This window comes from Enterobacter sp. JMULE2 (assembly GCF_013337145.1).
In the GTDB taxonomy this organism is placed as follows: Bacteria; Pseudomonadota; Gammaproteobacteria; order Enterobacterales; family Enterobacteriaceae; genus Enterobacter; species Enterobacter mori.
In genome coordinates this window covers 1-99,960 of record NZ_SGWD01000019.1, presented here as the reverse complement: position 1 = coordinate 99,960, position 99,960 = coordinate 1, and the positions used below count along the sequence as shown (strand labels likewise).

The 99,960-nt window shown below is 52.5% G+C and carries 109 protein-coding genes and 9 pseudogenes; 82 read left to right on the top strand and 36 right to left on the bottom strand.

What is annotated here, in order from left to right; translation table 11 throughout:
- Positions 1 to 17: 17 nt before the first annotated feature.
- Positions 18 to 690 (bottom strand): annotated as a pseudogene (locus EXW94_RS27560) (IS5 family transposase); the annotation flags it as partial.
- A gap of 381 nt (positions 691 to 1,071) precedes the next feature.
- Between EXW94_RS27560 and EXW94_RS27555 the strand changes: the two are divergent.
- The 3 genes from EXW94_RS27555 to EXW94_RS27545 all read left to right on the top strand — a co-directional run bounded on the left by EXW94_RS27555 (position 1,072) and on the right by EXW94_RS27545 (position 2,931).
- Complete coding sequence (locus EXW94_RS27555) at positions 1,072 to 2,004, top strand: LysR family transcriptional regulator (protein WP_174341662.1); 933 nt, start codon at positions 1,072 to 1,074, stop codon at positions 2,002 to 2,004.
- A 20-nt stretch (positions 2,005 to 2,024) separates the two neighbouring features.
- Positions 2,025 to 2,417 carry a hypothetical protein gene (locus EXW94_RS27550; RefSeq protein WP_174341661.1) on the top strand — a complete coding sequence of 131 codons (393 nt, stop codon included), beginning with the start codon at positions 2,025 to 2,027 and terminating at the stop codon, positions 2,415 to 2,417.
- Positions 2,418 to 2,718: 301 nt separating this feature from the next.
- A complete protein-coding gene (locus EXW94_RS27545) occupies positions 2,719 to 2,931 on the top strand; it encodes an ANR family transcriptional regulator (RefSeq protein WP_202666455.1) in 213 nt (70 codons plus the stop codon).
- Positions 2,932 to 4,026: 1,095 nt separating this feature from the next.
- Here the strand turns inward: EXW94_RS27545 and EXW94_RS27540 are convergent.
- Both EXW94_RS27540 and vapB read right to left on the bottom strand, forming a co-directional pair.
- Positions 4,027 to 4,452 carry a type II toxin-antitoxin system VapC family toxin gene (locus EXW94_RS27540; RefSeq protein ID WP_174341669.1) on the bottom strand — a complete coding sequence of 142 codons (426 nt, stop codon included), beginning with the start codon at positions 4,450 to 4,452 and terminating at the stop codon, positions 4,027 to 4,029.
- Positions 4,453 to 4,475: 23 nt separating this feature from the next.
- The gene (gene vapB, locus EXW94_RS27535) at positions 4,476 to 4,706 is read right to left on the bottom strand and encodes a type II toxin-antitoxin system VapB family antitoxin (RefSeq protein WP_174341659.1); all 231 of its coding nucleotides are present in this window, start codon (positions 4,704 to 4,706) and stop codon (positions 4,476 to 4,478) included.
- Positions 4,707 to 5,225: 519 nt separating this feature from the next.
- Here vapB and EXW94_RS27530 point away from each other — a divergent pair.
- The 5 genes from EXW94_RS27530 to EXW94_RS27510 all read left to right on the top strand — a co-directional run bounded on the left by EXW94_RS27530 (position 5,226) and on the right by EXW94_RS27510 (position 7,487).
- Positions 5,226 to 5,531: a hypothetical protein gene (locus tag EXW94_RS27530; protein WP_174341658.1), complete on the top strand. Its 306-nt coding sequence runs from the start codon at positions 5,226 to 5,228 to the stop codon at positions 5,529 to 5,531.
- Positions 5,532 to 5,590: 59 nt separating this feature from the next.
- Positions 5,591 to 5,920, top strand: coding sequence for a hypothetical protein (locus tag EXW94_RS27525; protein ID WP_174341657.1), 330 nt, complete (start codon positions 5,591 to 5,593; stop codon positions 5,918 to 5,920).
- An 89-nt stretch (positions 5,921 to 6,009) separates the two neighbouring features.
- Positions 6,010 to 6,366: a hypothetical protein gene (locus EXW94_RS27520; RefSeq protein ID WP_052978024.1), complete on the top strand. Its 357-nt coding sequence runs from the start codon at positions 6,010 to 6,012 to the stop codon at positions 6,364 to 6,366.
- Positions 6,367 to 6,372: 6 nt separating this feature from the next.
- Positions 6,373 to 6,708, top strand: coding sequence for a hypothetical protein (locus tag EXW94_RS27515; protein WP_174341655.1), 336 nt, complete (start codon positions 6,373 to 6,375; stop codon positions 6,706 to 6,708).
- On the top strand, positions 6,705 to 7,487 hold the full coding sequence (locus tag EXW94_RS27510) for a site-specific integrase (RefSeq protein WP_174341654.1): 783 nt from the start codon (positions 6,705 to 6,707) through the stop codon (positions 7,485 to 7,487). The genes EXW94_RS27515 and EXW94_RS27510 overlap by 4 nt, the downstream gene beginning before the upstream one ends.
- 125 nt (positions 7,488 to 7,612) lie before the next feature.
- Here EXW94_RS27510 and EXW94_RS27505 read toward each other — a convergent pair whose 3' ends face one another.
- Together EXW94_RS27505 and EXW94_RS27500 are read right to left on the bottom strand one after the other, a co-directional pair.
- The gene (locus EXW94_RS27505) at positions 7,613 to 7,918 is read right to left on the bottom strand and encodes a hypothetical protein (RefSeq protein ID WP_014172326.1); all 306 of its coding nucleotides are present in this window, start codon (positions 7,916 to 7,918) and stop codon (positions 7,613 to 7,615) included.
- Positions 7,915 to 8,541, bottom strand: coding sequence for a ParA family plasmid-partitioning AAA ATPase (locus EXW94_RS27500; protein WP_008502208.1), 627 nt, complete (start codon positions 8,539 to 8,541; stop codon positions 7,915 to 7,917). The genes EXW94_RS27505 and EXW94_RS27500 overlap by 4 nt, the downstream gene beginning before the upstream one ends.
- Positions 8,542 to 8,772: 231 nt before the next feature.
- Here EXW94_RS27500 and EXW94_RS27495 point away from each other — a divergent pair.
- The 6 genes and pseudogenes from EXW94_RS27495 to EXW94_RS27470 all read left to right on the top strand — a co-directional run.
- A pseudogene (locus EXW94_RS27495) lies at positions 8,773 to 9,366 on the top strand (hypothetical protein); the annotation flags it as partial.
- Positions 9,367 to 9,450: 84 nt separating this feature from the next.
- Complete coding sequence (locus EXW94_RS27490) at positions 9,451 to 9,834, top strand: transposase (protein ID WP_174340681.1); 384 nt, start codon at positions 9,451 to 9,453, stop codon at positions 9,832 to 9,834.
- Complete coding sequence (gene tnpB, locus EXW94_RS27485) at positions 9,831 to 10,178, top strand: IS66 family insertion sequence element accessory protein TnpB (protein WP_174340682.1); 348 nt, start codon at positions 9,831 to 9,833, stop codon at positions 10,176 to 10,178. The genes EXW94_RS27490 and tnpB overlap by 4 nt, the downstream gene beginning before the upstream one ends.
- A 49-nt stretch (positions 10,179 to 10,227) precedes the next feature.
- A complete protein-coding gene (locus EXW94_RS27480; RefSeq protein ID WP_174340683.1) occupies positions 10,228 to 11,766 on the top strand; it encodes an IS66 family transposase in 1,539 nt (512 codons plus the stop codon).
- Positions 11,767 to 12,185: 419 nt separating this feature from the next.
- On the top strand, positions 12,186 to 13,643 hold the full coding sequence (gene ltrA, locus EXW94_RS27475) for a group II intron reverse transcriptase/maturase (RefSeq protein WP_174340817.1): 1,458 nt from the start codon (positions 12,186 to 12,188) through the stop codon (positions 13,641 to 13,643).
- A 59-nt stretch (positions 13,644 to 13,702) separates the two neighbouring features.
- Positions 13,703 to 14,473: pseudogene (locus tag EXW94_RS27470) on the top strand (hypothetical protein); the annotation flags it as partial.
- A gap of 300 nt (positions 14,474 to 14,773) precedes the next feature.
- Here EXW94_RS27470 and repE read toward each other — a convergent pair.
- The 3 genes and pseudogenes from repE to EXW94_RS27450 all read right to left on the bottom strand — a co-directional run.
- Complete coding sequence (gene repE, locus EXW94_RS27465) at positions 14,774 to 15,529, bottom strand: replication initiation protein RepE (RefSeq protein ID WP_008502210.1); 756 nt, start codon at positions 15,527 to 15,529, stop codon at positions 14,774 to 14,776.
- 459 nt (positions 15,530 to 15,988) lie between these two features.
- Positions 15,989 to 17,260: a Y-family DNA polymerase gene (locus tag EXW94_RS27460; protein WP_309232529.1), complete on the bottom strand. Its 1,272-nt coding sequence runs from the start codon at positions 17,258 to 17,260 to the stop codon at positions 15,989 to 15,991.
- Positions 17,261 to 17,569: 309 nt separating this feature from the next.
- Positions 17,570 to 17,659 (bottom strand): annotated as a pseudogene (locus tag EXW94_RS27450) (peptidase); the annotation flags it as partial.
- A 231-nt stretch (positions 17,660 to 17,890) separates the two neighbouring features.
- Between EXW94_RS27450 and parM the strand changes: the two are divergent.
- The 23 genes and pseudogenes from parM to EXW94_RS27345 all read left to right on the top strand — a co-directional run bounded on the left by parM (position 17,891) and on the right by EXW94_RS27345 (position 31,408).
- Positions 17,891 to 18,862 carry a plasmid segregation protein ParM domain-containing protein gene (parM, locus tag EXW94_RS27445; RefSeq protein WP_174341668.1) on the top strand — a complete coding sequence of 324 codons (972 nt, stop codon included), beginning with the start codon at positions 17,891 to 17,893 and terminating at the stop codon, positions 18,860 to 18,862.
- A 2-nt stretch (positions 18,863 to 18,864) separates the two neighbouring features.
- Positions 18,865 to 19,527, top strand: a complete 663-nt coding sequence (locus EXW94_RS27440) for a plasmid partitioning/stability family protein (protein ID WP_174341653.1) — start codon at positions 18,865 to 18,867, stop codon at positions 19,525 to 19,527.
- Between the two features lie 3 nt (positions 19,528 to 19,530).
- On the top strand, positions 19,531 to 19,794 hold the full coding sequence (locus EXW94_RS27435) for a hypothetical protein (RefSeq protein WP_045295152.1): 264 nt from the start codon (positions 19,531 to 19,533) through the stop codon (positions 19,792 to 19,794).
- Between the two features lie 143 nt (positions 19,795 to 19,937).
- Positions 19,938 to 20,318, top strand: coding sequence for a hypothetical protein (locus tag EXW94_RS27430; RefSeq protein ID WP_174341652.1), 381 nt, complete (start codon positions 19,938 to 19,940; stop codon positions 20,316 to 20,318).
- Positions 20,319 to 20,898: 580 nt separating this feature from the next.
- Positions 20,899 to 21,591, top strand: a complete 693-nt coding sequence (locus EXW94_RS27425) for a DNA methylase (protein ID WP_013087143.1) — start codon at positions 20,899 to 20,901, stop codon at positions 21,589 to 21,591.
- Complete coding sequence (locus EXW94_RS27420; RefSeq protein ID WP_013087144.1) at positions 21,588 to 21,809, top strand: hypothetical protein; 222 nt, start codon at positions 21,588 to 21,590, stop codon at positions 21,807 to 21,809. Before EXW94_RS27425 ends, EXW94_RS27420 begins: the two co-directional genes overlap by 4 nt.
- A gap of 55 nt (positions 21,810 to 21,864) precedes the next feature.
- Positions 21,865 to 22,059: a DUF1380 family protein gene (locus tag EXW94_RS28440; RefSeq protein WP_254797921.1), complete on the top strand. Its 195-nt coding sequence runs from the start codon at positions 21,865 to 21,867 to the stop codon at positions 22,057 to 22,059.
- A 66-nt stretch (positions 22,060 to 22,125) separates the two neighbouring features.
- Complete coding sequence (locus EXW94_RS28435) at positions 22,126 to 22,287, top strand: DUF1380 domain-containing protein (RefSeq protein WP_254797920.1); 162 nt, start codon at positions 22,126 to 22,128, stop codon at positions 22,285 to 22,287.
- A gap of 356 nt (positions 22,288 to 22,643) precedes the next feature.
- The gene (locus EXW94_RS27410; RefSeq protein WP_174341651.1) at positions 22,644 to 23,072 is read left to right on the top strand and encodes an antirestriction protein; all 429 of its coding nucleotides are present in this window, start codon (positions 22,644 to 22,646) and stop codon (positions 23,070 to 23,072) included.
- A gap of 42 nt (positions 23,073 to 23,114) precedes the next feature.
- Positions 23,115 to 23,525, top strand: a complete 411-nt coding sequence (locus tag EXW94_RS27405) for a DUF1380 family protein (RefSeq protein WP_174341650.1) — start codon at positions 23,115 to 23,117, stop codon at positions 23,523 to 23,525.
- A gap of 49 nt (positions 23,526 to 23,574) precedes the next feature.
- On the top strand, positions 23,575 to 23,772 hold the full coding sequence (locus EXW94_RS27400; RefSeq protein ID WP_032663705.1) for a hypothetical protein: 198 nt from the start codon (positions 23,575 to 23,577) through the stop codon (positions 23,770 to 23,772).
- Positions 23,773 to 23,928: 156 nt separating this feature from the next.
- The gene (locus EXW94_RS27395) at positions 23,929 to 24,075 is read left to right on the top strand and encodes a hypothetical protein (RefSeq protein ID WP_174341649.1); all 147 of its coding nucleotides are present in this window, start codon (positions 23,929 to 23,931) and stop codon (positions 24,073 to 24,075) included.
- Between the two features lie 498 nt (positions 24,076 to 24,573).
- Positions 24,574 to 24,846 (top strand): hypothetical protein, encoded by a 273-nt coding sequence (locus EXW94_RS27390; RefSeq protein ID WP_174341648.1) that lies wholly within the window; start codon positions 24,574 to 24,576, stop codon positions 24,844 to 24,846.
- A 43-nt stretch (positions 24,847 to 24,889) separates the two neighbouring features.
- The gene (locus tag EXW94_RS27385) at positions 24,890 to 25,255 is read left to right on the top strand and encodes a hypothetical protein (RefSeq protein ID WP_032641231.1); all 366 of its coding nucleotides are present in this window, start codon (positions 24,890 to 24,892) and stop codon (positions 25,253 to 25,255) included.
- Between the two features lie 67 nt (positions 25,256 to 25,322).
- Complete coding sequence (locus EXW94_RS27380) at positions 25,323 to 27,335, top strand: ParB/RepB/Spo0J family partition protein (protein WP_174341647.1); 2,013 nt, start codon at positions 25,323 to 25,325, stop codon at positions 27,333 to 27,335.
- Positions 27,336 to 27,372: 37 nt separating this feature from the next.
- On the top strand, positions 27,373 to 27,807 hold the full coding sequence (gene psiB / locus EXW94_RS27375; protein ID WP_174341646.1) for a conjugation system SOS inhibitor PsiB: 435 nt from the start codon (positions 27,373 to 27,375) through the stop codon (positions 27,805 to 27,807).
- Complete coding sequence (locus EXW94_RS27370) at positions 27,804 to 28,535, top strand: plasmid SOS inhibition protein A (RefSeq protein ID WP_174341645.1); 732 nt, start codon at positions 27,804 to 27,806, stop codon at positions 28,533 to 28,535. The genes psiB and EXW94_RS27370 overlap by 4 nt, the downstream gene beginning before the upstream one ends.
- On the top strand, positions 28,532 to 28,762 hold the full coding sequence (locus EXW94_RS27365; RefSeq protein WP_045343947.1) for a hypothetical protein: 231 nt from the start codon (positions 28,532 to 28,534) through the stop codon (positions 28,760 to 28,762). Before EXW94_RS27370 ends, EXW94_RS27365 begins: the two co-directional genes overlap by 4 nt.
- A complete protein-coding gene (locus EXW94_RS27360) occupies positions 28,759 to 28,983 on the top strand; it encodes a hypothetical protein (RefSeq protein ID WP_074164953.1) in 225 nt (74 codons plus the stop codon). The genes EXW94_RS27365 and EXW94_RS27360 overlap by 4 nt, the downstream gene beginning before the upstream one ends.
- A 133-nt stretch (positions 28,984 to 29,116) precedes the next feature.
- A pseudogene (locus tag EXW94_RS28430) lies at positions 29,117 to 29,332 on the top strand (DUF5431 family protein); the annotation flags it as partial.
- Positions 29,277 to 29,399, top strand: a complete 123-nt coding sequence (locus EXW94_RS27355) for a type I toxin-antitoxin system Hok family toxin (RefSeq protein ID WP_224776414.1) — start codon at positions 29,277 to 29,279, stop codon at positions 29,397 to 29,399. The pseudogene EXW94_RS28430 and the gene EXW94_RS27355, both read left to right, overlap by 56 nt.
- 877 nt (positions 29,400 to 30,276) lie before the next feature.
- Positions 30,277 to 30,570, top strand: coding sequence for a hypothetical protein (locus EXW94_RS27350; protein ID WP_023345480.1), 294 nt, complete (start codon positions 30,277 to 30,279; stop codon positions 30,568 to 30,570).
- A 16-nt stretch (positions 30,571 to 30,586) separates the two neighbouring features.
- Positions 30,587 to 31,408 carry a DUF932 domain-containing protein gene (locus EXW94_RS27345; protein ID WP_125366769.1) on the top strand — a complete coding sequence of 274 codons (822 nt, stop codon included), beginning with the start codon at positions 30,587 to 30,589 and terminating at the stop codon, positions 31,406 to 31,408.
- 28 nt (positions 31,409 to 31,436) lie between these two features.
- On the opposite strand, the gene EXW94_RS27340 is transcribed toward EXW94_RS27345, so the two are convergent.
- Positions 31,437 to 31,976, bottom strand: coding sequence for a lytic transglycosylase domain-containing protein (locus EXW94_RS27340; RefSeq protein ID WP_254797919.1), 540 nt, complete (start codon positions 31,974 to 31,976; stop codon positions 31,437 to 31,439).
- Positions 31,977 to 32,549: 573 nt separating this feature from the next.
- Between EXW94_RS27340 and EXW94_RS27335 the strand changes: the two genes are divergently transcribed.
- The gene (locus tag EXW94_RS27335; RefSeq protein ID WP_174341644.1) at positions 32,550 to 32,945 is read left to right on the top strand and encodes a conjugal transfer protein; all 396 of its coding nucleotides are present in this window, start codon (positions 32,550 to 32,552) and stop codon (positions 32,943 to 32,945) included.
- Positions 32,946 to 32,981: 36 nt separating this feature from the next.
- Here EXW94_RS27335 and EXW94_RS27330 read toward each other — a convergent pair whose 3' ends face one another.
- Positions 32,982 to 33,620, bottom strand: a complete 639-nt coding sequence (locus EXW94_RS27330; protein ID WP_174341643.1) for an Arc family DNA-binding protein — start codon at positions 33,618 to 33,620, stop codon at positions 32,982 to 32,984.
- 195 nt (positions 33,621 to 33,815) lie between these two features.
- Between EXW94_RS27330 and EXW94_RS27325 the strand changes: the two genes are divergently transcribed.
- The 37 genes from EXW94_RS27325 (at position 33,816) to EXW94_RS27145 (ending at position 70,367) form a co-directional block, all read left to right on the top strand.
- Entirely contained in the window at positions 33,816 to 34,169 is a 354-nt protein-coding gene (locus tag EXW94_RS27325) for a type IV conjugative transfer system pilin TraA (protein WP_174341642.1), read from the top strand.
- Between the two features lie 3 nt (positions 34,170 to 34,172).
- Positions 34,173 to 34,475: a type IV conjugative transfer system protein TraL gene (gene traL / locus EXW94_RS27320; protein ID WP_154878216.1), complete on the top strand. Its 303-nt coding sequence runs from the start codon at positions 34,173 to 34,175 to the stop codon at positions 34,473 to 34,475.
- Between the two features lie 5 nt (positions 34,476 to 34,480).
- A complete protein-coding gene (locus EXW94_RS27315) occupies positions 34,481 to 35,062 on the top strand; it encodes a TraE/TraK family type IV conjugative transfer system protein (RefSeq protein ID WP_174341641.1) in 582 nt (193 codons plus the stop codon).
- A gap of 11 nt (positions 35,063 to 35,073) precedes the next feature.
- Positions 35,074 to 35,814: a type-F conjugative transfer system secretin TraK gene (gene traK, locus EXW94_RS27310; RefSeq protein ID WP_174341640.1), complete on the top strand. Its 741-nt coding sequence runs from the start codon at positions 35,074 to 35,076 to the stop codon at positions 35,812 to 35,814.
- Positions 35,811 to 37,214: an F-type conjugal transfer pilus assembly protein TraB gene (gene traB / locus EXW94_RS27305; protein WP_174341639.1), complete on the top strand. Its 1,404-nt coding sequence runs from the start codon at positions 35,811 to 35,813 to the stop codon at positions 37,212 to 37,214. The genes traK and traB overlap by 4 nt, the downstream gene beginning before the upstream one ends.
- A gap of 13 nt (positions 37,215 to 37,227) precedes the next feature.
- On the top strand, positions 37,228 to 37,515 hold the full coding sequence (locus EXW94_RS27300; RefSeq protein WP_174341638.1) for a hypothetical protein: 288 nt from the start codon (positions 37,228 to 37,230) through the stop codon (positions 37,513 to 37,515).
- Positions 37,516 to 37,600: 85 nt separating this feature from the next.
- The gene (locus EXW94_RS27295) at positions 37,601 to 37,996 is read left to right on the top strand and encodes a hypothetical protein (protein WP_174341637.1); all 396 of its coding nucleotides are present in this window, start codon (positions 37,601 to 37,603) and stop codon (positions 37,994 to 37,996) included.
- 58 nt (positions 37,997 to 38,054) lie between these two features.
- Positions 38,055 to 38,609, top strand: a complete 555-nt coding sequence (traV, locus tag EXW94_RS27290; RefSeq protein ID WP_174341636.1) for a type IV conjugative transfer system lipoprotein TraV — start codon at positions 38,055 to 38,057, stop codon at positions 38,607 to 38,609.
- Positions 38,606 to 38,791, top strand: coding sequence for a hypothetical protein (locus EXW94_RS27285; RefSeq protein ID WP_049013038.1), 186 nt, complete (start codon positions 38,606 to 38,608; stop codon positions 38,789 to 38,791). The genes traV and EXW94_RS27285 overlap by 4 nt, the downstream gene beginning before the upstream one ends.
- Positions 38,788 to 41,397 (top strand): type IV secretion system protein TraC, encoded by a 2,610-nt coding sequence (gene traC / locus EXW94_RS27280; RefSeq protein ID WP_174341635.1) that lies wholly within the window; start codon positions 38,788 to 38,790, stop codon positions 41,395 to 41,397. Before EXW94_RS27285 ends, traC begins: the two co-directional genes overlap by 4 nt.
- Positions 41,394 to 41,807, top strand: a complete 414-nt coding sequence (gene trbI, locus EXW94_RS27275; RefSeq protein WP_174341634.1) for a type-F conjugative transfer system protein TrbI — start codon at positions 41,394 to 41,396, stop codon at positions 41,805 to 41,807. Before traC ends, trbI begins: the two co-directional genes overlap by 4 nt.
- The gene (gene traW, locus EXW94_RS27270; RefSeq protein WP_174341633.1) at positions 41,804 to 42,439 is read left to right on the top strand and encodes a type-F conjugative transfer system protein TraW; all 636 of its coding nucleotides are present in this window, start codon (positions 41,804 to 41,806) and stop codon (positions 42,437 to 42,439) included. Before trbI ends, traW begins: the two co-directional genes overlap by 4 nt.
- Positions 42,436 to 42,828, top strand: a complete 393-nt coding sequence (locus EXW94_RS27265) for a hypothetical protein (protein WP_174341632.1) — start codon at positions 42,436 to 42,438, stop codon at positions 42,826 to 42,828. The genes traW and EXW94_RS27265 overlap by 4 nt, the downstream gene beginning before the upstream one ends.
- Complete coding sequence (locus tag EXW94_RS27260) at positions 42,819 to 43,097, top strand: hypothetical protein (RefSeq protein WP_254797918.1); 279 nt, start codon at positions 42,819 to 42,821, stop codon at positions 43,095 to 43,097. The genes EXW94_RS27265 and EXW94_RS27260 overlap by 10 nt, the downstream gene beginning before the upstream one ends.
- Entirely contained in the window at positions 43,088 to 44,101 is a 1,014-nt protein-coding gene (locus EXW94_RS27255; protein ID WP_174341631.1) for a hypothetical protein, read from the top strand. Before EXW94_RS27260 ends, EXW94_RS27255 begins: the two co-directional genes overlap by 10 nt.
- A 104-nt stretch (positions 44,102 to 44,205) precedes the next feature.
- A complete protein-coding gene (locus tag EXW94_RS27250) occupies positions 44,206 to 44,427 on the top strand; it encodes a hypothetical protein (RefSeq protein ID WP_015572104.1) in 222 nt (73 codons plus the stop codon).
- A 55-nt stretch (positions 44,428 to 44,482) separates the two neighbouring features.
- Positions 44,483 to 44,806 carry a hypothetical protein gene (locus EXW94_RS27245; protein ID WP_174341630.1) on the top strand — a complete coding sequence of 108 codons (324 nt, stop codon included), beginning with the start codon at positions 44,483 to 44,485 and terminating at the stop codon, positions 44,804 to 44,806.
- Positions 44,803 to 45,798, top strand: a complete 996-nt coding sequence (gene traU, locus EXW94_RS27240) for a conjugal transfer pilus assembly protein TraU (RefSeq protein ID WP_174341629.1) — start codon at positions 44,803 to 44,805, stop codon at positions 45,796 to 45,798. The genes EXW94_RS27245 and traU overlap by 4 nt, the downstream gene beginning before the upstream one ends.
- A gap of 10 nt (positions 45,799 to 45,808) precedes the next feature.
- Entirely contained in the window at positions 45,809 to 46,432 is a 624-nt protein-coding gene (trbC, locus tag EXW94_RS27235; protein ID WP_174341628.1) for a type-F conjugative transfer system pilin assembly protein TrbC, read from the top strand.
- The gene (gene traN, locus EXW94_RS27230) at positions 46,429 to 48,264 is read left to right on the top strand and encodes a type-F conjugative transfer system mating-pair stabilization protein TraN (protein WP_174341627.1); all 1,836 of its coding nucleotides are present in this window, start codon (positions 46,429 to 46,431) and stop codon (positions 48,262 to 48,264) included. Before trbC ends, traN begins: the two co-directional genes overlap by 4 nt.
- Positions 48,261 to 49,043 (top strand): type-F conjugative transfer system pilin assembly protein TraF, encoded by a 783-nt coding sequence (traF, locus tag EXW94_RS27225; RefSeq protein ID WP_174341626.1) that lies wholly within the window; start codon positions 48,261 to 48,263, stop codon positions 49,041 to 49,043. Before traN ends, traF begins: the two co-directional genes overlap by 4 nt.
- A gap of 9 nt (positions 49,044 to 49,052) precedes the next feature.
- Positions 49,053 to 49,541: a hypothetical protein gene (locus tag EXW94_RS27220; protein WP_174341625.1), complete on the top strand. Its 489-nt coding sequence runs from the start codon at positions 49,053 to 49,055 to the stop codon at positions 49,539 to 49,541.
- Complete coding sequence (locus EXW94_RS27215) at positions 49,538 to 49,756, top strand: hypothetical protein (protein ID WP_174341624.1); 219 nt, start codon at positions 49,538 to 49,540, stop codon at positions 49,754 to 49,756. The genes EXW94_RS27220 and EXW94_RS27215 overlap by 4 nt, the downstream gene beginning before the upstream one ends.
- Positions 49,746 to 50,345 carry an F-type conjugal transfer protein TrbB gene (gene trbB, locus EXW94_RS27210; protein WP_174341623.1) on the top strand — a complete coding sequence of 200 codons (600 nt, stop codon included), beginning with the start codon at positions 49,746 to 49,748 and terminating at the stop codon, positions 50,343 to 50,345. The genes EXW94_RS27215 and trbB overlap by 11 nt, the downstream gene beginning before the upstream one ends.
- A 17-nt stretch (positions 50,346 to 50,362) precedes the next feature.
- Complete coding sequence (locus EXW94_RS27205) at positions 50,363 to 50,626, top strand: hypothetical protein (protein ID WP_174341622.1); 264 nt, start codon at positions 50,363 to 50,365, stop codon at positions 50,624 to 50,626.
- Complete coding sequence (locus tag EXW94_RS27200; RefSeq protein WP_174341621.1) at positions 50,623 to 51,039, top strand: hypothetical protein; 417 nt, start codon at positions 50,623 to 50,625, stop codon at positions 51,037 to 51,039. Before EXW94_RS27205 ends, EXW94_RS27200 begins: the two co-directional genes overlap by 4 nt.
- A complete protein-coding gene (gene traH / locus EXW94_RS27195) occupies positions 51,032 to 52,396 on the top strand; it encodes a conjugal transfer pilus assembly protein TraH (protein WP_174341620.1) in 1,365 nt (454 codons plus the stop codon). The genes EXW94_RS27200 and traH overlap by 8 nt, the downstream gene beginning before the upstream one ends.
- Positions 52,396 to 55,704 (top strand): conjugal transfer mating-pair stabilization protein TraG, encoded by a 3,309-nt coding sequence (gene traG / locus EXW94_RS27190; protein WP_174341619.1) that lies wholly within the window; start codon positions 52,396 to 52,398, stop codon positions 55,702 to 55,704. The genes traH and traG overlap by 1 nt, the downstream gene beginning before the upstream one ends.
- 12 nt (positions 55,705 to 55,716) lie before the next feature.
- Positions 55,717 to 56,313: a hypothetical protein gene (locus EXW94_RS27185; RefSeq protein ID WP_174341618.1), complete on the top strand. Its 597-nt coding sequence runs from the start codon at positions 55,717 to 55,719 to the stop codon at positions 56,311 to 56,313.
- A gap of 182 nt (positions 56,314 to 56,495) precedes the next feature.
- On the top strand, positions 56,496 to 57,227 hold the full coding sequence (gene traT / locus EXW94_RS27180; protein WP_174341617.1) for a conjugal transfer complement resistance protein TraT: 732 nt from the start codon (positions 56,496 to 56,498) through the stop codon (positions 57,225 to 57,227).
- A gap of 48 nt (positions 57,228 to 57,275) precedes the next feature.
- Entirely contained in the window at positions 57,276 to 57,608 is a 333-nt protein-coding gene (locus EXW94_RS27175; protein ID WP_174341616.1) for a hypothetical protein, read from the top strand.
- A 248-nt stretch (positions 57,609 to 57,856) separates the two neighbouring features.
- Positions 57,857 to 58,168: a hypothetical protein gene (locus EXW94_RS27170; protein ID WP_174341615.1), complete on the top strand. Its 312-nt coding sequence runs from the start codon at positions 57,857 to 57,859 to the stop codon at positions 58,166 to 58,168.
- 116 nt (positions 58,169 to 58,284) lie between these two features.
- Complete coding sequence (gene traD / locus EXW94_RS27165) at positions 58,285 to 60,852, top strand: type IV conjugative transfer system coupling protein TraD (protein ID WP_174341614.1); 2,568 nt, start codon at positions 58,285 to 58,287, stop codon at positions 60,850 to 60,852.
- Entirely contained in the window at positions 60,849 to 66,272 is a 5,424-nt protein-coding gene (gene traI, locus EXW94_RS27160; RefSeq protein ID WP_174341613.1) for a conjugative transfer relaxase/helicase TraI, read from the top strand. The genes traD and traI overlap by 4 nt, the downstream gene beginning before the upstream one ends.
- Before the next feature lie 28 nt (positions 66,273 to 66,300).
- Positions 66,301 to 67,089 (top strand): DsbA family protein, encoded by a 789-nt coding sequence (locus EXW94_RS27155; RefSeq protein ID WP_174341612.1) that lies wholly within the window; start codon positions 66,301 to 66,303, stop codon positions 67,087 to 67,089.
- 579 nt (positions 67,090 to 67,668) lie between these two features.
- Positions 67,669 to 68,682, top strand: a complete 1,014-nt coding sequence (gene repA / locus EXW94_RS27150; protein WP_174341611.1) for a plasmid replication initiator RepA — start codon at positions 67,669 to 67,671, stop codon at positions 68,680 to 68,682.
- An 878-nt stretch (positions 68,683 to 69,560) separates the two neighbouring features.
- On the top strand, positions 69,561 to 70,367 hold the full coding sequence (locus EXW94_RS27145) for a DUF4225 domain-containing protein (RefSeq protein ID WP_063617333.1): 807 nt from the start codon (positions 69,561 to 69,563) through the stop codon (positions 70,365 to 70,367).
- Here EXW94_RS27145 and EXW94_RS27140 read toward each other — a convergent pair.
- The 4 genes from EXW94_RS27140 to EXW94_RS27125 form a co-directional block, all read right to left on the bottom strand.
- The gene (locus tag EXW94_RS27140; protein ID WP_174341610.1) at positions 70,342 to 70,671 is read right to left on the bottom strand and encodes a hypothetical protein; all 330 of its coding nucleotides are present in this window, start codon (positions 70,669 to 70,671) and stop codon (positions 70,342 to 70,344) included. The genes EXW94_RS27145 and EXW94_RS27140 overlap by 26 nt on opposite strands.
- A 92-nt stretch (positions 70,672 to 70,763) precedes the next feature.
- Entirely contained in the window at positions 70,764 to 71,093 is a 330-nt protein-coding gene (locus EXW94_RS27135) for a hypothetical protein (protein ID WP_174341609.1), read from the bottom strand.
- Positions 71,094 to 71,107: 14 nt separating this feature from the next.
- Complete coding sequence (locus EXW94_RS27130) at positions 71,108 to 71,878, bottom strand: TraX family protein (protein WP_174341608.1); 771 nt, start codon at positions 71,876 to 71,878, stop codon at positions 71,108 to 71,110.
- Between the two features lie 367 nt (positions 71,879 to 72,245).
- Positions 72,246 to 72,770: a hypothetical protein gene (locus EXW94_RS27125; RefSeq protein WP_174341607.1), complete on the bottom strand. Its 525-nt coding sequence runs from the start codon at positions 72,768 to 72,770 to the stop codon at positions 72,246 to 72,248.
- Positions 72,771 to 72,911: 141 nt separating this feature from the next.
- Here EXW94_RS27125 and EXW94_RS27120 point away from each other — a divergent pair, with 141 nt between their 5' ends.
- The 4 genes and pseudogenes from EXW94_RS27120 to EXW94_RS27105 form a co-directional block, all read left to right on the top strand.
- On the top strand, positions 72,912 to 73,172 hold the full coding sequence (locus EXW94_RS27120; protein WP_127851271.1) for a type II toxin-antitoxin system ParD family antitoxin: 261 nt from the start codon (positions 72,912 to 72,914) through the stop codon (positions 73,170 to 73,172).
- Positions 73,159 to 73,455, top strand: a complete 297-nt coding sequence (locus EXW94_RS27115) for a type II toxin-antitoxin system RelE/ParE family toxin (protein ID WP_086527902.1) — start codon at positions 73,159 to 73,161, stop codon at positions 73,453 to 73,455. Before EXW94_RS27120 ends, EXW94_RS27115 begins: the two co-directional genes overlap by 14 nt.
- A 1,005-nt stretch (positions 73,456 to 74,460) precedes the next feature.
- Positions 74,461 to 74,955 (top strand): polymer-forming cytoskeletal protein, encoded by a 495-nt coding sequence (locus EXW94_RS27110; RefSeq protein ID WP_174341606.1) that lies wholly within the window; start codon positions 74,461 to 74,463, stop codon positions 74,953 to 74,955.
- 657 nt (positions 74,956 to 75,612) lie between these two features.
- A pseudogene (locus EXW94_RS27105) lies at positions 75,613 to 76,578 on the top strand (transglycosylase SLT domain-containing protein); the annotation flags it as partial.
- Positions 76,579 to 76,846: 268 nt separating this feature from the next.
- On the opposite strand, the pseudogene EXW94_RS27100 reads toward EXW94_RS27105, so the two are convergent.
- The 20 genes and pseudogenes from EXW94_RS27100 to EXW94_RS27005 all read right to left on the bottom strand — a co-directional run.
- Positions 76,847 to 77,166 (bottom strand): annotated as a pseudogene (locus tag EXW94_RS27100) (transposase); the annotation flags it as partial.
- 149 nt (positions 77,167 to 77,315) lie between these two features.
- Positions 77,316 to 77,717 carry an AraC family transcriptional regulator gene (locus EXW94_RS27095; protein WP_217436598.1) on the bottom strand — a complete coding sequence of 134 codons (402 nt, stop codon included), beginning with the start codon at positions 77,715 to 77,717 and terminating at the stop codon, positions 77,316 to 77,318.
- A gap of 81 nt (positions 77,718 to 77,798) precedes the next feature.
- A complete protein-coding gene (locus EXW94_RS27090; RefSeq protein WP_174341604.1) occupies positions 77,799 to 78,887 on the bottom strand; it encodes an acyltransferase family protein in 1,089 nt (362 codons plus the stop codon).
- A gap of 36 nt (positions 78,888 to 78,923) precedes the next feature.
- Complete coding sequence (locus tag EXW94_RS27085; RefSeq protein ID WP_174341603.1) at positions 78,924 to 79,421, bottom strand: MgtC/SapB family protein; 498 nt, start codon at positions 79,419 to 79,421, stop codon at positions 78,924 to 78,926.
- 38 nt (positions 79,422 to 79,459) lie between these two features.
- A complete protein-coding gene (locus EXW94_RS27080; protein ID WP_254797916.1) occupies positions 79,460 to 79,864 on the bottom strand; it encodes an ion channel in 405 nt (134 codons plus the stop codon).
- Between the two features lie 263 nt (positions 79,865 to 80,127).
- The gene (locus tag EXW94_RS27075; RefSeq protein WP_174341602.1) at positions 80,128 to 80,496 is read right to left on the bottom strand and encodes a hypothetical protein; all 369 of its coding nucleotides are present in this window, start codon (positions 80,494 to 80,496) and stop codon (positions 80,128 to 80,130) included.
- Positions 80,497 to 80,649: 153 nt separating this feature from the next.
- A complete protein-coding gene (locus tag EXW94_RS27070) occupies positions 80,650 to 80,973 on the bottom strand; it encodes a glycine zipper family protein (protein WP_174341601.1) in 324 nt (107 codons plus the stop codon).
- A 96-nt stretch (positions 80,974 to 81,069) separates the two neighbouring features.
- Positions 81,070 to 81,930: a small-conductance mechanosensitive channel MscS gene (mscS, locus tag EXW94_RS27065; protein WP_174341600.1), complete on the bottom strand. Its 861-nt coding sequence runs from the start codon at positions 81,928 to 81,930 to the stop codon at positions 81,070 to 81,072.
- A gap of 477 nt (positions 81,931 to 82,407) precedes the next feature.
- The gene (locus EXW94_RS27060) at positions 82,408 to 82,887 is read right to left on the bottom strand and encodes an Lrp/AsnC family transcriptional regulator (protein WP_174341599.1); all 480 of its coding nucleotides are present in this window, start codon (positions 82,885 to 82,887) and stop codon (positions 82,408 to 82,410) included.
- 33 nt (positions 82,888 to 82,920) lie between these two features.
- A complete protein-coding gene (locus EXW94_RS27055) occupies positions 82,921 to 84,243 on the bottom strand; it encodes a VasL domain-containing protein (protein ID WP_174341598.1) in 1,323 nt (440 codons plus the stop codon).
- Positions 84,244 to 84,663: 420 nt separating this feature from the next.
- Positions 84,664 to 85,083: a hypothetical protein gene (locus EXW94_RS27050; RefSeq protein WP_174341597.1), complete on the bottom strand. Its 420-nt coding sequence runs from the start codon at positions 85,081 to 85,083 to the stop codon at positions 84,664 to 84,666.
- A gap of 293 nt (positions 85,084 to 85,376) precedes the next feature.
- Positions 85,377 to 86,513: an HlyD family secretion protein gene (locus EXW94_RS27045; protein ID WP_174341596.1), complete on the bottom strand. Its 1,137-nt coding sequence runs from the start codon at positions 86,511 to 86,513 to the stop codon at positions 85,377 to 85,379.
- A gap of 13 nt (positions 86,514 to 86,526) precedes the next feature.
- Entirely contained in the window at positions 86,527 to 86,868 is a 342-nt protein-coding gene (locus EXW94_RS27040; protein WP_174341595.1) for a DUF3302 domain-containing protein, read from the bottom strand.
- A 60-nt stretch (positions 86,869 to 86,928) separates the two neighbouring features.
- A complete protein-coding gene (locus tag EXW94_RS27035; protein ID WP_174341594.1) occupies positions 86,929 to 88,698 on the bottom strand; it encodes a hypothetical protein in 1,770 nt (589 codons plus the stop codon).
- Positions 88,686 to 89,927, bottom strand: coding sequence for a hypothetical protein (locus tag EXW94_RS27030; RefSeq protein WP_174341593.1), 1,242 nt, complete (start codon positions 89,925 to 89,927; stop codon positions 88,686 to 88,688). The genes EXW94_RS27035 and EXW94_RS27030 overlap by 13 nt, the downstream gene beginning before the upstream one ends.
- 34 nt (positions 89,928 to 89,961) lie before the next feature.
- Complete coding sequence (locus EXW94_RS27025) at positions 89,962 to 90,339, bottom strand: hypothetical protein (protein WP_174341592.1); 378 nt, start codon at positions 90,337 to 90,339, stop codon at positions 89,962 to 89,964.
- A 25-nt stretch (positions 90,340 to 90,364) separates the two neighbouring features.
- Positions 90,365 to 92,125, bottom strand: a complete 1,761-nt coding sequence (locus EXW94_RS27020) for an inverse autotransporter beta domain-containing protein (RefSeq protein WP_174341591.1) — start codon at positions 92,123 to 92,125, stop codon at positions 90,365 to 90,367.
- A gap of 25 nt (positions 92,126 to 92,150) precedes the next feature.
- The gene (locus EXW94_RS27015; protein WP_174341590.1) at positions 92,151 to 92,579 is read right to left on the bottom strand and encodes a hypothetical protein; all 429 of its coding nucleotides are present in this window, start codon (positions 92,577 to 92,579) and stop codon (positions 92,151 to 92,153) included.
- Positions 92,580 to 92,922: 343 nt separating this feature from the next.
- Positions 92,923 to 93,864, bottom strand: a complete 942-nt coding sequence (locus tag EXW94_RS27010) for a protein RepA (protein ID WP_309232528.1) — start codon at positions 93,862 to 93,864, stop codon at positions 92,923 to 92,925.
- A gap of 524 nt (positions 93,865 to 94,388) precedes the next feature.
- A complete protein-coding gene (locus EXW94_RS27005; protein ID WP_174339295.1) occupies positions 94,389 to 95,312 on the bottom strand; it encodes an IS5-like element ISEcl3 family transposase in 924 nt (307 codons plus the stop codon).
- A gap of 1,023 nt (positions 95,313 to 96,335) precedes the next feature.
- On the opposite strand from EXW94_RS27005, the pseudogene EXW94_RS27000 reads away from it, so the two are divergent.
- Together EXW94_RS27000 and EXW94_RS26995 are read left to right on the top strand one after the other, a co-directional pair.
- Positions 96,336 to 97,062 (top strand): annotated as a pseudogene (locus tag EXW94_RS27000) (IS5 family transposase); the annotation flags it as partial.
- A gap of 194 nt (positions 97,063 to 97,256) precedes the next feature.
- Complete coding sequence (locus EXW94_RS26995) at positions 97,257 to 97,694, top strand: hypothetical protein (protein WP_174339604.1); 438 nt, start codon at positions 97,257 to 97,259, stop codon at positions 97,692 to 97,694.
- A gap of 15 nt (positions 97,695 to 97,709) precedes the next feature.
- Here EXW94_RS26995 and EXW94_RS26990 read toward each other — a convergent pair.
- Positions 97,710 to 98,515, bottom strand: a protein-coding gene (locus EXW94_RS26990; RefSeq protein ID WP_174339605.1) for an IS5 family transposase whose coding sequence is annotated in 2 segments (ribosomal slippage) — positions 97,710 to 98,162 and positions 98,165 to 98,515 — 804 coding nt in all. Because the reading frame shifts where the segments join, the coding sequence is not laid out codon by codon here.
- 288 nt (positions 98,516 to 98,803) lie between these two features.
- A pseudogene (locus EXW94_RS28425) lies at positions 98,804 to 99,005 on the bottom strand (IS5/IS1182 family transposase); the annotation flags it as partial.
- A 90-nt stretch (positions 99,006 to 99,095) separates the two neighbouring features.
- Between EXW94_RS28425 and EXW94_RS26980 the strand changes: the two are divergent.
- Positions 99,096 to 99,940 (top strand): IS5 family transposase gene (locus EXW94_RS26980; RefSeq protein WP_127353137.1). Its coding sequence is split into 2 segments (ribosomal slippage): positions 99,096 to 99,441 and positions 99,441 to 99,940, totalling 846 coding nucleotides; the frame shifts between segments, so codons are not numbered across the junction.
- Positions 99,941 to 99,960: the final 20 nt, after the last annotated feature.

Sequence of the window (99,960 nt, the reverse complement as noted above, 5' to 3'; positions counted from 1 at the left end):
TTAAGGGACACAGCCTAATAGCGGGCTCCGCTTCTGCGCGGAATCAACGACTTGATTCTGTTGCGTCTTAACTCATCGTGACACACTTGCGTACCGTAATCCCCATCCGCTGATGGCCACCTTGATTTTACGGTGCGTCTGCCTAATAAGGCCCGGAAAGGCTTCCGTATCGGTGATATTGCTCAATGACAGGTCTCCACAGATGACTTCATGCGTTTTCGCGTCTACCGCCAGGTGCAGTTTTCGCCAGATGCACCGTTTCTCCTGACCGTGTTTTTTCACCTTCCACTCGCCTTTACCGAAGACTTTGAGCCCGGTGGAGTCGATAATGAGGTGCACAATTTTACCCCGGGCAGGGATTTTAAACGGGATATTCACGGATTTCGCCCGCTTGCTGATGCAGATGTAATCAGGACAGTTTAACGGCACTTTCATCAGTGCGAAAATGGAGTCGATGAAGCCCTGGAGGGCACGAAGTGTCAGGCCGAAAACACGCTTCAGCATCAATACCGTGGTGATGGCCATACCGGAATAATGCTGCGTTCGACCCCGCCCGGACGATGTTGCCTCGCAGTGCCAGGCATGGATTGCTGTTTCATCCACCCGGAAAGTGAGAGATCCTCGAGTGATAAGGGCCTTGCTGTAAGCTTTCCAGTTGGTGCTCTTGAACTTGAACTTTGGCTTTGCCACGGTATATCGCTGTTTAGTCAGAAGGAGAGTGATCTGATCCTGCGTGTCAGCAAAAGTTCGATGTATTCAACAAACCGCACTCCCTGAGAAAAAGATAATAATTATCGTTACTGTGCAACTGAAAAACATAAAAATGTGACCCTCGCAACATCTTATATAAATCAGAATTACAATATATCATTGCGGTCACTTTAAAATATCAAATATGTGCTAATTTAGTTCTTTTAACTTCTGTAATATGATTGCTGATAAATGATGCTGTGACAGAAATGCGGCCATGCTAGTTTTTATCACTCATTTTTTAATCTTATCATGGTCTTTATGGATTGACTTTTTCTTGATGACGGTAGTGAGTGCGAAATAATACAGGCGGAATTTAAAATGAAACATGCATTCAAAAAAAACGAGCTCAGTGCAATTGTAGAGCTTACCAAGCACAGAAGCTACAGCACAGCGGCAAAAAACCTTAACATAGCCCAGGCTAATCTGAGCAGAACGATAACCACTATAGAAGAAAGAATAGGTCTGAAAATATTCGAACGTGACACCAGGCCAATCAAAACAACAAAATTTGGCGATCAATTAATACCACTGATACTTAAAAATCTGGAAGCCATAGATGAACTGTCTGCGTTTACAGAAAACTATAAAAAATCAACCGGCGAGCAAATTAATATATATGCACCGTCAGGTGTTATATATTTTTTTTCAAGATATTTTTTAAAAGAAATAATAAAAGCAAGTCCGAACCTTAATATAAGGCTTAATACCTGCAATCAGGGAGGGACAGTTAACAGCAGGGGGATTTCTGTTATGGATGATGCGGACATCTCATTTACCTATTTTTCTCCGCTTAATGAATTGCTCGTTGCAAAAAAAATAGCCACCATACCATTAGGTGTTTACTGTAATAAAGAATATTCCAGAAATATATCGATAACAAAAGCAGAGGACTACAGCAAATATCCTTGCGTACTGATGTCAGGGTATGCCAGAAATCAAAATGAATGGACCTTTCGTGATACTGAAAATGAAATGGAAATTAAAATAGAAGTCACTGGAATGTGCACTGTGGATAATTTCATGGCTGGAGTGGAAATAGCAAAGCAAAACAATTTGCTGGTACTTGCGCCGCAAGCACTGATTAATGAGCAGGGAGACCAAAATCTCATAAATACATTACCGGAATCCATAACTGCAGATTGCAGTATTTACATGGTGTATAAGCAAAAGGCCTATCTCCCTTACCGTATTTGTCTGCTCAGTGACCTGATAACTCGTATAGTAGGGGATTACTTCAATGAATATAAATAATAAATACCGGAGTGTTTAACATGTCAAATAAACTTTTATTTGAAAAAACCTGTGGCATGATAACCCTTGTTGCCGCTGTTATTTCGTTAAGTTTCTTATGTTATTATGAAAATAATGAACTGGCTTATTTGCATGATGCAAAAGAAAAAACTCAATCATATTTATCAAGTGTTTATGGTCCTGTCGAGTGTGCAGTCGCTGACATTGTCGGCAATAATGCCAGGCTTGTATGCCGGGGGGCGAATAACAATACGCTCTATGAATTCAGGGTTCTTCCTTCGAATCTTGCTCCCTACGATGTATCAAGAAGCTTTTACCTTGAAGCCCTTAATGCACAGGCGAAGAATAGCGCAAACGAAGGCCTCATGCGCTATTTAAAGATTAACACAGGGGAGTCGATTCAGGAATTATAACTTTTTAAGATATGCCGGAACCAGTATCCTGATATCTGCATCCTGGCTCAACCCTGCTTTTCATACGCACTTAACTTAAATAATAAGTTATGATGAATGCTTTGAATATGCATAATGCATATCTGAGCGCTGTCTTATGGTTTTTAAAATGATATACTTTTTTGTGATTTTTGCTTTTGTTTTTTCATCGTTTAGTTTTTATATTAAAAAGGTTTCAACCTGCTTGTCAGCAGTAATGTATGACTGATTTTTTCAGATTACTGACCGTTAATTTTATATGTTATCAACTGAGGGGATGGTTGTGAAAGTACAAAGTGAATTTATTCACCTTGCTGAAAGAGCTGCAGGTGCAGAGCAAGCAGAGAACTTTCGTGAAGCAGCTTTTTTTTGGCAAGAAGCATCCATGCTCGCTCGTTTCAGCGTAAACTCAGAATGGGCGACTGCGCGTAAGAATTTTTGCGAACAACAAATTATCAGTTTGCAAGGACGGAAAAAATTTAACAGGCATGTATGAGTTTTTCCATCCGGAATGCTGAAAATATAAAAAACGTGCCCGCTTACGTGATACTTAAAAGATAATCATCAGTAAACCAGCGCGGTTGTCATGTTGTATTTAATAATTCTTTAAATTATACACGCTGAGTTCTGTGATCCCTGATGTAATAATTTACTGTTGTTGCAGGCAACACGACTTATTTCTGCAATAACGGGGGGATGTAGTACCCGATGCGGGTAATGAATGCCTGTTTCAGGTTCGGTCACTGGTAAGAATTTTTTATTTGAAGGACGCGAAATGCGTTACAGGCTCTTCATCAGATGCCTCCAGTGAAAGGATGATCTGTCTCTGTTGCTGAAGGAATAAAATATCACAGCATGATTTTACGTTGTAAAATATAAAAAAAAGCCGCACGGGGGCGGCTGTAAATAGTTAATCCCGGACAGGCATTATTATACGCATCAGACACTCAGATATTGCATGATGGAATGACTGCGCGCACCTTTTTTTAATACACTGTAGTATATCGCTGGTGATATTTTATGCCGGGTTATGGAATGCATTACAACGAGGTGATAGGATATCCCGCAGCCTTTAGGGATGGCTTAATGGGGTTGCAGGCGTTAAGCGTTTTCTGCAGAGTTCAAGTATGAAGCGTATTACGCGTTGCCGGGCGCGATCGTTCTGTTTCCGCGTGGCAATACGTTCTGGTGTATCCTCCCGGCGTTTTTATATGAGGATAAATGCTTATGGCTCAGGGGCAGAGATATAAGACTGTCACCCGGGTGGTGATGTCGGGCTCCTGCATGAATTCATTTACTGAGTCCTCATTCCGGAAGTACCGATAGTTATCATCGTCGGTTTAATTCGGTGCTTGTTATGTCATCGTCAGTATCCGAAAGACTTCACTGGCCTTTTGCTGCATGTAAAATAAAGACCGACAGCCCGGAGATACTCTGCCCCGCTAAACAGTCTTTATGATCCTGAAAGTTACCGAATCGTCAGTCCTGAAAAGCTCATGGTTTTCATCATGAGAGTAAATAAACACTGCATATTTTGTCGCGAAGTTCTGAAGTGCAGGACAGCGGCTGAGCCGGGTTCTGTGTTTTCAGTTCACTCATACCCTGGTCCTTTTTTTTTTTTTTTTTTTACCCAGTTTTCGAGCACCAGACCCGACACCCGTTCAAATTCCCGCACATTATTGGTCACCAGTACCGCACCGGCGGCAATGGCGTGCCCGGCAATCGCCGTGGCGTTCGGGCCGATCGGCGTCCCGGCCTGCCGCAGCGCCACCTTAATCTCCGTGGTGGCGTCCACCGCCGCGCGATCCCAGGGCAGGATGGCATCGAGGCGGGCGGCCAGCGCTTCCGCCAGATTCACCACCGCCGGGCCGGCCAGCGCGGCTGCCTGCGATATCTCGGCCCAGGTGATGGCTGACACCACGATGCGGTGGTTGCGCAGCACCGCCTGCTCCAGGCGTTTTATCACGGCGGCCGGCTGCTCGCGCATGATGAACGAGCAGATGCAGGTGTTGAGCATGTAGATCCGGTCTTTTGTCTTCTTCACAGGTCAAATCGTCCTTCGTCGCCGACAACGTCCTCACGCCCCGCCATAAAGTCCGGATCGGCTTTTTCGAGTTTCGCGAACGAGCCCCAGGTTGGCCGGACAGGGCGCAGGATGAGGCTTTCCCCTTCCCGGACGATCTCCAGCTCGCTCACCCCTTCAAAATCCAGATCGCGGGGCAGACGGATGGCGCGGTTGTTGCCGTTTTTAAAAATGGATACGGTTCTCATCTTTCTCTTCCGACTAAAAGTGGATATGTGGCGCATATCCGGAATGAGGTTCAGGCACCGGGTGTGTGCACAGGCTGAGCATATGCCAGGTTCTCACTTTTTCACGGAAGATCCGGAAAAAGGTAGTTCCGGATCTTCCTCAGGTGCACCGGCGCGCTGCGGCGCGGAAACACAAGATGTAGCGGTGTTATCAGCTGGTGATGAACCTATATGTTGTGTTTATCCACAGTGCAGTGACCTGGCGCGCAGGGGCAGATATTGCCGCTTTGCTTATTCCCTCACCGTGCTACACTTCCGGAAAGTCTTCATATACAGGAAAGTCGGATCACCCGGAAACGGTCATCCGGTAATTTAATGGCGTGGTTATAAGGCTGATTATTATCATTCTGATGATATTCACGACAGGAAAAAATAAGCAGAGCAATATTCAGGTGGGTGACTAATGCAGTCCTGTTCGCAGTCAGTTGTGCTGCACATCATAATTACTCTGAGTGACTATTTATAGGGGAAGGATTTTGTATGGCATCAGCTGCGCGTAAGAAGATCACCCTCATTGAAATGCACGCGGCACTTATCGCCCTGGGTCATGAAAAATTGTGGTGGCGTGGTCCGGTACCGAAAGGACGTAAACAGGGGGTGTGTCAGATTGTGACCTGGGACGATTATGTTGTGGCCCGGAATGATCTCGATGTTTACACCAAAGGCTGGGATGTTACGGATAAGGCTGCGGTAGTCTTTCCGCGGCCGCCAGGAAGCGAGCCATCACATTTCGATGATGAACTGGATAAGGATGCTCTGTTTCATTATTGCACGCTCTACGGTTAATACCTCCTTTGGCCATGAACTGATAATGCCTGGCGGGATACCTCATTAAAGGAAAGACTATGTGTGATTTATGCAGGGCGGACGGGAATTACTTCCATACGCCGGAATGCGTGTATGACCAGCTGGTCAGTGAGTACCCCGTGATGTGGCTGCGGGACTCGACCCGGATCGGCGCCTGCTACACCCTCCGTGAGCTGCTGTCGCCGGAAGGGATGGTGCTGGCCATACAGAACGCGCCTCCGATGAAGGGATGGCGGCTGCGCATGCGGTATAACGAGGCCACTGACGAAGAGATAGACCCGCAGTGCGGGGACTGTATCGAGCTGCTCTCCAGGGCGGATGCCCTGCATGCCTTCAGGTCGTTGCGGGAAGGCACCGCATCAGCTTAGACGATCGGACCCCGCAACAACCTTTAACCCGGTTAACAGGAAACCAGATGAACCGAACCGATGATGAACCTCAGACAGAAACGGACGTGATGGCCACCGCTTTCAGCACCATGCGAAAGTACGGCAGTAATATCATCAACGTTACGCAGTTTATGGATACTAATGCTTATGTGAAATCCGATCCACGGATGCCGAGAACGCGGCTGCGTCGTTACCTGGGCCAGTACGGCCTGCGCGGTGAGGCGCTGAGCAGGGAGGTCAGACGTATCGTCGCTGGCCCTGAGCGACCGGATAACACGCTGAAAGCCGGAATCTTCTATACGTGGCCCTATGGCTGGGAGCCTGCGGATTTCACGCCAATGATGAGGCGCATTTTCAAGGGAAAGCGCACCCGTCATGTGATGTTGTTTGATGAACTGCCTCAGCTGTTTGGCAAATTAGGATAAGCCGGAATGAACCATGACCTGGTGGCTGCCCGTGCGGCAGAAGAGATCATTGAACTGCTGACGCTGTGCCAGCAGTTGCAGTCAGAAAAGGATGGCCGGGAACGGCCGGCACCCGGAACATATTCCCGCGATGAGGATGATTTTGCCGATCGCATCCGTTCCGCATGCGGGCACGCCCTGCAGCTGCGCCGGCTGCTGCCGGTAGCGACGACACTCAGCGCCATCGGCGCCGAGATGGAACGCCGGGGAGAAATCAGTGTGCTCCCGGGCGAGGATTACGCGCAGAAAGCAATGGCACGACTTACAGAGCAATACCTGTCCGGCAGGGACAACAAGCAATGATGCCGGCAATACCAGGCCAGGGCGTTTCCTTTTCTGCCGCACAGCTGCCGGTGGCCATCGACTACCCTGCCGCACTGGCCCTGCGCCAGATGGCGCTCGTTCAGGACGAACTGCCGAAATATCTGCTGGCGCCCGAAGTGAGTGCCCTGCTCCACTATGTACCCGACCTCCACCGCAAGATGCTGCTGGCCACCCTGTGGAATACCGGCGCGCGCATTAACGAGGCTCTGGCGCTGACCCGGAGTGATTTTTCTCTGGCGCCGCCCTACCCGTTCGTGCAATTGGCCACACTCAAGCAGCGGGCGGAAAAAGCGGCCCGAACGGCCGGCCGTTCGCCTGCCGGCAGTCAGACGCATCGCCTGGTTCCGCTTTCTGATGCGAACTATGTCAGCCAGTTGGAGATGATGGTGGCCACGCTGAAAATACCTCTTGAACGTCGTAACAAGCGAAGCGGCAGAACCGAGAAGGCACGTATCTGGGAGATTACCGATCGGACGGTCCGCACCTGGCTCAGCGAAGCGGTTGAAACGGCTGCGGCCGATGGGGTGACGTTCTCCGTGCCGGTGACCCCGCACACATTCCGCCATTCCTACGCGATGCACATGCTGTACGCAGGCATACCGCTGAAGGTGCTGCAGAGTTTAATGGGACATAAGAGCATCAGCTCGACGGAGGTGTATACGAAGGTGTTTGCGCTGGATGTGGCAGCACGGCACCGGGTGCAGTTCCAGATGCCGGGCGATGAGGCGGTGGCGTTGCTTAAAAAAACAGGTGACTAAGATAGCAAGGTAGCAAGATGGTAAGTTAGTATCTTATTATCTTACCATCTTACTATCTGATTAACTTAGTAATCATGCCAACTTTAACTACCAACTTCACAAGTTATTAAGTTATTAAGTTATTATTACTTTAATCTCGATTTTTCAATCAGTTGAGAGATTTCTTCTCGTGATAAATTTTCTAATGCCATCACTGCAGCTCTAACTACATCGGATCTATTTACTCTCCTGTTCCCTGATAACATCTCTTCCTTAATGACATTATCGATTGAGTTAAGATTCTCTTCAGCAAGAGAGATACTGACTGGTTTTGCTTTACTAGTCGCAGATTTATTACTTGGTTCATCTGGATTTTTTGCAGTGAGGCCAGCTGTGCCTCCGTTTATAAACGAAGCTTCGTCTCTTGGCGGTGTATGTGCTCTATTCCTCACAGAATGATCTCCTTAACCAGAGCTTCAATTTCTTCTTGGGCTTTGATGTTCTGTGTTTCAAAAATAGTCATTGATTCGGCCCAGGCATCCCTGTGAGCTTTTCTGTCACACACGCGAGCATTAGACAGATTCATTTCCGGAAAGTCTTTGAGAACATCCGCTGCCTGATTAGCTTCATTAACGAACATGTTAGTTGGTGTCATATTCAACACTAAATACCCACGTACAGACTCGTTGAAATCTTTAGCTGCAGTAAAAACAGAGCATGTATGTGGTACGACATCCAAATCCATTTGGGACGGTCGTAAAGGGGAAATAAACACATCTGCAGCCATTAATCCGCTTCGCATCTCTGCACTGTCACGGCCAGCACAATCGGCGATTACAAAGTCATAAGATTTTTCATGCTCTTTTAGCATAGCTTTGATGTTGCCGGACGCTCCAGTCACAGGCATATGAGGCAAGTTCTCTGGTCGATTGTTATACCAGGTCAGTACTGATTTTTGATCGTCGGCATCTACAATGAGAACTCGCTTTCCTAGCGCCATAAGATATGCAGCGATAGAAACTGCGAGCGTACTTTTACCTACTCCACCTTTTTGACTACCAAGAACAATGATCATATTCCGCACACCTTGTTTATTATCTTATTAAGATAATAGGATATTAAAAAATAATTTTCAATATCTCCGGCGCTTGCATCTTGCTATCATGTTAACTTGTTATGTTAATAAGGTAATGTAATTCAACAAGATATGATTAATCTTAAACGCCTTGCTATCTTAACAAGTTATTATGATATCAAGATATTATCTTGATATCATAATCACACTTTTGAGTGAAGGAGTAAATCAATGGACCTTGTGTGGAAAAAAAATCCAAGGGGAAGGCTTGAAAGGAAACTGAATCTGGCAGAGAGAGAGGCATTGCTGCATGTTTTCAGCAACAGTCGAAAACCCGCTCAGGCTGATTTACGTATAGCAAATTCTGTGCTTGAAGAAATGGACCGCCGTAAGCTGTGGTTAAAATGTGATTGCGTCGAACATGACCCGAACATTGAAGGTCCTTTTAACTGCGAGGTTAACGTTGCCAGGTTACGCCACGTCAAGACGACAAGACAGCATGATGAACAGTGCCCTTTGTTCAGGCTAAAGAAAAGTAAGGATGCTGATAACACTATCACTGAAGGAAAAACCAGCCCATTAAATCCGGTTGGCGGGAATGACTGGTTACCTGACAAGAAGAAAGACAACAAAATCAACGCTGTGGAAGGGCCGGTAGTGCCCCGTAAGCGTCGACGCAAAACACTTAAACCCATTCCGGCTCTGGGCCGAAAATTGCTGACTCTCATTCAGGCAGCTGGCCTGAACCAACTTGAACTAGTACCTGAATATAAAAGTCAGGGGTTAGTCGGTTCGGTCAATAGAATAAAAGAAGTTCTGGATGAACGTAAGCGTCGTCTCAATACCGTCTGGCTCTGAAACCACGATCCTGTAACTTAAGCCCCCACTTATTTTGCAGGTGGACACCTAATGCGCGCCAAAGAAAGACTTCCCCGAAAACGATATTCCCCTGAGTTTAAAATGGAACTGGTCAGGCTGGCACTTGAAAAAGAAGGAAGTGTTGCTGCGCTGGCCCGGCAACATGACGTCAATGACAACCTGCTCTTTAAATGGATAAGGCTCTGGCAGCGTGAAGGACGTGTCTGCCATCCACGGAAAAACTCATCGTCCCTTCCTGCTCTCATACCCGTGCAGCTTCGGGCAGAGCCATCTTCCCCAACGTCCGAACCACCATCCTGTTCACCTCAGACTGCCTGTCACATAAGATGTCGTGGCGGAGAGATAACGCTGACTCATCCCTCAAATGAACTCATCACCACTGTCCTGCGCGAACTGATGCGGGGGCCCGTATGATAAATCTTCCTGCAGGCACTAAAATCTGGCTGGTTGCCGGTATTACCGATATGCGCAACGGCTTCAACGGCCTGGCCGCAAAGGTGCAGACGGCGCTGAAAGACGACCCAATGTCCGGCCATGTCTTCATCTTCCGGGGACGTGGCGGCAGTCAGGTCAAACTGCTGTGGTCCACCGGCGACGGGCTGTGCCTGCTGACCAAACGGCTGGAGCGCGGGCGCTTCGCCTGGCCGTCAGCCCGCGATGGCAAAGTGTTCCTGACCCCGGCGCAGCTGGCGATGCTGATGGAAGGCATCGACTGGCGGCAACCTAAGCGGTTGTTGACCTCCCTGACCATGCTGTAGGCCTCTTTATCCTGGTTGTTGCAGAATAAGCCTGGTAAAATACGGGCTTATGAACGACACCTCTTCTGACGACATCCTTCTGCTGAAACAGCGCCTTGCCGAACAGGAAGCACTGATCCACGCCCTGCAGGAAAAGCTGAGCAACCGGGAACGTGAAATAGATCATCTGCAGGCGCAGCTGGATAAGCTCCGCCGGATGAACTTCGGCAGCCGTTCTGAAAAGGTATCCCGCCGTATCGCACAGATGGAAGCTGACCTGAACCGGCTCCAGAAAGAAAGTGATACGCTGACCGGACGGGTGGATGATCCGGCAGTGCAACGCCCGTTGCGTCAGACCCGTACCCGCAAACCGTTCCCTGAAGCACTCCCCCGTGATGAAAAGCGGCTGCTGCCGACAGAGCCGTGCTGCCCGGACTGCGGCGGTGCGCTGAGCTACCTGGGTGAAAATACCGCCGAACAACTGGAACTGATGCGCAGCGCCTTCCGGGTTATCCGCACGGTGCGGGAAAAACACGCCTGCACAAAATGTGATGCTATCGTGCAGGCTCCCGCACCTTCGCGGCCCATCGAGCGGGGTATCGCCGGACCGGGGCTGCTGGCCCGCGTCCTGACCTCAAAGTACGCAGAGCACACGCCGCTGTACCGTCAGTCCGAAATATACAGCCGCCAGGGTGTGGAACTGAGCCGTTCACTGCTGTCGGGCTGGGTGGATGCATGCTGCCGGCTGCTGTCCCCGCTGGAAGAGGCGCTTCAGAACTATGTCCTGACTGGCGGCAAACTCCATGCCGATGATACCCCCGTTCAGGTGCTGCTGCCGGGTAACAAGAAGACAAAGACCGGGCGGTTGTGGACGTACGTTCGTGATGACCGCAACGCCGGCTCAGCAGTCGCGCCGGCGGTGTGGTTCGCTTACAGCCCGGACAGAAAAGGCCTCCACCCGCAGACCCATCTTGCCGGCTTCAGCGGCGTGCTGCAGGCGGACGCGTACGCCGGGTTCAACGAGCTGTACCGCAATGGAAAAATAACGGAAGCCGCGTGCTGGGCTCACGCCCGGCGCAAGATCCACGACGTACACGTCCGCACCCCGTCAGCACTGACGGAGGAAGCCCTGAAACGTATCGGCGAGCTGTATACTGTTGAGGCGGAAATAAGGGGAATGCAAGCAGAACAGCGCCTTGCTGAACGTCAGCAAAAAGCTAAACCACAGCTGAAAGCCCTGGAAAGCTGGCTGCGTGAAAAAATGAAAACGCTGTCGCGACACTCAGAACTGGCGAAAGCGTTCACGTATGCACTGAACCAGTGGCCGGCACTGATGTACTATACAGAGGATGGCTGGGCTGAAGCAGATAACAACATCGCTGAAAATGCCCTGCGGACGGTGAGTCTGGGTCGGAAGAACTTCCTGTTCTTCGGCTCGGATCATGGCGGAGAGCGCGGTGCACTGCTGTACAGCCTGATCGGGACGTGCAAACTGAACGGTGTGGAGCCAGAAAGCTACCTTCGCCATCTCCTTGACGTTATTGCTGACTGGCCGGTCAATCGGGTCAGCGAACTGCTCCCCTGGCGCGTAGTACTGCCAACTGAGTAACACATCCCTGTCAATACGGTCCTCGCTGGACGCTTAGTACGCCAGGATAAGCTGGTGACAGAACAGAGGGTGAAAGTCCCTCCCGGGTAAGAGCCAGCCACTCGCCCGGTCCTTTAGCTATGCGCGGCAGCGGGTAACTTCTGACGTGAAGTGTTAGCGAAGGCATCCACAGGCCCGGTATTGAGCCACGAAATACAAGCTAATTGGAGGTGGTGATGTTGTTAAGCGAAGCAGAAACCAATAATGGACATGTCATCATGGCGAGACGTGTTCATACCTCCCGGGGTCGGAGACCCGGCGCATGTGGAGAAGTTCGTCAGACGGAACCTGGGAGATCCTGAACCAGCCCCGCAGTCGCGGGCCGCTGTACTAAAGCGTAAAGACAAGGTGCAACGGAGTTCAGGAAGTCGGACACGGGCATAGTACCGGAGAAATCAGTGAACAAAACATGTAACAGTGTGGCGGAATTGACGGAGGGAAGGCCCGTGACCAAGGGGAACAGCCAACAGCACGACCGTATCCGGACTCAGAGCCGGGGAAATACGACGTCACGTCTGCTGGCTGTGCGGGAAGCTGCACAAAGGGATAAACATCAACAGTTTACCAGTCTCTTCCACCACATAAGCGAAGCGCTGCTGATGCAGAGCTTCCATCAACTCAAACGTCAGTCTGCACCGGGCTGCGACGGAGTGACATGGGACAGCTATGCGCAGAACGCGCATGACAATCTCAGAGCACTCCACGGCAGACTTCAGCGGGGGCAGTACAGACCCCTGCCAGCAAGGCAGGTGTTCATCCCCAAAGAAGATGGGTCAGAAAGACCGCTGAGCATTGTGTGTCTGGAGGACAAAATCGTACAGCAGGCGATGGTGACGGTGCTGAACCAAATCTACGAGGCTGATTTTCTGGGGTTTTCCTATGGATTCAGACCGGGAAGAGGTCAGCATGACGCACTGGATGCCCTGCATTCGGCGATTATGACGCGAAAGGTAAACTGGGTGCTGGATCTGGACATCAGTAAGTTCTTCGATACCGTGGAACATGACTGGTTGCTCCGGTTTCTCCGGCACCGGATCGGGGACGAGCGCATACTGAGGCTGATCAAACAGTGGATCACGGTTGGAGTAAGGGATAAACACGGACACCGGCAGCGTTCGCGCGTCGGCGTCCCGCAGGGCGCGGTGTGCTCACCGATACTTGCTAACATTTACCTGCACTACAGCTTCGATCAGTGGATGAACAAAACCCGAAAGTATGCGCAGGGGGACGTGGTGATGGTCAGGTATGCTGACGACGCTGTGCTGGGATTCCAGAAGCACCGGGATGCCCGGGAGTGCTTGTCAGCTCTGAAACAGCGGCTGGGGAAATTTGGTCTGAAAGTCCATCCGGAGAAAACCCGACTGGTACGCTTTGGGCGTTTCGCCCTGAGCCACTACAGGGAAGAGCAGGGAAAGCCCGGAACGTTTGATTTTCTGGGATTTACCCACTACGTTGGACAAAACCGGGCAGGCAACACGGTGGTGATGCGCAAGACCAAACGTAGCCGTCGTCTGGCACAACTGAAGGCAATCAAACAGACACTTCGAAAGCGACTTCACGAGAAACCGGCCGCAACAGGCCGATGGTTAAGGCGAGTGGTTGAGGGGCACATCAATTATTACGGTGTCCCCTTCAACAGCAGAGCGCTGACCCGGTTCGTGGAGGAAGTGAAAAAGTTGTGGCTGAAGTCACTGAAACGGAGAAGTCAGAGGCACCGAATGACATGGAAACGCTTCAGAGAGTTGTGCAAACGCTGGATACCCGCCCCCAGAATTGTCCACCCGCACCCAATGCACCGCTTTCACGCCAGAACCCAAGGTAAGAGCCGGATGCGTTAGCAGCGCACGTCCGGATCCGCGCGGGGGGTAGCCGGTAACGGCTATTCCTACCGCAACCGGATGAACATACAATGGGCAATGGAAGACAGCTTAATATGCTGTTCAGTTGCGCGCCCTGGCTGTCCCTCGAACGGATTAACGACATGCTGACTCAGCTGGAAATTTCACTGCAGACTGATAGCAGTGATAAGGAGGCATGCGTGTATATCATTGGTATTGCGACCGATGCCAATCGGGAAGAAGTAACCTTTAGCGTTCGTAGTAATACTTTTATCCATAGGCCTGAAGCCCGAGTCAGTATCAATGGAGAAAGCACCTACAACACTGGCAGTCGGGCCCCATACTGGGCAATTCTGGAATACCGCAGAGGTAGGGATGGTAAGATTTACTGCCATGAGGGCTATGCGCATGCCGCGTATACGCTTGATAATCCTGTGCCTGTGGATAGCAACAAAGAACGCGACACACTGAAGGTAATAATAAACGCTAGCAGCTATGCTGGCCGTCAGGAAAATCATCCGGATGCTATCAGCCTCAGCAAGCCACTTTTTACGTCTAAAAGCACTAAAAATGGGGTGGAGGAGGTCATTCATCCTGACTTCATACTGAATGTGGTTCCGAGCAATGAAAACACAGTTACCACTTTCATCATCGAAACAATGGGCTCTGAATCCGAGGAGTATGTCGAGCGTAAACTACAAACACATAGCTGGATGGAGCAGGAAGGTGTGCTCTTAACTGATCCTCCGGGCTGGCCAGAATATTCAGACAGGACATTTAACAGCTGCCTGCTCAAACACATTTTTAGTGCAGGGAAAATGCACCAATAGTTACAGGCAGCGGTTTTGAATTCAAATAGTGACAATACACCCTCAGCCAGAAGTGGAAAGGGCGCTCTTAAGTGTGACAAACGACACTCAGGGCTGAGGGGAAATGTGACAAGCTGCACTGAACTAAGTGTGACAAATTGCCCTCATTAAGTGTTTCTAAAGCATAAAATAGGTACCATTTAGTTCCTGAAAACCAGTCAGGGCAAAGGAAGGCAAACTTTTCTGTGACAAATCACCCTGAGAGCTTTAACTCTAGTGTGACAAACCACCCTGCTAATTGTGACAAATCACCCTCAAAGCTCACTCAGGTGTGATCGACATTATGTCGCTGAAAGAAAAGACTATATGAGTCGTCTGGCGGCCTTTCTTTTTCTCGATATAAGACAGGCGCATTGGCGTTCTGCTGTTAATCTCATCGACACTCGCCTGCAGGAACCGACGGCGAAAGTCCGGCATACGCTGATAACTTTGCGGAAGCTGATAGCGCTCCATGATCCAGTCTATTTTCAGGGATACCACGCCAGAGCCATCCGGCTTACGGTACTGGCATAGTGACTCGTACAGGCGCATGGCATAGGGATTTGTGATCTCTTTCGTTTCACTTAGTCGGAACTGTGTGAAACGGTTCTGAAGGCCAATAAAGAAAGGAATGAGGTACGGGTTAATATGGACGCTGTAAAGCCCTCTGGAGGGACTATGGGCACGTTTGATGAACCAGGGAAAGGACTCATAACCTTTTTCTTCCCCGGCATCCTCTTCAGGCCGATAAAAGACCACTTCTTTACCCGCGAATCCCTTGAGAGCCTGACGGATATCTTTGCTGGCCTCGGCGGAGGTCAACCCGAAGGTTTCCGCATACTTGGCGACCTGAATTTCACATATCCCGTCATGCTCCTGGAGCGTACCGTCAGATTTTCTGATCTGGTCCACAAAGAGATAAAGCATACGCTTTTGATCGCGAGAAAGACTGTATGCCGCCTCAGTCAGTTCGTTTGACTGGACAATTCGCGGGCTATTCTTACGTTTTTTATGGTTGATAACCGCAACTTCCGTCATGACAGGTCCGTGTAAAGTGTGACAGGAATTTAGATTGTCACACTAATTGAAAAAGAGTCAACAGGTTGGGATAACTTTGTGGAATACAGCAAATCATGAGGGCAATTTGTCACAGGGTTAAGGGCAATCTGTCACCATTTAAGAGGGAGGTTGAGGGTGATTTGTCACACTGAAAGGGCAAGTTGTCACAATGATCCTTCTCAAACCCGCATGAATAAAGGGCTGAGAGGAGTTCTAAAAAGGTAAACCTAACAACCTATTAAAAAGATCTTATAAAAATATGTCCGTGGATAAGTGGATAAGTGGATAAGTGGATAAACTTTAAGGAGCTAACCTTTAGAATTCGAGCGTAAGCAGAATTTGTCAGTGCAGTTCCCTGGTGCTTCCTCGCTCACTCGCGGGCTTCGCCCTGTCGTTCGGCTGCGGCGAGCACTACTGGCTCTCTCTGAAAAGCGAAATTTAACTGATCCTTGCAACGGGGATATCTTTCCAGCGGGTGGTGTACGCAGGGGAGAGCATGTCACGTTTCATTTGCCAGGATGGCGCTATCCCTCGTCCGGCAAACCAGACCTGTCCCAGCCCGGAATGATTAATGCCATCGAGAACCTTCATCAGCTCAGCGCTGTGAGGACGTGGAGGACGTTCGTCGAACAGCTGCAGCTGCGAAACGCCGGAGCCGGTGAAGTCATTCAGCATCACACCGGCTTTAGCATACCGGTGCCCATCCTTCCAGATACGCTCCAGAGCCGTTGTGGCGGCCGCAATGATGTCCCGGGTGTCCTGAGTGGGGGTAAGCAGTTTCTCCGTGGCCACGTTGCCGTAGTAAGGCTCTTTAACGGCGAACGGAGACGTTTTGATGAATACGGAAATATGCCGGCAATACTGGCGCTCTTTACGCAGCTTTTCTGAGGCCCGCTCTGCGTACTGACAGACAGCCTGGCGGAGCGAATCGTACTCCGTGATTTTCTCTCCAAAGCTGCGGCTGCAGACGATCTGCTGTTTCGTCGGTGGTGCTTCCTCAAGCGACATGCAGCTTTCCCCGTTCAGTTCGCGTACTGTTCGCTCGAGAACGACGGAGAAATTTTTGCGTATAAAGGCCGGGTTCGTCAGAGCCAGATCGAGCGCGGTTCTGATACCCAGTACATTAAGTTTGCGTGCAATACGGTTTCCCACGCCCCAGATCTCTTCGACCGGCTGCAGTGAAAGCAGTTTCCGCGTTCGCTGAGGATTCCCCCTGGTCAGGGCGAGCACACCACGAAACTGTTTCCACTCCTTTGAGGCCCACTGGGCTGATTTTGCCAGGGTTTTCGTCGGCCCGGCACCCACGCCGATGGTCAGACGGGTACAGTCATACACGTGCTGGCGCAGCTGCCGGCCGAAGCCCTCCAGGTCCATGCAGTGCTCAACGCCGGTCAGGTCGAGGAACATCTCGTCAATCGAATACTGTTCCACCCTGGGGGCCAGCTCCTCCAGGCAGCTCATCACGCGCGCTGACATCGAGGCATAAAGTTCATAGTTGCTTGAGAACGCGTATATTTTTTCCGGGTACTTTTCGTTTTTCATCTGAAACCACGGCGTGCCCATTTTGATCCAGGGCTTTGCCTCGGCACTTCTTGCGATGACGCAGCCATCGTTATTACTGAGCACTACAACCGGCTTTCCTTTCAAATCAGGGCGGAAAACACGTTCGCAGCTGGCACGGAGATAGTAAGTCGCGCTCGGGTGCCGTATGCAGTAATCATGGAGATCCAGGTCGGACTCGACATAGTCAGCTGCAGGATTCCCATATGAGGGCATTCTTCCCATTTCTTGTCACTCCTTCTAAGCAACGAAAGGTGCAAAAGAGCAGTCAGGAGAACGCGCTCTGCCGCCTATGGATATAACGCTCCCATTACTGTTAAGCGCTTTTAACGCACTGACAATTGTCAATGTGGCCAGAGGCTGATTGCGATGTCTTCTGGTTCCCAACCACCTGAGAAGATTGAGAATTCGGTTAGGTTGCTGAGATTGACAACCTGGACGAGATGGGAAAACCGCTGGGCTGGGAAAACCGCAGCTGGCCAGGTCTGCAAACAACGGGTGGGCCTGTGGCGGGATTTCTTTCCCGGTGCTGAAAAGCTGCAGTTTCATCTTTCCTCCTGACGTCAAAATATACTGGTTATACATACAGTATATTTAACAGCGTGAGGATAATCCAGATCACCTGCTTCATGTACAGGGTGAGTAACCTAAGTTACTCAAAATGCTATTTAATATCATTTTGAGATATTTAAATTACTCACAATGAGAAATAAGGCTTTTATTTTGCCATTTTGCTCTTATAATATGTATCAAATTGAGTTTAATTGACGGAGCATAATGATGAATATTTACTGCGATGATGGTTCAACTAATGTTAAGCTGGCATGGTTTGAAGGAAACGAGCTGCAGACCCGGGTTTCAGCTAACTCCTTCCGGCATGGCTGGAAAGTGGCGGAATTCAGTGCCGCAACGTTCAACTATCAGGTGGGCACGCTGAAATACACCTGGGACAGCGTCAGCCGGGATGCCATCCCGACAACAAACGTGGAATACCAGTACGGTGATCTCAACCTGCTGGCCGTGCATCATGCCCTGCTGAACAGCGGACTTGAGCCGCAGCCGGTGAGCCTGACCGTGACGCTGCCCCTGAGCGAGTATTATGACGGGGACTGCCAGCGGAACGAGGAGAACATCCGACGCAAACGGGAAAACCTGATGCGTGAGCTGGTTCTGAATAAGGGCAGGGCATTTACCGTAACGAACGTGACGGTGATGCCGGAATCACTGCCGGCGGCGTTCTCCCGTCTCGCGGAGCTGAAGCCCGGACCCGCTGAGACCACCCTGATTATCGATCTCGGCGGAACCACGCTCGATGCCGGCGTAATTGTCGGACAGTTTGATGATATCAGTGCGGTACACGGCAATCCGTCTGTCGGCGTGTCACAGGTCACCCGCGCAGCTGCAGGCGCGCTGCGGGCTGCAGACAGCGAAACCAGCGCGCTTATTGCTGACACGGTCATCCGCAACCGCAATGATCGTCAGTATCTGCAGCGAGTGATCAACGATGCCGGAAAAATTGACGATGTTCTGAACAAAATTACAGAGGCAATCACTTCCCTGGGCGCGCGTGTCACCAGTGAGCTGACGGCCTTCAGGAACGTTAACCGGGTATTCCTGGTCGGGGGAGGGGCATCCCTCATTGAAGAGGCTATCCGTCAGGCCTGGCCTCTGGCTCCTGACCGTATCGAGGTTATCGGCGATCCGCAGCTGGCGCTGGCCAGAGAGATTGCCCTTTACAATAAAGAGGACTAAACGTGCCGGACGGCCAGTATTCTTTCTATCTGCACAGCGACGATCGCACCGACATCGCGGCGATGGCGACCATCAGCACCATCTCACAGCCCCTGCGCGGTGACTTCATCCGGACCGCCGCCACCGCCGGGGCGGTGATGTACCAGACGGATGCCCGTTTACCGACGCTGATCCCGGTGTTCTTTGACGGGCATCTGAGCGCCATCCGGCTTTGTGCCGTGATGGCCCTGGTCTCCGGCACCTGGTCTTCACTCTCAGGACTTCCTGATGAGCCTGATGGTGGCGTGGCGGCTCTGGCCATGTCACCGGAGACGGAATACCAGCGCCGGCGTTACACCCTGACGCTTCAGGATGACCGGAGCAGTGAACGGGTTGAGCGTGTGCTGACGGGCGTGTCATCCCGCCTGCGCGGAGAGCTGCTGAGAAACCTGATTATCACCGGTCTGGCCCTGCATACGACCGCACCGGAGCTGCCGCGTCTGCTGGCCAGCATGCCGGTACCGCCCGGCACGGTCAGCGAGCTGCAGGTTCTTGTTCAGCAGATGGCCGGTACGGCTGGCGTGAGTAAAGCTGCAGTACCGGAGAAACCAGCAGAGCCTGCCGCACCGGTATCCGGTGAAGCGACCAGGATAAAGAAAAATATGCGCCGGGCATTCGGAGACTAGAACATGTCAGTGATTAAACAAAAAGCAGAGCAGTGCATTCATAACTTTCTGCGCGCCCGGAACGTGCCTGAATCTCAGTGGCCGGAACGGGTCAAAAAGACCGGCAGGGGAATGATACTGGCAGGCGTTGCCGTCGTGGTTCCCGGTGTTCTGGTTGATAATATCTCCCTGCCGGTGACAATTGCGATGCAGGTATGCTACGCCTCGCTGATCGGCCTCGGTGTTCTCCTGGCGTTTGACGATAAAAAGCCGAAGAACCGATCCTGAGCAGGAACATCATTCAGAATGGTAATCAGACAGCCAGGGAGGGACTGATGCAAAAGGTTAAGAGCGCAGGGCTGACGCTGGCGCGGCCAGCGGGCTGTTGAACTGTCAGGACATAAGGGAGATGAACACAATGAGGAAGACAAATGAAGTGTAATACTGCAATTTTGTTTGTGGCGCTCACACTGGCAATGCCTGGTGCGGTGAATGCCGCAGCCACAGTGGCGGTTCTTGACCAGATGGCCACGAAAAAGCAAAAGGAACGTGAAGACCAGCTCGAAGCTGTGGAACGTGATGCTTTGGCACAGCCAGATGCATGGAAAGCGTATCTACAGGTGTCTGACGCAGTGCCTGCTGATGCCCCCATCATGCTGCAAAACCGCTACCGCAGCCTCGCCATTTCACTGGCACTGAAGGCTGCAATGGCCTGTTCCCCAGACGCTCTCAAGCTCCTCGGGCGTAACGACGTGATAGAGTTTCGCGTACTCCGATCATCGTTAGTCTCAGCCTGCAAAACAGTTAAATAAGTTTCGTGCCAGCTGCCCACTTCCAGATTCCAATCTTCGGCTGGCATTCTCTCAATCCTGTAAGGGGCGCTGAAAAAAAGGACACCATCCGGGGAGGGGTGTCCTGAAGCCATGCAATTCGTTACAGGTGAAAACCCTTAAGATGTTTTCAGCGCTGATAATCACACAATCACTTCACACTTTCACCTGCCATATATCCGACTCAAAAAAAGACGTCTCCGGTCGGGGACGTCCTGAAATCAAAGGCACACATGTAAGATAACGGCGCGAATCCATTATCATGTGCATTCTGCCATACCCTGTCTGACTCATCAGCTACCAGAACCGGTAACAAAGGATGTCGGTTCCCTCCGCCTTATTGCCGCCAGCCGGCGGCGTGTTCAACGCCGTGCCTTCACGCTAACCCGGCCGCTGCGGTCACAAGGGTTCACGTTGTCTCCGTCCTCACCCGTTCGCACCTTTCACGGTGCATTCAGCCCGTGAAAGGCTTGCGGCGTCGCCCCTGCGCCCTCCGCTTTCCGCCGGGTTTTTGTGGCGGCACGGCGCAAGAGGGTGCCGCATATCAGAGAGGAGTGTGTCTATGTCCCGTTTTATTCTGGGTGACTGCGTGCAGGTGATGTCCCGTTTTCCGGCGCGTGCCGTCGATTTTATTCTTACCGATCCACCGTATCTGGTTGGCTATAAGGACCGTACCGGTCGTACCCTGGCCGGGGACAACTCAGCAGAATGGCTCCAGCCCGCCTGTCATGAAATGTACCGCGTGCTGAAAAATGACAGCCTGATGGTGAGTTTCTATGCCTGGAACCGCGCGGATCTGTTTCTGAATGCGTGGAAAACGGCCGGTTTCCGGGTGGTTGGCCATATCGTCTTTGCCAAGAGCTACGCCTCAAAATCGACGTTCGTGGGTTACACCCATGAGAGCGCCTACCTGCTGGCGAAGGGAAGGCCGCAAACCCCGGACCGTCCCATCCCGGACGTGATCCCCTGGAAATACACGGGCAACCGACATCACCCGACGGAGAAGCCGGTGCAGAGCCTGCGGCCGCTGATTGAATCGCTCACGCGTCCGGGGGCTATTGTCCTTGACCCGTTCGCCGGCAGCGGCTCCACCTGCGTGGCCGCCGCCGAAGCCAGCCGCCGCTATATCGGGATCGAGATGCTTGAGCAGTACCACGCCGCCGGCGTTCGACGTCTGGCACAGGTTGAACGGGCAAGAAGGATGCCGGCGGCCAATGACGGCGCGTTTTACCCCGACTGGCCGGAGGCGGCATGAACTACCCGGGCCTTGAACACCTGCGCGCGGACGTGGCCGCGCTCAGCAATGCCATGTGTGACGTGCGGATGCTGCTGAACCGCCTCGAATCGCAGCACCGGCACGACGCGGCAACGCTTACCGAACGTATGGCTGCGCAGACTCTGCGCCGGATCAACACCCTGCTTCTTGAAGCCTACCGCGAAGCCCTGGTGCTGGACGAAACCTTTCAGGACTGACTGACCCTGCCGGGCTGATGCCCGGCCTGTAACCCCTTACAAGAGAGAACAAACGATGTACGGAACCCGCGAAGAACTTTGTGTACAGCTTGAAAACATGTTCACGTTTGACGAACCCCTGGTCCTGCTGGTCTGGACGGAAGAGGGGATTAGCGTGGCCTGCCGTGAAGCCCAGCCAGAACCGGACGGGGCTGAAATCCGGAATCTGATGAAGGCGATCGGCGAAATGAAAATGACGCAATACCGCTAGGAGGGGGTAAATAATCTGACTGTCAGCGATCTCCTGGCCCGTCAGCGGGAAGCGGCAAACCGTCAGGTGAGTGTTCCGGCGGTACTCCTGTCCCGCGTCCTGCGTAACTATGAATGTGAGCTGGAAAACCGGATCGGTATGGCCTGGGAAGCCGGGCGGCAGGAGCCTGAATCCGTCAGGAATGAGCTGAAGGACGTTCACGCATTACAGGAGACGCTGGCCGCGTAAGGGAAAGAGCCGGGGTAACGCCCCGGCAACCGGTGGACATCCACAGCGAAAAGGATGTCAGTGCCTTCCGCTTCTATCCGCCGCTGCCCTCCGGGCCACGTCGGGACAATGAAACTCCCCTGAAGCTCCGTGCGGTGACGGCATGCGCCGTGACTTCACTGTAGCCCGGCCGCATCGGCCACAAGGGTTCGCTGACGCCTCCGTCCTCACCCGTTCGCACCCTTCACGGTGCATTCAGCCCGTGAAGGCTTTGCGCTGCGGCTTGCGGCGTCGCCCCTGTGTCCTCCGCTTTTCGCCGGTCTGTCGTGTCGTCACGGCGATGCCGGAACCGAGAATATGTTAACCGTGGAGGATCTATGAACCAGACCATGACCTGTGATGCTGTTCGTCTTGAGGGTGCGCAGCGCCTGACTTTCCTGCCTGATTTGTTTGGCGGCGATTTTATGACGTCCGAGGCATCCGTGTACGCCTATGCCCAGCGTTACTGCCCTGAGTATCAGGGGGGATTCTGGCAGTTTTACCGGCTACCGGAAGGTGGCGGGTATATGGCGCCTGACGTGGAGAGCCTGACCCTGTGCAATCCGGACAACTGGTTTGAGCAGACTGTCAGCGGGGAGGTGGCGGGGATCATCCTCACGGCGCTGGTACTGAATCACCGGAGCTGGCACCACAGTAACCATGACCATGAGGAGCTGTGCCGCCACTTCTGCCGCCGTTATGAGCAGCTTATGGCATTTGCTGATACCCATCCTGAAAGCGCCACGATCTGGCGTGCTCTTGACTGATTCACCACGGGCGGCAATGCCGCCCGACTAATGGAGAAAAACATGATTGGTACAGCAAAAGAGATAGCCATCGAAATGCTGCGTGATGACGATAATGACGGCGAGAAATTTGTATTCGCCAGCTGGAGCCGGAACGATATTCGCGGTCTCTGCAATGACTGGGATCTCAGTGATGAAGAGATCGACGTGGTGATGGAAAGAATGGAGGCAGAGTTGTATCCCTCCGGATGTGTCCCTCTCATCTACAACATTGTTGAGGTGATGGTGGAAGAAAAACGGAAACACCGTAATGTCACCATTCCGGCAGCGGCGCTTGCGGTGGTGATGCAGCTTGCAGGGAAGGAAATGGAGCGTATCGCCGTATGCGCTGAGGATGGCGGCGGATCGGCAGAAGAAACCCTGAAAGAAGAAAACGACGTCATGTTGAACCTGTGCGCAGCGCTCGATGCCTGACAGAGAAACCGGAGGCGTTGCCTCCGGAAACTGAAAAAAGGAGAACACCATGCAACTGTCACCGGAAACCCGCAGCATCCTGCGCCAGTATAAAACGCTCATCAACGAGCGACGTCGCGAATCCGGACTCAGCCCCGTAACCACAGCGAAAGTGCTGGATGAGATCTGCGAATCGGCTACCCGCCAGTGTGCCGTCTATCTTTGCGGCCACTTCATTCTCCAGGGCGGTGAGGGGGATGCACAGTAAATAATCCGGGCGGGGCATATGCGCCGCCTGTTCGCGCGCGAAAACCCTGTCATCCCTTCGGGCTGACGGACGGCAAGGCCAGCGCCTGCGGCGCTGCCCCCTCCCGCCCTGATGTAAGCCCGTGGAGATGCACATGAAAGGCATTGTGAGGGCAAATTGTCACAGATACGGTCCTGCGTGGCGTGGCGTGGCGTGGCGTGGCGTGGCGTGGCGTGGCGTGGCGTGGCGTGGCGTGGCGTGGCGTGGCGTGGCGTGGCGTGGCGTGGCGTGGCGGCTCTGAAACCCGATCAGCAAATCCTCTGAAAACACCTGAATCCCACTTCTGGCCCCCTTCGGCTCCCGGTCAGCGTTGCTGTCCGGTCGTCGAGCCCCACTCCGCCAGGGCGGCTGCTGCGCACCCGCCGGGCTCCGCCGAACCCCTCCGGGTTTCGGGCCATACGGCTAGGGTCTGATGGCAAAGGTCAAAGGCTGCGGCTTCTCCGGCCGTGCCGTCCGGAACGCCTTCACCGCGCCGGCTGATGCCGTCGCTTTAATGGCGCCACGCCGTTCCGACGTGTCGGGTGTGTGCATCCTGTTCCCCCGGTGAAGCCATCCCCCGTGCGTCCTCACGCGGAGGGCTTGTCGTAGCACCGTCGGGTCGTCATCCAAGGGGTGAAATGCACTCCGCCAAAAGTTTTTGCGTGCCGCAAAAACTTTAGTCTCCGCCCCTTTCCTTCCTCCCTTCGCCGTTGCTCCTTTGCCCTTTGCCGCGAGAGAACTCACCAGGGAGATGGACAACCATCACCACAGGAGAAAACCAGGATGCACACACGAAACGTCAACGTCAAAACCGCCGCTCAAGAATCTTCCAGGAAGATGGGGGAAGAACAAAGCCCTGTTTCTGCCGCACGGGAGTGGGTGGCTCAGGCCACTTCGCTGAAGGCGGGGGTCACCGTCACCCTGTCCGACGTGTCCCGATACGGCGACGTGCAGGTGGAGATCCGCACCAACGGAACGCTTAACTGGCGCGCCTGGTCGTTTGAACCGGATTTTCTTTTTGAACTGAAACGCAATCTGCAATACGTGCAGCTTTAACCGGAGGCCGGATGTCCGGCCTTAACCCAGAGAAGGAGGAAAAATGCAGAACCTTAACACCCGTCCGGCGACCCGTAAGGTCGGGCAGAGCACCGAAATCGTGAAGCTGCTGCGCATTCAGGCCAGCGACACCCACGTGGTCGAGTTTGACAACGTGGACACCCGCTTTAACGACTGCAACAACTGGCAGGTGATGGCAGGAGGGAAACGTGTCCTGTTCAGCAACCGCATGTATGAGCGTTTTTCAGATGTGAAATCGGGGATCGTGGCAACGATCAACGTGTGTGAAAACAGCGGCAGCGTAACGGATAAAGCGATGCTGGAAGGGGCAAAAGTCATGATGCAGGTTCTTGATGGCTATCCGTCCTTTGCAGCACTGGCAGCACACCCGAAACGCATTACCGGTTAACCGAGTGCCGTGACCGGATCGCACTCCGGCCACGGCTAACCACAACTATCACTGAGAGGTAAAAATCATGGTCGCCACCAATACTACGGCAAAAAAACCAGCTAAGACCACCCGTCAGACAAAATCTGCGGAAAAAATCGCGCAGTCTACCGAGCAGAAGCTCGTCCAGCTGCTCGCTGATACGCCTGTGCAAATCTTCCCGTACTCCCGCCTGTCACACACGGACTTAAACACGCGCATCATTCCGCATACCGATCAGGAAGTGGAAGAGATGGCAGACAGCATTCAGGCAATGGGCATCCTGCAAAACCTGATCGGTGCAGAACTGCCGGACGGTACGATCGGCATTGTCGGCGGGGAAGGCCGCCGCAGAGGCACAGGCATTCTGGTGATGCGCGGTGTGCTCGATGCAGACACGCCGTTTGTTCCGGTGAAAGTCCTGCCCGTGGAGATGGCGGTGGCGGCCTCGATGATCGAGAACGGTCGACGTAAAAACATGCATCCCGCCGAGCAAATTATCGGTTTTCGGACCCTTCAGCAGGAAGGTAAAACGGCCTCTCAGATCGGCGCACTGATGGGCTACCACCCGCGCTACGTTCAGCGCTGCCTGAAGCTGGCGAATCTTGCCCCCTCCCTGCTGGATGCGCTGGCGCGGGATGAAATCTCCCTTGAACAGTGTGAAGTCCTGACACTTGCTGATACGCATGAGCGTCAGGAGCAGGTCTGGAAAGAGGCTGTTGAACAGTGGCGCGATCCAGCCGTACAGACCCTGCGCAAAATGGTGACTGACGACAAGATGGCCATCAGTCACCCTATGTTTGAGTATGTGGGCGAGGAAGCCTATACCGCCGCTGGCGGTACGCTGACCGCCGACCTGTTCAGCGACAAGGACAGCACCTTTGCCGATGCGGCGCTGGTGAAATCTCTGCTGGCTGGCAAGCTCACCGTGCTCGCCGCCCGCGTTAAGCAGGAGCAGGGCTGGGGCTGGGCTGAGTACCGTATGACGGAACTACGCTTTAGCGGTGAGGACGCTGAACTGTACCGTTTTGCCATGCCGAAAGCTGTCCTGACGGAAGAAGAACAGAAGCGCGTCAGTGAGCTGGAAGAACAAAGAGATGCTACTGAAACCTACGATGACGAATACGAGCTTCAGCAGCAGATCGATGACATTTACTGCGAGGCAGAGTATCGCGAAGCCACGCCGGAATTTCGCGCCGCCCACGGTATCTGGGTGTCATGGGATGGTAACAATTTTCGGGTTCAGCCAGGTATCCGCAAGCTGACCGACGAAGACCGGGCAGCTGAAGAACAGGCGCGTCAGGAGCGTGAAAGCAATGTGATCAGACACACCACGCCTGACATTCCCGCTGACGCCTATCCGGCAACGCTGGTTAAGGCCATGTCTGCGGAGCGCACTCTTGCCGTTCAGGCGGAACTGGCGGGTCGCCCCGATGTATCGGTGGCGCTCCTGACGTGGACGCTGTGTCTTGCGCTATTTGATCGCACACACGGCAAGCGCAGCCAACCGCTGAAAGCCTCCGTGTCCTCGAATCAGTATCACCTTGCATCACTGGCTCCATCCGGTGAAGAAGGGAAGGCGCTGACGGCGCTCAATGCACAGAAAAAAGCGCTTCAGGCAACGCTGCCCGAAAACTGGCATCTCGATTTCACCTGGCTGCTGTCATGGTCAGCAGAGCAGGTGAACACCCTGCTGGGATTCTGTGCGGCACACGGTATCAACGGTATTCAGGAGCGTATGTACAACCATACGCAGAAAAGCGAACTGGACGGGCTGGAAGCAGCGCTGGACTTTGACCTGCGCAAATGGTGGCAGCCGGATGCCGAGAGCTACTTCGGTAAGCTCACGATTTCCCAGATTGGCAAAGCCTATGAAGAAGCCGGACTCAGCGCCCGTGCGGGTGAAGTTGTGAAGCTCAAGCGCCGCGATGCGGCGAAGGCCGCCGAGCAGGATCTGAATGCTCAGGGCTGGCTGCCTGACTGGATGGTGCGCACAGCACCAGCCGCTGAGGCTGAAGAAGCCACCGAAACCGACGCTGATACCACTGACCACGCTGCTTAATACCGGAGGCCGCCGCCTTCGGGCGGCGGGAACAGACATGACCATGCAATATGACCTGAACCGAATCAACACCCTGACCGCATCCGACCTGGAGTTTATCCGTAAGCAGGGCGAGGACGCGCGCCGCACCTTCAGCGATGCCGTGACCGGCCTCCTGTCGACACCTGAAGGATGGTGCGTCAGCGCCGAGTTCCGCAGCGAGTTCGGCGGCTTCTTCCCTGTCCAGTGCCGCTTCAGCGCGGACGGCAGTGATGACTGGCATCTGTGCGTGTGCAGTCCCGGCGAAGTCTCGCCGTACTGGCTTCTGGTGCTGCTATCCTCCGGCGGTGAAGTGGTGCGTACCCTTTACCAGAGCGACACGCTCCAGCCTGACCGGATAAATCAGCTGATCGCGCAGCTGGCAGGTATGCGCCGTTTTAACTGCACTGCCCGCACCGTGGCGAAGCTGATGAATGCGGAGGTGACAGCATGATCCCGTCCTCACACGCGCTCGTTTCCCTGAAGCCCGCCCGTCAGGCTGCAATACAGGCTATCAACCATGTTGAGTCTGCCCGCGAACGCGGTGCAAGACTGCCCGCCATGCCGTATGTGCGTACCTTTCTGCGCCTTCTCACGGGCAGCGGGCGTCTCAACGCCACGGTGGCCAATAAAATACCTGGCCTGCACTGGGTGCCAAATAACCGTCATTCGAACCTGAAACAGGTCGAGGAGGCGCTTAACACCATGATCGCCACCAGTGGTGAAGCCTGCCCGCTGCCGCTCACGATTGATGTACAGGCCGAACTGTTTCCTGAAGTCATGCACACCCGCACGGGTCGACGGCTGCACAGGTCCGGCATTAAGACCACGCGCCAGCTGCGCCGCCAGTCCCGCGAGTACGAACAGCGCTGGAAACTGCGCCAGAACCTGCTGGAGCAGGCAAAAATCGACCTGAATTTTCAGTCACCGGAAACCGTCTGCACCTGGTACACCCGGTGGAGCGACGAGTTTGACGCGGCAGATCTTGCCGCACCGTTCTGGCGCTGGCAGTCGCGGTTCACGTCGCTGAAGGAACTTGACTGGCTTCGCATCAGCGGCGAGCCGCTGTATGCAGTGATGTACGAAATCCCGTTCATCGTGCGGGAGACTCCGGAATCTGTCCGTACTGCTGAGCGCTGGCAGGTGCCGAACAAGTTGCGGTATCAGCAGGGGGCAGAATGAGAAATAATCCCTGCAAGACGGAGCTGAAAGTCGCCCGCAGCCAGCGTAACAAGCTCCGTACCATGTCGGCAAAGCTGAAAAAGATGTGCTGCGAGTGGGACGGACTCAGTGGCTGGCTGGAAACCGAAAGCGAGCAGCTGGCTGAGAGTATAGACAGGCATCTTGAGGCGCTCGAAGACCAGATCCGCGAGTGGTCAGAAGGTACGGATAACCGGGAGGGCTATTGAGCATTATCAGCCGCAGGTTCGACAAAAAAGAGACAGGAACCGTGTTCCGGCATGCTGAAAGCGGGAAGATCCTGTACCGTCTTGATGCCCGGCTGGAGCGGGATGACTGGGAAATGTTGCAGGAGTTGATCAGCCTTGTCTATAACGCCGGCGTGACCGCCGGAAGCGAACAGCGAGCCGCTGAGATTCGTGAGGCGCTGGGGATTTCAGGAGCTGAATGACGCGGAAAAATGATGAGGATTTATACAGTTTTCAGACTGTTATTCCTGGGCAGATGATCGACAACGGGATATAATGGCGATGGCGCTTGAGGCTTTTTGCCTCATGACGTGAAGGTGGTTTGTTACCGGTTGTGTGGCAAAAAGAAGAAAGCCCCGTAGGAAGTTAATTTTCATTAACCAACCAAACGAGGCCATCTGCTTGACTAGACACCAACAGAATAGCCTCTTAGCTGCCGCAAGGCAAGGAGAAGACGGCTATGAAACTGCCACGAAATACCCTGATCTGGTGTGTATTGATTGTGTGTCTCACACTGCTGATATTCACTTACCTGACACGGAAATCGCTCTGCGAAATCCGTTACAGGGACACGAACAGGGAGGTGGCGGCTTTCATGGCTTACGAATCCGCTAAGTAGCCAACCCCGGCGGGGGGAAACCCCCGCCATTAAGGGGCTGAAGCTGTCTGGACATGCCTGAAGCGCCTTTATGAAGGGGTTACCGGTTTACCGGTAGCCCCTTTTTCCTTCCTGACGCGACCGCACGCCTGAACTTCCGGGAAGGGCTGTTCCCCTGCGGGGAACGGGGGAAGGGGGACGCGCCTTCGGCGCTGCCCCTCTGCTCCCTCCGCCTTGTCCACACTCCAGCCTTTCCTGCCTGATTTTGCTGAAGTCAGCGCGCCATGAGTTACCTGCCTGTACCTGGCTTCAGCCTGGTTTTCCCTGTGTTCTTCATCCCGGGCGTCATATCCGGCGTCCTGCTGGTTAACTTTCTCAGCTGCAGCTCAGTGGCCATAACCCGAAAACAGGGCAGGGCGATGGCCCCCTTCGGCTCCCGGCCAGCGCTGCTGTCCGGTCGTCGAGCCCCACTCCGCCAGGGCGGCTGCTGCGCACCCGCCGGGCTCCGCCGAACCCCTCCGGGTTTCGGGCCATACGGCTAGGGTCTGATGGCAAAGGTCAAAGGCTGCGGCTTCTCCGGCCGTGCCGTCCGGAACGCCTTCACTGCGCCGGCTGATGCCGTCGCTTTAATGGCGCCACGCCGTTCCGACGTGTCGGGTGTGTGCATCCTGTTCCCCCGGTGAGGCCATCCCCCGTGCGTCCTCACGCGGAGGGCTTGTCGTAGCACCGTCGGGTCGTCATCCAAGGGGTGAAATGCACTCCGCCAAAAGTTTTTGCGTGCCGCAAAAACTTTAGTCTCCGCCCCTTTCCTTCCTCCCTTCGCCGTTGCTCCTTTGCCCTTTGCCGCGAGAGAACTCACCAGGGAGATGGACAACCATCACCACAGGAGAAAACCAGGATGCACACACGAAACGTCAACGTCAAAACCGCCGCTCAAGAATCTACCGGAAGATGTGATTCAAACCTCACCACGTCCCAGTTCACGGATCTGTTTTGCTGGGTCCTGGCAGCATCGGAAGGGGAGCCACAACCGGCAATTTTTACGCCGCCAGAGAATGCCACTGAGCTGACGTTAATAAATGACGAATGCCCGGATTATATCTCTGTCTGGGTTGTAGATGGTCGCCCGGTGGCAGCTGCAATGCCGCTGGATAATTTTCACCGTGTTATTTCTTCATCACTAACTAAATAATCAGGAGTAAATAAAAATGGTCAGTTTCGCAAGCCGCTATCGTATGCCTACCTCGATCCGTAAAGACCGTCCGCTGACGAATGAGGAATTACAGCTCATCGTTCCGAGCGCGTTCTCATCGGATAAACACGATTCACGCTCTGAACGTTATACATATATCCCGACCATTAACATTCTTGATCGCTTACGTGATGAAGGTTTTCAGCCTTATTATGCAACTCAGTCACGTACACGTGACCAGGATAAACGCGACTTTACAAAGCATATGCTTCGCCTGCGCCGTCATGACCAGATTAACGGAAAAGAAGTACCGGAAATTATTCTGCTGAATAGCCATGATGGTTCTAGCAGCTATAAAATGATACCCGGTATGTTCCGTCAGGTTTGCAGTAATGGTCTGGTTGCATGGAAGGATTTTGGTGAAATCCGTGTGCCCCACAAAGGGGATATTGTCGGGCAGGTTATTGAAGGCGCTTACACGGTGCTGAAAACATTTGACGCGGTTGATGAAAATATTGACCTCATGAAAAGCATTCAGCTCACTTTGCCTGAGCAGCGCCTTTTTGGTGCGACCGCCCTGGAACTTAAATACGATGGAAAACCAGCGCCGATTACGCCGGAGCAAATTATTAACCCCCGCCGGGTACTCGACAGAGGCCAGGATTTATGGACCACGTTTAACGTGGTGCAGGAAAATGTGATCCGTGGGGGGATTCGTGGCAGAACGCAAAAAGGGAAGTTGACCAGAACGCGGGAAGTCACCGGAATTGATGGTGACATCAAATTAAATCAGGTTCTATGGAAAATGGCTGAGGAGTTTGCAAAACTGAAGGCCTGAAAATTAAGCCGCTCAACAGAGCGGCTTTTTACTGTCCGCTATGTAACGAGGCCGTATCCGCAATTTTAATCTCATGCTCCTTTCCCGCAGCTGGCGCCAGACGTTCAGAAAGTAACTTTTTTCTTGCCAGCAATACACGATATATATTTTTGATATCCAGAGCATAGGCCTTGCGCTTCGCGATGAGCTTTTTGCTCGGCCCAGTATTATACATCCCTACGCTGTCCCAGTTTTTTCCGTATGACCTGAAGTTGTGCGCCAGTACCCATGCCCCCGTATAAACGCAGATGCATGGATCATTCAACAGGCGCTCACGGGTAATATTGAAGTTTTTAAGTTTACCGTAATGAGAGCTGTTTACCTGCATACCGCAGACATCTTCTGTCCCATTCCTGTTTGATCCATTTATCGCATCCGGTACCAGATGGCTCTCTTTAATCGAAATTGACATAAGCAGCAGTGGATCAATTTGATAATCTTTCCCGGCCTGATCAAAGCACATTTGTGGAGCTGCGCCAGCAGACATGGAAAGGGTCAGTAATGCCGCAGGCAGTATCGATATTTTCATGGTTTGGCCTTTTAACGAAATACACGGGCTCTGGAGAGTAGCCTTAAAAAATACCCCGGCGGATCGTCGTAATCAAGTTAATTCACTACAAACGCGCGTGAGCGCTCTCCTGAGGGGATTTAACACCTGTCCGAAATAAACATGTCAGAGCAGTAGACGGTATTAACATGCCGCTCTTTACTAACCCTTTAAAACATCACACCCCACGCAAGACTTCGTCTTGCAGATTTTTCTTTTAATTTCAGGTGGATGCCTGTAAGAAATTTACGCGCATATAAAATATGGCCGTTTAATGTCGTACATACCGACACTACACTATCGTATAATCCTGATACCTGTTAGTGTCGGTATGTCACACATGTATCGTACAATTGTAGATATGCTGTAATTACATTGAATTATATATCGCACAGTGTCACACTGCCGCACATCTTAGTGCTGGATTGTACTACTGTATAGAACACAAATTCGCAGCAGTATCAACCCATTACAGCCTTGCACAGCAATCTGGTTATCCACCAACAGACCACACATAGTGTCGGTTCCGACACTAACTTAAAACAGGTAAGAAATATGGGAAGAGTCGGCATCTACCTTAAAGATAAAATTGAACGCGAAGTTCGTGATATTGTTCAGCAAGACCTGCAAAACGGCGCGAATGCTGGAGAAGCAAACATATCAGCCACCTGCAACGAATTAATCCGGCTTGGACTGCTTGTTTATAAACGCGATGGCGAGGACGGCAATCAGTTTGATATCGAAGGATATCGCAGAGACGTCATAAGAAAAGCAGCCGGCTCACGCGAGGGTACAGTTCTCATTGCCACACTACTTGCTGAGATGTATTTAAAAATGACAGGAAAAGACGGCGAAGGACGCCTGGAAGACACGCTTGATATGATTATAAGCGGTATAAACACAGCCGAGAACGAAGCGGAAGCAAGGCACTTCATCAACGAAAAAGAATAAAACTGCGAGCCGGACAACCCCGGCTCGCATCGATCACTAAGACGGTTTTTCATCCCAGGGAAGGTCGCCTTTCTCCACCTCCTTAATTTTTTCCTTCAGGAACACTTCAAACTCCATACAGAGAACTTTAAGCGCCTGCGCATCCTCGTTCTGGTCAAGCAACCTTTCCGTAAAATAACCCAGAGTATTCATCAGGCGGGTTAGCATTTCGTCATTCAGACCACGGTTATGCACCTTCGCCATTGCCCTGATTTCATCTGCCAGATTCTCAGGAATACGCATGCTATATCCGGTTGTTTTCCCCGGAAGCAAAACTCTTTCACCCTCTCGCCACATCCATAATTGCTCCTGCTTGGGCGAGGAATTAATTCCCTTTGCAACATCAATAGATTCACTATCAAGCAATTGCCCAAGCCACTCCTCAAATCTCACCGCCAGTGCAATAAGCCGCTCACCTTCAGCAGTTTTAATGACAGGCTTGCCCGGCTGATAATTCAGCGACAACAAAAGCCTGGCAATAATTTCCTCATTCACACTTCTGTTGCCAGCCCTGGCACATATTCTCAACTCCATAAGCAGATTATCCGGAGCACGCAATCGCCACTCCACCGCTTCACCCGGTTGGAACTTACGTGGACGGCCGCGACCATCCCACATTTTCTCTTTAACTTTCATAGCTATAGATCCCGGAGGCCATTTCCGAACTTTCTGGTCAACAAAGCCTACTCACTTACATATTCGGATAAATCTGAATGATTCCAAAAAGTGTGACATGCGTCACGGTTTTTTTTTTTAGGGTCATGGGACAATTGCGCCCGCGTAAACAAGCACTTACGCGATTCACTTTTGTTTACTTCGGAGAAAACAATCATGTCAACCAAAGGCAGTGCCCTTAACGTCGGTAAGGGATGGGCGGTAGCGTCTTTATTCCGCAAAGCACGCGAAAATCGCCAGACTAAATTTTACTTAAAGTCAGCAGGCGCTTTTTTAATTGCACTTATGGTCACTCACCCGGCATTCGCCAGCGGCACCGACCTTCTTTCCTCACAGAACACCACAGTTAATTCCACCTTCGGCTCTGGCTCATCCTTGATTAAATGGTTTTACATTGCCGAAATCATCATGGGCCTGTTTATTTACATCAAGGCTCGCTCACCGCTGGTATTCGTCGGTATCGTGATGGCAATCATCTTTACCCGTGTCGCCTTCGGCATCGCGAGTTAAATGATGAACAGGGAAGAAGATAAATACTACTTCCCGGAAACTTTGAACCAGCAGGAACGTTATTTAGGCTTACCGATTGATGAGCTAATTGTTACCGCACCCCTTATCTTACTGGGGGTGCTTAACAACATGTCGGTCGAGCTTGGAGTAATTGCAGGCCTGCTCTGGTTTCTCGTCCGATATCTGAAAAAAGGGCAGGGGTCATACTGGCTACTTAATTTCTGCTACTGGCACCTGCCGTCACTTTTATTCAAAGTCACCTTTCGCCAGATACCCGACTCAAGTTTCCGTCACTGGAGGGCATAGTTTTCATGAAACTGAATATTAAAGGAGAGCGCGATAAACAACTCCGCTATGCGTTTATTGGTCTTTCAGCCTTAACTTTACTCATGGGCGCAGGGAATGTACTGACTGGCTCACTGGCATGGTATTTCGCCACCACCCAGAAAACCATCACCACGCCATTAACGTTTAACCGCCCATTTGCATCCGATTCAAAAAGTGTAGATGCCACCGGCCTGACACAATTCGCTGCTTCCTTTATTTACTGGCGACTGAACGTAAGCCCGGAAAACATCGACAACAACCAGAAAATGATACTTGGATTCGCCCCTTCCGCCGAGCGGGACGTACTCAAGAAATCTCTGGACATTGAAGCTGAACGCATCAAGAAAGCGGGCATAACCACCCAGTTCGACACGAAAGAAATTCGCGTCATGGACGATGGCTCCGTGCAGTACAGCGGGGTACTGAAATCCTCCACCACAAACGGCGCAATCATCACTCCACTGAAAGACCAGGAAAAAACCTACCGACTGAAGCTGAGTTACCGGAACGGTGTGATTAACCTCCACAGCTTCGAAGAACTTCAGCCGGTGTCCACCACTAACTGACAGGACTGCCCATGAAATTTCGCATTTCACCGGCAGCTGCTGCTGTGTTTCTGGCAGCGGGATTATTCACAGGCGGCCTCCGGGCCGCTTCCGCACCCGCAGCCATTCCGTTTGAGAACGACGCCGCCTTTAGCGTTACACTCAGCAACACCAACCCGAGCAAGGTTGTTGTCGACGGAGAACTCATAACCAGCATCAGCGGACCAACCGGTGCGTATGACCAAAGCCAGACCGAGGACGGAGCGCTCATTCTGTCTCCGCTTGTCGCCCAGAACTTCACGCTATTCATCCAGACTGACCGCGGTTCATCGCTGAGCCTCAATGTCAGGCCACAGCCGGGTAACGGTAAAACACTGCGTTTCACACCTATGTCACCACCACTTCGCAAGAACGACGATGCGAAAGCATGGGAAGAAGGGCAGACCTACGAAAAAACGCTGGTCGCACTGTCCCGCGCCGTAGTCAACGGCCAGGCACCGGACGACTACCAGGAATATCCGGTCAGCCGCATGCCGGCATACACACCCGCCAGCGATGTACACCTGACACCGGAACGCCAGTTTGTAGGTAACCACCTGCGTGTCGTGCGCTTCCGGATGAACAACCCCGGAAACATCACCCGCGACCTGCGCGAGCGTGACTTCTGGCGCAAGGGCGTCAGAGCCGTGATGCTGTCACAAAACAAACTGTACGCCGGTGGCGAAGGCTACGCCTGGATTGTGTTTTCAGATGACGGAGACACCCGCCCATGAATCTGAATGAAAATCTGAAAACCCGCCGTAAGCAACTGGCCATCCTTGCCGCCGTTATCATGGGGGGCGCAGCTGCAACGGGGGGTGTCATATGGTACGGCAAGTATCAGCAGGCTCAGAAACAACCCGCACCGGTTGCAGCCCCAAACCTGACCGGTGTGGTCACGGCAACATTTAACCAGCAGGTTAGTGACGCAGCGCTGGTGCAACAGCAGGCAAAGACCTCAGCACTTGAGCAAAGTCTTGCAACACTCGCACAGCAGTTTGAGCAGAACAAACTCACTACTGAACAGAAGCTGGCCAAAAAGGATGAAGAAATTCAGCGCCTGAATGACCAGCTCTCGAAAGCCCCCGGCAGCAACGCGACCACCGGCCAGCAGACACCACCTGCCAGTCAGAACGGAACACCACTCCCCGGCCCTGTTGCTGCCGGTCAGGCCCGACCTCCCGAATACACTGTCACCCCCACAGGAGCACCGGCCGCCACTGGTGTCAACATGGGGCAGGGCGCAGGGTTCTATCCGGGCGGCTCAGGCCAGCGTATGACGGGCGGGCTGTCGACCACAAAATTCAGCTATGAAAGCCTGAAGAAAAAGCCAACCAAACTCCCCTGGATTCCGTCGGGTTCGTTCTCCGACGCCATCCTGATTGAAGGCGCTGACGCCAACGCCAGCGTCACCGGTCAGCAGAACACCCAGCCAGTCACCATCCGCCTGCTGGGCAATATCCAGATGCCGAACAACAAAGAGTACAGCGCAGACGGCTGCTTTGTGGTGGGTGAAATCTGGGGTGATATCTCCAGTGAGCGTGGCGTTGTCCGGACGAAGACAATCAGCTGCGTGCTGAAGAACGGCAAGCACGTCGATATGGAGTTCGATGGCCATGTCAGCTACCAGGGGAAAGGCGGTGTTCGCGGCAAGCCCGTTATGCGAAACGGCATGATTGTCGGCTATGCGGGGGCAGCAGGCCTCCTGTCTGGCTTTGGCGAGGGTATCAAATCGGCGGCAACGCCATCCGTGGGCATCGGCGCCACAGCTGACGTTGGCGCGGCAGATGTGTTTAAGCAGGGCTTTGGCGGCGGAGCCAGTAAGGCCGCAGATACGCTGAGCCAGTACTGGATTAAGCGCGCTGAGCAGTATCACCCGGTAATTGATATTGGTGCCGGCAACCTGGTTACTGTTGTGTTCCAGAAAGGCTTCCGCCTTGAAACCATCGAGGATGCTGAGGACGCGAAGGCGAAAGAGGAAATGCAGAAAGCCGGCAACGCCGCGCAGAACGCCGTGACTCCGCAGCCGGCGAGCCAGACCACAGCATCCGGCACCACCTCCGTCGGCAACATCAACCCGGACGACGTTCTCCGCCAGGCCAGCCAGCTGCGCCTCGGTGACACCATCAACTGATGAGGAAACGCAGATGGCGGGACAAAGAACATCGCAGAAGGGTGTGTCCGACCACAAAACAAAGGATGTGAACGTAAGCAAAAAAAGGAAGCTGGCCGACCGGTTGTACGGAGCGTTTCTGCTCTTATGCATGGTAGCCGTGGTATGCCTTTTTTTCTACGGGCAAAGCCACAACAGCATATGGAGCATCGTTGCATTTGGTACAGGCGGTATTTTGTGGTGTATCGCACCTGAGTATTACAACAGACCTGACATCGACAGCAAAAAGGCGTCGGGAGGAGAAGACGACGGTAACCGTTAAATAAGGAAGCCGGAATGCGTGATGAAGAGCGTAATAACTGTCTGCTCATCACTTTTTTCCTGTAATTCATTTCGCCGGAGTGATTATGTCTGCAATCAGAACACGTTCTTTATTGCTAAAAAGCCTGCACGACTATCGTTATATCCTCATTCCTGCACTGGTATTCACTCTCGAAATGACAGTGTGGGCAGTGCTCAATCTTAAAGGCGTGGGTGATATGGGATGGGTCTCCTGGAGAGTTTCCCTGCTCTTAAGCGTGTTCCTCGTATGCTTTAGCGGCTCTGCCTTTAACAAACGCGATGAAGGGTTCTTTATGTATGGTTCAGTCGTTCCCTGGGGCGGAATGCTGATAGTGGCGAGTATTTATGGCTTTATCCAGATGAACCTGAACTTTCTGACGCTGGACGTGTTTTATGCCGGCGTGTTTGGAAGCCTTGCTGCACAGCTGGTTTTCACTGTGCTTCAGTGCAACTGCAAATAATGAAAATTGAGTATTACCCCTCCCTGAAGACCCCCTGAACTAAAACCGGAGTTATCCCATGAAAAAACTACTGGGTGCTGCACTGCTGTGCAGCGCACTGACCGGCTGCGCCGGTCTCAATTCTGATTTTGACTGTAACAAGACTGCCACCGACCAGTGTCTGACGACCGGTGAGGCCAACAGGCTGGCCGCACAGGGTAAAAGTCTGGATGACCTGACGGCCGATAAAGCCGCAAAAAAGCCTGCGGGTGAAACCCTGCCGGCACTGCGAAATCAGGCTCCGGTCGTGAATCCGTTCCGACCTGTCTCCGTCGCAGCAACCGGAACGACCACTGCCAGGCCGGTTGCGTCTCGTCCTGTTACTACTGCCCCGGCGGGGACGTCTGGTTCTCTGGTGACACCTCTGGCTTCTGCCAGTCATGCAACGCCAGTTGCAGTCAACACAGCAGGTCACGTCCCCGCCCAGCGTATTCCTGATGCGACGCAGCGCCTGTGGATTGCGCCCTGGGTGGACACTGACGACAACTTTCATCAGCCAGCTGTGGTCGAGTTCGTAAAAAACAAATCCCACTGGGATGAGAGCTACCGCGTTATCGGGGAGGGCGGAGAATGATCGGATTCAGTAACGATTCATCGCTGGCTGAACTTAGCATGATGGCCGAAGGAAAAATGCTGAGTAATTCCACATACAGAATGGAGCTGAACGCTGATGTACCGGTGAGCGTCAGTCTCACCGAGGAGGCTCGTCAGCGTCGTCTCGAACTGATCCGGGAAGCAGCGGAGGGCCGAAAATGAGTTTTGTTGACAGCCTGATGGATATGCTGAAAAACGGCGGGCAGGAAGACGGTGCTGCCACGGCACGAAATAACCTCTCCCAGACATGGGACTATCCGTCCCTGGTTGCTGCGTTGCCGTACCGGTACTACGACGATACAAATGAAATTTTCGTCAATGCCGGCTCTGCGGGTTTCATGATGGAAGCTGCTCCGTTACCCGGTGCGAACGAACAGGTCATGGCCGCGCTGGACGACATGCTGCGCAAAAAGCTGCCTCGCAAAACTCCGGTGACTGTCATTCTCCTTGCCAGCAAGTGCGTCGGTGAGCGTATCGATCGCGGCGTGAGTAATGACATGTGGAAAGGCGGGATGGCCGATCATCTCAATAAAATCACTCGCGCGTTCTGGCAGCGCTCTGCGTTGCACGGTCTGGCCAACGAACGCGAATACCCGCTCTATCTGCGCAACTACCGTATCTTTCTTGTCTATGGTCAGCCGTTGAAACGCGCCTCCCAGACGCAGCGGGTGATTGATGACCTGATTCAGATACGCAACACCATCCGCGTATCCCTGGGGGCCGCGCGTATCGACAGCATGAACGTCGATGTGAATGGTTTCCTGTCTGCGGTACGAGAGCAGATGAACTACCGTCAGGAGCAGGTGCTGACCTCTTCCGGGGACTACAGCGAAGACGAGAAACTCAACCGCCAGGTAGTTGACCCGGGTATTGACCTTAAGGTGCATCCGTCTCATATCCGGATGGAACTGCCGGAGACCTTCGATACGGGAGGGACGCGAATGCCGGCATCGTCATGCCGCATCATCAATATGCAGCTCAGCAAAAATCCGCGTCGTTTTGCGCTCTGGCAGGGGGCTGATAACCTCCAGAATCTGCGGTTTCCCGACCTCGGCATTCCCTGCCCGTTTATGCTGACCTGGACTACCGAGCTGGAGGAGCAGACCAAAAGCCAGAGTGAGGCGTTCCGTAAAGACCAGGACCTGTCAAAAAAAGCCAACTCTGCCTACGCGGCTCTTTTCCCCAATACCAAGAAAGCGGCGGAAGAATGGCGGCGTACTCGTGAACAGCTGAGCAGTAACGAAATTGCGCTCTGTAATACCTATTTCAACCTGACCCTGTTTGCGCCTGACAATAATACCGACGCGCAGGCCTGCGAACTGGCTGCCGTGAACGTATTTCGCAAAAATGAACTGGAGATGGTGACAGTGCATTACCAGCAGATGCGTAACTGGCTGGCAGGCTTCCCGTTTGTTATGCAGGAAGGGATGTGGGAAGACCTGAAGATGACAGGCGCAACGCTGCGCGCCAAATCATGGAACGCGGTGAGTCTGATGCCGGTCGTGGCTGAACGCCAGCTGTCCAACGTGGGTATGCCGCTGCCGACATACCGCAACCAGGTGGCATTTTTCGACATGTTTGGTGAGGAGAACGGCAGCACCAACTTTAACATCGCCGTGACCGGTACTTCAGGCGCGGGAAAATCCTTCCTGACGCAGGGTATTCTGCGTGACGTGCTGAATGCCGGGGGGTACGCCTGGGTAATTGACATGGGTGACAGTTACAAGAACTACTGTCATCAGGCCGGCGGGGTTTATCTTGACGGCGCGAAGCTGCGCTTTAACCCGTTCGCCAACGTCAAGGACATCAACCATTCTGCGGAAGGTATTGTGCGCCTGCTGACGGTGCTGGCAAGCCCGACTCAGCCGCTGGACGGTGTCTGTGAAGCGATTCTGCAGAAAGCGGTGATGGATGCGTGGGAGAAAAAAGGAAGCAAAGCCCGTATCGATGACGTCCATAACTACCTGACCAATGAGGACATCAATCAGGCATTTGCAGACAAGCCGACTATCATCGCACGCCTCGCTGAGCTGGCCATGCTGCTCGATACCTACTGCACCTGGGGGCCGGACGGCGAATACTTCAACGCTGACAACCCGACGCTCGATGGTGACACCCGCTTCGCGGTGCTGGAGCTGCTGAGCCTGGAAGACAAGCCGAAGTTACTCTCGTCCATCCTGTTTTCACTCATCCTGGCGATTCAGGAAAAGATGTACCACAGCCCGCGCGACCTCAAAAAGGTCTGCATCATCGACGAGGCCTGGCGCCTGTTGGGTGGCTCTAACCCGCACGCGGCACGGTTTATCGAAACTGGCTACCGCACCGTGCGTCGTCACCGTGGCGCGTTCATCACCATCACCCAGGGTATCAAGGACTTCAGCGCCAGTAAGGAAGCAGAAGCGGCCTGGAACAACAGCTCCACCAAAATCACCCTGTTGCAGGATGCGAAGGCGTTTAAACAGTACCTTGCCGATAACCCGGATCAGTTCTCGGACATGGAAAAAGAAGTTATACGTGGCTTCCAGCCTGCGCTACAGACCGGCTACAGCTCCCTGCTGATAAGTGCCGGTGAATACAGCTCCTTCCACCGTCTGTTCGTCGACCCCGTTACGCGCGCCATGTTCAGCTCGCGTGGTGAAGACTTTGCCTTCATGCAGAAATTGCAGAGAGAGGCCGGGGCCACTGCGGAAGAAGCGGCATATCTGCTGGCGGAGAAGAAATTCGGCAGTGAACTTCGTGAACTTGAGGAATGGGTTAAAGCGGCATGAGTGAACAACAGGAAAAGCCATATGGCGTCGATAACGTCCGGGATGGCGCAGCGATGGTCAGCAGGACGTCCAGCTGGATGAAAGGTGGTTTGCTGGGGTTAGCGGGAATACTGGCGATGACCGGTGTGGCATACGTGACGGCGAAAGCCGTCACCCCGGAGATCGTGGTTTTCGATATGAAAAACACGATTGACCTTTTCATGCAGCAGTCCGCCCAGTTGCAGCTTGATGAAGACAAGGCCCGGGCGTTGACGACGCGCTTTAATACCGCGCTGACCGACAGTCTGGGGGAATGGCAGGCTTCACATAATGCCATCATCCTGGTGAAACCGGCGGTGATGAGTTCACAGCGTGATATCACCAGCGAGATCCGGACCGATGTTGCGCGACGCATCCAGGGGGGGCAGTGAAAAAACGACTACAGCTGATGGCCATGCTGCTTCTGACGTTGTCCACGGGCAGCGGGGCGAAGGACCTCGGTACCTGGGGTAACGTTTTTGAACCAACCGAGCAGGACATGCTGGCCTTTATCCAGAACCGCCTGAAAGGAATGGAGCAGACGGGCGAACTTGACCGCCTGCGCAGGGAGGCAACGGACAGGGTGAAGGAGCATGCGGTTCGTCCGACGCCGGTGGAAGGCCTCACAAAAGCGAAGGAATACCGCAGCTTTGCCTGGGACCCGACATTTACTGTGAAGGAGACGATCACTGACATGCAGGGCAACGTGATCGCCCGTAAGGGCGACACGGTCAATCCTCTGGATAAGGTGCCTTTCAGTCAGGTGCTCCTTTTCATCGATGGCGATGATGAAGAGCAGGTGAACTGGACCCGGCAGCAGCTTGCCGGCCAGACGAACCTGAAGGTGATCCTGGTGAACGGCAACATTAAGGAAACCAGCGATGCGCTGAACGAACGTATCTACTTCGACCAGGCAGGCGTACTGACGCGTAAATTTGGTTTTGAGCACGTCCCCGCGCGTATCTCACGCGACGGCCGCGTGATGAAAGTAGAAGAAATTCCGGTATCAGGAGCAAAAAAATGAGCGCAACCACATTAGGAGAGTTGTTTCCACACCTGCGGCAGGCCATCACTCCGCATCGCCGCTATGCTAAACAACCCCGTAAAGCCTCAGTTGTTACATCCCGAATGGGGACGGCAGAGCGGCTCAAAACGTTGTATCCGGAGCTGGATTCCTGGCATCCGGTGCTGGTCACTAAAGCCTGGCTTCACTGGTGCGATCAGCATCAGCAGGAAGCCCGGGAGCCGTCGAAACGAGATGAACGTTTCCCGGACTACATCATTCACCTCTTACTGGAGAACATGCGGGCCGAGGACAGCGCGAAACGTAAAAAGGGCCAGATGCTGTCACTTTCCGAACGTCTCGACAGGTTATTTGCGGGGGAAGGGCAGGAGAGCACCGAATGTCACTAAGACACGATGCAGCGGTGCCGGGAATGCCTCACCGCATGACTGGCTACAATGCTGAAACCAAAGGCTGCGACGAAGATGTGAATCGCCTCTGTAAGCTGTACCCTGAAATTGCATCATGGCAACCGGAGCTGATTGCCGGTGCCTGGCGTCAGTGGTGCGTGGAGAACCAGCTTCAGCCGATAGCGCCGGAAAAACGTGATGAGGCGTTTCCCCTCTACCTCGTCAGGCTTATCCGCAACAGAATGGAGGAGATGAACGCATGGCGCTAATCAGCTGCTTCACCGGTCCGGAGGGGCTACAGGGGGTACTTACCTGTTTGCGCGACACTGAAGGCCTGACCGGTATTCTTGTCGTGGTTGGGTTGCTCACTGGCTGGCTTGTTGTTCAGTACCTGGCAGGTGCCCGGCGTGAGCGCCGGGCGTGGGAGAGCCGACCGGGAATGCCCGTTCCGCCGGCCCAGTTTGGCAGTGCCCGACATGCTGAAGCTGTACATGCCTTTGCTAACCGGGAATTATACCAGGCGATGCTTCGCGGGCTGGAAAACGGTCTGACTGAAACGGGCTACGAACTGACGCGTGATAGATCCCGGCGTGTGGTGGCAATACCACTGGAAGACAGACTGACGATCAGTCGCTGGGTTTTTCGGGCGCGGCAGTGGTACACGTCACCAAGAATGTCTGAACAAAGGACGAAAGACATTGAAGATGACGCGGTGAACGACGGGTACGCTGGCATGCTGCTCAATGTACTTATCCGTGGATGTGCTCATGAGGGCTGGTACATTACAGAACCGGTACCAGAATTCGCCCCGACATCCTTTCCGCTAAAACAGGTAGCCATCAATGTCAGGGCCACACAGGCTGTACTGACCAGAGATGTGGTGAGCATCATCAATGACGTTGCTGAAAAAGTGAGAATGCAGCCATCTTTCCCCCATCACCCGACGTGTACTGTCGCTGACGTGGTGAACAGCGAGCTGAATTATGAGGTCCGGCAGCAGGAGATTGACGAGCCGCCTGGCTGGTTTAATTCTCCCGCGGGATGTGAGCTTCCGGACGATATCACCGAAGGACATTTTCCACTCTTCATGACATCTGGACACCGGCATTTCATTGTCCGGGTACAGGGAGGGAGATTTTATACACAGGGTACGCTTGCCTTCTTTATAGAGCAGGCCGCACACAGGATTGCACAGGGTGAAGTCAGCGGAGCGTGCTACGAAGATGACAGCGGTTATGCTTTCGCTGTGATGCCTGCAAAAACAACCCAATAATTCAACCGTGCTGCCATTCAGGATGTTCGGTGCTCACTGCGTTGCGCTCCGCCTCAGCCTGAATGTCACCCCGGCTTCCGATTAACCCCCGACCAGGTAACGCCATGAAAAAAGACCCTGATACTGAAAAGGGCCGGAATGTCACCATCTCGTCAGTACGTCACGATGAGGGTTCGGCCCGACAGCTGGATGAAATCCTCAACGATAACCCGCTGTACAAACCTTCGCATGTGCTGCGCGGAGCCATTCTTGCCCTGTACGAAATGAGCCAGGAACAACGTCTGGCCATCATCATGAAAGCGGCTGATAAAGCGAAAAACCACTGACCATTTCTTAAGCCCTCCCGCCATCCGGTGGTTGCGGCACGCCCGGAGATACCCCATGACTCACCCTGAACCTGTCAGGCCGGTGACGGTTACCCGTGACCGCAACGGCTTCTGGACGCACCCACACTATTTTACCCCCGCCAGTGATGAGGCCGGGCAGTCAGAATTCGGCGACTGGATGCGTCTGCACAACCTGACCTGTGCCACCCGCTGGATGGAAAATGATGCGCCTCCGCAGGTGATCGCCGCCTGGGAAAATGGCGTAGCCGACATCAGCGACTGGCAGCCCTCGGCGCCTGCGGGTGATGGCTGGTTCATTGGCTCCATTCATGACACTGATGACGGCCCGGTTTGTGTCTGGTTGCGGGAGGTGAAATGAAGCGTTTTTCATGGCTTGCTGGCCTGATGCTTGTTTTTATGTCCCTGACGCCGGCGCAGGCCACAGCTGCCAGCAACGCAGGCGACGGTCGCTGGGTGAATCCCATCACTGACGTCTGCTGGAAATGCCTGTTTCCGATGACGATCGGTAATATCCAGCTGGCTTCCGGTCCCCAGAAAGACACAACCAACCCGTCCTCGCCTATCCAGATTTGTCCGGTGGGTATTCTGTATCGCATCGGGCTGGCCATCGGATTCTGGGAGCCTATGGCGATGGTTGATGTGACACGTGAGCCGGGGGTAATGGTCAACATGGGTGGCTTCAAGATCGACCTGGGACGTACTGGAACCGGCACGGCCGGGCAGAGCGACAGGCCCGCTGCAGGTACGTTTTACCACGTTCACTGGTACAAATACCCGTTGATTTTCTGGCTTAACATCATCACCAGTCTGGGATGTTTGCAGACCGGAGACATGGATATTGCCTATCTGTCTGAGGTCGATCCTCTCTGGAATGACAGCACGCTCTCGATGCTGATCAACCCGGAAGCGGCACTCTTCGGTAACCTGGTTGCTCAGGGAGCATGCGCGGCTGATGCCGCCGCCGCGTCAGCTGGCCTGCCGTTGTCACCGCTGTTCTGGTGTGCGGGAAGTCAGGGGTCAATGTACCCATTGACCGGCTATACCAGTGGTGAATTTTCCCCGCTGGAGGCCTCATTGCTCGTCGGTGAGCGAATGGCCTTCAAGATGCACCGTGAAGGACTGGTCTGGAACTCTGTCGGCGCGGATACCGCCGTCTGCAACCAGTATCCTTCACCCATCATTCCCAAGGAACGATGGCGGTACCAGATGGTGAACATGTATCCCGAAACGAACAACTGCCACCCTTTCGGGGCCAGTACCCAGTTGTGGGGCACCACACACAACTCACCTTCATCGAAAAAGAACTTCGGCTACCTCTTCTGGCGCAAACGTAACTGCGTCTTCCTTTAAGGACATGACAATGAAAAACGCTTATCTCCGGGCGCTGACGTTCAGCGTCATGGTTGCTTTCGCACCAATGGTCGTGGCGAGCGCCCAGACTGATATTTCCGTCACTGACCATAGCTGGATAAAAGGTCAGCAGGACGCACTGGCGGCTATGAAGGACGATCTGCAAAGCCAGTCTGCCGGTTCATACGTGTTACCGCAGGCGCAGCAGGACCTTATTACCCGACTACAGGGAAATATAGCGGCTCAGACCACCACGATGGGGGAAAAAGACACCTTCCCGGCGATTTACTTTGTAAGCCTCGGCATTCCTCGCGAAGGCCTGCTGCCGATGCTGAAGGACGCCCGCCGTTACAACATACCGCCAACGCTGCGTGGCCTCGTCAATAACGACATGCGCCAGACTGCGGCAGCTATGTTTGAGCTGAGTAAGGAGGACAAGGACGCCGGCGTGCAAATCGACCCGACGCTGTTCACTCAGTACAACATCACCACGGTACCTGCCCTGGTGGTGACCTGTCCTGGCCACCATGATGTTATCCGGGGAAGCCTGCCCCTGAAACAGGCCCTTGAGAAAGTGGAAGAAAGCGGCGAGTGCGCGGCAACGGCACGCCATCTCCTGGAGGCTGCCCAATGATAAAAATGCTTTCAACTGCGCTGTTGCTGTTCCCACTTTTCGCTGTCGCCGCTGATCCTGCCTTTGAGGCGGGGGCGAGTTTTGGTAAGGGTAACGCTGCCGCAGGAACCGGTGCTCTGAAAAATCCCGGCGCGGTCACCGGAGCGATACCGGGCTATACCGCGAACCCACCGGAAAAGGGGTATTACGGTGGTGTAACCGGGGGCGATGGCGGTCTGGCGGGAAAAGGACAGGCTGCCCTGCAGGGAAATGACGCGGCACAGTCGGTGATCAGTTCCGGCACCAAAAACCCGACCCCAACGATTGATCCGAACGCACCTTTTATCACTATTGGTAAAAATGCGGAGGGTACGGCAGACGGGATCATGGATGGCAGCAGCCAGCAGTGTAAAGAGACGACGGTATCCAAATCGACGTTTGAGAACTTTACCTGCGATCGGGATGTGGCTGTGATCCAGACTTGTGGCAGAACGGCCACTATAACCGGGCATTATGAGGACAATTATACCTATAAGACTATTACCATTGATTCAGACAATCTGGACGTAAGCAGCCCGGAAGTGTCGTACAGCATGCCGGAAGGAACAGTGTATTCGGCGACAATGAACTACACGTTTAAGAAAAATTTGGCATTCAGTAACGATCTCTGGTTTCTGAACATTACGGCTCTCGGTACGCTGATGACGATGTACGAAACCTCCGGGTCTTATCAGTTATCCCCTGGTAAGAGCTTCACTGAAGGAGAGAAACTGACCATAACGTTCAATAACAAACGAAATCTACCCGAAAGAGTGGCAAGCATTTGGGAATTGGGTAAAACCAACCATATGTACCATTTTGTCATCACCATCGTTTACCGTACCGGTACAAAGGTATGGGTTCCACAGACGACCTGGACTGAAAACTGTGGTTTTGACAAACAATCGGCTCTGTCCAGCGCGGGCAGTATCTGTACCGAACCAGGCGGCACCCGTACCGTCACCGTCGACGGGAAGGAGTATAGCCAGACAAACAGTTGCTGGGCATATTCAGATTCCTATGTGACGGGTACCAATTCTCGCGGAAACTGCGGTTCGCTGATGGATAACCCCGCCTGCACGCTTTCTTCCCATTCCTGTACAACAACTGAGTCGGGTGTCTGCACCCATCAGTCAGAAACGTATCAGTGTCAGAAAACCTGGTCGTCCAGCGGTCTGGTCTGCGGCGGGGAGTATATATGTAAGTCCGGTGCCTGCGATGAGACGAACGGTACTGGTGATAACGGGTTTGATACGGCTGTGGCCAAACTCGCAGGGCTGGCCTCTGCGGCAGAAGATGTCAGGGATCAGAACAGCACTATAGATGTCAGAGCGTTCACGGGTAAAGCCATGAGCTGCCGTAAGGCGTTTGCCGGCTTCTCCAACTGCTGCAAGGATTCTGGCTGGGGACAGGACACAGGTCTTGCCGCCTGTAACGATGATGAACTGGCTCTCGGTAAGGCCAAAGCCAAGAAAATCACCGTCAGTGTGGGAGAGCGCTGTGACCATAAGGTCCTGGGGGCCTGTATCCAGAAGAGTAAAGTGTACTGTGTGTTTGACGGCAAACTTGCCCGTATCATTCAGGAGCAGGGGCGTCGTGATCAGCTGGGCGTGAAGTTCGGCAGCGGCGACAGCCCGGACTGCCGGGGCATTACGGTACCGGAGTTACAGAGTATCGACTTCGATAAAATCAACTTCTCGGATTTCTATGAGGATTTGATGAAGAACCAGAAAATCCCGGATACCAGTGCGCAGGTTCAGCAGATTAAGGATCGCATCGCCGCGCAGGTGAACCAGCAGGGAGGTGGCAAATGAAGCGTGCCCTCTGTGGCCTGCTTATGGCGCTGGCGAGCCATACGGCACTGGGCGAGGAGATTGTGACGCCGGCAGAGCCGTTCACCGGCTGGTCCTGGTACAACGAACCGAAAAAGCCCCCCGAGCAGCCCCGAAAACCGCAGCAGCCAGCACCGCAGGCCATCCCGGATCTCAGTAAAATGTCCCCGATGGAGCAGGCCAGGGTGCTGAAAGGGTATACACAGGAGGCGCTTAACCGCGCCATCCTGTACCCTTCGCGGGAAAATACGGCGACGTTCCTGCGCTGGCAGAAGTTCTGGACGGACCGGGCATCGATGTTCAGCCAGTCCTTTGCGGCAGCGCAGCTGAGCCATCCTGACCTCGATTACAACCTTGAATACCCGCACTACAACAGCATGGCGCCGTTTACCCAGACACGTGATCAGCAGACCCGGCAGAATGCGGTGGAACAACTGGCGCAGCACTACGGGCTGTTTTACTTCTACCGGGGTAGCGACCCGATCGACGTGCAGATGGCGGGGGTGGTGGCTGACTTCGCGAAAACCAACGGGATTTCGCTTATCCCGGTCTCGGTCGACGGCCAGGTGGCACCAGGCCTGCCGCAGAGTCGTCCGGATACCGGTCAGTCCCGCTCGATGAACATCACACATTTCCCGGCACTTTTCCTGGTAGATCCCCGCAACCAGAACTACTGCGCGCTTTCCTACGGCTTCATGACCCAGGATGACCTGTCAAAGCGATTCCTGAATGTGGCCACCGGTTTTAAACCCAATTCCTGAGAGTCTTTTATGACAAAAATACTTTTCACCCTCATCCGTGATGCAGGGCGGTTTTCCCTGTACGCCCTTGTCCTCGGCCCGGCCCTGGTGCTGTATGTCCTGGTGATGTTAGCGGCGTCTGATGGCTCACTGTCCCGTCAGTTCCTGACGACCTTTCATGACCTGACTGACGGCGTACCTGCCGGCAATGTGATGGCGTGTGTTAATGAACACGAGATGGTCAGTCGCTTTTCACCGCCAGAGCCCGGAGAGAAGTTAAAGCCCGCTCCTGCGTTAGAGAAAGCCCCTCCTGAAGTGTTGTGTCAGCGTGGCTACGTGGACAGCGATTCATGGGCGCGTTCTGTGGATGCAACGTTGAGAAACTTCTGGGGGATGGCGGTAATGTTTGGTGCCGGATTGTGGTTTGTTTCCCGTCGTCTCTCTCTTGCTGCCCAAAAGTGTATTTCACCAGACACACATTCGGTTCTGGTACGGAAGAACAGGGAGACACAGGAATGAAACCAGCTATTCTCGCAGGACTGATTTTCTGGGGCACGATGGCGCGCGTACTGAGCGAACTGATGACCTGGTCCGTGGAGCATACTCAGCAGGGGCTGCTGTGGCTGTGCAACAGTATGTGGGCCGGTGCGGCTGGCATGGTGGTGTATGCCGGCTACCGCTGGTTCAGGTTTGAGAGAGGGCAAGCGCATAAGGAAGCCGATCATGAACATTAAAACCGGACTCACTGCGCTCCTGTTATCTCTGCCCCTGCTGGCGAGCGCCGGTGCGCGTGAGGAATTAATGGCGCTTGAAGCAACAAAAACGGCGCAATCCGCAGACGCTGCGGCCATCACCGCTTCTCCTGCTCCGGCCAGCCTGATGGCATTGCCGGATGGACGAAGGGCTAACATGAAAGATTATGCTGTGGTGCTCTTTATGCAGGCTCACTGTGAATTCAGCGCGAAGTTCGATCCGCTGCTGAAGGGCTGGGCTGATGAGCATGCAATTAAGGTCTATCCGTACACCCTGGACGGTGGCGGCGATGTCTCCTTTCCGACGCCGATGGTACCGCGCAAGAGCGATCTTAAATCGCCCATTGCAGACGAGATTGTGACCTTCTTCGGAAACGGTCTGCCGATTGCGACACCAACGGCTTTTGTGGTCAACGTCAACACCCTGAAAGCGTATCCGCTGACCCAGGGCGTGATGGATATTCCCGCACTTGAAAGCCGTATGGCCAGCCTGATTCAGGCGGATATGGATAACGTCGATCCGAAAGCGCTGCCGCCCATGCCTGCAAGTACGCAGGTCACCCCTCAGTAATACAACCGGACTACAAAATGACTACAAATTCGTATGCGCTCTCGCGTACCGAACGCGTGTGGCTGTTATTCAGCGTAACGCTGCTCGTGTCCGCTGCATTCTATGGCGGGCTGGCCTATCGGGTGGTCAGCGTCCTGAACCGTCCTGAACTGACAACCTGTCTGCAGGACTTTCCGGTGCTCCTGCTGATATCACTGAGCATCGGCTTCTTTTTCACCGTTACCGGGCTGTACGTCTGTCGTCAGACCCTGGCCAGGAAACCCCGGGAGGAGATTGCATGAGGCACATCAGACTGAAGACGTTTATCCGAAACCAGGCTATCGGGATACTGAAAGACAGTAGTGAGGATACGGAAACCCGAAAATGGACTGACCTGTTAACGCTGAAAATGTTTTATGCCCTGATTTTTACCTCTGTGGTCGAAAGGGTATACGTGAAATGTGCCGGAGCAACGCTGAGTGCGATGGCAGAACCGGCCACCGCTGATCGCGCTGAACAGTTTACGCTCTCGCTTCTCATCCACTATCCGCAGTACCTGCTGTGGGGCGTAATGGCCGCGATTTGCGTACTCATTGCGGTGAATTTACTCATCTGCGGCTGGCTCCGTCTGGCTACATATCTTTGCTGCAAACTGAACCGTGCTGACATTCTGGCAGACAAGGATACGCAAGCTGTGGAGGTGCCTAATGATTAAGGCGCTTATTACGGCAGGGATTGTGTTCTTCTCGGGTCTGGCGGCGCTGCCCGCTCAGGCGGACGTCAATGGTGACCTCAACGGCTTCTTTGGAAAACTGGGCTACAGCGGCAACGTCTCCCAGGCGCAGGCCTGGCAGGGGCAGGCAGCCGGGTATTTTTCCGGCGGCTCAGTCTACCTGCGAAATCCCGTCAAAAACGTCCAGCTGATCTCGATGCAGCTGCCGTCCCTGAACGCCGGCTGCGGCGGTATCGATGCCTACCTGGGGTCATTCAGCATGATCAGCGGTGAGGAAATTCAGCGGTTCGTGAAGCAAATCATGAGCAACGCCGCCGGCTATGCCTTCGATCTGGCTCTACAGACGATGGTCCCGGAGCTGAAACAGGCAAAAGACTTTCTTCAGAAGCTGGCCAGTGATGTTAACTCCATGAACATGAGTTCATGTCAGGCTGCGCAGGGCATTATCGGCGGATTGTGGCCGGTGACGCAGGTATCGCAGCAGAAAATCTGTCAGGACATTGCCGGTGAAACCAATATGTTTGCCGACTGGGCTGCATCCCGTCAGGGCTGCACTGTCGGAGGTCAGGGGGATAAGGTCACGGCCAGGGCAGGGGATGCTGAAAAAGACCAGGTGCTGAAAAACAAAAACCTTATCTGGGACACGCTCAGTAAGAACGGGCTGCTCGCTAACGATCGCGCGCTGAAGGAGCTGGTAATGAGTACCGTCGGCTCCATCATCTTCAATAAAACCGGAGGCGTGACAATCCTGACACCACTTGTCGATAACCGCGATCTGATCAAAGTTTTGATGCGGGGGGGAACGGCGAAGGTCTATGGGTGCGATGAGGCAACACTCTGCCTTGGGCCTGTCGTCACTAACCTGACGATTACGGAGTCCAGCGCTCTGGTCACACTGGTCAAAAATCTGATGATTTCCATGCAGAACAAACTTGTCGATGACAAACCGCTGACCGATCAGGAAAAAGGCTTCGTGAACACCACGTCCGTACCGGTACTGAAATACCTGACCAACGCCCAGAGTATGGGCATGAGCGCGACGTATCTGCTTCAGGTTTCCGACTTTATTGCCCAGGACCTGATGATTCAGTACCTCCAGGAGCTTGTGAAGCAGGCAAGCCTGTCACTGGCTGGCAAGAACTTCCCCGAAGAAGCAGCCGCCAAACTGCGTGACAACGTCATTCATGCTCAGGGACTGCTGGCCGACATGAAGTTACAGTCAGCGGCAGACCAGAATGCGCTGGACGGTATCGACCGCAACATGCAGTACCTGCAACAGCAGGTGTCCACCATCGTTTCAGGTTCTTATCAGAGCAACTATCACTGGGGTGATCGCTGATGCTTGAGATATACACTATCTATGGCGGGGGGATGTGGAAAACGGCGCTGGACGCCGTTGTCACCCTTGTCGGTCAGAATACTTTCCACACATTACTGCGCATTGCCGGCACCTTCGGGGTGCTGGCCGTGTTGTTTACCTTCATAAAACAGCGTAATCCGATGGTCTTCGTCCAGTGGCTGGCCATCTTTATGGTCATCACATCCATCCTGCTGGTACCGAAACGTTCCGTACAAATCATTGACCTTTCCGATCCGGCAGCAGTGTGGAAAACGGATAATGTACCGGTCGGGCTGGCAGCCATCGCGTCGCTGACGACCAGTATCGGGTACAAGATGGCGTCAGTGTACGACATGCTGATGGCCAGACCCGACTCGGTGACCTACAGCAAAACCGGGATGCTGTTCGGTTCGCAGATTGTGGCGGAAACCAGCGACTTCTCCACGCAAAATCCGGAGCTGGCACAGATGCTGCCGGACTATGTGGAAAACTGTGTGATCGGCGATATTCTGCTGAACGGGAAATATACGATTAACCAGTTACTGAACTCCACCGATCCGCTCACGCTGATAACCAGTAATCCCAGCCCGCTGCGTGGCATTTTTAAAATGACCTCTACCACTCGCCAGTTCCTGACCTGTCAGCAGGCCGCAACAGAGATTAAATCCCTGGCGAATACCGATGTGAACCCGGGTAGTGCAACGTTCACCTGGCTGACGCGTAAAGTCTTTGGCAACAAAGTGAACGGTGCAGCCTTACTGTCTAACGCGATGGGGGAGAGTTACGGTTACTTCTACTCCGGTGGCATGACAGCCGCGCAGATCATGAAGAATAACATTACCAACAGCGCAGTCCGGCAGGGGATAAAAGGGTTTGCGGCGCGCTCATCCGATACCGCCAACCTGCTGAACCTGGCCACCGAGAACGCGGCAACCAAACAACGCCTTAGCTGGGCAGCAGGTAACGAACTTGCCACCCGTACTCTTCCGTTTGCGCAGTCCCTGCTGATGCTGATCTTAGTGTGCCTGTTCCCGCTTATGATTGCGCTGGCCGCATCGAACCATACACTTTTCGGACTTAATACTCTGAAAATCTACGTCAGCGGTTTTATCTACTTCCAGATGTGGCCTGTGATGTTTGCGATTCTGAACTATGCCTCAAACTACTGGCTCCAGAGCCAGACCGGAGGCACGCCCCTGGTCCTGGCCAACAAGGATATCGTTGCGCTGCAACATTCTGATGTGTCGAATCTTGCGGGATATCTGGCGCTGTCCATCCCGGTGCTCTCGTTCTATCTGACAAAAGGGGCGGCGGCAATTGGCTCTCAGGTTACCGGCAGCATACTCAGTTCAGGGGCATTCACCTCCGCCGGTGTGGCAGCGACCACAGCAGACGGAAACTGGTCGTTTAACAACATGTCGATGGACAATGTCAGCCAGAACAAGATGGATACCAACCTGATGCAGCGTCAGGGTCAGCTGACGTGGCAGGCAGATAACGGCTCCACGCAGACTCAGACGGCCGGTGGCCATACGGTTATCGACGGCTCGGGTGCAATGTCGAATCTGCCGGTGAACATGAAGCTCAGCCAGTTGGCCAGCAGTGGTTTCCAGGAGTCAGCCCGCCAGTCGCAGGTTCAGGCGCAGACTGCACTCGATGGCTACAACCACAGCGTTACCAGTGGCTGGTCGCAGCTCTCTCAGCTTTCTAACCAGACCGGTACCAGCGACAGCCTGATAAAAGGCAGTGAAAACAGCCAGGCCACAAACGCAACGCGCGGTGCCAGTATGATGATGTCTGCTGCAGAGAATTACGCGAAGGCGAATAATATCTCTACGCAGGAGGCTTACAACCAACTGATGTCAAAATCTGTGGAAGGCAGTGTTAATGCAGGAGCAAGCGGTAAATTTAACACCGGTGATCAGGCATTTGGGAAAATTGGGAAATGGGCTACTGGAATCAGTGCAGAAGCACATCTTGGTGCAGAAGTTAAAGGGGCGAGCGGAAGCTCACATGGCACCCAAGAAATGCACTCAAGCAATCAGGACATGCGACATGACCAGAGCAGCCAGGCAGTTAATGACTTCCGGCAGGGTATGGATATGGTTAAAAGTAGCCGAATCACAGATGGCGCGAGCCATTCCGAGAATGCTGCAAGCAGCAATGTTCAGCAGCTGGCCGCAACGCTTAATGATGCTGAAAGCCAGTACCATCAGTACACCACCAGTTCAACGCAGAGTAACGAGTTCAGCCGTATGGCCACCGTTGCGCAGAACCAGAGTGCAAGCCTTGATACGAACTATACGCAGGAGTTTGTGGACTGGGCGGCTAATAAATACGGTGATAAGACACAGTCCATGCTGACAAGTGCGACGTCAGCGCGCGAAGCAGCGATGGAGTTCGTAAATGAACGTCTCAAACCAGAAATCATGGGTGACTATCAGCAAGGCCGTTCAGATCTTGCCAGTGGTCAGGAGCATGCAGCATTCAGTGGGGAGCATATCGTGCAGCCAGCGCATGGCAGTCAGCAGGCATCTGGTTCATCTGGTAATGAGGGCGGAGTAAGTTACAGCTCTTGGGATAGCGGTACTCATAGCTCGGAAAGTGTTGGCAAAGTTCATGCTTCCGGAACGGCTCAGGCCGCTGAATATGGAAGCAGACAGGATGGGCAGGTAACATCCGCAGGCGAAAATAATTCTACCGAAACAGACGAATCTGTTTCGCGGGGGACTGAGCAATCAACTATTCATCAAGGGCAAACAGTCGGACAAAGAAGCAGCACGGGTAACATAACCTCGTCAGCAAGCATGGTTGATGCGGGAAGACACTCAACTGTAGATGAACGAGCTGACCACGTAGCAGAAAGGCATCCTTCTGGAACCATTCCGGAGCAAGGGACTACACATGGCCAGGAGAATGAAATCACTCATAGCCGTTCAGGCATTAATGTTGGCGGTGAAAAAGTTCGAGGCGATGCTATGCAGGAGTCATTCAAAGAAAATCAGGCTAAGTTGCATGAACATTCCTCGCAGGGTTTTGGTCCCCAGAATGAGTTACAGCGACGAGTGGCGGAACAAAGATCTGAAAATGAGAATAAAATCAACGAATCTGCTGGAGAAATTGGTAAAAAACAATCCACTGTTCAGGCATCCAGTGATATATTGAAAGGAGAGCTTCATAATTCACAAAGTTCATTCTCGAATGGTTTGAATAAAGAGAAAATCAGTCAGGGGGAATCATCTCCTTCTGAACATGATGAAGAAATGAAACGTAGATTAGCTGAGCTAAGAGAAAGGAAGACGGGCTGATTAGGAGGGTATATGGCATTCTCAAATGGTGATGCAAAAAAAGAAATTGCTGAGATTATCTCAGGGATTAGTAGTGATGAACGTCCAGTTTCATCGCCCAAGAAGGCTTTCCAGATTGTAGCTATATACCCTGTAATTATGATCCTCACAGCCATTCTTATGTGGTTTGCTTATTATGTCAGTCTGATTCAGGCAGGAGATAATAGCGGGCTAGGCTGGAAGTTCTATCTTGAAGCAGCACAGCTTGTTTTAGGGTATGGAGGATGGATATCTATCGGGGTGACAGCTGTTGTCGCAATATTCTTCATACTCATAAATTATTCTACTGTACTGGTATATCTATCTATACCTGAAGATATCAGGAATCGTTCGATATTAATCACTTCTTTAAGGTCCACAGTTAAGAAAATAGCCTTGTACCTATGGGGTAGCGCCACCTTGTTAACTCTCGTAGGGATGATATCTGATTGGGGGATTTTACTGGCAGGGAGTATTCCAGCAGTTTTATTCATTTCAATTTTTGTAACTAATGGATATCTTGGAATACAGAGCACTCGTTACGGCCTGGGGCCATTGATGTCAACGGCCAGTAAGATGATGAGTAGATAGGAATGGTCAATATTCTATCTTAAGTAAAATTTAACCTCTGATGAAATTACAGTCCCGGAACTTCATACGTTGCCGGGATTTTTATACCCTCTCGCTGTAAATTAACCTTAAAATTAGCCGATAACGTCCCCGTTAGCTATATCTCGCTAACGGGGACGTTTTTCTATGCACAGGATGAATTCATGAAATTAAAACAATTAGCCGTTGTTGGTCTGATCGCTTCTACTCTCGCTCTGTCTGGTTGTGGTGCCATGTCCACAGCGGTGAAGAAACGTAATCTCGATGTCAAAACCCAGATGAGTGAGACCATCTGGCTGGAACCGTCATCAGAGAAAACGGTTTATCTACAGATCCGTAATACCTCCGATAAGGACATGTCAGGGCTACAGGCGCAGATTACGAATGAACTGTCCGCGAAGGGCTACCGTGTATCCAGCTCTCCTGACTCGGCCTACTACTGGATTCAGGCAAACGTGCTGAAAGCCGAAAAAATGGATCTGCGTGATGCGCAGGGTTTCCTCAAGACCGGGTATGAAGGTGCGGCAATGGGAGCGGCACTGGGCGCGGGTATTACGGCGTATAACTCGTCGTCAGCTGGCGCAACGCTGGGTGTAGGGCTGGCCAGTGGCCTGATTGGTATGGCTGCAGATGCAATGGTTGAAGACGTGAACTACACGATGGTGACCGATCTGCAAATTTCCGAGCGCAGCAAGGCTACCGTTACCACTGATAACATTGCAGCTCTGAAGCAGGGAACATCAGGCGTGAAAGTGCAGACCAGCACCGAGCAGGGCAACCGCGCTAAATATCAGACCCGTGTGGTTTCCAATGCCAACAAGGTGAACCTCAAGTTTGAAGAGGCTAAGCCAGTTCTGGAAGCACAGCTGGCCAAATCCATCGCCGGCATTATGTAACTGCATTGGCGGTCAAAGACCGCCCGTTTACCAAAATAAGGAATCAGCATGAAAAAAGCAGGAATTGTGTGTTTATCACTGATCGTGGCTGTACTCACAGGATGTTCCTCCCCAAAATCTACCCCGGAAGAACCAGAAATGACAGCTGCACGCCAGTGCTCTGATCAGGTGCTCACCGCTTCAAAAAATAAAGCGGGTACAACTAAGTTAACGTCAATCATGAAAGATGAAGCCACCATTGTTCGGGTTGGTGATTCTTCTCAGAAAACCCATCTTATCAAGGGATTCCCTTACGTTGAGTCCACGTCTCTTGATAACGGTAAGCCGGGTTCAACATGGCGCAACTGCATGCAGGCGAAAGGGTTTACTGTTGGTGGTTGAGCCGCCTGCAACAATAGTGAGCTAATAGCTCGTTATCATTAAAACCGCACTGAAAAGATATCCCACATCTCAGTGCGGTAATTATTACCTCTCCTTTCCAACTGACACCAGACCGAGTTCACTTCGAGCAGGGTGCGTCAGTGCTTTCTGTCAGTTACCAGTAATTACGCTTCCTCGCATGACTGCGCCAGGCGCAGCCCTGCCTGTGGCGAGCGTTGCGTCCTTAATTTCAAAGGAGTTCGTCCATCATGATGCATCAGAGAAATGAACGTGCAGATTACTCAGCTGAATTCTGGTCGCTTATCCATCTGGAAAGTGAGCTGATGGTAGCGAGGGCATACCTGAACGTATTTGGTTCACTTCCTGAGGTACAGGGAATGACCATTGTTGCTTTCTGGGCTGGCTATGAATTTACCCTTTACGATCTGGAGCCCCGGGAGTGGCATTCACCGGTTTATAAGGATGTGGCCTCGTCAGTCCGTTCTGTGGCTGCATACATTAATAAACAGGACTGGGAGGACGGATGTCAGCAGGCCAGGTATGAACTGAGTCAGATGTAATAACCTGACGATTAACCCCCACGCGGTACCACATTTTTTCATCACCCTTTTCAACGTTTCTCTCTGATAACACACATCACCGCGCAGGTGATGCGATAACGGCCGGACAACACTCTATGAGCTTCGCAGGAAAAAACCTCACCCAGGGCGGGCAGATGACCGCCTACCGCTGGCGCATGTTCATTCAGGTGAACAACTGGATAGGATTCTGGATCTTCATCCAGTTCGCCGTACTGACTACCGCCATCTTTCTCTGGCGAATCCCTCAGGAAGCCCTGGATAACGGTTCCCTGTGGTGGTTCGCCAGTATCAACAGTAGCTTTATTGACCTGATGCCGGCATCGGGGACGCCAAAAATCTACGACGTTCACTACTGGTATGCGCCTACCGCGACAGCGATGGTGCTGAAAATGACCCTGCCGCAGATCTATACCGACCCGTACATGCAGGCGATGGGCGACCAGTGCCTGCGTGAGCTGCAGTGGGCAGCCGGTGCCAGCGGGCTGTTCAGTATGGTGGTGTTTCTCGCCGTGACCTGGTTTATCGCCAATATCGGCAGAAAGGAGAGCGAGGACGAATATCTCTCCGGCATGCAGCTGACCGACAAGCCAGCGGAAGTGAATAAGCTGTTGCGTAAAAACGGTGAGCTCTCTGATCTGCGCGTGGGCGACCTGCATATGGTCAGGATGGCGGAGGTACTCAATTTCCTGATGCATGGCACTATCGGGGTGGGAAAGTCGACGCTGATACGCTGGTTACTCGACTACATCCGCAAACGTGGTGACCGGGCCATCATCTACGACTCAGGCTGCACCTTCACCGAAACTCACTACACCCCCTCCACCGATTTCATCCTGAATGCCCACGACGAGCGCTGTGCCAACTGGCAGATGTGGGGTGAGTGCGTTGACGCGGTCGATTACGACAACCTGGCTGCCAGCCTTATTCCGGTTGAAGGTGAGTCCGATCCGTTCTGGGTATCCAGCTCGCGAACCATTTATGCCGACCTTGCAATTCGTATGTCGACTGACCCGGAACGCAGCATTGAGAAGTTCCTGAAAACCCTGCTGTCCCTCAGCATGAAAAATCTGCGTGACTATCTGGCCAACACGCCCTCAGCCAACCTGGTTGAGGAGAAGATCGAGAAAACGGCCATTTCCATTCGCTCGGTGGTAACCAACTACGCCAAAGCCCTTCGCTATCTGCAGGGGCTGGATGACGGAACGAAGCCGCCGTTCACCATCCGCGAGTGGATGACGCAGGAACGTTATGACAGCAGCTGGCTGTTTATTTCAACCCAGGCACGTCACCGCAAGAGTGTACGCCCGCTTATCTCGCTGTGGGTATCTCTGGCCACACTGATGCTGCAGAGCATGGGGGAGAACAGCGACCGCCGCGTATGGTTCATTATCGATGAAGCCCCCAGCCTGCAGCGCATCCCGGAGCTGGCCGAGACGCTTGCCGAGGCGCGTAAATTTGGCGGCTGTTTCGTACTGGGGATGCAGAACATGGCGCAGCTGGTTCACGTCTACGGCCGTGAGCTGGCCAAAAGCATCTTTGACCTGATGAACACCCGTATGTACGGACGTTCGCCGAGCGCCGAGATGGCCAAAGTGGTGGAAGAGGAGCTGGGCAATCAGCGTAAGCGCAAAATCCGTGAGCAGAACAGCTACGGTCTGGACCAGGTGCGTGACGGTGTGTCTCTCGGTAAGGACGAGGTCAATAACCCCATTGTCGATTACGAGCAGATCATGCGTCTGCCAAACCTCAACTTCTACGTGCGCCTTCCGGGTGAGTATCCTGTCGTCCGTCTGAAGCTGAAATATCGCTCGCTGAAGAAGCGTCAGGCAGGCCTGATCGAGCGAAACATCCGTGATGCGCTCAGTCCGGAGCTTGAGAGGGTTATTCAGGAGAACGAGCGCGCAGCGTCTGCTGCAGGTCTTACGTTCCCGACCGGCGATGAAGTGCTGGAGAAGGGGAGCGAGACATCATCTGCAGCTGAGGGTACGGCTCCCGTTTCTTCTTCAGGGGCATCCAGCTCACCGGTAACGCCGGCCGTCGAAAAAGTGGCTCGTACTCGAACGGAGGAGCCGAAACCCTCGCGCAGCGCAGCACCTGAACTGAGGCCGGTACCATCCAGGGAGCCCGTCACCTTGCGAACAGCGCCAGTGGCTCCGGAAGTAGTAACTGAAAATCACAGTACGGTGACAGACCCTGTCACCGAAGACAAAAAAGATAACGTCGTTTCACTTCGGTCTTCTCCTCCTTCAGTAAATCACCAAAAAGAGACCTCGTCCCTTAACCCGGGTATTCCTGCAGCGCTCCAGAAAATCAGGAGCAGAGCTCAGATGGATGAAACGCCTGAACCATCTTCAGCTGGCGCTCTGGGGATGCTGAAACGGCGGCTGAATACGGGAGCTAACTCAGGCGGAGGCGAAGATCAGGCCAGCGATAATGCGGGCGAATCAATGAACCTGGACATGAAGGTGACGGTACTGCCAGACGGCGGCCTGAGTCTGACGACGGCAGGGAAACCAGTGACACCGCAGACCCAGGATGAAGCCCACATCACTCACCGGCAGCTGGCGCAGGAAGAAGAGAATATTTTGCTTCACCGCCATGCGGACGACCCGGGTTACGACGAAAACGACCATCACTATTACGACAGAGAGCATGACCTATGATGTCAGTCGCCCCAGTAGCGTCAGCCGGCGAGGCTGCAGGCTACTACAGCAATTCCGATAACTACTATTTTCTGGGTAGCCTTCAGAGCCTCTGGATGGGGGAAGGTGCAAAAGAGCTGGGCCTTGAGGGCAATGTCCGTGGCGATGATCTGACGGCCGTGCTCGAGGGGCGTCTTCCGGACGGCTCACGGCTTGGCAAGGAGGTTAACGGACAGCATGTCCACCGCCCCGGCCATGACCTTACCTTTTCAGCCCCCAAAAGCGTGTCCATTCTGGCACTCATCGGCAACGATAAAGAAATGGTGGAGGCGCATAACCACGCCGTCCGTGTGGCGGCCGGCTATGTGGAGAAGCTCATCTCGGCCCGCGATACGAAAGACGGCGTCACGTCCATCGTACACACCGGCAAGATGGTGGCAGCTGCTTACACGCATGACACGTCACGCAATCTTGATCCGCAGCTGCATACCCATCTCCTGATTGCCAACATGACGGAGTATGCGGGCAAATGGAAAGCCCTGGCCACGGACTATATCCATAACGCCGGCTTTATCGAAACCGTCATGAAGCACCAGGTCACGCTCGGCAAAATCTATCGCAGCGCGCTGCGTGAGCGGGTTGAAGCGCTCGGCCATGAAGTGGAAGAAGTAGGCAAGCATGGCATGTGGGAGATTAAGGGCGTTCCGGAAGAAGTCAGGGACGAATATTCCTCACGGGGCAGGGAAATTCAGGGTGCCGTGGGGGCTGAAGCCACGCTGCGCAGCCGGGATGTGGCCGCGAAGGACACCCGCAGAGCGAAAGTCGACCCATCGCGGATGCGCCTGATGGAACGCTGGCTGGGACAAATGAAGGAGAAGGGGTTTGACCTGAAGGCGTATCAGGAGAGCGTGGTGCCGCGTGATGCAGGTCTTCGCGAGACCGCGCCTCAGCCGGAGCGAGATCACCAGGCTAAGCCTGTTCCTGCCGGGCCTGAACAGGCTTCTCAGCAGACGTCGTCCAGGGCAGAAAAGAGCGTCGACACACCTGCTCAACCCGCAGAACGGGAGAGCCTGTCCCGTCTGCCAGTACCACAACATACTGACACGCTGCGTCAGCCGGCACAGACCGGTCCCGAAAAGACGCCGGCGGCCAGGAGCTTTGCAGCAGCGCAGCTGGACACTGAAATACCGCGCCCGGAACTGACTGAGGCTGTCCGTCTGGCCATCTCGCAGCTCAGCGACAGTAAAACGCGCTTCACCTTTGGCGAGCTGATGATGACCACCGCTGAGCTGAGTGAACAGCTGCCGGAGATTCAGGAAATTCGTGTGGCCATCGATGCGGCGCTGAAGGACGGCATGATTGTGCCGCTGGACAGTGAGAAAGGGGTCTTTACCTCCCGTATTCACCTGCTTGATGAACTCTCGATCCAGGCGCTGAGTCAGGAACATCTCAAATCCACAAAAGTCGTCAGTTTCACCCGCCCGGCGCAGTACGCGCCGGCGGCGCTGGAAGTTGTGGAGAAGGACGCCCTGGTTCTGATGAATGCCCCGTCAGGCGTGGCGGGCATCCGTGACCTGACCGCGCAGCTGGCCGGAATTGCCGGCGCGAACGGCCGTGACGTGCAGGTGCTGGCCAGCTCTGCCGAGCGCGCCATTTCGCTGGCTAAATCCGACGATTTGCGGGAAAGAATTATCAGCCGACAGCATTTGCTGAGCGGTGATTTCCACCTGAAACCCCAGAGCACGCTGATTATCGAAGGGGCAGAGCGTCTGGGATTAAAGGAGACGCTGGTTCTGCTGGGCGAAGCGCGCGCGCAGGACGCACAGCTGGTCTTTCTCGACAGTGCCGGGCGTCAGGCGAACGGTAATGCCATGTCCGTGTTGGAGTCCGCGGGGGTTGCCCGCTCCCGCCGCACTGAGCCGGCACCCGGGCTGGAGGCCGAAGTGGTCAGTATTCCGGACAAACGCGACCGTTACGAGGCGCTGGCCAACCGGTTTGCAGAGCTGAGCGGAGGCACTGAAAACGTCACCGCCGTCGTGGTCGGCAGACGTGAACAGGCACAACTGACGGGCCTGGTGCGTGAGGCGCTGCAGAACGCAGGACAGCTGGGGCGTGACGGCGTGGAGATAGAGGCCCGGCAGCCGGTCTGGCTCGACAGCAAAACGCGCCGCATGCCAGGTTCGTACCGTCCCGGCATGGTGCTTGAAGATCGCACGGACGCAAAAGAGCGTAAGTCCTATGTGATTGACCGGGTGCATGAGGACACGCGAGTCCTCTCGCTCATCGACGGTGATGGCGTGCTGACCCGGATGAAAATCGGTGATATCAGCGCTGACTGGCGTCTCTTCAGCCGTGAAACCCTCAGCGTGGCCACCGGCGAAAAACTGCTGTCCGTGGCGGGCGACCGCGAGCACAGCCTGAAGGCCAAAGATCGTCTTGAGGTGACCGGGATAAGTGAAAAGGGGATTGAGGTGAAACGGGGGGAAGATACCCTGACGCTGCCAAAAGACCAGCCGCTCTATCTGTCACATGTTTACGTGACCGCCCCGGGCGGCCGGGATAACGACACCGGCGTGGTACTGGCCGCGCTGAACAGCCGCGACATCTCGACCCAGACCATGAATTCTCTGGCTCAGAGTGGCCACAGGGCGGAAGTGTTCACTGCCGAAGTGCAGGACCGGGCTGAAGCCCGGCTGCAGCGTATGAAGACAAATGCCTCTCCCGTGCAGCTGGTCAGAAACCTGAGTGGCCACGATGACGTCAGCCAGGCTGTGGGTTCACTGCAGGACAGCGTCCGGACGGACGCCGGACTGGCCGTCTGGCGTGCCATCAACGACCAGCGCACCGTGGTGATCAGCGAGCTGAAGCTCGCGACGGAAGCGCAGAAATATCATCCCGACCTTGAGGCCATCGGGAATGAAATTGGGGCGATGATCAAAAATGGCGAGCTGTTGTCCGTATCCGCAGGGGGCGAGCCGGTACTGGTTTCCCGGGCCACCTGGGAGATGGAGAAAGCCATCTTGCGCGTAGTGGAGGAAGGCAAGGGCACGCAGCAGCCGTTGCTGGAACAGGTACCGGAGGCCGTGCTGAACGGCCTGACCGATGGACAGAAAAAGTCGACCACCCTGGTGCTGGGTACCACGGACCAGTTTATCGGGATACAGGGCTATGCCGGCGTGGGGAAAACCACGCAGCTGAAGGCGGTGATATCTGCACTGGAGACTATACCGGCGGACATTCGTCCGGTGATGACGGGGCTTGCTCCAACTCACCAGGCGGTTAAAGAGATGAGCGACGTCGGTGTCCGGGCGCAGACCATTAAATCCTTTATCGTTGAGCATGACCAGGCCACAGCAGCAGGCGAAAAGCCCGACTATAAAGGGCAGGTGTTTCTTATCGATGAGTCCTCAATGGCAGGCAACCAGGATACGGCGGCACTGTTCCAGGCCATTGCCAGCGGCGGCGGTCGCGCGGTCTCGATGGGGGATATAGACCAGTTTGAATCGGTCGACGTGGGCGCACCATTTAAGCTGATGCAGGAGCGCAGCCCGATGGATGTGGCCATCATGAAACAAATCGTCCGCCAGAAAGACCTGCAGCTGCGCGGCGCCGTTCACGACATCATTGATAACCGGATCGATGCGGCCCTGCAGCGGATTGAAACCCAGCCGGCTGACCGCGTGGCGCGTAGCGCTTCAGTCGCGCTCCCTGAGAGTGCCATTCAGGAAACGGAGACGCCTGTTATCGATATCGTCGCTGACTGGACGGACCGGACGCCGGACGCACGGTCCCGCACGCTCATCATTGCACAGCTGAACGCCGACCGTAAGGCGATAAATGCCGGCATTCATGCCGCGCTGGCTGCGCGGGGAGAACTGGGGGAGAAGGCCATTAAGGTGCCTGTGCTCGATAAAATCACCCATACCCGCCATGAGTTTAATAAAACAGAGGCCTGGCAGCCGGGAATGGTGGTTAAACGCGGCGACCGCTACCAGGATGTGCTGGCCGTTGACCGTAACGGCAGCACGGTGACGGTACGCGATGAGGAGGGAAAGATTGGTCTGTATTCACCGAAGCAGCTGATCACCGGTGACGTGCAGCTGTTTCGCCGCAGCGAGATGGAAGTTCGCACCGGCGATCTGCTTAAGTTCACGGCGACCGATCGAGAACAGGGTCAGATGGCCAACCAGCGCTATACGGTGGAGTCGATAAGCGAGGCGGGGAATATCCGTCTGAAGGGGGAAAACGGTCGCATTACCATCAATCCGGAGAAGGTCCGGGCACAGCAGCATCTCGACTACGGCTGGGCCGTCACCGGCTACGGTGCTCAGGGGGCCAGTAGCGATTATGTCATTGCGCTTGAGGGCACGGACGGCGGGCGTAAGGCGCTTGCCTCACGTCGGGCCTTCTACATCTCAACCTCACGCGTGAAGGAGCACGTCCAGATTTACACCGACGGGAAAGCGGACTGGGTTAAGGCGATAAAAACGCCGGAGCGTGATATTAAAACGGCACACGATGCGCTGGCACCAGAAACGCAGGGTAAACAGGCGAAAGCCATCTGGGCAATGGGGCAGCCGGTGAGTAAAACGGCCATCGGGCGCGCCTGGGTGCGCCATCAGGGCATGCAGGAGGCGTCACTGACGGCAAAAATCATCCCGGCCACCCGGCGCTTTCCTGAACCGGCGCTGGCGCTGCCGGTGTATGACAACAATGGCAGGAGTGCGGGTCTGGCCCTGGTTTCCCTGGTCGCCAGTCCTGAGGGGAGGATGACTCAGGGGGAGACCCGAATGGTCATGACAGAGCGTGCCCGCGGTGCCGTGCTGCAGCGAAGTCAGTCCGGAAACACGATTGTGGCCAGCGATCTGACGGCCGCACTTGATGCAGTACGAAATCATCCAAAGGACGGCGTGGTCTGGCAGACCGGCGATGAACCCCCTTCAGCATGGCTGCTTAAGGTAAGCGGCGGGACAAAACAGGATGTGTCACCGGGTATTGTCTCCACGCTGACGGACGAACAGAACGTACAGCAGCTGCGTGAGCAAATGCTGGCAGACCAGGTTCGCAATGAAGAAGCCGGACGGAGCAGGCAGCCGGAGCCGTTGCTGGCTGAAGTTCCACAGGAAGAGGTGATCAGACTGAAACCGGAAGATATTAACCCGCGTAAACCGGAACCACTCAACCCGGATGCTGATGTGATCGCCCGGGTGAGAGATGAGGAAAACACCGATGGACAGGAAATAAAAGCCGCTGCAGGCGTCAGAAGTGAACTGGAAGGTGCTGACAAGACTTCCGGTGAACTGTCGAGGGCATCGCGTGTGATTGCAGATCTGGCAAACGCTGAACGCGATATGCTCAGGGCGGCAGAAAATACTGAACGCGGCCGCATGCCTGAGCGTGAAGAACAAACCCTCACCCGAACCATTCAGAAAGAACGTTAATCTCCCTTTTAACCATGAGACTCAGACGATGAAAGCACACAAATTAGCAGCATTAATAGTTACAACATACATTGGCTTTATTTCAACGGCACACGCTTCAGCCCCTCAGCCCTTATTCAGCCCGGAGCAGGAGGCCCGTATCGGTGAAATCGCTGCCGACTATCTGGTATCTCACCCGGAGATTCTGGTGACGGTCAGTCATAAGCTGCAGGAACAGCAGGAGGTACGTAAGCAGAAAATGTTTGCACTCAGCGTGATGGAGAATCAGGCGAACCTTCTGCATGATCCGGACACACCGGCATACGGGCCTGAAAATGCAAAAGTCGCGGTGATTGAATTCTTTGATTACCAGTGCGTGTTCTGCAGCCGCTTTGCGCCGGAGCTGGAGAAGGTCATGAAAGCGCAGCCGGACGTCCGCTACCTCTTTAAGGAGTGGCCAATTTTTGGTGGTCGCTGGGAAGCCTCACTTCAGGCAGCGCAGCAGGGGCTGACGGTCTGGCAAAAAAAAGGAGCGCAGGCCTATGTCACCTATCACAATGCCATCTACGCCACCGGCCATAATGAAGGCAAACTGACGGTGGAGGATATTCACGGGGCAGCGTCAAAGGCGGGACTGGCCGCACCAGCTCCTGGCGATCATACCGCGTCCCTTGAGAAAAACAGTAACCTGGCAGAGGCGCTGGGACTCACCGGAATGCCGGGGATCATCGTCATGCCCGTTAGCGGGGCGACTCCCGACACCATCACTGTTTTCCCGGAAGCCGTAACCGCTGAAAGACTCCAGGCAGCAATCCGGAAAGCCACCAGGGTGAAATGATCCTCAGTCCGAAGAACGTCTCCCGCCAGAGACTGTTTTTCATGTTCCGCGCGTAATTGCCATCTTCACGTTCCGTTCTCCTGCGCTTCCTCGATCAGGCCTGCCGGCCTGATACTGCGGCGAGCGCTGCCGGTTATAGTCCCTTAAGGACAATTAGCATGCAAACTACGGACGGTTATCTGGTCGAACATCTGGAAAAATTACTGACGAGAAGGTAGTATTCGGATCGTCAGCGATCGTCTTGTGGTGGGACAGATTGTTGATTCAGATTACTTTTGTGACCTAACTCAAACTGACGGTTTGACTGCTTTGTGGTGAGGCAGGCGGGTGGCAGAAGATGGTTTTACGGAAGAAATGCGGACTTCCGGAAACAAACAGGGACAGGACGTGTCCGTTAAAACGTTCAGGAGCAGGTAACGGGATTTCCCGGTGCCTGAATGCACAAACCCCCTGAAATCTGTATCCACTTTGGCGGGCGGTTCAGATTCAGGGGGTCCAAAAGCAGGCGCGTTGCCTGTGAAGGATTATAACGCATGCACCATAGAAAACAACACCCGGCCGCCATAAGAACAGGCCGCCGTGAATGACAATCAGATTTCTGTTCACTGGTCAGATCTACCGAAAGATGAGCTAACCCGTTTCTGGCAGGATGTCGATGCCGGCACTCAGGGTAATTTCCTCATTGCACCGGTCAAAAAACTGACCCGCCGCAAACGCGGTGAGCATTCCACAAAAGCCAAATGTGAGAACCCGGCCTGGTATCGTCCGGAGCATTATAAAAAGCTCTCCGGACAGCTCGGTCATGCCTACAATCGCCTGGTGAAAAAAGACAAGGAAACCGGGCAGGTCAGCCTGCGCATGCATGTTTCTCGTCACCCACTCTATGTCGCCGGCCGCCGTAAAGCGGGACGTAAATATGGCTTCCGTCCGGAACGTCAGCGCCTGCTCGATGCGCTCTGGCCAGTGCTCATCAGCTTCTGTGATGCCGGCAAGCATACCGTTGGCATGTGTATCACCCGTCTTGCAAAAGAGCTCAGTGCAAAGGACGCAAAAGGCAATGTCATTCCTGAAACGGAGGTGACGGTGTCACGCCTTTCACGGCTTATTGAGGAACAGGTACGGTTTGGCGTTCTGGGCCTTGCGGAAGAACGCACCTGGGATCGTGAATCCCGCTCCTGGCTGCCAACGTATGTTTATATCACCCCCGTTGGATTCCAGATGCTGGGCGTCGATATGGACAAGCTGTTTAAAGAGCAGGAGAAGAAGCTCCGCCAGAGCGCCGAGCGTGAGCAGCTGATCCGGGAAGGGGTGATGAGCGAACATGATGATGTTCAGCCCCACTCTGCGCGGAAATGCTGGTCTGGCCGTAAGCGCCGGGAGGCACTCGTTTACCGCCGCAAAAAAGGCGCGGAGCGTAAACGTGCCAACAATCTGATTAAGCTGCCGGCAGATGAACGACTCCATGCAATGTCTGAATGGATTTATCGCACCCTGCCGCCTGACGAAGCGTACTGGTGCACATCTGAGCGCCTGAAGGCGCTGGCCATCAAGCATCTTTACCAGCTGGATCTGGCGCTTTCTCCACCGGACTAGTCACAAACGACACAACAGTCTTGCTGTTTACTGGCCCCTCACCGGGGCTTTTCGTGCTGGTTTTTTTCGGCCATTCCGCTCATTTTTCACCCTTCACTCCTTTCCCTTTCCGTTTACCATCACGTTCTGCGTGTCGTGAAGGCCCGCAGTGGCCACTGTCTCTTTTTTTACACAGAAATCCGCAAATGAATAAGTGAAGTAACCCGGAAATGAATAAAAGACATTCCGCAAAACAGTCTTACTTCACCTTTTTTATCTCTCTGTTCATTACATTCCAGAGTAGATCTTTGTCTTCGGCCACTCTGTGGATAACGTAAAATGCCTTCGCATGCAGCGGCCTCACGGCCGCGCGCTCAGAAGGAAATCAAAAGTTCCTCCCGTCGCAAGCGCCGGGCCCCGTTCTGGCCAGAACCCGATACTGCATACTTACCTGACCCCTGCTAAACCGACGCCGCCCCGGCCCGAAGGGCCGGAACACCCTCGCTTTAAGAGGGATGTTGTAACTAGAAGTCAGAGCTGCTGCAGTTAGCATAGCGGTAAGCTCGCTGTACACGCTCGTAAGCGCCTCACGGCGCTAACGCGGAGATACAGCCCGTCAGCGGCCAGAGGCCTTGACGGACTCACTCCGACCGCGCACATTAGCAATCGGAAAGCTTTAAGCGGGTATGGCTTTGCAGGGAAAGGGATGGGATTCGCAGAACCTATCAATCCGTAACGGCTGATGCCGGTTACGACGCCCCTCACCAGAATCACCCGGTTCAGCTCCAGCTGGCGTCTCCATGCCGCTTCGCGGAATACATTTACCCTTTAAAGCAGGGTTGCCTAAATCCGGGAGCGCGATAAGCTTTAACGGGTGATTTTCAATCAGGATGAGTAAAATGGATATAATTCTTCCGGGAAACAAAAGCCAGGCGCGAGTCTGGGCAGAAACCATGATTAATCTGGAGGCCCGCAAACTCGTCAATACCGCTAATATTGTTGGCGCCCGACATCTGGGGGATGGATTGACGCGTCTCAAATTCATCGATGAAATTAAATCTGTCATTAATGGCGAATTTGAGCGTGCCCGGCGGGCAAAGTCTGACGAAGAGTGCATGACCTGCTTGCGTAACCTGCAGGCCGAAAACAGCAGTCTGCTTGAGCAGAGCCGGCAGCTCCAGACCGGTTATGCGAAACTATATGCCCAGATCAAATACGTCAGGGATGAAGACCGGATGGTCGGTTATGTCATCTCAGGAATTAAAGTTGTGCTGGCAGGTATGCAGGGCGCATTTGGCTTCGTGCTGACTTCCTCAATGACCCCCGTAGGCGTTCTTGCCGGGGCTATTCTGATAGTCGACTCGGCCAACACCATAACCCGTGAAGTTGGTCGTCAGTTCCTGAATGAACCTGACACGCAGGGTATGTTTGGTGATGGTGCCATGAACATCGCTAAATTCATGGGATTTGAACGATCAACAGGGTTGGGGATATACAACGGGATCGCGCTTGCAGGCAATATCTACAGTGTCTATGGATTAATGGCCAGACCTGGAACCTGGCGTCTGTTTAACTATATCAGCACCGATTTTTACCGGAAAATCGACACTATGTCCCGGGGTAAACTGACAATGAAAATTGTGGGATGGGGGGTAAAGGCTAAGGTTGTTTTCGATCTGATCACTTCTGATGACGCTGGGAAATGAGATTTTTCCAGCGGTAATGCCATGATTTATAGGCCAGCTTCAAAGGCATGGTAATCGTAAACAGAGTGCCAAGAACAATAATAGCCACGCCAAAGGAAATGGCATGCATCCTCGAGCCAGCCAAAAGTGTGGCCACAAAAATCAGTAACATGACTGACAGCACCCATATCAGGGCCTTAAAACGGTTTGCCAGATCGTTCAGCAGAGTATCCATCTCCGTTCCCGTTTTAGCTGAACTGGCCCGCAGTCGGATAATCTCCTCTTCACTGAAGCCGTGGTTCATCAGATCACTTTCATGGTTCATGCTTCTCTCCTTTTCCCTGCGGGAAGTTTAACATGCCCTGCGCTAATAACCAGTTAAGCCCGACTGATAACCGGTCAGGTGGTTACGGGCTATCACTTTTGCTGAAACCTGTGTCGGCCAGTCTTCTGCAGATGGAATGCTTTCCAGCCAAGAGCCGGTGGAAAGGTCGCCCAGGCAATGGTCAGGACAACGAGGGAACTCATGCCGCCAGACAGGATATGTGTCCGGCTGCCGGCGATGAGGGTGACCAGCATAACCAGAACGAGCGCGACCGTGATCAATACCGATATCCGGAAGCGTCGTGCAAGTGCAGCGATGAGGCCCTGCATAGTGCCACCGGTTGCTGAAAGTCGCCCCAGTAAAGTATCCACTTCACGGTTACTGAAACCTGCCTCAAGCAGCTCTTTCTCACTGATAGCCATCACGTCATCCTAAGTCAGCCAAAAGTAGACTGTACCAGACCAATAATCCCCAGGTGGCCGGCGTAAGCATAATAAAAGAAATTACGCGGCATGAAACGCCTGCAGCCCTCCGGACAGATTTTCCTGCAAAAGGAAACCACTGCCAGGGGGAATGCCAGAGTAGGCAGCGTGGCCAGTAATAATGTTTCTGCGGGCAGATCCAGGAGATGCGATAACCCGTTTAAACAAATCAGTGACAGCACGGCAGTGATGGCCGCTAGCCGCTGCACTTCGGGTGTTTCGTTGCCAGAAATGGTTGCCATACTGATGGCCAGCGTTATTCCTGCCAGCCCGTAGCTTGCCGGCTGCAGTGGCCAAATCATGAGGGCCAGGAGCAGATATCCCGCTATCATTCCTTTCCGGCCGTGCTGGTACTGCAGGGCAATCAGCTGCGTGACGCCGGCAAACACGAACAGAATGTTCAGGGCCCACCAGGGCTGGTGATGCCAGAAGGCCAGGCTGAACACCGGCTGCGTGATGACTGCCCAGATCCACAGACGATTGGCTCTCTTCTGCAGGCGTTCCGGGGTGCGCTGTACGTTCATCGCCCATATAAGCGTGAACAGGGGGAAGGCCATCCGGCCAAGCGCATACATCACCGGCAAGGCTGGCGACAGAAACACCGTATTGGTGTGGTCGATGAGCATGGCCAGAAGTGCGAGGAGCTTGACCATATCGAGTGCAGCGGGACTGAGCTGGCTGGCGTTCCGGATAGTGGGAAGTACGTCGGGTACTGAAGGATTCATGCTGTATATTCCCCTGGCGACACGCGGTTAACAGCCAGTCCTGAACATAATGCCAGAATGCCCTGCCTGTTTGCGTTGTGACCCTGACCTTGAGTTTCTCCAGAATCTTGCGCACCGCAAATTCTGATTTATCACGCAGCACGCGCATTGCACCTGCCACATCCTTATTCTGAATACAGATATTTAAAATATGAAAATCGTTCATAACACTCCCTTCCTTACTACATATATCGGCAAATATATTGATATGTTTAGATTAAGGAGTGCAATTGCTTGTTATTTTAACATATATTGCAGGGACGGATTTTTATAATTATAAAACATGCTGCTGCAAAATAAATTCATATTCATCTCAACCTAAAACCGATTATTCCTGGCTGATATCTGAAGAGGGAGCAGGATGAAGCTTTGCATAATCTTCTCGAAGCGATTTTGCCGCGGGTTTCCAGGCTTTCGCCCACTCATCATCCATTCTTCCTGCACCAACAATCTTCAGTGCGACAGCATAGGGAGTGCGTCCTTGCTGTTTTGAAAGCCACAGGATGTGATCATCAATTCTGTCATCAGGTATATCGTCGATAATGGAATGGATAACATCGAGGTCCTCTGGCAGCCACGGCTTCCCAGTACGGGGAAACACCAGATCCGGTTCGCGCGGTTTCTTTACCTTCTCGTTTTTAGCGATCTGTCTGGCTTCTTTCTCCGCAGAAATGAGTCGTAGTCGCTCCTTAAGCCCACCCAGTGTGGCAACCGTTTTAATTAAATTTTCTCGCTGTTCGCGAGTAATACTTTGCTCATCGCAGATCAGGTCGTTCAGGGTATCGATGAGTGTATCTACCCGATTTTCTGTTAATTTCATTTCCAGTTCTCGCTTAAGGCTACAACTCAGCATTCTATTAGATATCTATCTGAATTCGCATCCCTGTTGATCTCATAAATGCAGTCCATAGTCTCGATCACTGAGCATGGAAGCCTGATGCTAAAATGATATACTGATGTAAGAAAAAATCTTACATAATGAAACGGAGGGGTTATGGCCCGAACGATGACGGTGGACGTGGGCGACGAGCTGCGTGAATTTATCGATTCCCTGGTAAAGGCCGGTGATTACCGTACCCAGAGCGAAGTCATGCGTGACGCGCTGCGGCTGCTGCGTGAAAAGCAGGCTGAATCCCGTCTTCAGGAACTGCGCGATCTGCTGGCCGAAGGACTCAGCAGCGGCGAGGCGAAACCATGGAACAAGGATGCCTTCCTGAATAATGTCAGGGCCAGGGTGGCAAATGAAAGAGATTGAGCTGACACCCAAAGCTGAAGAAGATCTGGAAGCAATCTGGGACTACAGCTTCCGACAGTTCGGGATTGTTCAGGCGGATGCGTATATCGGGCGTATAGCCGCAGTGTTTGATGTTCTGGCCATGCATGACATCGGCACGCATCGCGCAGAGCTGGGAGAAGATATCTGCTCGCTGCCGGTGGAACAGCACATGATCTATTTTGTGTCATCACATTCGGTGGTTACGATCATACGTATTCTCAGCCAGTCTCAGGATACTGCGCGGCATGAACCCTGGAGATAACCGGGTAAGAAATTAAATAATAATAAATTCAAATACTTAGTTCGTGCAATCTATCTTATGTTAAATTCCACAATTTAATTATTGAAACTTACGTATCTATTGATTAGCCGGTCTTTTAATTAGTGCATAAGTTATGTAACAGGAACATACAATTATATATGAGTTAAACAGTTTATTGAAAATCATGGGTGCATTTAAATACTGATAATATTAAAAAAACAAGTGCAGGTAAAACCTTATACACAAAAACATACGAGTTAGATGCAAAAAATTAGCGCATCGCAAGTATTAATATAACCATAAACCTAATTCATTCTTTAATATATACCATGTATTATACTTCGAATCCATTAGTCAAATAAGAAAAATTATCTTAATAATAAGAGGGTGTTGGTTTAATTAAAGCTTGGCTTTAATTATTGACATCATCTTTATTAACTTTTGAAAAATAATTGTGAGTAGCATTGCGGGACTAAAAACCTGTAAAAATGCCGATCACCTCCAATGAATAATTAAACGCAACACAAAAAATAAATATCAATAGTATTATATCAATAACTCAATGTTGCTTTACGATCGATGCCGCGTATACTCCCCCCCCGCGCCCCCACACGCACCAAAATAGAAAAAAAGAGGCTTAACTAAAAAATGAAATTGACATTGAAGAAACTACGCATTCTCATTTCAAGATGCAAGGTCATCTATGTTCCAGAATTAGGTTTTATAGGTATACATCAAGCAACTTTATGGTTTTTACTGACACTGGCATCGTTATTAGCCCTGATTTATACGCATTGATATACTTACATTAAGCGCTATCAAAAATTCCAGTGGGGGTAAATGATGAAATCATTCCGGTGGTTATGGTTGATATGGTTGCTGTGGGGTTTAATTATAATATTATACATATCATCCGCGGACAGTACCCCTCTAGTTTTAGGATTGATATTGCTGGCAATATTGAGCATAATTTTGTTTAAAAAAAACAGTCTAAAGGTACATTCCATGTTTAACCTAAAAAGTAAGAGTAAAAAAAATGAGGTTGTAGCAAACCAAGATAAGTCAGAAAAAAAAACAACACCAATCCATGTTAAGGATATTTTACTAACCGCTGTCCGGAAAGATGTTTTTATAGCAAATGGCGCTAATTTAACCGGCATAATCGAAACAGAAGGTAGTATTGTAAGCGAGGGTGTTATTGAAGGAAACATTCGCTCAGCACATGAGGTTCGCATAAATAATGGGGGGGTAGTCAAAGGTGATATTCATGCCATGCATGTGTTCATAAACGGTTTAGTTACAGGTCGGTGTTATGCCTCTGCTGTTAGCCTCTTAGAAAAAGGACGCATAGAAGGAAATATTTATACTAATGAACTATCAATCGAAAAAGGAGGTGTTTTTATTGGAGAGTCCAGTCCATCTGAATATACACACTCCAAAAATGATACTTTTGCAGAGCAAGAAGACTCATTAGTTAAGAAAAAAATCAAGGATAAATAAAAATCGTCAAATTTGATAATTATAACAAGAGAAAGATGTCAAACCCTTTACCTTTCTGGAAAGAAACTTCGATTTACTCAATTAATATTCTAAACCGAAAGGGTTTATCTGAATGAGGTAAATTATAATTTATTGAAGTGAAAATATGACGAGCAGTATATGGTTGATAGCTATTGATAGCCGGGCGGTCATGGGTGTTTTTTACAACATCAGAATCGGTTTCCGATGTAACGTGCAGAGGAGCCGTGTTATGCTCATTGAGCTCTACGCAGTGTTTAGACAGGTTCTGGCAGAACGATTTAGTGTCCATGGCTGTCAATGAACGAAATTAAAACGCTCAGCAAAAAACAGTCTGCGGGTTTACTGACTGTTGAATACAAGGCGTAATGAGTAACATGCCTGACAAAAACCTGCATGCTTATTTTTTCATTATAAAACAGAAACAGTTAAAACCAACTCATTCAAGCGCAATAATTAATCTATACTCTATATTTAGCAATAAAGACGAGAGATAGCATGCAATATATAATTTAAAAAAACATTAACATATTGTTCGCCATCAATTAATGGAATGTAAACAAATAAATTCAACAGCTCGATTGATAACCTATAAACGTAACAACAAGTTAGTATGACTTTAATTTTCTGGAAAAAACCATGAAAAAAAAAGCAATTCTTTTTACTTCCCTTCTGCTTTCTGGTTGCCAGCATCAATATGTCAATTACGGGGAAAATAACGCAGGCAAATCATCTGCAACTGGCAATATGAATGCAAATGAAATCACAAATCAAAATCAAAATCAAAATCAATGGATAGAGTATTCGGTATATTCTACGCGTGAAAATGAATTATGGGCTGACATTGAGAACGAGTTACACATCGAGGTAACGAAAAAAAAACGTATTAATGAGCAAAAAGAAAAATACCTGAAAAACAAAATTCACTTCCATGAGGTAGCTTTACGTGCGGAACCATATTTATACTGGATAAGAAATGAAATAAGGAAACGTAACATGCCTATGGAGCTTGTACTTATTCCCATCGTCGAGAGTAAATATGACCCACATGCGACATCTCGTGCCAATGCAGCTGGAATCTGGCAAATAATTCCGCACACAGGACTAAGATATGGTTTGGTACAAACTAACGTCTATGATGCGCGTCGTGATGTTATCGCTTCAACGACAGCCGCTCTCAACATGATGGAGCGCCTGAACAGAACGTTCGACGGCGACTGGTTGTTAACAATGGCTGCCTATAACGGTGGTGAAGGGCGCGTCCTGAAGGCAATAAAGACGAATAAAGAACGAGGTAAACCCACTGATTATTGGTCACTCTCACTGCCTGAGGAAATGGAGGATTATGTACCGAGGGTGCTAGCACTGAAAGATATTTTGAAGAACACCAGGCGTTACGGTGTACAATTGCCAGCCGCAGATGAAAGTCGAGCTCTGGAACCTATTCGCCTGCACAGGCCGGTTGATATTCAGCTGATTGCTGACATGACTGGCATATCGGTAAGTAAACTGAAAGCATACAATGCGGGTATTAAAACATCAACGCTGGGTGCAAGTGGTCCGAAATATGTTATTGTTCCGCGAAAAAATGCAGAACATTTACGTTTATATTTAGGATATAACTATTATCCATCTTTAAAGTTAAAGATGCACAGGAAATAGGCATTGGTCAACATAAGAATTTATAATTTTCGCTCATATAATTACCAATATGTTACATACAAAATATCAGCATTCGAATGTGATTGTCAACTCAGACGCTATAATACATCGGGGGCTAAAGATCGCCTCATTAAGAAAGCACTAAAAGCCAACCCACAAAAGCTTTACATATCACGTACCAAAAACATTTAATATTACTATGCTGTGTTCCTTAATTGCATAACCTTTTGTAAAACTGCAGGATGCAACCCAGTTTAACCATCGCCAGATAGTTCCTCGCCGTTTTGTTGTAATGTGTAGCAAGGCGGCGGTATTCTTTCAGGCGACCAAAGCAACGTTCAACAACATTGCGATTACGGTAAGCATCACGATCAAACTGTGAACGACCATCTGATGCCATTTTCTCATTCGATTTTCGAGGGATGACGGTTTTTATTGCCCTGCTCTTCAGCGCCTTACGTAGTAAGCTTTATCAGCCAGTACAGCATGACCACGGCGCTTCATTCTGCCGTTCTTGCGCTGAATCGAAATATATGCATACATTCATCTTTTAATCCCCAGGCGTGATCCTTAGCCGTATCAAAAATATAATAAATTGAATTTTAATGTGATCCTCATTGAGAAATAACCACAGATTATTCAGGATGTGTCTTTCGGCCAGCGTCCGACTCATAAGTTACTTAATTCTTTCCCCGAAAAATGATAAGATCAGAAGGCGTTATCCAGCATTTGCGGTACTCACCGGGTGAAAGACCGAACTCTCTTCTGAAGCAACGATAAAAAGTTGAGATATCTTCAAAACCCAGTCCGAAGGCGATATCTGATATGCCAGCATCATTTTCACGCAGTAAGCGGGCCGCCGCGCCCAGCTTTCTTCGACGAATATAACGGGCAATAGGCTCACCGGTGACAGATGTGAACATATGCTGCAGATAAAATGTTGAGTATCCAGACCTCCTGACAACATCTTTTACCGACAGCGGCTGATGGATGTTCATCTCTATCCAGTCAAGCAGTTCGTGAATGGCGATGCTAATATTGTACATCGTACCGGAATGCAGTCCATTAATTTCTGATGACATATTTCCCCTGCATTATCTGTATCTGTATCTGTATCTGTATCTGTCAGCGTATAAAAATGTGAGTGCATTGAAACTTTCATTTTAATATTTTTTAAGAATATGCTTAACGATAAACTTCTCAGTCTTTGCAACGTAAATTTTAAGTGCAGCCGAAATCCTTTCCGTCGTTATCAACGCGAGCAACCAGAACAACGTCGCCTGGGTCGCATTCAGTTCAGCCATATTGATGTTAGCACTGATAAAGATAATGACGACATGCTGAAGAAGCATAATAATGTAAGCTCTGGAGGCCAGATCGGATACGTTATTATTAAGCCTGACACGTGTAAAGACCGGGTTAATAACGGGATAGCAGGCATGTAAAATAAACAGAAACGCCACGGAAAAAAACAGGCTGCGTGGCGCAAGCGGGAAGAGGACTTCCCGGATACCCTTCTGTGAAAGGTCAGCTATCACACATCCGCCAAGAATAACAGCCATGCCCGTCACGGCAAGCAGGGGCCGCGATTTAGAGAACCAGGGCAGAAAATGCATAAACAGCATGCCGAACGTAAAGTCACTTATCCGCACCTGAGCTGACCAGTACGGATTAGCAAGGGTACTGTCGTAGCACAGAACGCTGACAGTAAGCGCTGCAGACATCGTCAGCAACGGCGCCAGCTGCATTATCCGGAAAACCAGCGGTGCAATCGCATAATGCAGAATGATACAGCCGATAAACCATTCACCGGTAAGATATGCTGTTTCCACTCCCCAGATACCATGAAGGTAGTGGTCAATACCGAGGATGGTGGGAAGAAACGCGAAAACGTTTCTCTCGCCATTTATCAGCTGCTCCAGCGGGTTACCCGGATAGCGGAAGTAAAGCCCCAGGACCAGCAGTATGAGGGCTGCGGTAAAATACACCATGTTGTAGGGTATCAGGACCGAACAGGTACGCCTGATGTAGTATTCGCGCAGGCTGTAGCGCGTCAGGGAAACATATGCCAGTGCACCGGATATCATAAAAAAAATCGACACGCCGAGCCTGCCAATCCCGCCCGTAAGATATTCGCGCGGAAAGGTAATCAGAGTGCTGGCATCAAACATATAGGCATAATGCGAGGATATTACCAGCAGAACGGCAGTAAGGCGCAGGAAGTCCAGAAAGGTGTTGCGTGTTGAGAGCATATTCAGACTATTTTCCAGAACAGGTGATAGGATAATTTAGCTCCCCTGACGGGGAAGAGTCGTTTTCTCATGTCGCCTGTGCACGCCCTTCTGAAGACTCAGGACTTTGCGCTCAAGGTAATCGACGCCCGCCAGGATTCCCACCACCAGTCCGGTCATGATGAGCGCCTGCCGATCGAGCCCCAGACCTATCATTGCGCCCGTTGCCGCCATCATCCAGACCGTAGCGGCGGATGTTGCACCCGTCACGATACCATCGCGCGTCATCATGACGCCGGCCCCTAAAAATCCCACACCGGTAATCAGCTGTCCCAGCACACGAGCCCGGTCGGCGGCATCCGCAGTAACAGCACCCAGCATGGCGAGGAAGCAGTAGCTCCCGAGGACAATTAACGTGGAGGTTCTGATGCCAATCGGCTTGCCGCGCAGCTGGCGTTCAAGGCCCACTGCAAAGCCACACAGCAGGCAGGTCGCTATCTGTCCTGAGGTGAAGGGAAGCAGCAGAGTCTCTGCTGCGGGTAAAGTCAGACGCATGGGTTACTCACTCAGATAAGAAAATATTCAGGGAAAAACTATTTTGACCCGGGCCGTAGCGTTGCCAGTACCCGGGAAAGGAGTGCGACCGTCCAGCCTGCCAGCAAGACCCCGACCAGACCTTCTGCCGCACCAGTTATGCGAAGATGTGCAGGCAGCAATACGTCGCCGTAGCCCACCGTCGCGTAACTTGCCAGCGAAAAATACACGGCGGTTGCCACATCGCTGAATCCTGAGCGCCAGTAATAAAAGAGAGCAAAGCACGCCGCCTCGATAAAATGGATCATCAGCATCGAAACACAGATGCGAACCAGTATCATAACCAGCCTGACGGTGTCGGTGACTTTCCCGGGCACAAGCCTCAGAATATGCAGACTCCAGAGCGAATGAATGACCACCATGAGTGACATCAGCGCCGCAAGCCATATCAGCTGCAAAAACATGAAAACTCCATAACACAATACCGGGGCACACAATCGCCATATATGAGAACGATCGCCGTGCGCAAATGCACACTGGTTAATACAGGATGAAACTGGTGTAACCGACAGCGCATCAGTGCACCTGCAAAATGGCATTCTGGTCGGGCACGATCTTCCCCTCGTCGGTATTCGCGATTTGGTACCGCTCTTCAGGATGCATTTGCACCGCCGGTAACTCGTTGCTGTGGCTCCGTGTCAGTTGCCATGGTTTGCCACAGACAAGACTACATTTCGCCGCCCTTCAGACACAGCGCGGTGAGTCCCCGGGAAAAATCCCCCACGCTGATATCTGCCTGCACCGGCAAAGGCGTGCCCCGTAACCGGCACAACACCCATGCGGGTGAGAGCGGCAGGCTATCCTGCAGAGTCAAAAGGTATTCATGTGGCAGGAGGGAAAAGAGCTCCCGAAGGGCATTTTCATCAGATGGAAATTTGACGCCAAAACGCCATTCCGCTTCGTGAAGCAGCTCCTCCATGTCATCACTGCAGAATCCCAGACCTGAAACAAGCCGGGTTTCTGTCGTAATAAAACCCGGGGCACTGTCGCCGCGACTGCGGATCAGATGGATAACCTCCGCGAGTGAAGGGGGCATAAATTTACCTGTACGGGTTGATGTGATGGCGCATAAGCCTGGAGCGTTTTCTGTACGACCTTAACGTGCCCTTTTACTAAGCAGCCAGAAATCGTGCCGCCAGTCCACGCGATCTGCAGAAAGGGCAGTCTGTTCGCTGCCCTGTGTCATTTATCAGTGCAGGGCCTCGCCGGCCAGTCCACCTGCGCCCGCCCCCGTGACGGCACCTTTCACCACGCTTTTACCCGTTGCGGCCGCGACGACTGCACCGGTAGCTGCGCCTGCCGCACCGCCCTGTCGGGCTGCCTTGCCTGTGTCACCGCTTTTGGTCATTGTTCCGGTGCCTGCACCGACAATCGCGCCCCCGACGGCTGATTTCACATCCTTCCCGGCAGCAGCGCCGACGGTTGCGCCGACAACAGCACCGGTTGCTGTTTTATCCATTGCCACGGCGGATACGGCAGGTAACAGCGCCCCCAGTAACACAAACGCACACATTATTTTTTGTTCATTGCTTCATTTCCTTTAGTTCATTGAGTCTGATGAAACTCTTAATCACACGACAACCGTCTGGTTGCACGGGATGAGCATGGTTCAGTTTCCATGTAGCCTGTCGCCATTTCTGATGATGACATCCATCTGCGGGCGTGGTGCAGGAATACCGTTGTCGTCGAGCCCGCGCTTGATGGCTTCCGTCAGGTCAAACCAGACATCCCAGTAAAGGGCGGTTTCTGTCCAGCAGCGCACCACGAAGTTCAGGGCCGGCGGCGCCATCTCGTTCAGTCGTACCGTGATGCCGTTTTCATGGATAATCCGGCTATCGGCCGTAACGACATCACTCACCACGCGCTTCACCTGCTCAATATCGGCAGACCAGGCAACGGACACGGTGATATCCACCCTGCGCTGCGGCTCGCGCGAGAAGTTGATGATGTCCCCCGCGATGATTTTGCCGTTCGGCACGATAATGATTTTGTTGTCAGGCGTGCGCAGGGTGGTGGAAAAGATATTCACCCGGTCAACCGTGCCGGCCACGCCGCCCACATCCACAAACTCACCGGCACGCAGGGGACGCAGCGTCACGAGCAGCACGCCGGCGGCGAAATTTGACAGCGAGCCCTGCAGGGCAAGCCCCACCGCAAGACCGGCGGCCCCCATCACGGCAATGACCGACGCGGTCTGCACGCCAAGACGACCGAGTACGGCAATGACCGTGAAGGCAACGATGGCATAGCGGACCATGACAGCAACGAAGCCCGATACCGTCACGTCAATCCCGCGACGGGAGAGCACCCGCTCCAGCGCCGTACTGACAAGACGGGCAAATATCAGTCCGGTAATTAACAGGACGGCGGCCGAAATAATATTGACCGCATAGTCGGTTAATAATCCCTGATTTTTTGCAAGCCACTCACCGGCCTTATTGACTTCATCTGTAATGTTCAGTTCTTTCATTTACGACTCCATTTAAAATTTCACCCAAACGGGTGCTGATTGAAAATAAGCTCAGGCAATGACGTTCCCGTCATCCTGTATAGGCAGGCCACATATATCACCCGTAAAAAGAGGTAAATACGACAAAGCCGGCAAGTAATAAGGCACTCAGTATCCACGGCAGTAAATGTCCTGCCCGCCGTCCGGAAAAGGGTTTTCTGACATTACAGTGTGCACACCGTGTGGCATCAGGTGAAATAAGCGCCCCACAATGCCGGCACGGCCTGATGATTGATGGATTCATAATATTCTCCACATTTAAAAATAAATTAACCTGCAGCAGTTTTCTGTTGTTTATTTTTTGATATAACTTTTCACTTACACACTTCGGATATTACGGGCTGCACCGCGCATTTATGAACGGAGTGAATATGCTCAGTGAAATATGACCTCTGCTTCCCGGGTTATGTAAATTAACGATGCCTTTCAGCAGCCAACCTACGCCGGTGTGCTTTCTTCAAAATTCAGCGGCAGACGGGTGGTGTTTTTTATTTCCTCCAGCGCCATGGTGGTGGTGAAGCTGCAGAGGCTGCCGGCCTGCGATTTAAGCCGGGTGAGAGCAGCCGAAAAGCCCTCAGTGTCAGCGGCAACCACCTGCAGGATATAGTCATATTCACCGGCAGTGCGGCAGAGACGAATTACCTCAGGCATGGAGACGAAGGCCGCGGTCATTGCCGCCTCCCTGTCCGGTGAGTGCTCAAACATCTTTATCATCACAAATCCCGTCATGGCGAGACCGAGTTTCATCCGGTTCAGCAACACAACCTGACCCAGGATGTAGCCCTTTTCGGTCAGGCTGATAAGTCGCTCCCGGCACGGGGTCTGGGTCAGCCCGATTTTTTCACCCAGCGCCCGCATGGAGATGCTGCAGTCATCCTGTATTAATCTCAGCAGTACCTTATCCTTTTCATCCAGCATGATGTTCTCCTTGTGTCTGGCTGTTTATGCCTGTTAAAAATGGGGGTTCACTGGTGCGGGGCGCTCTTCGTTTTTCAGCAGGGAAGTGGTTTTCCCGTCGTTGCCTTCGGCCAGCCTGCGAAGGCGTTCTCCTGCCGGCACTGCAGACTCCAGAGCCCGCGTGATGGCATACACCTCGGCTTTAGGCTCGCTCACCGTCAGATACTGCACCCCTTTTTCATCCAGCGCCCCGAGTCTGGCGGTCAGCACCTGCAGGCGGGCCATGCCCTGATGCCAGCCATTAAGTTCGCTCAGCGGCAGCGCCCCCGCTTCAAGCTGCTTCTGCCAGTTCGCCTGCAGGCTGAGGATGTCAGGATTATCCGGCCACAGGGTGCGGGCCTGACGAATGAGTGCCTGACCGTACTGCAGCGCCCAGTCCGGGGGAAGGGACTGCAGCCAGACCAGCTGCTGGCGGGTCGCGTCAACAAGCCTTCCGCCCTCAGTCTCCGTGAGAGAGGAATCGTACCAGAGCCTGTTCAGCTGTTCGGGAGACAACGGCTGTGGCAGCGGTGTCAGGGTGGCCTCAAGCTGACGCTCTTCGGACATCGGCCTGTTCAGCGCGTGTATTCCCCATGAAAGCAGTCCGCCCAGAATCAGGGCGCTGACGGCCCCCAGGGCAAAATCCTGAAGACGCATTCTGCGTCGCCGGGGGCCGAAAATACCGGCGCTCAGCGTGGGCTCGCGCTCCGGCTCAGCAGACCATGCAAACCGCGCCGGTTCGTCATCAGACTCAGTTGACGCCACCGCATGCAGCGGCAGCTCCGTGCCGGGTTCATCACCGCCACCATCAGACATATTTTCCAGACAGGTGATGGCTGAGCGGACCTCCTGCTGAAGGGCATCCAGGCGACATGCCTGCCTCAGCTCATGGCGTGCCAGACAGTCGCCGAGTTCAGCAAGGTATTTTTCACTCTGGTACAGGGCATGCAGGTCATAACGGTCCTTAATCGTCAGGATGCGCAGAACGTTCTGCAGCCGCTGGCTGAGGCCGGCAAGGATTTCAGTCCGGGCGTGTACGCATGCAGGCCACATCACCGACCACTGATAGCGCACCAGCGTGCCGGTGATAAAAAGTCCGTCATTCATACCGGCCAGCCCGGCCGTGTGCATGCGGGCCAGGGTGTACCAGCAGACACTCTGAAGCTCCACGCCGTTGTGTTCAAACAGGCGCAGGCAAAGGGTCTGCACCCTGCGCCAGTTCACATCCGGACGCGCCGGATGCGTCAGTTTGCCCAGCTCATCGCGCAGGGAGGCATAATCGGGCAGCGCACAGGGGCTGCCACCGGTTTTGATTTTATCCGGGAGTCTGTATTTCATGTTTTCCTGAAATTGGGTATATGAGCAAAACGGGAAGTGCTGATTTAAACCGGCAGGTTTAAATCATTAAGGTAATCTGGCAAGGGTTAATTTTGAGCGCGTGTAATAAAAAACAGCCGCAGAGATTTCCCCATCAATACTTTTCTGCGAATTTCACCCTCATGTTGTTACAGGCAGGCTACCGCCTTCCGCCACCAACGAGAATGAAAAGGTTAAGTTGATAATATTGAAGCAACACAGGAACAACCAATGATTAAACATAAATGTGTGGCTTACGCTATCTGATATCTAAACATCCTGGTTATTTTTCAAAGATTACCTTATGTATAAAGGCTAATCCGGTAACAGACTTTTATTTTTTGCGATAAAATTCCGGTTGCTGAAAGATGCAGCATGAGAAAAACCTTGCCATGCATACTTTCATTTATATAACTGACGAGGAGTGCCGCTTTCAGGATTCAGTATGTTATTTGGGTATAACTTTATATCACCCTGAAGTGTTACCGTTTCATTCAGAATAAGTTTTGAGTAAACATATGACGGAAAATAATCAGATGCAGTAGTATAGCTGTTAATGCATCCATCAGTCATCGGCAGTCCTTTATAAAAAGCAGGCACACTCAAATCATCTATTTTAAAAGTAGAATCCCACCAGTGATGGCATTTATTTTTTGTCATGTAGGTAACATTAAGAGATGCATCGCCACTTCCCACATCGGAAAGGCGAATCAGTACGGGTGAGTGATATGACTTTCTCGCGGTATAATAATACTCCCCGCCATCCCTGTACCATACATTATATTCTGTAACCTGCTCACAGCCATCACAAAGAAGTGCCATAAATACCCCGGCAAGCTAAAAAATCTCAAAAAGATAAGGTTTTTAAAACGCAAGGAAATCCCGTAATGATAAACCTGTCACATTAGAAAAAGAAAGAAATGAAAAACATCAGGCGACGCCATATAACAAGCAAGTATGCTAATTATAACCACAAAAATGATAATGTAATACATTTCCACCTCTACACTATTTTAATAAATTCAATGGGAAATCGTAATACTCAAGATTTATGTCCGCACATGATTTTCATCATAAGTATGGAATTGATTAATACCGCATTAAAGTAATCAAACTCAGTGGTCGAGATACAGGTAATGCATCCAGCTTGTCATCCGCAGCAAAACTTTTCGCATGACACTCAGATGAGAAAAGTGGTCAGAATAAACAGCAACCTGCGCATAAATTCCGTCGGGTAAATCGCTGATATCTGTAGCAGCATCCAGCTCAATGACACCAAGAACGCCATCCATCCCTGGCGAGTCAGTCAGCGCCTGTACACTTCCCTGAGCCTGGTAAGCACCACCTGGCACGACGGGCAGAATCTCACGCAGCCGGCCATGTAACACTTTTCCAGGCAGAGCGTTAAATACCACCTCAGCTTCATCCCCTGCATTCAGGCGAAGCAGGGCATTCTGACGAAACTGAGCCACTATCTGTCGTTTTTGCTCGGGAATAAACACCATTACAGGCCTGAGCGGCAATGCCGCAGCATAAGTTCCTGGTCTGACAAGAACCTGGGTAACGTAGCCATCTTCAGGAGCACGAACAGTCGTCTGCTCCAGATTGTATTCTGCCTCTGCGAGCTGGGAGCGAATACTCGCAATTTGTGGTCGCTCACCGCCAGCACCGGCTTCAAGCTGACTCTGAATCTGCGCCTCTTCTGCCTTAGCAGCACTGACCAGAGCCTCCTGAGCAAGGTAATTCTGCCTTGCATTATCGATGTCGCTCTCCGAAAACGGATTAACTTTAGCCTTGCTGCCGTTGAGATAGCGCTGATAATTTTTGAGCAGGCGATCCCTCTCTGCTTTAGCTTTTTCAGTGCCTGACTCTGACTCTGCCAGCTGTGCTTTGAGTGTGTCAGTGCGGTAAATTTCAGTAGCAAGGTCAGCCCGGAACTTATCGGCCTGGGCCCGATAGCGCCCGTCATCAATCCTGAACAGTACATCGCCTTTTTTTACCCTGTTGCCCGGATGAACAGGAACTTCACTGACCACGCCTGACACCTGGGGCGTAACAGGTACTGATATAACCGCTTTTTGCGCAAGACCGGTATAAGGATGGTTGTAGTTCATTAACAGTATCAGGCCACTCACAAGAATGATGCCACCGAGCGCAGCGGTGGGCACTGTCCACTTGTTAACGGGAATTTTAAAAATCTTAAACACTGACCATGCAAATGCAACGTAGGTCAGAATAATGAGCAGATCCACATGTACTCCTTTTTCATTCAGGGGAAGAGGAGGATTGCATACTAAGTCTGCTTTCTATAACAACAATACGCTTTTTAAGGTGTGCAATTTCATTTTCATCATTAGATACCTCACATCCATCCTGCATCCCCCACCCCCGTTCAGGCTGGTAGAGTGTTGCCCATATCCAGAGAAAGGGCCATAAAACATGCAGTGTAAATAAGCTCACCCAGCCAGCGACATGAATGGCATCGGCATGGGGATGATTGCGTCTTTTGGCAATGAGGTAAGGAATATCATGAATAACAATTATTCCGTAAAAAATAACCACACCAACAAAAAACAAAAGACCAAGAGCAAAATAGTTGAGTCCCATAACTCACCTTAAAATGGCGCCCTGCATAGCAAGGCGCCTTCAAATATTTAAAAACACAATTTATGGTGCCGGAGCGTTGAAGCAAAGGTCCGCAAACCCAAACCCATTTACTGGTTTACCAGTTGCCTGATATGCACCTGCTTGGGTAGGAAAAACGATTGTTTTAACATCGTATGGAATAAGAATCCCAATCGCCAACGAAAATGCATTTCCAACAACATCAAGAGTTACATTTCCATTGGAATCAGCTGTCACTTCAAGACCATTATCTAATACTGTCTGACGATCAGTGGCAGTGGTATTATTAACAGCAATGTTCATTGCCATGTCTATTACAGGAATTTCATCCCCAGCAAAAGTCATCATTTGAGTCGCAGAAGCAGTACCACCACCTGAGGTGGTCTTCTCTCTCGCAAGTTTAAGTTTTTTTCCAGCATTACCAGAACCAAGAGATAATTTCACTTTAGGACTTGAAGAGCCTGTTGTTCCGCATGCATTAAGAATAGTAACAGTAATGCTTTCAAGTGAAATCGCGCCGCCGCCGCCGCCCCCGACCTGCCCACCGTTGTCCGGCGGGGTGGTGATGCCCGTACAGTCGCCCTCGGCCGGGCAGGTGCCCACGCCGTCGCTCATCGCCGTATTCACCGCAACCAGGTTACCGGCCACCGCGTTCACGTCCTTCGCCTTCACCGTCAGCCACAGCACCTTACCGGCGTCTGTATCCAGCAGATTGCGAGTGCCCGCACTACCGGAAGCGGTGATGGCGGTTGCCGGCGCAGCCGAAGCCGCGTCCAGCGTCCAGTCATACACCGACGCATCCGCGCCCGCGCCGTTCTGCGCATACACATAGCTGCCCGTCAGCGTCGTGCCCACGTTCAGGTCCGTACCGCTGATTTTCACCTTCTCAACGGACGGTTTGCCGGTCTCAACCACGCCACCGCTGTCCGGCGGGTTGGTGATGCCCGTACAGTCGCCCTCGGCCGGGCAGGTGCCCACGCCGTCGCTCATCGCCGTGCTCACCGCAACCAGGTTACCGGCCACCGCGTTCACGTCCTTCGCCTTCACCGTCAGCCACAGCACCTTACCGGCGTCTGTATCCAGCAGATTGCGAGTGCCCGCACTACCGGAAGCGGTGATGGCGGTTGCCGGCGCAGCCGAAGCCGCGTCCAGCGTCCAGTCATACACCGACGCATCCGCGCCCGCGCCGTTCGGCGCATACACATAGCTGCCCGTCAGCGTCGTGCCCACGTTCAGGTCCGTACCGCTGATTTTCACCTTCTCAACGGACGGTTTGCCGGTCTCAACCACGCCACCGCTGTCCGGCGGGTTGGTGATGCCCGTACAGTCGCCCTCGGCCGGGCAGGTGCCCACGCCGTCGCTCATCGCCGTGCTCACCGCAACCAGGTTACCGGCCACCGCGTTCACGTCCTTCGCCTTCACCGTCAGCCACAGCACCTTACCGGCGTCTGTATCCAGCAGATTGCGAGTGCCCGCACTACCGGAAGCGGTGATGGCGGTTGCCGGCGCAGCCGAAGCCGCGTCCAGCGTCCAGTCATACACCGACGCATCCGCGCCCGCGCCGTTCGGCGCATACACATAGCTGCCCGTCAGCGTCGTGCCCACGTTCAGGTCCGTACCGCTGATTTTCACCTTCTCAACGGACGGTTTGCCGGTCTCAACCGCGCCACCGCTGTCCGGCGGGTTGGTGATGCCCGTACAGTCGCCCTCGGCCGGGCAGGTGCCCACGCCGTCGCTCATCGCCGTGCTCACCGCAACCAGGTTACCGGCCACCGCGTTCACGTCCTTCGCCTTCACCGTCAGCCACAGCACCTTACCGGCGTCTGTCTCCAGCAGCGTGCGAGTGCCCGCATACCGGAAGCGGTGATGGCGGTTGCCGGCGCAGCCGAAGCCGCGTCCAGCGTCCAGTCATACACCGACGCATCCGCGCCCGCGCCGTTCTGCGCATACACATAGCTGCCCGTCAGCGTCGTGCCCACGTTCAGGTCCGTACCGCTGATTTTCACCTTCTCAACGGACGGTTTGCCGGTCTCAACCACGCCACCGCTGTCCGGCGGGTTGGTGATGCCCGTACAGTCGCCCTCGGCCGGGCAGGTGCCCACGCCGTCGCTCATCGCCGTGCTCACCGCAACCAGGTTACCGGCCACCGCGTTCACGTCCTTCGCCTTCACCGTCAGCCACAGCACCTTACCGGCGTCTGTCTCCAGCAGCGTGCGAGTGCCCGCATTACCGGAACCGGTGATGGCGGTTGCCGGCGCAGCCGAAGCCGCGTCCAGCGTCCAGTCATACACCGACGCATCCGCGCCCGCGCCGTTCTGCGCATACACATAGCTGCCCGTCAGCGTCGTGCCCACGTTCAGGTCCGTACCGCTGATTTTCACCTTCTCAACGGACGGTTTGCCGGTCTCAACCACGCCACCGCTGTCCGGCGGGTTGGTGATGCCCGTACAGTCGCCCTCGGCCGGGCAGGTGCCCACGCCGTCGCTCATCGCCGTGCTCACCGCAACCAGGTTACCGGCCACCGCGTTCACGTCCTTCGCCTTCACCGTCAGCCACAGCACCTTACCGGCGTCTGTATCCAGCAGATTGCGAGTGCCCGCACTACCGGAAGCGGTGATGGCGGTTGCCGGCGCAGCCGAAGCCGCGTCCAGCGTCCAGTCATACACCGACGCATCCGCGCCCGCGCCGTTCGGCGCATACACATAGCTGCCCGTCAGCGTCGTGCCCACGTTCAGGTCCGTACCGCTGATTTTCACCTTCTCAACGGACGGTTTGCCGGTCTCAACCGCGCCACCGCTGTCCGGCGGGTTGGTGATGCCCGTACAGTCGCCCTCGGCCGGGCAGGTGCCCACGCCGTCGCTCATCGCCGTGCTCACCGCAACCAGGTTACCGGCCACCGCGTTCACGTCCTTCGCCTTCACCGTCAGCCACAGCACCTTACCGGCGTCTGTATCCAGCAGATTGCGAGTGCCCGCACTACCGGAAGCGGTGATGGCGGTTGCCGGCGCAGCCGAAGCCGCGTCCAGCGTCCAGTCATACACCGACGCATCCGCGCCCGCGCCGTTCGGCGCATCACTAGCTGCCCGTCAGCGTCGTGCCCACGTTCAGGTCCGTACCGCTGATTTTCACCTTCTCAACGGACGGTTTGCCGGTCTCAACCACGCCACCGCTGTCCGGCGGGTTGGTGATGCCCGTACAGTCGCCCTCGGCCGGGCAGGTGCCCACGCCGTCGCTCATCGCCGTGCTCACCGCAACCAGGTTACCGGCCACCGCGTTCACGTCCTTCGCCTTCACCGTCAGCCAGATGACATTTCCGACATCACCAGAACCCAGGATATACGCTGGAACCACTCCCGTTGTAGTAATTACTTTTGACGGATCGCCCGACGGGGCATTTGACTGCGTCCACTGATAGAGTGACTTGTCCGCGCCCGCGCCGTTCGCCGCATACACGTAGCTGCCCGTCAGCGTGGTGCCCTCAAACAGGTCCGTACCGCTGATTTTCAGCAGCGACCGACGGCGTGCCGGTCTGGACCTGGCCCGGATTTTCCGTGCCCGGATTGGTGATGTCGACACAGGCGTCGTTGCCCGCCGGGCAGGAGCCCGTGCCGCCGGAAACCATCGAGGTATCCACGGTGGAGGTGTTACCCTTCACCTTGCCGTCAGAAGCCAGAACGGAGAGCTCGATGTATTTACCCGCATCAGCTCCCTTAATCGGGTAGTCACCCGTTTTTCCGCTGGCCGGCACAACGCTGCCGTTTGCCACGCTGCCCGCCGTGGAGCCTTTTTCGCCCCAGGCATAGAGTGACTTGTCCGGACCCGCGCCGTTTGGCGTCCAGGTGTACTCACCGTGCAGAACGCTGCCGGCGTTCAGCTCCGTGCCGCTGATTTTCGCAGCGACCGAGGGGCCGCCAGGCAGAACTTCGACAAGGGTCGTTTCTTCGGAGGACTGATTACCTTTCGCATCCCGGGCAACCGCAATGAGCGTATAGGTATTCAGTGAACGCGCGGTGTTGTATGCAGGCAGCATGAAGGAATAACTTCCGTTACCCGCGCTCATCACCTGCCCACCTCCGGCAGTAAATGACGGAGGCACAACCCACTCAAGCATGGCCGGCGCGTATTTAGCCTTGATTTTATAAGCAACAGGGATAGTGGTTTTTTCAGGACCTGAATGAATGTCATCAAGCCTGAAGTTGATGATTTCCTGCTTCTTGTATTCCAGAACAATAGAATTGTTTCTGTCAACAAAGTCATACCGTTCTCCCTGAAGGGAGCGCATGGCAGAAACAGCATCAGGATCCAGCAGAGAAGATAGCGGCACGCCCGGTGACCAGGTCAGCCCGATGCCTATCTGGGTATCATTTTTTCCGCCACTTCCCATCTTCTGGTCAAGCGATGCGCTTAACAGCGGGAAAGGGGTGTAGCTCAGACCGGCAGTGAAGGCATAGGGATTTTTCTGACGTTCGTCTTCGCCAAACAGGGCGACTTCATCGCCAAAATATTGCTCATAGCGCAGTTTAGCACCGAACTGAGGGTAAGACGGATGATACATCTCTGATGTGATATCGAATCCGTCAGCAGGTCGTTCGTCATAATCCCTGAAATCACGGGACTGATGCCAGTCGGTCAAACCGAAATATCCGTTAGCGGAGAGCTTCAGATAATCCTTCCATGCCTCCACGCCAAGGCCGACACGCCGGTTTTCTCCGGTCATATCGTAATCGTAGAAGGTGTTAACACCATACATCCAGGCGTCGGTGAAATAACGATAGCCAAGCCCGATATTCAGGGTATTTCTGTCGTCCTTATTGCGTATGCCAATCTGACTGAACAGGAGGTTAGATTTTTTATCGTCATAAAGAGGGGCAAGAAGATCGGCTCCGCTCTCCTGCAGGGTGAAATCTTTATCGATTCCCAGCTGTACACGCGCGTTGCCGTACTGGCTGAGCCAGTTCTGCGCACCGCTGCTTGCGGCGCTGTTAACCTGCCCCAGCGCGTACTGAGTGGCCATCTCTGCAGGGCTGGCACCGTTAGCAATTTCCGCACCCTTGACCATCCCCTGTGCCACCCACATTTCACCTTCAGAAGAGGGAGCCGGGGAGCCTAAAGACAGCGATTGTGTCTTTTCCCCAGAAGCAGGGGCAGAGAAAGCGATACTCAACGGCATAACCGTTGAGGACAGACTCTGAATAATAAGCTGCGCCAATGCAGCTTTTCTCAAAATGGTGCCTTTCATTAGCGCCTCTTAATATTAAACATTTTTACTTTCCACGTTCCTTTTTACAGGCGTCCCTGACTTCTTTTTCTCTGCCTGCGATTATTTTCGCCGTATCATCCGTGACAGCCAGAGGGAACCCCTCGGCATCATAAGCCTGGAAAAAAGCAAGCCTGTAAGCATGAAATTCTGATGCATTAACGGGGATTTTGAAGGAAACATCTTCCCTGCCCGGAACGGGCCCGAATAACGTTGAATAGACCCCTGTAACGTCACAGGACGCAGAAACGGTAATAAACCCAATGGCACCGCGATGAATCATTTCACTGTCGCTGTTTCCGATTGTTCCGCCTATGTATGCCGTGCCCCCGGAACCATACGCCATATGAAACTTAAGGTGAGCATCAGCCATAACAGAACAAGGAAAAATGGCCAGCATAAAAAAAAGGGAAAACAAATTTTTTACCAGACGCATATTAATATGCCCCAAAAATTCAAGTGTCGCTTAATTAAGAGTAAAAGGCTAACAAGGAAAAAGCTGCAAAAAAAATACGAACAAAATATATCAAAAAAGATATGCATGCGTTTTTAAATAATCACTCGCATGCGTGGCCTGCCTCAATGCCATCAAAACCGGCAGCCGGCGGGTAACTCGCGCAGGTGAGATTAAGGTCATCCCGCGAAACAACGGGAGGAGATTTATCCGGCTGATATATCTTAAAAAAGTCACATATCTGCTTTTTAAATCAATGGTACATTTTTTCGATGCATGAAGCACAGTTCCTTAAGAAATAATAACGCCATGAGCACTACGCATATTAAGTAAGGTTTGGATTCCGGGAAATAATTCTCAGCATCGTTTCACGACCATTTTTCTTCAGCAGATAATCCAGATAGCCGATTTCTTTCAGCTTTTCTAAAGCAGCACGAATGACTTTATTCTGATCGCTGACCCGGTTTGTCAGCATCAGGCGCGTACGCAGCCTCTCAAATGAAATGTCAGCAGGCTTCTCAGGCAGACTTGCGAAATAGGTATAAAGAGCCTGCGCAGCCTCCTGACGCGGTAGCGCATTAAGCGGTTTCTTTCTCAGCAATGTAAGATAATCCGCACAGTACAACTCCCAGAGCTTACAGTCCGCTTCAAGGTAAACCATATCTTCTTCAAAATCGAATCTTCCGGATTTTAATAAACCTGTAACATAAACTTTAGTGGATCTGATTGTGCTTAATGTAATGGTTTTACCTCGGATACGAGCCAGGGAGTCACGCACATTTTGCCGTAAACGTGAATCAAGGCGTTTTGAGGGGATCTGGCAGTAGGTGGCGAACTCGCGGAAAGAAAGCATCACAGCGTTAGAGGAGAGGCCATACTTTGAAAACGCATGAACAATTCCCATCCAGACTTTAAAATCAGTGGCCAGATTAAGTCGCTGGCCGGTAATAATAATACTGGTATAACCCTCAGCACGAGAAAACTCCAGTGAGGATAAAACATGACTGGCATCGATTACCCCCTGCCCACGGCCACTCTTGTTAAAAGGAACGAAGATCCCAAGCCGCATCAATGAGACTGGCTGTATCGTCGTGTGGCTATTAACTGTGAGTAACTTTTCGCTATTCTCTAAAGAAGAATACATTGAACAAAAAAGCAATTCATTATTTTCTAAGGCTTTTTTAGACTTATCCACTTTTTCAGGTCTTCCACATTGATACGAATCTTTATCCCGTTTTAACTCACTTTTGCGCCCGTAACAGCTCACTTACTTCCCTTTTCACCTCCCCATAATCCCGCTACAGGTCACCTAAATCCCTCTTCACCTCCCCCGGATACCTCGCCAGCCCTTCTGCTGCAAGGCATAGCGCCAGGCGGGATCTTTATGGTTCTCTATGGATCTATATTTGATCTATATTTGGATCTGGCAAAGCTTTTTTGTGGATAAGCAACAGGATCTGTATAAGACAGCACAAAATTAGCACCATAACAAAATAAACCAGACAACCTGGATGGGGGTGCTGAACGCAGATCAGAACACCTGTCCTCGCGCTTTTTTTTCTGCACGACAGCTCAGGCGATCGTTATCAACGCACGCTGACCATGAACGGCTAAACTGTTTGCGCAGAGGGCAGAAGGCACAGTTAAAAATTGCATGCGAGACAGTTACAGGACTGAAACCAGCGTTAGCATATTGCAAACATTACTGTGGCTGGGTTCGGCTGAAAACTTCATCGGCTTTGTTGAATAAATCAGAGTTAACCGACTGGATGACTCTCGCTGGTACACCCGTTATGCGATCCGGACGCTGTGCGGCATACCCAACAACGTCATCCGGTTCAGCGCCTTGACCATTGCCATCGCTTCACCCACCTGCGCGTCATAGTCCCGCAGGCTCAGATGACCACCCAGCAAGCTTTTGATGCGGAACATAGCTGTTTCTGCTATCGAACGACGGTGATAGCTCACCTTCTTTTTCCAGACGTCATTGCCGCCGCTCAGATGCTGATTCGCCACCGCGTGGTTACGTTCATGGTACTTGTCCTGCCAGTATTGCGCCCCGCTTCGCGGCGGGATAAGTGGCCTGATTTTTTTCCGAAGCAACGCATCATGGCAGTAGCGTGTGTCATAAGCGCCGTCTGCCGATGCTTCCCTGATTTTCCGGTGGGTCTGGTTTATCAGCTCTGGCAGAGCCTGCGCATCTGTTGTACCGCTAAGCGATAAATCGGCACAGATAATCTCGTGCGTCGCACTGTCTGCGGCCAGATGGAGCTTGCGCCACACCCTGCGTTTGTCAGCCCCATGCTGTCTGACTTTCCATTCACCTTCGCCGAAGACCTTCAGGCCGGTAGCATCAATGACCAGATGCGAGATTTCACCCCGGGTTGGCGTCTTTATGCTGATGTTGACGCATTTTGCCCGTTTGCTCACCAGAGAGTAGTCCGGGCAGCGCAGCGGCAGAGCCATCAGCGTAAAAACTGAGTCAACGAAGCCCTGTAAAGCCCGGAGCGGCAGGTTAAACACGCGCTTCATCATCAGAACCGTGGAGATCGCCATATCTGTGTAGTGGAGCGGTCGGCCACGACCTTCAGGCTGTGCACTGTCAGTCCATGCAGCAATAGCTGACTCATCAAGCCAGACCGTCAGCGAGCCGCGCTGTCTGAGCGCACTGTTGTAGGTGGACCAGTTGGTGATTTTAAACTTTTGCTTTGCCATGGGGACCCGATGTTGAAACGACCGTAGCGATCAGATCCGCCAGGCACCTAAAAGTTCGATTTATTCAACAAAGCCTCATGCAATACCTGATTACTGAAAGCACTTACCTAGACATGACTGCATGTACATGACTTATAAGTCATCGCGATCTTTATTTCGCAAGTCAAAAAATAAAAATCACCTCATTTAATGATATAATTTAATGCAATTAAAACCCAATAATTACTCTTTCATGCATTTCATTCCATTTTAGAGGCAGTTGATTACCTCAAGAATTGATATGTCACGAAAATAAATGATAATGACTTAAATGAATTTATCTGAGGTTTTAATGTATTATTACTTGTGCGCTATTAACATCCTTGTTAATGATTTGAAATTAAAACCTGATGAAGCCGTTAAGCGATTACGCCTTCCTCCGGATACCGCGAAAAAGGTTCATAAGGCATTTATCGAAATTAAATGTAGAGAAATGAATTATCTTTGCAGAAGTTACGTTGCAAAAGATAATTCCCAGGAATAAATCGTCATCATGAATAAACAAAAGTTTTGTTATCACTGCAATGCGCATTATCATCATGTCAGGAACGCCTGCATTAAGTGTAACCGCACAGATACGCACCGCGTACATGTAATCTGGAAGATTGCTTTCTTCTCCATGATTGTTATTTCAGAACTTTATTTTTTCGAAATACTGAAAGTATAGTTTAAGTAAAAAAGCATTTAACTTTCCATCCTTATAATAAAAAGGTTCTTATGCACAGCTACTATATTGCGATAGATATGTTAACTAATCACTTAGGGTTGTCTGTTGATGAAGCAATTGAGTCGATTAATCTTCCTCCAGATATGAGGACACAGCTGAAAAAATCCTATTTACAACAAAGGACTGAATCAGATGAACAACGGGATTAAAGGTAATTTTTAATATTGCTTCATAATAGGCATATATTAAGTGGATAAGAACCTATCCCAGAAGGGATTGTCAGCATGTCGTAACTGATAATTTCTGAAGGTGAAAAGATGACAGGCAGCAAATGGCGGATCAGCGATGAACTCTGGGAAAAATGGCACTGCTTATCCCCGAGCACAAACCCTGCCATCCACTCGGTACGCACCGGAAACGCGTTGATAACCGCGCTGCCATGGACGCCATATTCTTCGTCCTCAGGACCGGTTGCCAGTGGAACGCCCTGAACGCAACCGGGATATGTTCATCGAGTTCTGCACACCTGCGCTTTAAGGAATGGCGCGATGCTGGCGTTTTCGAGCGCTTCTGGCAGAACGGTTGGCTTGCCTGCGTGCATCTGGACAGCATTGACTGGTCCTGGCTGTCAATGGACGACTGTATGACCAAATCGCCGCTGTCAGGAACCAAAAAACAGGCCGCAACCCCACGGACAGAGGGAAACAAGGCGTAAAGTGCAGCCTGCTGACGGACGCCAGCGGGCTTCCTCTGTCTCTGGTTGTCGCAGCAGCGAACGCGCACGACATCAAACTGGTTGCGGATACGCTCGATGCCCTTCAGACGGGTCATCCGGGGCAAAAACTCAGACTCTGCCTGGACAAAGGTTACGATGCAGGCTGGCTGAAAACATATCTACAGAGCCGCCGCTACGAACTGCATATCCAGTCCCGTAAAGAAGAGTCAGACGCGAGTAAAAACACGGGCTTCAGAGCCCATCGCTGGGTTGTCTGGAGGACTCATAGCTGGATGAATCGCTTTCGCCGTGTCCTGACCCTATGGGAATTGAAGGCTTAAAATGACGAGTCCATGCTCCCTGTGGTCTTCTCGTCTGGAAATATCGGGCCAGGTTCATGTTATCAATATATTAACATATCAACATGTCAATTGATCGCGATGCTGTATTTATGTACAGTGCCCGTGCTTACTCATAAAGCAATAGCTTTTGATATTTATCACAATTTTATAGGATACAAAAAATGTCAGAAAATTTAATCAGCAATGGTGAGTTTGATAATGGTAACTCCCAGTGGGGTTTCACAAGCAATGGTTCGGGTGTCGCTACTGAAAATGAAACTGTTACTGTCATCAATAACTACTGCCGTATCACATCGACAGAAGCAATCTATCAGCAGATTAACCTTGAACCGGGTAAAAAGTACCTAATCAAAATTTACAGCAGAAGCCCTTTTTTAACTGGTACACTTTCTGTAATGACAGAAAATACTAATGATGTGTGGGGGGTTCCTGTTATCATTAATAAAAACAGAAGCAACACATGGCACGAAGAGCAATTTATTGTAGAAGCACAGGCCTCATGGGTATCACCACTTATGATCCATATCCGAGCAGAACAAAATCCTGAGCCGAGCTTCTATCTGGATGTTGATAAAATTGATTTAACTGAAACGATTTGAAACAGCACTAAGAGCCTATCTCAATAGGACTTTATTCCAGACAATAAGACCACAGGCAAAATGCAACATGGCCTCGTAATTTTCAGTCTTCTTTTCCCATCGTGTCAGAACCCGGCGAAAGCGATTCATCCAGCTATGAGTTCTTTCGACAACCCAGCGATGGGCTTTGAAGTCCGTGTTTTTACTGGCATCTGACTCTTCTTTACGGGACTGGATATGCGGCTCGTAGCGGCGGCTCTGCAGATATGTTTTCAGCCAGCCTGCATCGTAACCTTTGTCCAGGCAGAGTCTGAGTTTTTGCCCCGGACGACCCGTCTGAAGGGCATCGAGCGTATCCGCAACCAGTTTGATGTCGTGCGTGTTCGCTGCTGAGACAACCAGCGACAGAGGAAGCCCGCAGGCGTCCGTCAAAAGGCTGCGCTTTACGCCTTGTTTCCCTCTGTCAGTGGGGTTACGGCCTGTTTTTTTGTTCCTGACAGCGGCGATTTGGTGATACAGCCGTCCATTGACAGCCAGGACCAGTCAATGCTGTCCAGATGCCCGCAGGCAAGCAAACCGTTCTGCCAGAAGCGCTCGAAGACTCCGGCATCGCGCCATTCCTGAAAGCGCCGGTGTGCAGAACTCGATGAACATATCCCGGTGGCGTTCAGGGCGTTCCACTGGCAACCGGTCCTGAGGACGAAGAATATGGCGTCCATGGCAGCGCGGTTATCAACGCGTTTCCGGTGCGTACCGAGTGGATGGCAGGTTTTGTGCTCAGGGATAAGCGGTGCCATTTTTTCCCAAAGTTCATCGCTGATCCGCCATTTGCTGCCTGTCATCTTTTCACCTTCAGAAATTATCAGTTACGACATTCTGACAATCCCTTCTGGGATAGGTTCTAAACAGACTTCTCTTTTGAAAAAAAATTAGCATCAAGCCGGCATGGATAACATGCCGGTAATTTTTTATTGCGATATATTATAAGAGGGGGGGACGAGCTTATATCAATAGGACTGTATTCCAGACGATAATATCACAGGCAAAATGCAACATGGTTTTGTAATTTTTGGCTGTTTCGTTGAATAAATCAGATTTGGCCAAAAGAACCCCTTGAATATGCATATACCTCAGGCAACGCGCACACTTTTTGGCATACCCGCGAGCGTCATATTGTTCAATGCGCGGAGCATCATAATCACGCAAGGTCAGGTGACCACCAAACAGCCTTTTTACTGGGTATATCGCCGTTTGCGCGCTCGAACTTCGGTGGTAGCCAGTCATGTTTTTCCAGCGAGTGTTGCCCACCGTAAGGCACTGTTTGGCGACGGCTTAATTTCGATCTGCGTAGTCTGCGTGCTAGGCTGTGTCCCTTAATCGTATGAGCTATAGTAACTGTATGTTTCCACAACGTATTGAACTATGGCTCGCTACGATCTTCCCGATGAAGCATGGGCTATCATCCAGCCCTTATTACCTGCTGAACCAGCAACACCACGGGCCGGACGTCCATGGGCAGAACATCGAATGATCATCAATGGCATGTTCTGGGTGCTGTGTTCAGGTGCGCCATGGCGCGATTTGCCTGAGCGATATGGTCCATGGAAGACCGTTTACAACCGTTTTAACCGGTGGTCAAAGTCGGGAGTAATTAATATTATTTTCAACAGGTTACTATCATCTCTTGACGCTCATGGCCTCGTTGACTGGTCAGCGACGGCGCTGGATGGCAGTAATATCCGTGCGCTCAGATGTGCCGCCGGAGCGCAAAAAAACATCCCGATATCACCGGAGATAACAGCCTGGGTCGCTCTCGAGGTGGTTTTGGCACCAAAATCCATCTGGCTACAGACGGAAGTGGCCTGCCGTTAAACATCGTGCTGAGTCCCGGGCAGGCTCACGAAAGCCAGTTTGCACAACGTCTTCTGGACGGCATTGGTGTCCAGCGCCAGAACGGCAGCATGAAACGTCGTGGTAATGCGGTACTGGCCGATAAAGCCTATTCAGGGCATGCTTTACGTAACGAACTGAAAAGAAAGGGTATAAAAATAGTCATTCCCCGAAAATCCAATGAGAAAATGGCGTCGGACGGTCGTTCAGTACTCGCTCGTGATGCGTACCGAAATCGCAACGTTGTTGAACGGTGCTTTGGCCGCCTGAAAGAATACCGTCGTATCGCTACCCGTTACGACAAAACGGCGAGAAACTATCTGGCGATGGTGAAACTGGGCTGTATACGGCTTTTTTACCAACGGTTATGCAATTAAGGGACACAGCCTAATAGCGG

Coding starts and splice junctions, on each gene's coding strand:
- EXW94_RS27555 (WP_174341662.1), top strand. CDS start 1,072: ATGAAACATGCATTCAAAAAAAACGAGCTCAGTGCAATTGTAGAGCTT.
- EXW94_RS27550 (WP_174341661.1), top strand. CDS start 2,025: ATGTCAAATAAACTTTTATTTGAAAAAACCTGTGGCATGATAACCCTT.
- EXW94_RS27540 (WP_174341669.1), bottom strand. CDS start 4,452: ATGCTCAACACCTGCATCTGCTCGTTCATCATGCGCGAGCAGCCGGCC.
- vapB (WP_174341659.1), bottom strand. CDS start 4,706: ATGAGAACCGTATCCATTTTTAAAAACGGCAACAACCGCGCCATCCGT.
- EXW94_RS27530 (WP_174341658.1), top strand. CDS start 5,226: ATGGCATCAGCTGCGCGTAAGAAGATCACCCTCATTGAAATGCACGCG.
- EXW94_RS27525 (WP_174341657.1), top strand. CDS start 5,591: ATGTGTGATTTATGCAGGGCGGACGGGAATTACTTCCATACGCCGGAA.
- EXW94_RS27520 (WP_052978024.1), top strand. CDS start 6,010: ATGGCCACCGCTTTCAGCACCATGCGAAAGTACGGCAGTAATATCATC.
- EXW94_RS27515 (WP_174341655.1), top strand. CDS start 6,373: ATGAACCATGACCTGGTGGCTGCCCGTGCGGCAGAAGAGATCATTGAA.
- EXW94_RS27510 (WP_174341654.1), top strand. CDS start 6,705: ATGATGCCGGCAATACCAGGCCAGGGCGTTTCCTTTTCTGCCGCACAG.
- EXW94_RS27500 (WP_008502208.1), bottom strand. CDS start 8,541: ATGATCATTGTTCTTGGTAGTCAAAAAGGTGGAGTAGGTAAAAGTACG.
- EXW94_RS27490 (WP_174340681.1), top strand. CDS start 9,451: ATGCGCGCCAAAGAAAGACTTCCCCGAAAACGATATTCCCCTGAGTTT.
- tnpB (WP_174340682.1), top strand. CDS start 9,831: ATGATAAATCTTCCTGCAGGCACTAAAATCTGGCTGGTTGCCGGTATT.
- EXW94_RS27480 (WP_174340683.1), top strand. CDS start 10,228: ATGAACGACACCTCTTCTGACGACATCCTTCTGCTGAAACAGCGCCTT.
- repE (WP_008502210.1), bottom strand. CDS start 15,529: ATGACGGAAGTTGCGGTTATCAACCATAAAAAACGTAAGAATAGCCCG.
- parM (WP_174341668.1), top strand. CDS start 17,891: ATGAATATTTACTGCGATGATGGTTCAACTAATGTTAAGCTGGCATGG.
- EXW94_RS27435 (WP_045295152.1), top strand. CDS start 19,531: ATGTCAGTGATTAAACAAAAAGCAGAGCAGTGCATTCATAACTTTCTG.
- EXW94_RS27430 (WP_174341652.1), top strand. CDS start 19,938: ATGAAGTGTAATACTGCAATTTTGTTTGTGGCGCTCACACTGGCAATG.
- EXW94_RS27425 (WP_013087143.1), top strand. CDS start 20,899: ATGTCCCGTTTTATTCTGGGTGACTGCGTGCAGGTGATGTCCCGTTTT.
- EXW94_RS27420 (WP_013087144.1), top strand. CDS start 21,588: ATGAACTACCCGGGCCTTGAACACCTGCGCGCGGACGTGGCCGCGCTC.
- EXW94_RS28440 (WP_254797921.1), top strand. CDS start 21,865: ATGTACGGAACCCGCGAAGAACTTTGTGTACAGCTTGAAAACATGTTC.
- EXW94_RS27410 (WP_174341651.1), top strand. CDS start 22,644: ATGAACCAGACCATGACCTGTGATGCTGTTCGTCTTGAGGGTGCGCAG.
- EXW94_RS27405 (WP_174341650.1), top strand. CDS start 23,115: ATGATTGGTACAGCAAAAGAGATAGCCATCGAAATGCTGCGTGATGAC.
- EXW94_RS27400 (WP_032663705.1), top strand. CDS start 23,575: ATGCAACTGTCACCGGAAACCCGCAGCATCCTGCGCCAGTATAAAACG.
- EXW94_RS27390 (WP_174341648.1), top strand. CDS start 24,574: ATGCACACACGAAACGTCAACGTCAAAACCGCCGCTCAAGAATCTTCC.
- EXW94_RS27385 (WP_032641231.1), top strand. CDS start 24,890: ATGCAGAACCTTAACACCCGTCCGGCGACCCGTAAGGTCGGGCAGAGC.
- EXW94_RS27380 (WP_174341647.1), top strand. CDS start 25,323: ATGGTCGCCACCAATACTACGGCAAAAAAACCAGCTAAGACCACCCGT.
- psiB (WP_174341646.1), top strand. CDS start 27,373: ATGACCATGCAATATGACCTGAACCGAATCAACACCCTGACCGCATCC.
- EXW94_RS27370 (WP_174341645.1), top strand. CDS start 27,804: ATGATCCCGTCCTCACACGCGCTCGTTTCCCTGAAGCCCGCCCGTCAG.
- EXW94_RS27365 (WP_045343947.1), top strand. CDS start 28,532: ATGAGAAATAATCCCTGCAAGACGGAGCTGAAAGTCGCCCGCAGCCAG.
- EXW94_RS27350 (WP_023345480.1), top strand. CDS start 30,277: ATGCACACACGAAACGTCAACGTCAAAACCGCCGCTCAAGAATCTACC.
- EXW94_RS27345 (WP_125366769.1), top strand. CDS start 30,587: ATGGTCAGTTTCGCAAGCCGCTATCGTATGCCTACCTCGATCCGTAAA.
- EXW94_RS27340 (WP_254797919.1), bottom strand. CDS start 31,976: ATGAAAATATCGATACTGCCTGCGGCATTACTGACCCTTTCCATGTCT.
- EXW94_RS27335 (WP_174341644.1), top strand. CDS start 32,550: ATGGGAAGAGTCGGCATCTACCTTAAAGATAAAATTGAACGCGAAGTT.
- EXW94_RS27330 (WP_174341643.1), bottom strand. CDS start 33,620: ATGAAAGTTAAAGAGAAAATGTGGGATGGTCGCGGCCGTCCACGTAAG.
- EXW94_RS27325 (WP_174341642.1), top strand. CDS start 33,816: ATGTCAACCAAAGGCAGTGCCCTTAACGTCGGTAAGGGATGGGCGGTA.
- traL (WP_154878216.1), top strand. CDS start 34,173: ATGAACAGGGAAGAAGATAAATACTACTTCCCGGAAACTTTGAACCAG.
- EXW94_RS27315 (WP_174341641.1), top strand. CDS start 34,481: ATGAAACTGAATATTAAAGGAGAGCGCGATAAACAACTCCGCTATGCG.
- traK (WP_174341640.1), top strand. CDS start 35,074: ATGAAATTTCGCATTTCACCGGCAGCTGCTGCTGTGTTTCTGGCAGCG.
- traB (WP_174341639.1), top strand. CDS start 35,811: ATGAATCTGAATGAAAATCTGAAAACCCGCCGTAAGCAACTGGCCATC.
- EXW94_RS27300 (WP_174341638.1), top strand. CDS start 37,228: ATGGCGGGACAAAGAACATCGCAGAAGGGTGTGTCCGACCACAAAACA.
- EXW94_RS27295 (WP_174341637.1), top strand. CDS start 37,601: ATGTCTGCAATCAGAACACGTTCTTTATTGCTAAAAAGCCTGCACGAC.
- traV (WP_174341636.1), top strand. CDS start 38,055: ATGAAAAAACTACTGGGTGCTGCACTGCTGTGCAGCGCACTGACCGGC.
- EXW94_RS27285 (WP_049013038.1), top strand. CDS start 38,606: ATGATCGGATTCAGTAACGATTCATCGCTGGCTGAACTTAGCATGATG.
- traC (WP_174341635.1), top strand. CDS start 38,788: ATGAGTTTTGTTGACAGCCTGATGGATATGCTGAAAAACGGCGGGCAG.
- trbI (WP_174341634.1), top strand. CDS start 41,394: ATGAGTGAACAACAGGAAAAGCCATATGGCGTCGATAACGTCCGGGAT.
- EXW94_RS27265 (WP_174341632.1), top strand. CDS start 42,436: ATGAGCGCAACCACATTAGGAGAGTTGTTTCCACACCTGCGGCAGGCC.
- EXW94_RS27260 (WP_254797918.1), top strand. CDS start 42,819: ATGTCACTAAGACACGATGCAGCGGTGCCGGGAATGCCTCACCGCATG.
- EXW94_RS27255 (WP_174341631.1), top strand. CDS start 43,088: ATGGCGCTAATCAGCTGCTTCACCGGTCCGGAGGGGCTACAGGGGGTA.
- EXW94_RS27250 (WP_015572104.1), top strand. CDS start 44,206: ATGAAAAAAGACCCTGATACTGAAAAGGGCCGGAATGTCACCATCTCG.
- EXW94_RS27245 (WP_174341630.1), top strand. CDS start 44,483: ATGACTCACCCTGAACCTGTCAGGCCGGTGACGGTTACCCGTGACCGC.
- traU (WP_174341629.1), top strand. CDS start 44,803: ATGAAGCGTTTTTCATGGCTTGCTGGCCTGATGCTTGTTTTTATGTCC.
- trbC (WP_174341628.1), top strand. CDS start 45,809: ATGAAAAACGCTTATCTCCGGGCGCTGACGTTCAGCGTCATGGTTGCT.
- traN (WP_174341627.1), top strand. CDS start 46,429: ATGATAAAAATGCTTTCAACTGCGCTGTTGCTGTTCCCACTTTTCGCT.
- traF (WP_174341626.1), top strand. CDS start 48,261: ATGAAGCGTGCCCTCTGTGGCCTGCTTATGGCGCTGGCGAGCCATACG.
- EXW94_RS27220 (WP_174341625.1), top strand. CDS start 49,053: ATGACAAAAATACTTTTCACCCTCATCCGTGATGCAGGGCGGTTTTCC.
- EXW94_RS27215 (WP_174341624.1), top strand. CDS start 49,538: ATGAAACCAGCTATTCTCGCAGGACTGATTTTCTGGGGCACGATGGCG.
- trbB (WP_174341623.1), top strand. CDS start 49,746: ATGAACATTAAAACCGGACTCACTGCGCTCCTGTTATCTCTGCCCCTG.
- EXW94_RS27205 (WP_174341622.1), top strand. CDS start 50,363: ATGACTACAAATTCGTATGCGCTCTCGCGTACCGAACGCGTGTGGCTG.
- EXW94_RS27200 (WP_174341621.1), top strand. CDS start 50,623: ATGAGGCACATCAGACTGAAGACGTTTATCCGAAACCAGGCTATCGGG.
- traH (WP_174341620.1), top strand. CDS start 51,032: ATGATTAAGGCGCTTATTACGGCAGGGATTGTGTTCTTCTCGGGTCTG.
- traG (WP_174341619.1), top strand. CDS start 52,396: ATGCTTGAGATATACACTATCTATGGCGGGGGGATGTGGAAAACGGCG.
- EXW94_RS27185 (WP_174341618.1), top strand. CDS start 55,717: ATGGCATTCTCAAATGGTGATGCAAAAAAAGAAATTGCTGAGATTATC.
- traT (WP_174341617.1), top strand. CDS start 56,496: ATGAAATTAAAACAATTAGCCGTTGTTGGTCTGATCGCTTCTACTCTC.
- EXW94_RS27175 (WP_174341616.1), top strand. CDS start 57,276: ATGAAAAAAGCAGGAATTGTGTGTTTATCACTGATCGTGGCTGTACTC.
- EXW94_RS27170 (WP_174341615.1), top strand. CDS start 57,857: ATGATGCATCAGAGAAATGAACGTGCAGATTACTCAGCTGAATTCTGG.
- traD (WP_174341614.1), top strand. CDS start 58,285: ATGAGCTTCGCAGGAAAAAACCTCACCCAGGGCGGGCAGATGACCGCC.
- traI (WP_174341613.1), top strand. CDS start 60,849: ATGATGTCAGTCGCCCCAGTAGCGTCAGCCGGCGAGGCTGCAGGCTAC.
- EXW94_RS27155 (WP_174341612.1), top strand. CDS start 66,301: ATGAAAGCACACAAATTAGCAGCATTAATAGTTACAACATACATTGGC.
- EXW94_RS27145 (WP_063617333.1), top strand. CDS start 69,561: ATGGATATAATTCTTCCGGGAAACAAAAGCCAGGCGCGAGTCTGGGCA.
- EXW94_RS27140 (WP_174341610.1), bottom strand. CDS start 70,671: ATGAACCATGAAAGTGATCTGATGAACCACGGCTTCAGTGAAGAGGAG.
- EXW94_RS27135 (WP_174341609.1), bottom strand. CDS start 71,093: ATGGCTATCAGTGAGAAAGAGCTGCTTGAGGCAGGTTTCAGTAACCGT.
- EXW94_RS27130 (WP_174341608.1), bottom strand. CDS start 71,878: ATGAATCCTTCAGTACCCGACGTACTTCCCACTATCCGGAACGCCAGC.
- EXW94_RS27125 (WP_174341607.1), bottom strand. CDS start 72,770: ATGCTGAGTTGTAGCCTTAAGCGAGAACTGGAAATGAAATTAACAGAA.
- EXW94_RS27120 (WP_127851271.1), top strand. CDS start 72,912: ATGGCCCGAACGATGACGGTGGACGTGGGCGACGAGCTGCGTGAATTT.
- EXW94_RS27115 (WP_086527902.1), top strand. CDS start 73,159: ATGAAAGAGATTGAGCTGACACCCAAAGCTGAAGAAGATCTGGAAGCA.
- EXW94_RS27110 (WP_174341606.1), top strand. CDS start 74,461: ATGTTTAACCTAAAAAGTAAGAGTAAAAAAAATGAGGTTGTAGCAAAC.
- EXW94_RS27095 (WP_217436598.1), bottom strand. CDS start 77,717: ATGTCATCAGAAATTAATGGACTGCATTCCGGTACGATGTACAATATT.
- EXW94_RS27090 (WP_174341604.1), bottom strand. CDS start 78,887: ATGCTCTCAACACGCAACACCTTTCTGGACTTCCTGCGCCTTACTGCC.
- EXW94_RS27085 (WP_174341603.1), bottom strand. CDS start 79,421: ATGCGTCTGACTTTACCCGCAGCAGAGACTCTGCTGCTTCCCTTCACC.
- EXW94_RS27080 (WP_254797916.1), bottom strand. CDS start 79,864: ATGTTTTTGCAGCTGATATGGCTTGCGGCGCTGATGTCACTCATGGTG.
- EXW94_RS27075 (WP_174341602.1), bottom strand. CDS start 80,496: ATGCCCCCTTCACTCGCGGAGGTTATCCATCTGATCCGCAGTCGCGGC.
- EXW94_RS27070 (WP_174341601.1), bottom strand. CDS start 80,973: ATGTGTGCGTTTGTGTTACTGGGGGCGCTGTTACCTGCCGTATCCGCC.
- mscS (WP_174341600.1), bottom strand. CDS start 81,930: ATGAAAGAACTGAACATTACAGATGAAGTCAATAAGGCCGGTGAGTGG.
- EXW94_RS27060 (WP_174341599.1), bottom strand. CDS start 82,887: ATGCTGGATGAAAAGGATAAGGTACTGCTGAGATTAATACAGGATGAC.
- EXW94_RS27055 (WP_174341598.1), bottom strand. CDS start 84,243: ATGAAATACAGACTCCCGGATAAAATCAAAACCGGTGGCAGCCCCTGT.
- EXW94_RS27050 (WP_174341597.1), bottom strand. CDS start 85,083: ATGGCACTTCTTTGTGATGGCTGTGAGCAGGTTACAGAATATAATGTA.
- EXW94_RS27040 (WP_174341595.1), bottom strand. CDS start 86,868: ATGGGACTCAACTATTTTGCTCTTGGTCTTTTGTTTTTTGTTGGTGTG.
- EXW94_RS27020 (WP_174341591.1), bottom strand. CDS start 92,125: ATGAAAGGCACCATTTTGAGAAAAGCTGCATTGGCGCAGCTTATTATT.
- EXW94_RS27015 (WP_174341590.1), bottom strand. CDS start 92,579: ATGCGTCTGGTAAAAAATTTGTTTTCCCTTTTTTTTATGCTGGCCATT.
- EXW94_RS27005 (WP_174339295.1), bottom strand. CDS start 95,312: ATGGCAAAGCAAAAGTTTAAAATCACCAACTGGTCCACCTACAACAGT.
- EXW94_RS26995 (WP_174339604.1), top strand. CDS start 97,257: ATGTCAGAAAATTTAATCAGCAATGGTGAGTTTGATAATGGTAACTCC.